The organism is Leptolyngbya sp. PL-A3, from assembly GCF_039962325.1.
GTDB lineage: Bacteria > Cyanobacteriota > Cyanobacteriia > Elainellales > Elainellaceae > Vacuolonema.
In genome coordinates this window covers 1-115343 of the sequence record NZ_JAMPLB010000004.1, presented here as the reverse complement: position 1 = coordinate 115343, position 115343 = coordinate 1, and the positions used below count along the sequence as shown (strand labels likewise).

The window sequence follows — 115343 nt, the reverse complement described above, 5'->3', positions numbered from 1 at the left end:
CGCCCCTACCATCCCAACGGGAATGGCTACTCCTCAGCCCACCAAAAATTGGGATGCAGAGGTCTCCAGTGCTGCTAACCCCACACAAATCGCCCAGGCAGTAGACCCCATGGATTCCGGAACCATGGATGCCCCCATGAACGAACCGGAACCTGGGGCTCCCAGTATTACTGAGTCAATGGGTTCGCCTGTCGTTGCAGACGAGCCTATCGTTGCAGACGAACCTGTCGTTGAGACGCCTGCTCCCTTTGCACTGAACGAAGATAGTGCAGCGGCAGTCGACTTAGAGAGCCCTGCTAATCAAGAGCCAGCCAGTCTTTCCACAGACGAGCCGAATACCCTACAGCTCATTCAAACTCAAGATGGGACTGAAATCGCCCAGCGAGTAGGAACCCGTTACCGTTACAACTTCATCGGGATTGGCCCCAACGTTGGCATTACAGGGGATACCGCCATTGGTGACACGAGTTTTGCGATCGTCAGTCGATTCGCCGTTACCCCCGCCTTCTCGGTTCGTCCAGCAGTCTTCATTGAAGATGATGTCAGCATTCTGCTGCCTGTAACCTACGACCTTCCCATCTCTGGTCCCGGTGGAATTGCTCCCTATGTGGGCGGTGGTCTCACTCTAAGCACAGGTGATGACTCTAATCTGGATTTGCTCCTATCCGCAGGGCTTGACATTCCCCTGAATGAGAACTTCGCCATTACTGCAGGTTTGAATGCGGCTCCTTTTGATGAGTTTGACCTGGGAGTGTTTGCAGCAGTGGCTTACACCTTCGGGGGCGTCATCACTACGGATGATGCTGTCGAAGCTAGTCTCTCCGAAGCCGAATCGGAAGTTGAAGAAACGGCTGCGGAATTAGGGCTATCCAGCCGCCGCAATAATCCCAGCTTTATTGGAGTTGGCGCTAACTTGGGAATTGGTGGCGACACAGCTCTGGGTGACACCAGCTTCGCAGTCGTAAGCAAAATTACCGTTGCTCCATCTATTTCGATTCGTCCGAGTCTGCTGATCGAGGATGGCGTGTCAGCTTTGGTTCCAGTGACCTATGATTTTGATGGATTCTCAACTGAATTTCTCTCGTTCTATCCCTTCATTGGAGCAGGAACAGCGTTCTCCTTCGATGATGACGATAATGAGTTTGACCTGCTATTAACCGCTGGGGTCGATATTCCGATTACCTCGAATTTGGCCTTCACATCGTCCGTTAACGCTGGGTTACTCGATAGTTTTGATATCGGTGCTCTGCTCGGTATTGTGTATACGTTCAGTTCCTTCTAACACGGCGATCGCCTATTGTGTGAGGACAAGAAGAGCGGGTAGAAGATGACGTCTACCCGCTCTTTTGATAGGCCATCAGAAGGCTTTTATTCCATAAAGAAGGGGCAGATGCAAAGCATCTGCCCCTTCTTTATGGAATTAGTAACCAGACCGAAAATTGAGGTGATTCTACACAGAGCTTTTAAGCTCTAGAGAGTACCAAGTCACGCTGAGAAACATCCCGGTGCATATACCAGTAATGTTCCAAAGCTTGCTTGGCTTCCTGTTCGCTGGGAAAGCGAAGTTTGACCTTATAAAGAAACGGTAACTCGCGATCGTTAGTGACAGGAGCAGGTTCCCATATCTTCAACAACCAGTCTGTGCCGGTATTGGTAATTGTGTATTTCATAATTCAGATTGAGAAGGGGGCAATGTGATGTTTCTGCGACCTAACAGCCAAAACACATCAGATAGCCAGGAGTCTTGCCAAGGAGCAGGACTCATTTGCTCAATCTGAATCGGGTAGATGGACAGGGCTGTTCTTGGTTTTTAACCTAACCCTGATCAAGACTGCAGCCAGCGGGCTGCATCCTTGGCATGATAGGTCAAAATTAAGTCTGCACCCGCACGTTTGAATCCAGTTAATGTTTCGATTACAACGCGTTGTTCGTCAATCCAACCATTAAGAGCAGACGCCTTGATCATAGCGTACTCACCAGAAACGTTGTATGCAGCTACGGGTAGATGAGTTGCCTGCTTAACCCGCCAAATAATATCCATATAGGCGAGTGCTGGTTTAACCATGAGCATATCCGCTCCTTCGGCAATGTCAAGCTCAATTTCTTTCAGAGCTTCTTCACCATTGGCCGGATCCATTTGATAAGTACGGCGATCGCCAAATTGAGGGGTTGAATCCGCCGCATCACGGAACGGCCCGTAATAAGCCGAGGCGTATTTTGCCGCATAGGACATGATAGGAATGTCCTCGAATCCATTCTCATCTAACCCTTGACGGATGGAGGTTACAAAGCCATCCATCATGCCAGAAGGGGCAATAATATCGGCCCCGGCATTGGCTTGAGAAACGGCAGTTTTCTTCAGTAACTCAAGGGTAGGATCGTTTAATACACGACCGGTTAAATCCCCTGTTTCGAGATAGCCACAGTGGCCATGGGAGGTGTATTCACAAAGACAGGTATCAACCATGACGACGAGGTCGGGAACAGCCTTTTTAACGGCTTCTGTGGCTTTCTGAACAATGCCACAATCGTGCCATGCACCTGTTGCATCAAGATCCTTATCTTCCGGAATACCAAACAGAATGATAGCCGGAATACCCAAATCGTAAGTTTCTTTTGCTTCTTCAACGATTTTGTCAACGGATAGTTGATAAACCCCCGGCATCGAGCGCACTTCATTCGCAATCCCGCTTCCGGGTACGGCAAACAACGGGTAGATGAGGTCGCTGGTGGTCAGCTGGTTCTCAGCCACCATACGGCGCAGCTGAGGGTTAGAGCGAAGGCGACGGGGACGATGAACTGGAAACATAGGGATTGAGCAGAATTCACGTATTAAAGAGTCTAAAGCTTTGAATGAGCGAAACTGTCAGGGTTTACGTTACGTTCTGTGAAATTGCATAGGGCCTATACTCTTCGCCCTCATCTAATCACGATGGCGATTGCTAAAAAAAGAAGTGGCTCGGTGCGTTGCACCGAGCCACTTCTTTCGATAAGGACTAATTAACGAGAGGACGGCATCCTGCAAGGATGTCGTGCATAGCGACAATGGAACCGATGACGGCGATCGCAGGAGCTTCAAAACCCGCCTGTTGCACTTGCTCGGCAATCGTTTCCAGGGTACCGATCAGTTCTTCCTGTTCAGGCCGGGTACCCCAGCGCACCAACGCGACAGGGGTTCTGCCTGAAAGCCCTCCGGCTTGTAATTCTTGAACAATATAAGCCAGGTTGTGAACACCCATGTAGATGACGATGGTTTCGCTGCCCTGGGCGATCGCCCGCCAATTCACAACTGGGCGATACTTCCCAGCCATTTCATGGCCAGTTACGAAGGTTACCGAGGAGCTATAGGCGCGGTGGGTCAGGGGAATGCCGGCATAGGCAGGGGCCGCAATACCGGAGGTGATCCCGGGTACTACTTCCACAGAGATGCCAGCTTGCACCAAGTCCTCCATCTCTTCGCCGCCACGCCCAAAAACGAAGGGATCGCCGCCTTTGAGCCGAACAATGACGGCATGGGTCTGGGCCTTCTCAATCAGGAGTTGTGTAGTGTCCTCCTGCATTAGCGAGTGCCGCCCCCGACGTTTTCCAGCGTTAATCATTTCGGCGTTAGGGTTGCACATTGCGAGAATCTGAGGGCTGACCAGGGCGTCATAAACGACCACATCGGCATGTTCCAGCAGCGTCTTGCCCTTCAAGGTAAACAAGCCGGGATCACCGGGACCTGCGCCAACGAGATACACCTTTCCAGGAGAATGTTGCATGGAGGCAAATAGTTAAAAGAATCTAAAGAACGGAGCGTCGCAGACTTTTGAGGATTATCCTTCGGCATACGGTGGCAGATCGTATCTTTTGTTACGAATGTGCTCTCGAATGCATTTCATGTAGAGATGAAATGCAATTTTCGCATGATTAATGAAGATTCAACACATTTGTCAATACCCATTGTTCCAGGGGGGCAATTTCGCTCAGGGCTGGCAGGGCCTGGAATCGGACGTAAGGGTATCGCTGGGAAAGTTCATTCAGGGTCGTGGCGATCGCGTCGGTAATGCCCGCTGGAAATAGGATGTAGGGAAAAACGATGATTTCCTGACATCCCTGGCGGATTTGTGCTGTGACTTGCTCTTCCAGGGTGGGAGATACTGACCAATAGGCGGCGATCGCCCCCAGACGTTGTGCGAGAGACTCGATAGGGTCATTGCCGCCCGGACGGCGGCTCCCATGGGACATAATGATCATTCCACCGGGACGTGGCCTGGGAAGTACTGACCTCAGGGATTCAAAGAGCTGTGGGTTTGCGCCCAGGTAAGGGCGAATGTGAAGTTGAACGCCTTGTCCCAGGGCTTGTTGGGCGATCGCCACTTCCGCTGGAATGTCATCCATCACATGCACCCCCGGCAATAGGAACAGGGGCACGATCTCCAGGGTTGAGATATGAGCAACGATTGCTTGCTCTGCAAAGTTCTGGATTTGCTGATGCAGAGGCTGGGGTTGAAGTTCTAAACAGGCTGTTTCAACTAGAGGGATGGTGGTTGCCGGCTGAGTCGTTGTTGAAGAGGGAGTCGTTGCCAATGCCGGGGTTGTTTGAGCCAAAGCTTGTTGAACGCGCTGCCCCAGGGTTTCCAGGGCAAGTTGCGGACGGGGATCGCGACTGCCGTGGGCGACCAGAAGGTATGCAGATGTGGGCATAGGGTCAGTGAAGTGGCACGGTCAGCAGGAAAGGCGCGGATTCTACCCGGCCCATAGTCAGATCATAGCCCCTTTCCTGAGGCGATGTCCGGCCAGGCAAATTAAAAATCCAGCATGTTGTAAGGAAGCTTAGACTCCTTGAAACATGCTGGATCGATTGCGGTGTGCAAGAGCTTATGAGTGCCCGTTCATAAGTTGAAACGCGGGGGTCAAGCTTTCGCGAGCCAGGAAGTGGGCCAGGTGGAATGCCCGGTCTTCGGTTTCGAGTAGGATTTTTTCGTAGAGGTAACGGGTCGCGCGATCGCCTAAGCTCTCAGCTTGCCCCGCCTGCCGCCTCAGAAGTTGAATGATGGCTTGCTCCGCAGCCAGGTCATTTTCGACCATTTGACGGCAGCTATATTGACCATCGGGCTCAGGGGTAAAGCAGCAAAGTTCCGCTAATTTGGAGAAGCTAGCAACGGGAACACCGCCTAATCCATTCAGGCGCTCTCCAATTTCATGCACATGGCCTTGCACTTCGTCATAGCTTTCGTTGAAGAACTGATGGAGAGAATAAAATTCAGCTCCTTCCACAACAAAGTGATGCTTTTGATACTGCAAGTACAAGGCTTGAAAACTTGCCAGGGTAATATTGAACCCCTCACAAATTGGCAACGTTACATTGGACTCTAGCCCGATTGGATTAGGCCCCATTGTCGTGAAACTTTGAACTAAATTTGCTGTCGCGTCCATGGTTTTCCCCTAGAAAACAACATCCGTGTGCACCAACAGAGCTTAAGAATGCAATAAGTTTCTGGGCTCTTATAAAAATTATATCCAGCATTCTTAGAGGTCAGTCACTCTCAATCTACCACCTCTTTATTGGGCGTCAATCCCTCATCATTATCTCACTATATTCATTTGTTCGAGCAGGAGGAGAGATACAGTGTGCTATACCGCATCTCTCCTCCTGCTCTAATAGGTGAATGGGATTATTCTAGAGGACGTATTGAACGAAACAGTAACGAAGAATGCCCTACTCTATAAAGGTCGTACGGTTTTTGGAGTGAAAAACTGAACATGTTGTTAACTGGTCTAAAATGTTCAAGAAAATTCAAATGAAGTTTACTGTCATAACTGCAAATTATTCCTAATAAACGCTTTCGGAAATCTGTTGATCCTGGCTTCTCTTTGCCTGGTGATACTTCTACAGCAAGGCTCCTCTAAAAATGAGAAGTTATTTCACTTAAGGGTCAGTATTAAGAGAGTATAGATAAACTCAGATAAGAAGCTTAAATTTTTGCGGCACAGAATTTTTAAGAAAAGCTAGAGAAAATTGAATTCATTCTAAAAATGTTTTTATAAATACATCTTTTAGAGTACCCATCACTTGCTCAGGTCAATTAAAATAAGGCCCACAAAAGTTGTGCTACGTACAAGGCGGGTCACACAGCTTTTGTGGGCCTTACTTTAATCGTAACGGCCTACTTCTTTAGAGTTACTTGCGTTAGCTACTTAGATGAGCATGGACACGTTCAATCAGTAGATAAACGAATTAACGCCTAGCTGAGTTTTTATCTACAGGTTCGAATAGGGCTTGGGGTATGAGAGAGGGGCGTGAGACGTCGTCCTATGCCCCTCTCTCATACCTCATTAACCTGAGTTCGGGTTAAGGGCGTTTTCGAGTGGCGCGCGTCGTGCGGCACTCGAAAACGCTCATTTTGTCGTGCGCTTTGCGCACGACAAAATGAGCACTTCAGCTTATCCCGAACTGAGGTTCATTAGATCGGAAAAGATATATCAGTTTGGTGAAAGTAGTGCTAAATAAGGTTTTGGAGATGAAATGGCGGTAAGTTATTGCATTGCATGATTAGGGTAACGTTACGCGAGAGCGCTATAGCCAGGGGCAACAGGCGATCGCCACAAACAAAAAAGGTGCTGCTCTATACAGCACCCTTAGAATTTGAGTCTCGGTACGTTGGGTTTAGCCCTGAAGATGCGTATTGAGAATCTTAGCCAGCCCAGGAACGGCCTCTTCAATATCTGTCTTTACTGACTTGCGCAGTTTATTGTAGGAAGCACGCACAACGCCATTCTTTGCCTTCTCAATACGGGCATCTGTTGTGCTTAGCAGCATATCAGCGGTTCGAGAGCGATGTTCACTCAAGTATTGCACGGGGTCACCAGACTGAACGCCCTCATTCCAGATGGGCTCAAGGGCGGCAACCGCCTCGGGTAAAAGCCGTTGGATAGCCCCCGGAATGTAACCGGGCTCAACGCCTTTGACAGCGCCATAGGTCGCTTTAAACGCTAGGCCTCCCAGTCCACCTTTGGCGGCAACTTGCTCATCCATCAACTTGACGCAATCTGCGACTACATTAGCCCGTGTATCTGGATTACGAATTCCGTCACTCAGCCCCATGTTGCTTCTTCTCAAGATCAACGTGTGTCATTTTCCGATTATCGTCAGGGTTTTGCAAGATGACGCCCTCATGCGTAATTTCTTGGCATACCTTTACATAGCTGTAAATTTTTGGTTCTATTTCAAACTTGTTGTTATCCCATTAGTTTGAACCGTTTTTCTGAAACTCCTGATTTTGCGTGCGCGAAGCGCACGCAAAATCAGGAGTTTCAGAAAAACGGTCCAGAGTATTGATCAGTAGCTCACCTCATATTTTGCGTCCCTTCAGTCCAATCTGTCAGAACTGGCTTTGAGGCGAGCTGTAGAAGGCTCTAATGACATTAAGTCATTGATGTTACGCTCAATCGTTTTGCAGATGGTATCTAAGGGGAGGTCGTTAGAGTCACGCCCAAACGGGTTTTCAATCTCGATGCCGATTTCTTCAATGCCAAACAGCGTGAAACTAATCAGAATTACCATGGGGCCTGTCCAGAACCCCAGATCTTGAACGAGTTGAAACGGTAGCGTGAAGCAGTACAGCAGGAGCAATTGCTTTAGGTGAATAGCATAAGCCATTGGAATGGGTGTCTTGAGAATACGCTCACAACCGCCAAGGTTATCGACCAGGGCGTTAAGCAATTCCTGCATACCATTGAGCTGGTAGACGTTAATGGCCCCTTGATGAAATTTTTGTTGCAGAAAATCACTAATCCAGAATGCCACCTCTAAAGGAGGATTATTCATAGATTGAAGCTTTTGGTAGCGCTCCAGAGTAATTAACTCGGCCAGTTCTTCATTAGTAGGTTCGTCTCGTAAATGCAGTTTGGTCGCAACTGCAAAAGCTGCCAGTGTATAGAGTGCAGCTTCTTTATCAGCGCGATCGCCCGCCTCCTGTTCCTGTACCACCACCCAGATATTTCGGGCCAAGTTACGGATATTGTTAATCAGATTGCCCCATAGCTTGCGGCCCTCCCAATAACGCTCGTAGGCTGTATTGGTGCGAAAGACCAGCATTAGACCTAGCACCACATTGGGAATAATGCTCACCAGTACGGGAACATAAACTGGAAGCCCATAGTGATATAACACTGCAATCAGCAGTCCAAATAACCCGCAGATTAGTGTTCGTGGCAGGATCGATGGAATGACGGAACCCCGCCATCGCAGCGCATAGAGAAACCAGGGACGAGATTCATCCATAGGGAAGGGGAGAGTATCAATGCATGAGTCTGACTCATTAATGCTTCCCATTATGGAACGCTAACGTTCATTCAGCTTTTGCTTTCGTCAGGTGTAGTTGGGAAAACCGTTACACCTGGTGAAAAACGCGAAATTTTGGTTAACAAGACTGACGCATTTTTGTTGTGTGTGGTGGGCTTCGCCCACCACACACAACAAAAATGCACTAAACATAGCGGGCTTGTGTAAGACCTGGTTAATTGCGATCGCTATAACTAGAGGCCTGCAATCGGAACATTTCTGCATAAGTGCCGCCTTGGCGCATCAGTTCGTTGTGGCTGCCCATTTCGATGATGGTGCCATGTTCGAGGACGACAATGCGATCGGCCATACGAACCGTAGAGAAGCGGTGGCTGACCAGGAAGGTCATTTTTCCCTGAGTCAGTTGTTGGAAGCGTTCGAACAGGTCAAACTCAGCGATCGCGTCTAATGCTGCTGTAGGCTCATCCAGAATCAAAATCTGTGCTGGGGTCATGAAAGCTCGTGCCAGCCCAATCTTCTGCCACTGCCCACCAGAAAGTTCAGCACTTTCAGAAAAGGTTTTGCCGAGAATAGTTTGATAGCCAAATTCCAGGGCATCAATGACACCAGAGGCCCCAGCATTCTGAGCAGCTTCCTGGATGCGGTCCAGGTTCTCCCGTTGGGGAAGGTCACCAAAGCCAATATTGTCCTGCACGCTCAAGTTGTAGCGGGAAAAGTCTTGGAAGACGACCCCTACGTTGCGCCGTAAATCGCTTAGCTCAAACTCATGAAGGGGAATACCATCAATGGTAATTTCTCCCTGTTGAACGTCATAGAAACGGGTGAGAAGCTTCAACAGGGTCGTTTTCCCCGCTCCGTTGAGGCCTACTAAGGCAATGCTTTCGCCGGGGGCTACCGTCAAGTTAATGTCTCGCAAGGTCGGTTCTGGGGCACCGGGATAGGCAAATCCCACATTCCGCAACTCCAAACCCTTGCGCATGGGAGTTGGGAAGGGCTCAGGATGAGGTCGGTTAACGACCTGGGGTTCGAGGTTGAGAAATTCAAAATACTGCGAGACGTAAAGGTTGAATTCGTATACCAAAGCAATGTTGAAAAGAATGCCCTGGATTAGCCCTTGAGATTGCTGAAAGGCCCCCGTGTACATGGTCAAATCGCCCACTGTAATGTGCTGCCTCAGCGTGCCGATAATTACCCAGGCGTAGGCCCCATAAAAGCCCATAGAAGATACCAGACCCACACCAAAGCGTAGCCATGCCTGCTGGCTTGCCATTTCGGCGAGTTCCCGGTTAAAGCGATCGCGAATTTCCTGCCATTCGCCCAGCAAATAACCCCCCAGGTTAAAGAGCCGCACCTCTTTGACGAACTCCTGGGTTGTCAGCACTTTTTGCAAGTATTCAGCCATGCGCCCGCTCTGGGTTTGCCGCCGCATCAACCGAAAGCGCACCCCTGAGAAGCGAATGCCTACCCAGAGGGCCGGGAGGGCGCTGAGCAGCAGCAGAAATACGATCATCGGGTTGAAACTGAGCAGCAGAGTCAGCAAACCTGTAAAGGTCACGACTTGGCCCATGAGGCTGGTGAGTGTGCCCAACACCCTGACTGGATAGCTACTGCCGCTTTGCTGAGCACGGCTGAGAGTGTCGTAAAAATCGGGTAATTCGTAGTGGGCTAAATCGAGTTGAATGGCCTGTTGCAACAGGACGCGGTTGGCATAGAGGGTGAAGCGATCGCTCAACACCTGCGATAGGTAATTATTGGCCTGGGTAAACCCCCCCTGGGCCAGCATCAGCCCCAAACCTGCGGCAACCAACCAGAGGAGGGGCGTCCATTCAATGCCCGGTTGCGTCAGTTCGCCAATAACTCGGTCAACAATCAGCTTGTTCACGTAAAGCTGTCCAACGGGAATTAAAGCCAGAGCCAGGGTGACGATCAGGGTTAGGGTTAACGTGCCCGGGGTCGCTTCCCAGACTAGTTTGAGCAGCCGGGGCGTGTTTGCCACCATTTGCCAAAAACGAGTTTGATTCGTCTCAGTCGGTCGTTTACGTGCCACAGAAACCGTCGGGGGAATAGATGTCTTTTTCATTATGCTGATTACAGCGATCGCCCGTGGCATTACGGTAGAAGAAGCAGGCTGATGTGTTGATGCTAGATGTCGTGAATTGCATATACCGCTTCACCCATAATGCATAACCCACAGCTAACTGATGTGAGTCCTGAAGAACTTTGATTGGCTATTCATTAAGTTGATAGACAAGTAATACCGTTTTCACAGACGGCTGCACAAAAGAAAGACATTGAGTGTAGCCTCTCTCATTCTGTGTAACTTCATACATTCATATGAAGGTATTAGAAAAAACAGTGAAGGTCTTTATGTAAGCCTTCCTCATACAGAAGTTACATTTTTTGAAAAGAACTGAAAATTCATACATTTCTTCTGTCAGTCATACATGTAAACGGTTATGCCTTAGAAAAACTTGATGCATTACATGTATGGCAAGTCATTCAGGACTTACGTATTTGTGTTGTGGGTGGGGTGCGAAGCACCCCACCCACAACACAAATGCGTAAGTTCTGTCATTTTAGGTTTAGTTTCTCGAACAAGACTGACTTCATGGGAACGCTAATTCTTTCCAGAGGCTCCAAAGGAGTAATACAGCGTTTTTCGCTCGGGCGAGGTGCGACAGGTTGATGTAGAGCATAGACCTACATCTATCTCTCATATCTCACTCGGTTAGGAAGGGTTATAAGTAACTCTACTCAATTAAACACAAGACCCTACTTACTCGGTGTTTCGGTTTTATGGTTATTCAATCAATGTTGATATAAATTGTAGGAGTTAGATGTTTCGGGAGCTGCTTTCCGTCCTCAAGAATATAAATTCAGTCTTGATAGTCTGATCTTGAAAGTGTTTTTTAGAAGCGGGATTTCAGCTTAGTACTGCACGGCGAACATCAACCTATGTGTGGTGATGTGAGGTGCGAAGTGCCTCACATCACCACACATAGGCAAACTTAAACCGTCAAGTATCAGTCCGAATCTGGGCATAATAACTAAGTGAGGCACTGAAACTATCTTTCTATCGAACATGATGTTACTCATCTATAGAAGTATTTCCCATAGTTTTCAGGTGTAACATTGCCATGCCCAGGGCCCCCATTCCTGACAATGAACACGAGAGAATCGCGGCACTTTTGCAATATCAGATCCTAGACACGGAAGCGGAGGAGGCATTTGATGACTTGACTCAGCTGGCTTCTCGCATCTGTGGAGTACCCATTGCTCTCATTACGTTGATTGATCACGATCGCCAATGGTTTAAGTCCAAAGTTGGTTTAACGGTCAGCGAAACCAGTCGAGACTCTGCTTTTTGTGCCCACGCCATTATGCAACCCAACGACATAATGGTTGTGCCTGATCCACTTCAGGATCCTCGCTTTGCAGATAATCCTTTGGTGATGACGTACCCTAATATTCGGTTTTATGCAGGTGCCCCTCTGGTAACCCCTCAAGGTTTGCCCCTGGGAACCTTATGCGTGATCGATCGAGTGCCCCGGAACTTGACGGATGCACAATTGGAAGCACTGGAAGCCCTTTCTCGCCAGGTCATCAGCCAGCTAGAACTTCGGCATAGTATTAATCGTCTGGCCCAAGTCAACACAGAATTAGATCGAGCCACTCAACTTAAAGATGAATTCCTGGCCAACATGAGCCATGAACTTCGTTCTCCTCTCAATGCCATTCTCGGTATGTCTGAGAGTTTGCATGATGAAGTTTTTGGCCCATTAAACGAGCGCCAGAAAAAGATGATTTCAACGGTTGAGAGTAGTGGCAGGCATTTATTAGAATTGATTAATGACATTCTTGATCTATCTAAGATTGAGTCTGGAAAACTAGATTTAGAAATCAAAGATATTGATATTCGTCATCTCTGTGAAGACAGTCTAACTTTTATCAGACAGGTTGCTTCCAACAAACGGATTCGACTCTCTTTAGAGATATCGAATACATTAGAAACGTGCCAATTTGATGAGCGGAGGATGCGTCAGGTACTCATTAACCTTCTCAGCAATGCTGTCAAATTTACGCCGGATGGAGGCAATATTTGCTTAGAGGTGGCCGTCAAACAACCTGGTGAGATGCTGGAGGAGCGGAGTGGCGATCGCTTTCCTGCTTCAACTCCTTTTGTTTGCATTGCTGTCCGTGACAACGGAATTGGCATTTCCCGCGAAAACCAGGAGCGTCTTTTTCAACCGTTTATTCAGATCGATGGTAGTTTGAACCGGCAGTACCAGGGCACCGGGTTAGGATTGGCACTGTCTCAACGTATTGCAAATTTGCATGAAGGGTGGATTACCCTCAATAGTCGGGTTGGAGAGGGAAGTTGCTTTACAGTTTATCTACCCCAGCCTTATTTAGCGTTTGCTTCCCCTCGCCCAACCCCCGCATCACCTCAGGAATCTACGGCTATAAAGCCTTCAAAGCCATTGCCCTCCGGCCCTGAAAATTCCTCTCCTCTTATTCTCCTGGCCGAAGACAACGAAGCAAATCAGGAAACCTTGCTGGCCTATCTAGAAAATAAGGGGTATCAGGTGGTGTTGGCGCATGATGGGTATGAAGCGGTAGCGATCGCCCAGGCTCAAAATCCTGACCTGATTCTCATGGACATTCAAATGCCAGGTATTGATGGTCTGGAGGCAATCCGCCAAATTCGTGAGCATCCGCCTCTAAAGCATGTGCCAATCATTGCGCTCACGGCCTTGACGATGCCAGGCGATCGCGATCGCTGCCTTGAAGCAGGGGCTGACGAATACATCAGCAAACCTGTTCAACTAAAAGCCTTAGTAGCGATGATAGAAACTCTTTTAGGAGGGGGAGCAACTTGACGTTTCCTACACTTACAGCGCTTTGCGCTTGAATCAGCCACGGTTGTTTTTGTGAGAGCCGTGCTCCGCGCGGCTCTCACAAAAACAACCAAATTTTAAGCGTTTGGAAAGCGCTGTAGTTAGGAAATCTGCTCATACTTTTCCATTAGGGGATGCCTGGCCTAGATGATTATTCTGTGCTGGTGTTGGTGCTGCTTATAGCAACAGCAGTTCTCATTATGAGCTTCAAAGCCAAGATTGCGCGCCCGAGGGGCGCGCAATCTTGGCTTTGAAGCCCGAAAACCGCTTGCCGAAGGCAAGCGGTTTTCGGGCCTAATTCCATACTGAGAATTGCTGTTATAGCAACGTTAGAGCCTGGTGGATGAACATCCTTCCCAAATTATGTCGATCTGATTTTGAAATGGCGAATTATATTTCTCGCAAAAAGATCCCCGGTTTCTTGAAGAAACCGGGGATCTAATTTTCGCGTTACTTAGAAGCGATTACTCAATCCCTTCAATACGATCTTCCACTTCTTGATACAGTTCGCGGAGGCGATCGAGGTTCTCCTCGCTAGTTTCCCAATAACCGCGACCGTTGACCTCAAGCAGAGTGCCAACAATCTTGCGGAAGGAGTGGGGGTTGAGGTTGAGGAGGCGTTTCCGCATTTCCTCATCTTCGATGAAGGTGGTGTTCACATCTTCATAGACCCAGTTGTCTACTGCGCCAGCGGTGGCCGACCAACCCATCGTGTTCACCAGGCGCTTCGACACCTCGCGCACCCCTTCGTAGCCGTGGGACAGCATCCCCTCATACCACTTAGGATTCAGTAGTTTGGTACGAGCATCCAGACGGACAGTTTCTGACAGGGTCCGCACCTGAGCGTTGGCGGTGGTGGTGTCGGCAATGTAAGCGGTGGGCTGCTTACCATCGCCCCGTAGACGACCGACCAGCTTGGTGGGGTCAGAGTCGAAGTAGTGGGATACATCTGTCAGGGAGATTTCTGACGAATCCAGGTTTTGGAAGGTGACATCTACCGTCTTCAGCGCAGTCTCGAAGATTTCCTTCGATTCCACCATCACACCGGGGTTGTCGGAGTTGAAGGCAAAGCCCTTCCGTGCCAGGTACATATCCTGAAGCTCGGACTCGTTTTCCCAGGTGCTATTTTCCACCGCCAGGTTGACGTTGGAGGAGTAGGAACCGGAGGCGTTGGAGAAGACGCGAGTTGCAGCCTGGCGCACATCGATCTTCATCTCTTCCGCTTGCTTTAGAGCATGTTTACGGACGAAGTTCATCTCCAAAGGCTCGTCTGCTTCGGCAGCCATCTTGATGGCGCGATCGAGCAGGTTCATCTGGTTGATGAACAGGTCACGGAACACACCAGAGCAGTTCACCACTACGTCTACCCGGGGGCGACCCAGATCTTCCAGGGGAATCAGTTCCAACTTGTTTACCCGGCCCAGGGAATCGGGCACAGGACGCACACCCACCAGCCACATCACCTGAGCTAGAGATTCGCCGTAGGTCTTGATGTTATCGGTACCCCACAGCACGAAGGAAATAGTTTCGGGGTAATTACCACCGTTGTTTGCCATTTCCCTTGCCAGGAGCCGTTCCACGACCACCTGAGCAGACTGGACTGCCGCTGCGGTGGGAATGGATTGGGGATCCAGCGCGTGGATGTTCTTGCCCGTGGGCAGTACATCGGGGTTACGGATGGGGTCGCCACCGGGGCCGGGAAGGATGTATTCGCCTTCCAGACCCTTGAGCAGGGCACCCAGTTCGTTATCCGCGCAAACTTGTTGCAGGCAGAACTCCAGATACTCGAACAGGGGCTTCAGGTCGTCGTTGCTGACCTTGGGATAACCTGCTTCTGCGAGGGCTTCTACCCAGGGTTCCTTGCGACCAATGTTGAAGAAGTTGAGCTTGGTGATGAAGGAGACACGACCTTCGGCATCAGTCTGTTCCTTCACCATGGCGGCTACTGCTTTGCGAACGGCCTGGTTGATGTCGAACAGCAATTGCACATCGTCGAGGACGCCGCGATCGCTATTCCGATACACTTCATCCAGATCACGACCCAGGCTCTCCGCAATGATCCGCTGGAGGCTCTTGATATTGTCCTCGGGGCGATCCAGACCGGCGATGTTGACCAGGGTGGCGATCGCCTCCTCCGCACTTGGGGGTTTACCCACCACGTGCAGACCGCAAGGCAGCAGACGGGACTCAATCTCCATCAGCTTGATGTAGACCTTACCCACCAGAGTGTCACGAGCCTCTACTGATAACTCGACGCCTTCCTCCGGCAGCTCAATGTCCTTGTCGAGGTTCACCTGACGGCACTTCTCAACAATCGCATTGATAATCGAGGTGGCCCGACCGCCATCCTTCAAGGTCTGGTAAGAGCTGATCAGTTCGCTCAGTTCCTTCAGTCCCTTGTACAGGCCTGCGTTTTCAGCGGGAGGGGTGAGGTAGCTGATGGTTTCGGCGTAGCTCCGACGCTTGGCGATCGTCGCCTCAGACGGGTTGTTCGCCGCGTAGTAGTACAGGTTGGGGATATTCCCAATCAGGTTATCGGGGTAGCAGTCGCCCGACATCCCCATCTGCTTACCGGGCATAAATTCCAGAGAACCGTGGGTGCCAAAGTGCAGCACCGCGTCAGCTTTCCAAATTTGCTCCAGGTAGGTGTAGTAGGCGGCGAAGCCATGGTGGGGGCTGGCAGAACGGGAGAACAGCAGCCGCATCGGGTCGCCTTCGTAACCAAAGGTGGGCTGTACGCCGATGAACACGTTGCCGAACTGCTTCCCGAACACCAGCAGGTTTTGCCCATCAGTGTTGAGGTGTCCCGGAGGTGCTCCCCAGTTTTCTTCCAGACGCTTGGAATAAGGAGTCAGGGCTTCGTACTCGGGCACCGACATCCGGTAGGCCACATTCAGCTCGGGGCTGGCGTATTGAGCTTGAGCGTCGTGAATTACCGCTTCCATCAGAGCCATCGGAGAATCGGGCAGCTCTTCAACGGTGTAGCCGTTGTTCTGGAGGGCCTTCATCACTTCAAAGATGGAGCCGAATACATCCAAGTAAGCGGCGGTACCCACGTTCCCTTTGTCAGGAGGGAAGCTGAAAACGGTGATGGCAACTTTCTTATCGAGCTTGGGCTTGCGGCGCAGGTTAGCCCACTTCATGGCGCGCTGGGCGATCGCCTCAACCCGGTCTTGCAGTGCAATGGCTTTACCCGTTGCACCATCCCGACCCGACATGATGATGGGTTCGATCGCCCCATCCAGCTCAGGAATTGCGATCTGCAAGGCCACCTGAATGGGATGTAGGCCGAGGTCGCTATCCTGCCACTCTTCGGTTGTCTGGAATACCAGAGGTAGCGCCACCATATAGGGACGGTTCAGTCGTTTCAGGGAGTCGATCGCCTTGGGGTGATCCTGACGAGCGGGGCCACCGACCAGCGCAAAGCCTGTGAGGGACACCACCACATCCACCAGGGGATTGCCCGAAATGGGGTCGAAGAAATAAGCATCTACTGGCTTGGAGAAGTCTAGACCGCCTGCGAACACGGGGATTACCCGCGCACCCATGCATTCCAGCTCTTGTACCATCGCTACATAGTGGGCATCGTCTCCGGTGACCAGGTGCGTCCGTTGCAGCACCAGACCTACCGTAGGAGCCAGAGGATCTTTCAAATCATCCCCAATGTCTCGACGGGAGGTGTTCCAGTTCAAATACTCCTTCAGATCCTCATACATCTGAGGGGCTAGAGGATGCCAGATACCCATATCCGGGTAGGTGACAGGCTCCAGGTAATCAGCTGTGGGCTTAGGATTGGGAATTTCTGGCTTGACGTACTTGTCTACCAGCATCAGCAAGAAGTTTTCCAGGTTGTCGGAGGAGCCACCCAGCCAATATTGGAAGCTGAGCATGAAGTTCCGAGCATCCTGGGCCTTATCCATGGGCAGGTATTTCAGCACCTTGGGTAAGGTGTTGAGCAGCTTCAGCATGGCATCCTGGAAGCTACTGCCGGATTGCTCCTTGCGCTTCTTCATGAACTGGCCGATCGCACTCTTCGATTGGCCGAGCTGTGCCATGGAAAAGGTGCCCATCTTGTTCAGGCGCATCACCTGGGGCATGGAGGGGAAGACAACGGCAACGTCAAGGCGATCGCGCACGGGTTCTACCGCTGCAGTTACCTTCTCGGCTAGCTCTTCAATAAAGATCAGCGAAGCAATAAATACGTTGGCCTCAGCGACATCCTTCTTGAAAGCTTCGTAGTTCTCAGCACCACGGAGTTCTTCGAGGAGGTAGCCACTGATCTCAACGGCGATATTAGGGTTGTTTTGGTTAATGGATCGCACCGCCGCGGACAGCGCGCTCTGATATTGAGGTTCCAGAACGACGTAAACCACTTTGACAAGCGCACGGCCGTTCAGATCATCCGGGGCGATGTGGCGAATGGCGGGCTTGACGTTTGTGAACATTCAATAGGCTCCTTCTCAAAGCATCGGGAAAAACCCGGTCAGCCAGTAGTCAAACCAGACAAAGGGGGAATCCTTTTTAGATAGGTCCCTTTATCACTGGCCAAGACCCAGGCCGCCATCGGCAAAGATAAAAAGTGTTACAGATTAGTTTGTACCAGAAAACCCTTGCAAAATAACCTTTTCACCTGGCATCTGACACAAATTGATAAGAAAGGTGAGATGATAATTTACAAAACTTGACAAATTTGAAAGCATCTGCTCAAAATACTCTTAATATTTCGTGTGTTAGGCAGGCCTTTTGGGAGGTGGGTGATCTGAATTGTCCGTCTGCAAGCCTTTTGGCGTTTTCAAGTCTTTAGCTTGCCTCTGAAAAATTTCCTTATTTCTCTTTGCTTCCACTCGTAAAATCTATAGAATAAAATTTTCATTGTCTTCTATGTTTCTGGATTGAATTGAGTTAATCCTGAGTTCAATAGAGCTTAATTCTAATTACTGAAGTTAGATTTTAAGAGGTGGAACATGCTTGGCACACTCCACCTCTTTTTTAGATTTATTGAGATTGTTTGAGTCATTGAAACCCTAGAGATTGGCTTGAGAAGCTCTACGTTGTTGGCTCTCTGGCGGGAAGGTAGCTCTCGTAACCAAAAAGGTTGTCCTCCGCCTTGGGATGGGTTTATGGAGTTTCTGCTGGCTGAAAGATGTCATTATCAATTATGCCTTTTAAGGGGATTCTGTAGGCCTCGGCTTGAGCCTTAATCCTGCTAGAAGGACGGAAATAAATGACGTCTTTAGAGGCTGAAAGCATCTCTGGTTTGGATAATCTGGCCTCAGGGCTAAGAAGAAGAAACTGAGTCTGCTCCTTCAGCAAATAGCTGAGGGATATCAAATCTCCAAGATTTGTCCAGTCATTTCCTTCATCACTGATAACAAGGGGTTGGGGCAGAGCATTAATGTATTCTGCGATCGCTCCGTTGAAATAGCTCAAATCCTTATTCCACCAAGTATTAGCCTGCGAACTAACCAGGATTGAGGTGAGGCTGCCTACCAGTAACAGTCCGGCAATGCTATACCAGAGCGATCGCCGTATTCTGGCCCAGCTATCTGCTAGCCAAAATCCGACTGCCAACTGCACTCCAGGAAAACAGGGAATGAGATAGCGGCTCACAGTCGATCGCTTATTTCCTAACAGGAGATCGGGTAGCACCAATAGCAGAAAGGGAACGAGAATCATCACCAGAATAAAGAGCCAGATTTTGGAGGGCGATCGCCGCCACACCTCATAACACGACATCAGAATGAGCAAGACATAGGGAACCCGCAACCAGAAGGTGACGGGATTATTGAATCCAAAATCCAGATCAAAAAATAGGGCGGTAAAACTCAGAACCCAAAACTTGATGAGGGTCACGTAGCCGGGAAAAATGGCGGCCCAATCCGTTGTGGCCATGGCTCGACCAAAATTGCTCAGAATGACCCAGAGCCAGGGGGAAAAGAGCAAGGTCGCGGCGGCCATCGACAACAGGAAAGGGCGGAAGGGCGATCGCCCCTTTCTGGCGCCACTGCCCAAGGCGAAACGGGTGGGGGGCATTAACACCTGACGTGCCAGCACATAAAGCCCGTGGGCAATGAGGGTTAGCCCAAAGAAGGGATGGGTGTAGAGCCCTCCAACGGCAGTGCTTGTATACAAACCCCAGTGCCAAAAAGGCCGTTCGGGTAAGCGAAGTGCCCGTAGCAGAAACCAGCTGCTGAGGATGGTGAATAGGGTCAGCAAACTGTATTGCCTCGCTACTTGGGCAAACAGGATGTCAAACGGGGAGAGCGCCAGGAGTAGCGTTGTGAGCCAGGCTGCCAGGGGTGAGGAAAATAGCTCCAGGCTGAGCCAATACATGCCAGGTAGGGCCAGCAGGCTAAACAAAACCGCCAAACTTCGGGATGCAGCAATGGAACTGCCAAACATCTGCATCCACCAGCGCTGCATTAAAAAGTAGAGAGGAGGATGTTGCGGGTCTTCTATGGCAAGGGAGCGAATGGTGTCTTGAGATGAACTGCCGGGTTTGATGGCTTGATAGGCTAAGAGATCGGAGGGGTGGAGGAGGCGATCGCGAAATATCTCGTCTCCAATTTCATGACGCTGGTAGCCAGCAGCTCGTATGGAGGTATAAACCTCGTCGTGCCAGTAGAGTTTGCCATCTAGCCGATAGGTATGTAGAAAGACCGCCACCACCATGAGCGGCACGAGAGCCAGCATGGGAAAGGGGGCAGCGGCCTTGAGAAAGCTATTTTTCTGGAAAATGACGCGTTGGGGCATTAGCTTGCCTGGGCATCTCGCGCTCGTTTTAAAGTTTCTATAGTAGCGTCATGTTTTCCCTCGGCAGCCCAGATTAATGCCGTCCAATTGTTCTGATCACGAGCCCGGAGATCGGCTCCTTGATCGATGAGGAGTTGGGCGATCGCCGTCTGCCCCTGGGCCGCTGCGCTCATCAATGGGGTTAGACCAAATGCTGTCTTGCTGTTCACGTCAGCCCCCTGCTCTAATAGCAGGGAAACAATCTCCTCATGCCCGGCAGCCGCGGCGGCCATCAAAGCGGTCCAGCCGTCTTCATCCCCTGCATCCACAGCTGTTCCTTGAGCCAGTAGATCTTTGACAGTTACTAAGTTCCCAACTTCTGCGGCTTCTCGCAGCAACTCCTCAGGAGATGGGGTCGTGCCACTCACCATAGCTTTGATCGCTTACTTCAAACGTAATGAACATCCATAAGCTTACCGAGGAGCCGTACCACTGAACTAGTCTGGCAATATTCATAGCCATTCAGAGTACTACGGCACCGCAGGGATTTTACCGGTGTGATGTGAAGCACCCAATCGCTCTTTTTGTCCTAATCTGGATGGCTATAGCTCGTGGACGATCGCCCCATGCCCTCCTCTCCCATCGATATTCTCATCCTGTCCAATGGCCCTGGCGAGGTAACAACCTGGGTCAGACCAGTGGTGAAAGCTCTGCGAGAATCCCTGGGAAACGACCGTGCGCTATTTCGCATTTCCTTGGTACTATCCCCTTGCCCTAATGGGACGGGGAAGGAGGTGGCGATCGCCCAGACCTATCCTGAGATCGATCGAGTGCAGGGAGCTGAACACTTTTTCCCCTTTCTGCTGTGGGGAAAGACAGCGGAAGGCTGGGAGTGGGGCGATCGCGGGATTGTTCTCTTTCTGGGGGGCGACCAGATTTACCCTGTGATCATTGGCAAACGCCTGGGCTATCGCACGCTCATTTATGCCGAGTGGGAAGCCCGATGGTTGCGCTGGGTGGATCGGTTTGCGGTCATGTCTCCAACGGTCAAAGAGCGTTGTGCTGCCGAGTTTCAGGATAAGGTGGCCGTCGTGGGAGACTTAATGGCAGAGGCAGGGGCTCATGCTGGGGCTGCTCCTCCTCCTGATGGGCGACAGATTGGTTTGTTACCCGGTTCTAAAGCGGCAAAGTTGACCCAGGGAGTCCCGTTGATGTTGGCGATCGCCCGCCATCTACGCCAGGCTGACCCCACGTTGCGCTTTGTGCTGCCCGTTGCTCCCACGCTGGATCTGCCCACCTTAGCCCAGTTCGCAGATCCAGAGCAGAACCCGATCGCCCATTACTTTGGCGGACTGCGAGCCACCCTCGTCGAAGGCGAACCCCCATCTCTGATGACCGAGGATGGGCTGAAAATCGCATTACATCAAGAGTTTCCGGCCTATGATCTGTTTCGGCAATGCCAGCTGTGCCTGACCAGCGTTGGAGCCAACACAGCTGAATTGGGTTCCTTGGGTGTGCCGATGATCGTGCTGCTGCCAACGCAACAACTGGATGCCATGCGGGCGTGGGATGGTATTCCGGGCCTGTTGGCTAACCTGCCAGGTATGGGTTCTCTCTTTGCCCGCGTGATCAACGGGTGGTTTTTGCGAAAAAAGCGGCTGTTAGCGTGGCCTAATATTTGGGCCGGAGAAGAAATTGTACCGGAACGGATTGGCGAGTTAGACCCGGCGACACTGGCGAAGGATGTTTTGGATTTACTGGAGCATCCAGACATGTTGCAGGGCATGCGCGATCGCCTCCACAAGGCTCGTGGTGCTTCCGGTGCGGCTCGCAAAATTGCCGACATCGTGGAATCGATGCTGATTGAACTCGTCTAACCACATGATCGATACGGAACGCTCTGAAGGGCTCATTTTGAGTGTGCGCTCCGTGCATGCCAAAACAGGCGTTTTCAAGGGCTGCCTAACCCATGGCCCTCAAAAACGCCTGAGCCGAACTCAGGTTTACCTACATGAAATCTCTTTAAAAAAGAAAACCTCCCTCCCCTCAAAAGAGGGATCGGGAGATTAGAATCAGGGTGCATCTACCACTTCAGTTTTCTAGGGAAACCCTTCCTATCCGGAAGACTCTCGGCAGATTAACGCGAAAAATCCCAGAAGAATCTGGGCTGCCGTCCCATTTACCTTGCGGATCAGCGGTTTGAAAGATGTTGAAACGTTAACTTTTCGTACCTTGCGAGTACAGAAGATTAACCTTTGGCAGAAGGGTTGCAGAAAGATTCTAGTGAAGTGGTTTGACGATCTTTATTTCTCTACGGGAACTAATATATTTCGCCCCCTGTCCTGAGATGTAGTGATGGTGGGATCTATCCTGGTGAGGACGTTATCCTAGTGAGTAGGAGCGCCGTCTTATTTTTTTGGCATGAGTAGATTTTCCGGATCATGTCGGCCTCCCGGTGAAACCTGAGGGCACCCCCTGTTCTCAGACTTCACGCGGCTCTGCCCCCTTCATGCGCTACAGAGCAAACTAAGCGTTGAATTTGTCCAACGAGGAGAATACCGAAACCGTGACCCAGGAGTTTCACATTTCGGTCACCCCGGTCGGGAGTGATGAATATTTGGTGCGTACCGAACGGGTCGCGCCCGGTGTCCCCCTTGCCGAAGAACAGGTGGTGTGGACGGTGGATACCTGGCTGAGCCAGGCCCGTCAACTGATGAACAATCCGTTGCTGGAGTTGCTTCAGGGCAACGGTACCCGAGTCGGAGGCTTTGAGTTTCCCCGCAACAGTGGAGGGTCTGGTGATGACCTGCCTGTGCCTCCCTCCTTGATGGAATTAGGGCAAAACCTTTACAACAGTCTGTTTAAGGGCACCCTGCGAGATAGCTGGATGACGGCCCGTGGAATTGCGCAACATAAAGGGGAAATGCTGCGGTTGCGCCTGGGGTTAAAGGGGCCAAAACTGCCACGATTGCCCTGGGAAGTGCTGAATGGAGGCGATCGCGACGGTCTCGGCACCATGCGTCGTCCCATTGCTACCGGGACAGATGTCATCTTTTCGCGTTACACCCCCGGTATCGGCATGATGGGGGGCTATCTGCCACCGCTAGAACGAAATCAGCCCATTCGAATTTTGATGGCGATCGCCGCCCCTACGGATAAGGAGCAGCTAGAGCTGAAGCGGGAGGCGATGAACCTGCAACAGGAACTGGCCCATACCCGTTCCAACGGAGATACCCTCACACCCAACTTCGAACTAACCCTGTTGGAACAACCAGGGCGGGAAGAACTGACCCAGGCCCTAGAGCAGGGACAGTACCACATTCTGCACTATGCGGGGCACAGCAACCTGGGAGTTTCTGGCGGTAACCTATACCTGGTGAATCGTCGGACTGGGCTGACAGAAGTGCTGAGTGGCGACGACTTGGCGGGTCTGCTGGTGAACAATGGTATCCGCATGGTGGTGTTCAACTCCTGTCGGGGGGCCCATAGCGCCATTGGTAACTACACCAATGGGGAAGGTGATCTGAAAGATAATCGGGCTGAGCGTAACCTGGCGGAAGCCCTCGTAGGGCGTGGCATTCCAGCGGTGCTGGCGATGGCCGAGAAAATCCCTGATGATGTGGCGTTGACGCTAACCCGATTGTTCTATCGCAACTTAAAGCAGGGCTATCCTCTGGATCTGAGCCTGAGCCGCGCACGGCAGGGATTAATTTCCGCTTACAGTTCACACCAGTTCTACTGGGCGTTGCCAGTGCTATACCTACATCCTGAATGGGATGGGTATTTGGTGCCGGGGGAGCGCGATCGCCTTAATCCAGCAGATCGGCTACTACTGGCCCCGCATGTATACGACAGGCCCCCCGATCGCAGCGGCGATTCAGCGACGCCCCCGCCACCGCCGAGCAATCTGCCCGACCCAGACGATGAGCTGGAAATGATTTCGCGAGCGGTGCTGTTGGAGGATGACCTGCCCCCAGCGCAACCTACTTCACAGCCTGCCCCTGCTACCATCGAGCCATTGGATGACCTCGTTTACGAGGAAGCCAACGATATGGCGGATTTGCTGAAGCAGCTGACCCCCGATGCTGACGAAGCTCCGCTATCCGACGACTTCGATGAGGATTTGTTTGCTCCTGATCAGGAGCCTCATCAGACTCTCTATGACCCGCTGTCCGCAGAGCCTGAAGCGGAGGACGCAGAAGAAGCCCCTCTACTGCCCCTGATGCCGGAGGCGCGGCCCCTCAGTGCCCGCCCCCTGGATGCTGCGGAGCAGATGATTCAGGACAGCAGTTCGGCTTCCAGGTTAGCTCCTCGATGGCGATCGCCCTACCTCCTCCTACCCCTGGTGGGGGCTACAGCGATGGTCATTGGGCTGGGTGTTACCCATGTTTTGAATCGCGATCCGTCTCCTAATGATCTGCTGCCTCCAGCAGCGGTCAATTCGCCTGTGCCGACTATCGATCCTGCCAAGGTGGATTTGGCTAAAGCCACAACGGAGGATGTAACCCTGGTGGCTATGGATCGGTTCAGCAAGGGAGAGTTGGCAGCGGGAGGAGCGGCGATCGCTGAGCTGCTCAATCGCAATGCCGTCGAGCCGGCTAACACAGCTCTGCGGGTGCTCACGCCGGAGCAAATGGGTGATCCGGAGATGCTATTTTTGCGGGGGCGGGTAGCCTGGCAGGCGATCGCCCAGGGCAATACGGATTATTCCAATGATGATGTCCGTCGTTTTTGGGAAACGGCTGTTGAGAAGAAACCGGATTCCGCCCAGTACCGCAATGCTCTTGGTTTTGCCTACTACAAGGAAGGCAAGTTGACGGAGGCGGTGCAATCCTGGTGCCAAACCATTACCTTGATTCAGGATCCGGCAGCCTTTGTTGAGGATGCTTCGGTGCAGGACATGAAGTGCCCTATGCCCGATGGCCCGGTTAGCACCAATGCGGCCCTGTCTCCTTACGCGGGTATTTCGTTGGCCTTTCAAAAGGCCACCACGGTGCCTGAATTCGCAAATACGCCTGACCTGACGACGCGCGCTACGGATTTACACCAGCTCATTCTGCGCAGTAACCCTAAAGCCGATAACCCGACTACCCTGCCGGACGGTTGGCTGTGGACGACGGAGTTCATTCAGGAATGGCAGGCCCTTCGAGGTGCACCCACTCCTTAATAACCTCAATTAGAGATAAGCCCAAAAGCCCATTTTGTCGTGCGCAGAGCGCACGACAAAATGGGCTTTTTCGAGAGGCGCTTTGCGCCACGCCCGCTCCAGTGGTGTTTCGGGGGCAGCTTTACGGTTGGCTGCATCGCTTCTACAAAATCATGGCTCCCACTTTTTGCCTTCCCGTCGACGCTGAATATCCAACAGCTCGGCCAGACCTGGAGCCCATCGGTCTAGTTCCCGTAGGCGGCTGTTGTGAGGCACATCCAAAGAAGGGCGATCGGATGCAGAGACTTGGGAAGGCATTTCGGCTCCAGATTCCGGCTCTGCATCTAGAATCCCGTTGGATGGCACAGGTGGTATAAAGCGTTCAAGCCCGGTCGTTAGGGAGGTATTCAGCGGAGGGGCTTCGAGTTCTGTAGGGAGTGATTGGGCCAAAGCTTCCAGTCGTTGCAACCGTTGTCGGGTGATAGTGCGACTGCTCTGAAGTTTGGCAGACAGCGCTACACAGCCCATACCACAGCTGGCGGCTAGCAAGAGGAATAACCATAGGGGCGAGTCTTTCTCACTTCCAGCAGCATCTGTCGGTTTTCCCAGCCCAGTATTTGCCATCACTGGCGGCATCGGTGCCTCAGGGTCGTCATTGGCAATGGGATGCTCTGATATCTTAAGATGCACTGGTTGCGACAACTCCGGGTTCATGAGCCCAGACATAGCGATCGCCGCCATCACCAGCATTGACGTCCAAATTCCACTCCAAAACAGTAGCGGGTATTGCCGCCATAGCTGACCTAAAATTTCCCAAATCCCCAGCGAACGCGCTGCATCAGACCGGGAGGATGGTTCTTCCGGCGCGATCGCCTCTGACTCCAGCGGATCCCTGTCCATAGGTTTTAGAAACCATACAGGTGTGTTGACTCATTCTAAAAACATTCGAAAAACTTCGCTACTACGGATGAGAGCGGTCGATGTTAAGAATGCTTACACATCGGCTTCAAGAAGTACGGTGAAACCGTACTTCTTGAGCTACCGTTCCTCCAATGCTAACTGCACCAACCGATCCACCAGTTCGGCAAAGGGGACGCCTGAGGCTTCCCACAGGCGAGGATACATACTCGTGGCGGTGAAGCCGGGCATAGTGTTGATTTCGTTAATGTAGACCTCGCCTGTCGATTCAACATAGAAGAAGTCAACCCGAGCTAGGCCAGCGGCATCAACCGCGAGAAATGCCTCGATCGCCATCTCCTGAATCCGGCGGATCACATCCTCGGGCAGATCAGCTGGGATGATGAGGTCGGCTAGCCCCTCGGTATATTTCGTTTCGTAGTCGTAAAAGTCACTGCTGAAGGTGATTTCGCCAATAACGGAGGCTTTCGGATCGTCATTGCCCAAAACTGCACATTCGACTTCTCGAGGGCTGGGCAACCCGGCTTCAACAATAATGCGGCGATCGTAGCTGGCGGCATTGTCCAGCGCGGTTTCCAGCTCAGCCCGGGTACGAACTTTGGCTATACCAACCGAGGAACCAAGGTTAGCGGGCTTGACGAAGCAGGGATAGCCGAGTTCTGTTTCGACGCGATCGCACAACTTGGGAAATACGCAGGGGTTTGACCAGATCTGCCTGCGATTAATCGCTACATACTTCACCTGGGGCAACCCGGCCTGGGCAAAGGCCATTTTCATGGCAATTTTGTCCATCCCCAGAGCCGAGCCCAGAACTCCGGAGCCCACAAAGGGCACCTGCATCAGTTTCAGTAAGCCTTGAACGGTTCCATCTTCTCCATTAGGGCCGTGTAGTACCGGGAACCAGACATCTACAGCAGCGGCCTGGGCGGTCGATTGCCAGCGCTCCATGGCCTGAGCGGTTGTAGCTTGCAGGGCTCCTGCAGGTGTGGGGGTCTCGGGTTCAGCTTCGGCTTCGGCACTTAGCAGCGGTGGCACCCCAGCGGCGAGAACTTGTTGAGCGAGCTCACCACTTTGCCAACGACCATCCTTCTGGATGTAGATGGGGGTCAACTCATACTGGGTGGCGTTCTGTTGCAAACCTGCGGCGATCGCCTGGGCCGAACGTAACGATACTTCGTGCTCTCCGGAGCATCCACCAAATAATAGCCCGACACGCAATTTCGCCATCTTTACCTCCCACCACTGCGGCGATCGCAGCTAGCGTACCATATAGCGGTTTTCAACGAGGTGGATGGGATGTATTGCAGCAATTCTCATTTTGAATTGAAGCCTGAAAATAGCCCGCCGAAGGCGGGCTATTTTCAGGCTTCAAAGCCGAGAGTTCGCGCCCGTCGGGCGCGAACTCTCGGCTTTGAAGCTCATAATGAGAATTGCTGGATGCATTGCATCCCATTCACCTCAACAATGATGCGGTGATCGCCACATTTAACCTCATAGCGATTTTCAACGAAGTGTGAGGATGCAATGCATCCTCACACTTTAACGGTGATAAGGCGATCGGAACGTTTAACCTCTTTTCAACGAGGTGTGAGGCGGTGACGCTATCTAAGCCTCTTAGCGGTTTGCAACTTGGAGGCTTTAAACCACGCCCTGTTGCCGGAACCATGCCTGGAGCTTAGCCCAGCCATCTGTCGCCGCATCTTCTCGATAGGAGGGGCGGTAGTCGGAGTGGAAACCGTGCGGGGCGTCGGGATAGACAATGATCTCGGAGGAACCGTTTGCCTGGGCGATCGCGGCACGCATGGTTTCTACCGTCTCGATGGGGATGCCTTCATCCATGCCGCCATAGAGCCCAAGCACTGGGGCCTTGAGGTGAGGAGCCATTTGCACTGGAGTTGTGGGTTGCAAAGGCGTAGGATTGCCAACGAGGCGGCCATACCACGCCACGCCCGCTTTCAGTTTAGAGCTGTGGGCGGCGTAAAGCCAGACGGTTCGTCCTCCCCAGCAAAACCCGGTGATGCCGAGCTTGTCGGTATCAGCTTTGCCCGTACTGGCTGCCCACAGCACTGTTGCATCCAAATCGGACAGGACTTGAGTATCAGGCACCTGAGCCACAATAGGCCGAATTTCGTCAACGCTTGCCAGTTGAGAGACGTCGCCCTGGCGGTAGAAAAGTTCAGGGGCGATCGCCAAATACCCTAGCTTCGCAAAGCGGCGGCAAACATCTTGAATGTGTTCGTGAACGCCAAAGATCTCTTGCACCACCAGCACGACGGGCAGGTTTGTTCCGGAAGCGGGCATGGCATGATACGCCGGAATAAACCCGTCGGATACGGGAATTCTAACTTCGTCGGCTATTAGCCCCGTGGCATCGGTAGTAATGGTGGCGGCTGCAATCGGCCGCACCGCCATGGCAAACCCGGCGGCTAGTGTTCCTGCAAGTAGCTCTCGTCGTCCAAACAAACCCATGTTCATGACAGCTCTCCCGTGGATGGAATAATTACGTCGATCCAGGTCTGCTCTGACCGGCATATTAAGAAATATTAATGCTTTTGTTGGGAGGCTGAAATGCTCATCAATCCTCTGCTTGGTGAATAAACGTAGGACAGAACCTACAATTTGTTGGATGCAGAATACGCTACATCGAGCAAAAATGCCCCAGGTTATAGCAGGCCTCCGTCTGCTCTGAAGCGTTGGGCTGGCTAAGATGCCGCATCAGGTGCTTGTGCTCCAAGCAAAGTCGGTGGGCTCATGCACTCCCCTGGCATTCTTTTCGAAGCCGTGAAAATCAAAAAGGGCGCGACTTAGTCGTGCCCTTTTTATGATTCGTTTTTAGAACTGGGGCGCTAGGATTCGAACCTAGGAATGGCGGGACCAAAACCCGCTGCCTTACCGCTTGGCGACGCCCCATCGCGTTCACGTTTTACATATTAACAGGCTTAGCCGGAGGTTTGTCAAGAATTTTGAAAGAATATCAGCAATTATTATTCTGACTCAGGTTTGCGAGCTCTAGAAGTGCGACGGCACAAGGGCTCCTGCCCACCAACAAAGCCAGAGGGTGAGAGCACAGTAGCCCGATCGCACTTTTCTGAATTAGGAGCGCCGTCGATATTGCCGGGGTTCTAAGCGTTCCAGGGCACGACGGGCGATCGCATCGCGGGGATTGAGGTCAAGTGCTTCCCGATAGGCGGCAGCAGCCTCGGCGGTTCGGCCTACTGACACCCAGGCATCTCCCAGGTTGCGATAGGCCAGGGCATAGTCGGGATTGAGCTGAATCGCTCGTTGATAGGCCGCGATCGCCGCGCCCGATTGGCCCAACTCCAGTAAAGAAACCCCCAGGTTGGTATAAGCGATCGCCGGATTTTCTGGTCTCAGGGCGATGGCCTGTCGATGGGCCAGGACGGCTTCCTCCAATTGCCCCAGGCTCGCCAGGGCTACCCCCAAGTTGTCGTATACCTCGGCATACTCCGGTTCAAGCCGAATGGCCCGGCGGTATACGCCTACTGCATCAGCCGCTTGCCCATTTTGCCGAAGTGCAATACCTAAATTGTTGTAAGCACGGGCGTAGTTGCGATTCAACCGCACGGCTCTGCGAAGTAGCTGAATGGCTTCTTCAAGTTCACCTTGCCCTGTCAGGAGGCCACCCAAATTGTTGAGAGTAACAGCGTCATTTGGACTGAGCTCGATGGCCTGACGGTAGGTGGCGATCGCCTCTCCCGTCTGCCCTTGCTGTTCCAATACGTAGCCCAACCAGGCATAGGCGTACCCATTGTCAGGCTGTGCTTGTACTACCGCCTGCCAGAGCCGGGCGGCTTGAGGCAAATTTCCGGATTCATAGGCAGACTGAGCTCGTTCGACGAGGGTATTGGCAGATTGGGCGATCGCCGGTACCCCTGGCATGAGCACATGCAAACCTAGAGCCATAGAAAAAGCCCAGGAATAATTCCGATAATTCATGGCCGCTCTGATCTATCTCGAAACCAACAGGAGAACGTTCCCCATAGTATGCAGCATGATTTTCCCCATGTCGTTAGAGAAATTTTAGATAGACAACCCGGGGACGGGCGTAGGCAACATGTAGCACTCATCGTTCACCGACCCATGGTGGCCGTGGGATGAGATACGGTTCGCCCACTTCAATTCCACACCGCAATTGGCTTGTTAAAAGCCATACACCTCTAGAACACTACTCAACCTGAGTTCGAGTTCGGGACATTTTTGAGTGCCACGCACCCTGCGGCACTCAAAAACGTCGATTTTGTGTACGCGAAGCGCACGCAAATAGGCACTTCAGCTTATCTCGAACTGAGATGGCTCAGTGAACGACTATAGCGCTGTGCACGTTGATTAAGTACGGTGGTGTGGGGCACGAAGTGCCCCACACCACCGTTGCTGTACTTAACGCACTTGCACATCGCTATATGGTGATTCTGTCCAAAAAAATGACTGCTTTCTCTAGGGTCGGTCTATGCTGTTTGAAATGATTCCAACTGTACTGAATTCCATTCGTGAGCGGCTTTGAAGGGCGGGACAAACTATGGTTCCGTATGGATCGACGCGGACAGACCAAGGGCAACTATTGACACAGGCGCAGCAGGGTAACCCTGAGGCGATCGCCTTCCTCCTCAATCGGGCCTTGAACCCTCGTGGGGTACGGGCACAGGTACAACCAGACACGGGAGACGGGCTAACCGTTTTGCTGGAGTCGGCTCAGGTGCCCTCCCAGCAGCAATGGGTGCCCTTTATCCAACAGGGGCTTTCGCAATTGCATATCCCCAATGTGCAGCGAGTGCGCTGTGTGGGAAGGCAGATCGGGCAGGCTGATTACGCCTGGCAGGAGGCGACCGCCCTCTATCGACCCAGTTCTCCCAGTCCACCTGCTGGGGGTAGTGGCTTTCCCCTGACCCAATTTGAAGTGGGCAGTGGCAGTGCGGTAGGCCAACAAATTGTCTATGGCGACAAGGCCCTGCAACTTACTCCCCACGGGGCTGTTGTTATGGCCAGTGCTTATCACCAGGCTCCGGCCATTCGTACCCGTCCTGTCCCGGAACCCGAAGCTTTTATTCGCCCTATGGCTGCTCCTATCGGCCGCCAGGAGGAATTGGAAGGGGCAATTGCCGCTCTGCAATCCCAACCCGTTGAATTTTATGGCGACTTGGGGGTTGGTAAGACGACGTTGGTGCGATCGCTCGTGTATCATCCGGCCGTCCGAACGGCCTGTCCCGATGGGATCCTCTACCACAATGTGCAGGATGAACCCCCGGATGACCTACTGAAATACCTGTTTGACACCTTCTTTGAATACGACGAGCCCATTCCCCACAAGCCAACCCCCGATCAGATCTACCAATCTTTCCGGGGGCGGCGGGCCTTAATTGCTCTGGATGATGTGCAGTTGAACTCGGTCCAGGTCGCTGCCCTGGCAAACCAGCTTCCCAGTCTACATTTACTGCTGGGCAGTCCCAACCATCATGGGTTGCCAGAGAGTTTTGCCATGCCTCTGGCAGGGCTGCCCATGCCCGAAGCGATCGCCTTTCTGGAAACCCAGTTGGGGCGTAGCCTGGGTCCCGAAAATCAAGTGGCTGCCGAAACCCTGTGTCGGGCGGTGATGGGCAATCCGTTGCGCCTGCGACAGGCAATCGCCCTCGTACGCAACCGCCACCTGACGCTGCCCGGACTGGCGCAGCATATGCAAAACCCAGCGGCTCTGGAGCTGCTGGTGCTCCGGGCCTGTGCCACCTTGCCAGAACCCGAGCGTCGTATTCTCGCGGCGCTTGGGGTGCTGGGAGCCGTGCCAGTTCGGAGCCACCATTTTGCTGGCATGACGGGTCTTCAGAGCCCTCAGGGAGCGCTGGATCATCTGGAACAGCGGGGTTTAGTCGTGTCGGATGGGCAGTCTTACACCCTGGCAGCTAATCTTCTGCCTTTGCTGCAGAAGCACTGGAACCTGGCCGGTTGGGTGCAGCCTGTCATTAACTATTTCTTACTATGGGCGCAAAAACATGCCCCTGTGACTGGAGCCCTAGCCCAGGAAAGCCACTTGTTGCTCTGGGTCATGGAGCGAGCAGCTCATCACCAGCAATGGAGTGAGGTACTGCGGTTAGCCCGGGCAATGGATGGTTCCTTTCTGGTATCGGGGTTGTGGGGGCGTTGGGAACAAATCTGGCGGTTTGGCTTGCAGGCGAGTGAAGCCCTGGGAGATCAGGAGGCGATCGCCCATGCTTACCATCAACTGGGCACCCGTGCCCTCTGTCTGGATGACCCCTTCACCGCCAATGCCTATCTGGCCCAGGCACGGGTGATGCGCGAAAGCTTCGGTCAACCTACTGCCGCCAATGCGAGTTACCACAATCTGCAATGGCTTTCGGCCGCTCCTGCGGGGCTCAATCCTGGGGTCGCAACGGAATTACAGGGGGCGATCACTCCGGATGCAACCGTCGCTTATCCTCCTGATAGCGCCGAAGCAGAGCGGAGCTTTACCCTCATGGCTCCTCCTGCCAAGGCTGAGCGCGAGGGGTTGCCGCCTGCTGCCCAGGTAGCGCTAATGGCCGCCGCCTTCTTGGGGGTCGGCAGCTTACTGGCGGTGTATATGTATCGTAATCAGCCCGGTCTGGCTGTGAACCCGACTCAGCTTACTTTTAGTGCTCAGCCGCAACATCGCACCAGCCAGCCCCAAACAGTACGGGTACAGAACACTGGGGACGACGTGTTGGAGATTACTCGGGTGAGCCTGGAGGGCAACCAGCCGACAGATTTCCAAATTGCATCCAATGCCTGTGAAGGGGTGCCCCTGGCCCCTGACCAATCTTGTGAGGTACAGATTACCTTCACGCCTCAGGGGGATGGAACCCGGTTGGCAGAATTAACCTTGAGCGATCGCAACCAGCGGATCGAACGTCGAGTTCAACTTAGCGGTACTAGCTCAGCCACGGCCCCGGGCAACCCTATTACCCTCAGCTTCCAACCGGGCAACCTCGATTTTGGCGACTACGCTGTCAACCAGGCCAGTGAATCCCGTCGTATCGTGCTGCGTAACGAGAGTGGGCAACCTATCACAATTCAGGGAATCAGCCCGGTTGGAGAGGCTCGTTTGGACTTTCCAACTACTCACGATTGTACGGGTGCGCCCCTGGTACCAGGGCAGAGCTGCTCCATCAATATGATCTTCCGGCCCAGTGTGGCCGGTCGTCGGGCTGCTAATCTGGCCGTCACCGATACCGCCAATAATTTATGGAATGTACCGCTCAGTGGTAACGGCGTCACGGATCAGCCCCAGGTGCCTGCCCTTAGTATTCGGCCGGGTACCCTAAACTTCGGGGAACAGCCTGTGCAAACCTCCAGTGCGGAGCAAGTTGTTACCCTCAGCAATAGTGGTACCCAGACCCTTAACATCTCTCAGATTGGGGTGGAAAGTGGTAACGCCTTTGCCATTCGTCGCAATACCTGTACCCGTACCCCATTAGAACCTGGTAACGACTGTACTGTTGGGGTTGTGTTCAGCCCTCAAGCGGGCAATGCCCAGAGCGGCCAGTTAACCGTTGCCAGCAATGATCCTCGAGGAAATGCTCGCATTTTCCTGACGGGTACGGGTACGGTGCCCAGTGCCGCTCAGCTCACAATTACTCCAATCAATCTCGATTTTGGTGCGATCGAGTTAGAAAGCTCCAGCCGTCCCCAAACGGTTACCTTGCGTAACACGGGCACGGCGGGACTGACGATTGGTCAAATTCGTGCCAGCGGTAACGGAGATTTTGTCAGCGATACTGATGGAGCGATTGGTCAGGTTTGTACTAACCGTGCCTTGCAGCCTGGGGAAGAATGCCGCTTTGGGGTCGTGTTTTTGCCTTATGTAGAGGGCGATCGCGTGGCTCAAATCACTATTCCCAGTGATGCACCTCAAGGGTCTGTAGCGGTTCAACTGCGCGGGCAGGGGCAGGTCCAGCGCTTCCCTACCCTATCCGTTAGCCCGGCCAGTCTCTCCTTTGGAGTCATTCCGGTCGGTAGCAGCAGCCCGCCTCAAACCATCACCCTGCTCAACAGTGGTGGGGTGCCCTTGAATATTGGCAATCTCGCCATTGGTGGAGCCAATGCTAATGACTTTATCCCGGCAAATACAGGCAGCTTTACCCAAATTGCCTGTTCAAATACGGTGCTTGAACCGGGGCAGCGGTGTCAGCTCCAGATCCTCTTTGGGCCGTTGGAAGCGGGCGATCGCCAGGGCCAACTAATTATCCCCAGCAATGATCCGAATGGCGAAATTCGGAGCAGCCTAACAGGCTCTGGCCAGGGAGAAGTTGCCCCTACCCCCTGATATAGCCTGACGTAAGTTGGTAAGGACAGGTTATTTTTGGAAACTATGCTGCGCGCCCTTCTTCAAGAATAATCTTCTGGTGCGTAGCGCTATGCATAACCTCCGTCAGGTTAGTTAGGACATCAGGAGCACTGTTGCCGCTTGCTCCTGATATCCTAACTAACTCGACACTAGCAATGAGTTCTGTAATGCGTGCTTGAAGAGGTGATTTTGCAGGCAGTACGCCTGAAATTAACGTCTCATACGAACTCTGCCTCGTATAGAAACGGTGTGTTTTTTGTTGGGATGCTTTCTACACGGCATCCCAACAAAAAACATACTGCTACTCTATAAGCGGATTCCGTATCCAACGACATTAGGTTAAGGAGAGGAGTTTTGCTCCTCCGACAAAACTTCCAGGAGTGCGGTCTCTAGATTGTCAATTTCGAAGGTTTCGTCGTTCTCCACCCGCATTTGCGAGAAAATGCGATATTGATCCAGCTCAGTAAGGTGAACAGATAGCTTTTCTTCAATGCGAGAATGCCCCTGCATACTGATGAGGTTAAATTCTATATTCTCGGCATAAATGGCCATGGTGATGTCAAAGATTTCGAAGAAGTGGATAACCCACTTACATTCCTCCTCAGAGTAATCTTTGTAATACTTCACCAGGTCAGCAATACGGGCTTCTAAATGGGTGCGAGCATAGCGGCAGACAATCACCAACTTAAGCAAAAGTACGACCAGAAGCAGCGGGTTGCCGTGCGAGAGAATCTGGATAAACAGCGCGGAGGGTTCCCGGTGGTTTTCTGTGGTCAGGTATTCGATGACTCGGTTGCAGGTTCGTAGTAATAGCGCATCATCAATATTTTTGTCGTGGTAATCCACATACAGCCCATTGAGGCGTTCAGAGAGCTGATCGGTCAGAGTTTTAACGAAGTCCTGGTTGTTAATGGAGAATAGAAGGTACTTTCGCAGGCTTCGCTTGAAATCGGAATAGCGAAGGTTTTGGGTTTGCCTGAGAAAAATATTAGCTAGATTGGTGTAGCTAAATTTGCCCTGCCGCGCCACAATCATCTTGACTAGCCGCAGTACATTGTCACCCAGAGTCGTAGGGTTTTTCAGATTGGTTTGTACTACCGTTGAATTGGCGGAATGGGCCGTATAAAACGCCAAATCAAATTTAAATTTTTCTTTGAGCTGCTTGGATAGAGCGCGGGCCGCGTGACGTTGTTCAGCCGAGTTTCTTAAATCAATATATTGAGGCACCAACAGGTAGGAGGTGTATCGTTCTGACCAGTGGGTAAAGGACTGGGTATCATACCGGGCAGCAAACAGCTTTAGTTGCTGAAAATCGTCGCTTTGAACGAAGTTTTGTAGCCAGACTCGCAGTCGCCGCAAGGTCGGCGACATTGAAGGTTTTTCAAGAATAGGGTCTTCAAAGATTTTGATTAATTGCTGGATATAGATATGGTTACGGCGCAGGTCCCAGTTGTTAATCAGGATATAACAGGATCGTTTGAGGGTGTTGCGAAACTCTTCCTCTTGATTTGCAAAAACAATTTCGTATAGCGAAGGTAAAGTATGGGAGCTAACGGTATTGACATGGTGGATAAATAGCCGCCGGAATTCTTCCAGTACCTCTTCTGGAGACCATTCTTTAACGATCTCAAGCAGGTAGTTGTAAATTGTTTCCTGGGCCCGTGGGATGTCCCGCTGGATGCGGCCTGGTTTGGCTGTAGACCCCGACAGATGACCCTCTTGCACTTTGTTTAAAACCATTACAACCCTTTTTGTTCGTTCTGGAGGAGAAGAACCCTGGCTTGAGTGAATGTATTAGTACCCGGCCCCTGACTAACGCCATTAACGGGAACCAGGAATAGCCTTTGATTAGATTGGCTCAATGGGAGAGTGCTCCCTTGTTCCCGCACTATCGAAAGCTATCCATTTGTTTGGCCTTTTCTGAGAAGGAATGCGATTACTTCTACACTGTCCCGAAGAATGATTTCTGAATACTGTTAGTTTCTCTTGAAATGGCTAAAAGCCTAACTAAAACGAACGCTCCTGTCGGTAGATGCACCCGGTGACATTTATACATCACCAGCCAGACTAGGAATTCCTAATTGACAAATAATAACAGGCTAAAAAAGATAAAGCCCCAGCAGGCTGAAGGCTTTTAAGATTCTCCCTGGTGAATGTATTGTACAAGAGACGCCCAGGTTACCGTTTCCGCTGGTTTGCGTAACTCATCAGGGAAATTTGGCAACCGATGGCTGATTTTTTCAAAGTGAAATGTGCTGATTACTACCTCAATTTAGATATCAAAATTGGGGGTAGATGAGCCCTATTAGAGCTTTTGTGCGGCATAGAGCAGATATTGCTAAATCCACTATGTCGATAAAAATTCGGATACGGACACTGGCTGATGTTTTTTATTGTACAGGTAGTCCTCGTAGTCGGGTAGCCAGTAGTGTACTTCCGCAAAGGATGGAGGAAAAAGGCTAGTTTTAGAAGTTGCGCGAAGCGCAACTTCTAAAACTAGCCTTTTTCCTCCATCTTTAAGAAATAGGAGTACCGGGTAGCCTACTGAATGGAGGTTCGTATCAGTTGGGGGGCAGCGATCGCCCCTTTCAACAGGCCTGCTCCCTGGCTGTGGGGACGGTAGACCCCAGCCCAATGGGCAAGGAGTTGGTCGCTTAGGGCTTGAAGCTCCTGAGGTTGAGCGAGATCCCAGGCCATAGTAGTTATCGAGCTTGGCCAGCCATGGGAGGGTAACTTGGCAGTGCCATTGAAGCTTCCGGCGATCGCCCCAACCATTAATCCTGTTACTCCGGCATGTTTATGCTCTGGCATCGAGAAGGCCAGCCTCATATCTTGAGGGCTACGGAGGAAGCTATAGATCGCCAGAAGCAAGGATAGGGGAAGTGTTTCGCTGGATAGTTCCAGATCAAGGTGTTGAAGGTGATGCTGGGCGATCGCCCAACTATAGCGCTCCTGATAGGCTATCTGAAGATGGTGTAACTGTTGAGCCGCAGGGCTGGTCGAAGGTAATTCTAGACTCTCAATCAGTTGCAGAGGTAGCCGCTCCAGCTCCAACTCTTCTACCAATGCCAAAGCCAGCACTTCTGCGAGAGTCATGGCTGCTAGGGTTGATCCTGGGGGCAGATTCCAGGCGTTCGCAGCGGCCTGAAGTGCCTGATGCAGTTGAGCTTCGCGATCGTGGTAGTACAACATCAAAGGAATGCTAACTACGGCTAGACGGGCACCTGGGTTAGAAGGTGAACCTGCTATAAGTGCAGGCCAGGGAATGGATTCACCGCCCTCTTCACCAACATGCCGTAGCAGAGCAACCATGCTCTTCCCGACCTCTAGCGGCTGTTCATCTGCTCTCTCTGCCATGGTGTGGCCTAACACCGCTCCCAACAGAGTGCCGCGAAAACGGGCCATCAATGAGTATTGCATTGTCGCCTCCACCAGATTGGCATGGGGAATGGCTCCATAGTAATCGGTAAGACGACGCTATAGCGGCCCTCGACTACAAGGAACATAAGGGATGGGTTTATAGGGATGCTTTGCGCTCCCACAAGACCACCCACAATTCACCAGCAGTTCTCGTTATGACCTTCAAAGCCAAGATTGCGCGCCCGTCGGGCGCGCAATCTTGGCTTTGAAGCCCGAAAACCGCTTGCCGAAGGCAAGCGGTTTTCGAGCCTAATTCCATACTGAGAATTGCTGACAATTCACCTAAGCTAACCTGCACTGGATTACGAACGATGCTCCATGTTGCTCATAATGTAGGACTACTGGAAGGGTTGTTTTTTCGTGCGCAAAGCGTAAGGAAAAACAACCCTTCCAGCCGCTTTAAAACATGCCCTAGTATTTTGCCTAAGGCGAATACATGCGTTTTAACTCAGTAATCTGGTCGGCGATGGATAACACTGATTCTGGCATGTTTGGACCCGTTAGCACGACCTCAACTTCTGGGGGACGGGTACGGAGGAATTCCAGCACTTCGGCTTCGGGGATAAGGCCAAAGTTAATAGCCAGGCTCAGTTCATCCAGGACAACCAGGCTATAACGGCCTTCTCGCACCATCCGGCGGGTGTGTTCCCAGAGATTCTGGAGGGCTTGCCGTTCAGTGTCCTCTAGTTCTGGCGTATCGATGTATCGAGGCAGATCACAGCGAAACCAGTCTAACCGTTGCCCCAAGCGTACAGGATGATCACTACCCTGCCGAATTCCACCCTTGAGAAATTGCACCACCAGCACTGAGTTACCCTGACCCGCAGTCCGGAGTGCCTGGGCAATGACATCGGTGTAAAAGCTGCGGTGGGGGCCGGTAAACACCCGCACCAACCCTTCAATCATGGGAAGAATAGGACGCTCTGCGCCAACGACGGAGGTTTCGAGTTGGAAGACCATAGCAAAATTATGACGACTGGGAGGACGAACGGGGCAGGGATGTAGCGAACTGAGCTGTAATACAAGTGTACCTCGACCCCCTCAATCCTGTAAGCATCAACTCACAAAATGTAGCGGTAGGCCAGGAATTTCCCTCCCATCAAACACTACATATAAAAATCCGTCAATAGAGACCAGCACTAAACTACCGAAATATAGAATTTGTTTCTCTCTGGTGATCATTCCCCCCTTAAATGTCAGAACCCTCTTCGCTGTTTATGGAAGCAGCAAAGAGGGTTTCGGTAGTTGGGCACAGCAGCAAATTTGGGTTCTGTTCTAGACATGTAAAGGGTTGTGATGGTGCTTAGCACCATCACAACCCTTTACGCATTTGAAAAATGGCCCAAATTTTTAGTCCACAGTGCGCGCTGCATATAGGGCTGCCCCAATTAGCCCTACACCCTGGTTGAGAACGACATGGACAGGTACTTTCTTGAGCAGGGCGCTCATACGACCTTTTTTGGAAAAGGCTGCCATGAAGCGTCCTGACTTTAACAGTGACAAGTTCTTGGCAGCAATTCCTCCGGCAATGTAAAGCCCGCCGTAGGGCAGCAGCTTGAGGGCCAGGTTGCCTGTTTCGGCACCGTAAGCATCAACGAATAGGTGCATGGCATCCTGGCAGAGCGGATCGTGGCCGCTTTGAGCTGCACGGGAGACTTCGGCAGAAAGGTCAATGGTTTTAGCGTCGTGGCCAATTTCATGTTCCCAGGCGCGGTAAATTTCGCTCATGGCAGGGGATTCTCGGTCAGGGGAGCGATCGCGCAAAAACTGATAAATAGCAGCAATGCCCATTCCTGATACGACCCGTTCTGCGGAGATGCGATCGACGTGGTAGCGATCGAGCAAATAACGTTGCAGTTGAAATTCTAGCTCTGAGCGAGGCGCAAAATCGGCATGGCCCCCTTCGCTTGGGTATGTCCGATAGCCATCCACATGGCGAATGAGAAATCCCTGTCCCAGGCCTGTTCCCGCACCAATGACACCAATCGGAGCGGCTGGATCAGGTTCCCCGACCTGTAGCGTGTAGATGTCTTCCGGCGCAAGGCCCAATACACCATAGCCTGTGGCGGCAAAATCATTAATCAAGCTGACTTGAGGGATAGTGAGCTCTTGGCTCAGGTCAGATGCTTGCAGAAACCAACCCAGGTTGGTGAGCTCGGAGGTGTTGTCCATGACAGGGCCAGCAATGCCGAAGCAAGCTCCCTGGGGCTGAACATGAGCGCCAAGCTCAGTCTGAGCAATCTGCAAAAATTCTTGTACCAGGGGAATTAGATCAGTGTACTCCCGGCTGGAAAAGGTCTTTTGAAGAAGGGGTGTGAGCGCTGGCAGCGCTTCGGGGGTTGTTCTGGGAGCGGTCGAAACAATGCTCAAAATGGTTTTTGTGCCGCCAATATCTCCGGCTAGAAGCGTTGCCATAGTCTTCAAATGCAGGGTTTACAAACGCTAAAGGGAACATCAGCAAAGGACAGATCGCCCCTGGTAAGCTGAGTGTATTTCTGGAACCTTGATCCTGCAAAGGCTCCAGAAATACACTCGGTTTACAGCCCGAAGGGACTTTATGGGCTCTGATATACCCATTTCTCCCCTTCAGCTTAAAGACTAATGGGTCGGGTTTGATAGGTGTTCTGAACAATTTCGCCTTAAAGGATGAATTTCCAGCCTATTTTTGTTCTGACAATCTCTCCTGCGGTGCTTATACACCTGGCACTTCAAGTACTGCAGGAGATACGAAGCACAGTCTATGAGCTGTAATAGTCTTCGGCTGAGACGTCCTATACGCCATACAACTGCCTGAAGCGTGTCCTACTTTATAAAATAGTGAGAACAGAATGGCATTGGACTGGCTTCTTAACTCAGCTTGCCTCCGTCATTTGTTTTGGAATGGATGGTCTTGGCTGTGAATAATGACTCGCCGAATGTGCCCTCCCGCCCTGAGCCCTACCCCAGAGTTTATCCCTGGGATACGGGTCCGTTCGTGGCTGAATTACAAGAACTACTGTCGGCTCACGGATATCCTCTCAAGAGTGATGGTGAGTATGGCTGGCGTACAGAAGCAGCGGTACGGGCATTTCAGCGGGAGCATCGGTTGCGGGTAGACGGCATGGTCGGCCCAGAAACTTGGGCGATGTTAACGACGGCGGTGAAGGCGGGCATTCGTACCCTACGGCAAGGACATCGAGGCCGCGATGTGCGTGACCTGCAGGGATTGTTGCAGGTGCATAATTTTATGGTGCATCGCAACGGCTTTTTTGATGATCAGACCCAGCAGGCTGTGAATACATTCAAAAAACGTCACAACCTGCGGACGGATGGTACCGTGTGCCCCGTTACCTGGACGCTGTTACGAGCAGGGAAGCCAAATCCTGCTGCTGTAAAAACCCACCCAGGATGGTTGCGATCGCTTCATAAATGGTGGTAAACCAAGCTGAAGTCCTTGATGTATCTGGCATAACATCACGAAACATTGCCACGCACTGCCGATTAATTCTGTGTCCTATAAAATGGCGCTGGCTGTGCGATCGCAGTTCCTATCAGGTCTGTAGCCTACCGACTGGATTGATTGGCCCTATTCCATCCTCGAAGGAGACGTTCATGATATTGCCTAATTGGCGAAAGCCCTTGGCGGCCCTTCTGCTGTCGCTGATTCTGTTGGTCTCAACGGGATGCGCCCAAACCGATAACTCGCCCTATGCAGATGCCCAGCGCGAGAGTACAGAGCGAGGAGCCACCCCAGCCGTATCTGCGGATGCTGAGAAGGGCGGTGAGTTTAACAAGTTCTTTCCCTCGTCTGGGCAAGGCTACAACGTCGTATTTTCTCAAGAGAAAAAAGGCTTTGCTGAAGCGAAGTTGAAGCAGGGCGGCACCGATGTCGCTATGCTTTCCATTTCTGATACCGTCAGCAGTCCGGCGGCCGCCGAAAAGTATAAGTCCAGTACTGAAAAGCTGGCTGGCTATCCTCTGTTGGAGATTGGTAATACTCAGACCGGTGTTTTGGTGGGCGATCGCTACCAGGTAAAAGTCATCTCCCGCGACTCGTCTTTCGCCCCTCAGGACCGCCGAGATTGGCTGCAAAAGTTTGACTTGCAGGGTCTTTCCAATTTGAAGTAGTGTCGGGCTGATAAATGGGGCGTTGGGCCAGCTCAAACCTTTAGTGGCTTCGCCAAGGTGCAAGCCTGCGTCTCCCTGCTGCCCTGGAGAAAGACAAAGAAACGGCTTGAAATAGCATTAGTCCTGTATATCTGCATAGGAGATTTGCAACCATGAGCAAAGCCATTTACCAGTATGTAGATGAGCTGCCAACAGGCGGTATCACGGTTATGGCGCTCAAGTCGTTAGATGCAATCGTGCCCGGCAAGTGGGAAAACCTGACGGGGTTTACGAACACCGTCAAGGCCGTGACGGGCGAGACTGATGCCGCCTTGATTCAGCAGATTGGCGATCGCGCTGTCCACCTTTACAACGATAAATCTCAGGGCTATCAGCGGGCGATGTGGCTCTACGAGACGGTAGACAGCGCCTCTGGTGCTTTGGGTGCCGCAGCTCTGGCCAATCAAGCCGGTGGCGGTATTCCCCTCTTTGGTGGTCTGGTCGAAAAGCTCACCCCCAAGCCCGAAAAGGCTCAGAGTCTTGATCTGAGTATCAAACTGGTGACGGAACTGGTGGCCTTCTGCCAGATCAACGGCATTCCCGGCGACAGTATTGGCGACTTCCTGGCAGCTCTGGGTGATTACAGCGGTGAGTCCCTCACCCGCATGGCGGCTCTGGTCTGCTTTGATGGCTTGATTCCCCTGGGTGCCCCGTTCATTGAAAAGGCCGCCACAGCTTTACAAGGCACCTCTCCTAAGGAACTGGAGCAGAATCAGACCTACAAAGGCGTCAACGAGCTTATTCCCGGCAACAATTCCGAAAGCAAACTGAATTTTATCGGGCAAAGCTTTGACTCGGTTAAAGGCTGGATGAGCGGTTTCGTTACCAACAACGGCCTGACTCAGGAAAAAGTGCTGGACAACCTGATCCGGGTCGTCGACATCTCCAAAGATAAGCTGAACTATGTAGGGGCTTTTCTGGATATTACGGTCAAGTATTACTCCCACACAGGTACACAAACCCTGGCCCGTCGCTTAATTGAGCGGGCAGTGGCGGAGATTTAAGTTCAAGACAAGTTGTTTTTTCGTGCGCGCAGCGCACGAAAAAACAACCACTCCAGCGATTAAAACGCGCCTTAGCTCTCTGCTTTCTTCAATGTCTGCTTAGCCTTTTGCCAGAGTTCCTCTAGTTGGTCAAGGCTGTAATCTGACAAGGAGCGATCGGCAACAGACTCCATCAACGTGAGCCGCTGGATGAAACGCTGGTTGGTGGATTGCAGTGCTTCGTCGGGGTCGAGGCCATGCCAGCGTGCCAAATTGACGATAGTAAACAATAGATCGCCCAGTTCTTCTTGCTGACGGGCAGGAGATTCGTGAGCGATCGCCTCCTTAAACTCCCCCAACTCTTCCTGAAATTTTTCCCACACCCCATCCACTGTCTCCCACTCGAAACCGGCGGCAGCGGCCTTCTTGGAGATTTTGAGACTGGCCGTGAGGGGAGGAAGCGATCGCGCATATCGGCTCAGGCGAGGAGCCAGCTTGTCGGTTCCATGGCTCTCCTGGTCTTCCTGGGCTTTAATTTGCTCCCAGTTTTGATGCACCTCATCCATGTGGGCGACGGTCACATCGCCAAACACATGAGGATGGCGGCGAATCAGTTTTTGGGTGATGGTATCGGCAACTGTAGCCAGATCAAATTGCTGGCTTTCACTGGCGATCTGCGCCTGAAGCACCACTTGCAGCAGCAGGTCGCCCAGTTCGTCAGCGATCGCCTCCGGGTTCTCCTGCCGAATCGCATCTACCACTTCGTAGGCTTCTTCAATGACGTAAGGAATGAGGGTTTGGGGGGTTTGCGCCAGGTCCCATGGGCACCCTCCATCGGGCGATCGCAACTGGGCCACAACCGCAATCAACTGTTGCAGCGCTGCCAACACGGGAGGCAATTCCGCCTCAACTGTATCTGAGTAAGCCATAGGAGCGATCGTTGTAGAACAGTATTAATTTAACTTGAGTTCGGGTTAAGGGCTTTTTTGAGGGACGCGCTTTGTGCGCCCTCCCAAAAAGCTCATTTTGGCGTGCGCAGAGTACAACTCTAAAACGGGCACTTGAACTTATCCCCGATGGAGGTCGATTTAGTATTTGTTGAATAGAAGGCAGAGGGCAAAAAAGGTAGAGAGTGGGAGAAAAACTATAGAGCAAAGGACAGATGGAGTGGGCAAAGGTTTGTCAGTAAGATGCAAGCATTGTCTTGGGCGTTCGAGCGCTTACAAGGGTTTGTCTTTCCCGGTTCTGTTTTTCTTCTGCCCTCTGCCTCAGCTGAAACTTCTGAGTCTAAAAGATCGTCGGTACTGTCTTAGGGGCGTGGTTGGTTGCTGTGGGAGGGGAGCAAAATGCCCCTTCCACAACAACCAACCACACATTTGAAGCACAACCTAATCGTCTATACGTCGCGGCTGGCCTGAAATACTGGGGAGAAAAAACGCATGAAGTGGTGGAATTTGGTGTTAGGAGCTCTGGTGGGTTCGGCAGGTTTACTAGGTGGGCGGGCGATCGCGGCTGAAGAGATCGTCCTGACCTATGGCTCATTTCAGCGTTCGGTGGGTGTGGAAGAATTGACAGCTTTGGTACAGCTGGGTGAGGTGACAAACCAACTCGATTCCTATTTTGACCGCGCGGAAGTATCTCCTGAAAGAGTACGGCAACTGTTGACGGAGGAAATTCCAATGCAGGGTGTTGCTGCTGATCGGATACTGAACAATCCTCTGGGCGATGCATTGTTGGATCGCGTGAGTGAGGTTATTTATCCAGAACCGCGCTCTGCCGGACGGGGCGCTATGCGAGCTGCGATCGTCCTATCTTCCGTCGATAATGACAAACTTTCGCTGCTCGAAATTCTGCAGAACTATCCCACGTCTCAAGTGTATGTAGATGTTGAAAGGCTGGCCGATGCTTACAGCGATATTCAAGGCGCTAGCCAAACCGTCCAAGATGTTTTAAATATTTTGGGCCGATTGGAAGGGCTGGCCCGTTAGATATAACCCTGTATAATAGAAAATTATTTAGGGATATCAACGAACGCCAAAAGAGGAATGTGCTGTCGCGATCCGTCAGCACATTCCTCTGAGTGTCAGGTATAAAGATTAAGCCAATTAGTAAGCTAGCGTTTCTAGGGTTTCGCGCAGGTAACGACGCACGCGTTGATCCATGGAAAGCGCTTCAATAGATGCGTCACTGTTACGCTCCTGCTCCCAGGTTTGGAACCCGGAACTAGCAGCGATCGCTTGCTTTAGATTGTGCCAAATGTTGGAGTCGTTCACAGAAGAGTTTTGAGGAGTGATGGAAGGAATCATAGAACCTCTTTAGCTGCGTGTGGACAAACCAGTCAAACCAGAAAGCCCTTCTTCCTTAAGATATCGTAACTGTCTCTTAAGTCTGTGCCAAGAAACACCATCTCGCAATCCCCCGACAAGATGAGTTCTCCCAAGAAGCTGTTGCGATCGCTGAAAAAGCGTTATATATCGCACTTTTTTGTGGATAAAGCTTATGAAAAATAACTGTACAGCTTTTTTCTATGATTTGTGAAATATTTTTTGAGACGGGAGCGGACGTATACCCAGACATAGGCAAAAGGCAGGTGCAAAGCACCTGCCTTTTGCCTATGTCTGGGTGGAGGAGGGTTGAAAAGTTCCAGCAGGGGTTGAATTTCGTGTGCATCATGCACAGAAATTCAACCCTTTAAAGCCCCCTCTTAACTGCGAAGGTTTGCCTGGAATTTCTCTTCCAGCACTTCCCGCACTTTCTGGTGGATGGGTTCTACATCCTCATCAGTAAGGGTGCGATCGCCCGCTCGATAGATTAGCCGGAAGGCCAAACTGTGCTGACCTGCGGGAACCTTATCCCCTCGATACTCATCGAACAGCTCCACCGATTCCAGCAGGGGCTTACCCACTTGTTCTACCGCACGCTCAATTTCTGCCACCGAGAACTGAGTTGGTGCAAAGAAAGCAATGTCGCGATCGGTTGCCGGGAATGACGAGTAAGTCTGGAAGACGGGAGTTAAGTTCGTCTCCTGATCCATCTGATTCAACAATTGATCTAGCTCCAGCTCGAAAGCATAGACCTCATCGGGCAACCCCCGCTCCTGGCGTACTTGAGGATGTAACTGACCAAAGCGCCCCAACAGCTCACCGCCGACCCATAAGGACGCGGTACGCCCAGGATGTAGAAGAGGATTGCGGCGATCGGGTTGATACTCCACTTCAACACCCAACCGACGGAAGACACTTTCCAATACACCTTTAGCTTCGTACCAGGTCATTGGCTGCTCGCGCCCGCTGCGGACCCAACGCCCCTGGCTTGCATCGCCGCCCAGAATCCCGGCAACGCGATCGGCTTCCATCAGGCCATCTTCGTCTTGCCAGAAGACACGGCCAATCTCATAGGCGTTGAGGGGGCCATTCCCTTGCTCCAGGTTGTACTGGAAGGCATCAATCAGCCCCTGCAACAAGTCAGGCCGTAGGGCGGAGTACTCAGCGAACAGCGGATTGGTCAGCACAACCTGTGAGTCGCCGTCGGGTTTACCGACGGAATAATGCACCACTTCTGTTAAGCCCACCGCTCGTAAAGCCTGGTGAACAGCCCGGGTCAGTTCCTGGTCTACCGGCAGATAGCCGGGCTCGGTTTCCTTTGGCAGGGTATCAACAAATTTATTGAATCCGTAGAGTCGGGCTACTTCTTCGACCAGGTCAATCTCTCGCTCCAAATCGCGGTAGCGGTAAGGAGGAACGGTTACTGTCCAGATCGTGCGATCGGGGGTGATGGGAGTGAGCTGGCAACCGAGAGCTGTCAGTGTGCGCTCAACGTCCTCGGCCTGAAGTTCGCCGATTACGGAGTCACCTTCATCGGGGTCGCCTAATTCAACCGGGCCCAACACTGCATTCACACGCTCTAGACGTAGCTCAATGGTGCGGGTTGTAGAGGCTTGTCCAGCGGTGGCATCGGCGATCGCCTGGCTATCTGGCGTTCCCCCTGCCAACTCGCTAATTAAAGCCAGTGCTCGACGGCAAGCTAGCAGCAACTCTGCCGGGTTAACCCCCCGCTCATAACGTGCAGAAGCTTCTGTCCTTAATCCTTGAGACCGAGCCGACCGACGGATCGCAACCGAGTCGAAGAAAGCCGCTTCCAGCATCAGGTTGACGCTACCGCTATGCACTTCGCTGTCTTCGCCACCCATGACCCCGGCCAGAGCTACGGGGCGATCGCCCGCAGTAATTAACAATGTCTGGTCGGTCAGCGTCCGAGATTGGCTGTCCAGAGTGGTCAGGCTTTCTCCGGCATGGGCTGTGCGTACACCAATGGTGAGGTTCTGGGTGTTGGCGATCGCGCGCAACCGATCCGCATCAAAGGCATGGAGGGGCTGACCCCATTCCAGCAACACATAGTTGGTGATATCCACCACGTTGTTGATGGGACGTGTGCCAGAGGCCAGTAACCGACGCTGTAGCCATTCAGGAGATGGGGCGATCGTCACCCCTGAGATGAGTGTACCGATGTAGATGGGGCAGGCTTTGGTGTCCTCAATCTTTAAAACCAAATCGTTACCAGCTTCGGGAAGTGGCGTAGCTGGGATTTCTGGCAACTTGAGGGTGGCTCCCGTGATAGCAGCGATCTCCCGGGCAATTCCGACAAGGCTTAAGGCATCAGCTCGGTTCGCGGTGGAGGTTAAATCTAGAATGACGTCATCCAGACCCAGTAAAGGTCGTACATCCTGGCCAGGGGTCAAAGTTTCCTGAGGAAAAATGTGAATCCCGTCTGATTCCTTCGCTAATCCCAACTCGGCCAGAGAGCAGATCATCCCGGCTGAGGGAACGTCCCGTAGTTTACGAGGGCGAATTTTTAGGTCAATGGTGGGCAGGTAGGTGCCAACGGTCGCGACAGGCACGTAGATATCCGCCCGGACATTAGCCGCTCCACACACGATCGTGGACGGCTCTGCGGCTCCAATATCCACCTGGCAAACACTCAGACGATCGGCATTGGGGTGTTGCTCACGGGCTAAAACTCGCCCCACGACGACTCCATCCGCCCAGGTGCGACGATCTTCAATATCTTCGACTTCAAACCCTGCCATGGTGAGCGCTTCCGCAAGCTCTTGGGGGGTCATGGAGATATCGACCAGTTCTCGCAACCAGTTTAAAGAAATACGCATGTCTAACCGTTCCAGAAATTTTGAGAGAATCGCCTCCGGCGGCCTCCCGGTTAAGGGGGTGGGGAACCTGTGCAAAGCGCCAAAAACCGCACCTGTACTTGCCTACCCGTTAAGATTGTATCGTTTTGTTGAGGTCAAATCTCACTCGCATGTCGATATCCAGCAATTCTCATTTTGGAAGCCAGCCTGAAGACTGCTCGTTCCAAGCGAGCAGTCTTCAGGCTTTAAAGCTCATAATTAAGAATGGCTGGTCGACATCCTCTCAAGAAACTACCCTTTGCTGGGTATGAGCGGGAGTTGAGAGTAATTACCCTCAACTCCCGCTCATACCCAGCAAAGATACTTGTTTGTGTCCTATTTCATTAAGTGAGCCGCTGCCCATTTAATCGCTTTTCAAACTGCTTCTAAATGTAGCCTGGGTTTATTAGCTAAAAAACTTGTTGATTGGTCGAGACGCTAGCGCAAAGCTCCCTATAGATCTCAGTAGATCTATTTAGGAATCCTCAATGTTTTTTAGGGACAAACTAAATATAGTTGACTTTGCCTTTCGTTAGGCACCCTATAAGACGGGGGAACCCCTACATGGGTAAAGTTGGCAAGCAAATGAATTATAGCGTTCTCACCCGCTTATAGTACACAGTGGTTGTAATGGGGGGTGAAACACCTCGTTTGCCACACTCCACTAATATCTAACAGCGCTTTTCAATCGCTTAAAATCCGGTTGTTTTTGTGAGAGCCTCATGGAGCGCGGCTCTCACAAAAACAACCGTGGCTGATTCAAGCGCAAAGCGCTGTTAGATAACTGAAATTGCTACGAGAGAATATTGTCTTTAGTTTTCCTGACAAGCCACGCAATACCAAACCAACATGAAGCGGTATAGGAGATGTGGCGTTTAATATAAAAACGATATAGAAGGCTTAAAAATTCTGGAATAGCTACCCGGCTTACTGGAGAACAGAACAGAGAGTTTATAATTAGTCTGGAGAGTATTTGAAGCGTGAATTTCCACTTAACTGCAACGGCAAATTAACCCTTCCAATGCCCTTTAATACCGTGTTTCGCCAAATTCAAGTAAATTTAGATACAAAGTATTCAGTGAGGGGCATCAACCTCTGGTCTAGAGGGTGTTTTTCTGTTAGACAGTGCAATACGTCGCTGTTTTTCCTAGGTAAAACTGGGAAGATCTGAGTGGCTGTTTTGAATGTTTAAGTCAAAGTTGCATCGTATCTTTCCTGATACGAATTCCGCAGGGAAGCGCAAATCCTGAGTATATCTCTGGGAACACTAGAAAAAAGACCGGAAGGTGCTTCTTGCTGAAATCCGCTCAGAGCCTATCTCTTGAAAGGATTTCGCCCTTAGTTTGGGATGCAAGGTTGATGCTTTGATACAGGTCGACTCCGTGAAAACATGGGCTTTTATCGGGATTTTAATTAAATCCTGGTCAACTTTAACAAGTCTTCAACGGATGTCCCGAAAGAACAGCACGGCCTGCTGTTGCTAATAGAAGGATAATCATAGATAAAGGTGTCAATCTTCGAAACGAGATGACCTCCCGGCGATCGAGCATACAGAGTGAAGCCGAATGAGCTACTGCCTGAACCCAGCCTGTCCCAACCCTGAGAACTTGCTCGACACAGAGCTATGTCAAGCCTGTGGATCCAAGCTATTATTACGCGATCGCTACCGCGTCCTCCAGGAGCTAGGTCGCGGAGGGTTTGGGGCAACCTTCCTAGCTAAGGATGAGTCTTTGCCCGGTAGTCCCTACTGCGTTATCAAACAGTTACGGCCTGCTGTCTCTTCTCCTAACGTGCTTCAAATGGCCCGTGACCTCTTCCGACGAGAGGCAAAGACCCTGGGTAAAATCGGTAACCACCCACAGGTCCCCCGGCTATTAGACTATTTTGAATCCAATCAAGAATTTTATCTTGTTCAAGAATATATTAGTGGCTCAACCCTGCAGCAGGAAGTAAAGAAGAATGGGCCTTTTTCTGAGGCCGGGGTGAAGCAGTTCTTAAGTGAGGTGCTGCCGATGTTGCAGTACATTCACTCCAGTCAGGTGATTCATCGGGACATCAAACCCGCCAACCTGATCCGCCGCAGTCAAGATAAAAAACTAGTACTGATCGATTTTGGCGCTGTTAAAGATAAGGTCAGCCCTACCCGAGCCAATGCCTCAGAGCAAACGGCTTTGACGGCCTATGCTATCGGTACGCCGGGCTATGCGCCTCCTGAGCAGATGTCCATGCGTCCGGTCTATGCCAGTGATATTTATGCGGTTGGGGTTACCTGTGTTTACTTGTTGACGGGCAAATCACCGAAGGATTTAGACTACGACCCCACCACGGGCGAACTCATGTGGAATCGCCATGTGCATGTCAGCGAGCATTTCGCGACCGTGCTGCACAAAATGCTAGAAATGTCGGTCCGGCATCGCTACCAGAATGCCAATGAAGTGCTGCGGGCGTTAGATTTGGAGCCCTATCTGGATAGCCTGGCTCAAAGTATGGTGAAACCTGCGGCGCGCTCGAACTCGCTACGGAACGATAGTGCTCCTTCGTCCGGCGATTTGAGTGGTAGCCTCTTCCCGTCCTCCCCGTCGGCCCGCATGGCAGCAGCAATTCGAGCACGCCAGCAAAAAAATGGGATGGATTCTACGGGTATGACGGGTGGGTCTATTCGTCGGGGCCCCGCTGCTACCCCTCGTGTCACGACCACTACCCTGGAACGTCGCAATTCCATTCCGCCTAACAATGGCGACAACTCTAGCGGAAACTCAAAACCCAAACTCACAGCGGAAGATGTAGTTTTGGCCTACACCAAAGGGCGGCGGGACTTTACCTTCCATGATTTGAGTTCGCTAAATTTGGCCAGGGCTACTCTGACGGGGGCAAACTTCCACCAGGCTCGCCTGCATAAAATCAATTTACAGGGAGCCAACCTGTTCAATTCAGATTTTGGACGAGCTGGGCTGAGCCATGCGCAACTTAAGGATTCCAACCTGGCGCGGGCCTACTTGAGCCACGCCGATCTTCAGAATGCGGATTTGCGGGGAGCAGACCTCAGCTATGCCTATCTAAGCAATGCCAACTTGAGAGGGGCGAACCTCTGTGGAGCTAACCTCACCGGGGCGAAGATTACAGATGCCCAGTTGGCCCAGGCTCGGACGAATTGGGGGACCACACACCCCAGCGGTAAGCGTGGCATCTGGTAGTGCCCATTCCAGGATGAAGCCGTGCGATCGCATGGCTTCATCCTGGAACACCTGGTAGCTTAGATAAGCTCCTTTAAATTCCAACGTTATGGCAGATCCGTCTCAGACTCCACGTTCTTCCGCGAGATTGTCTCCTGAAAAGTATGCCCGTTTGCGGGAAGAAGCTCGTGCTCCTTACCGGGGCTTGCGGATGTTTATGTACCTTGTGTTTGGTCTCTCCGGATTTGTGGGTGGGCTGGTGTTTCTGGCCCAAATCCTGGCAGGTCGAGATGTGATGGGGGCGCTTCCTAATTTCGCCCTACAAGTGGGGGTTGTGGCTCTAATGGTCTGGTTGGCGAAAGTAGATCGAGCGATCGCCCGCAAAGAACGGGAAAAGGCCACCTCTGAGCGATGAACGACTGAAAACGGAAGAAAACATTAAAGCTGGCGAGTATGTTCACAAATTGCTGCAATCTATAAAAAGTTAATACGGGGTCATCCTTTATAAAGACCCTGACTTTTACCTCTCTCTATAAATAAAGGGCACCAGCATCGTTTAGAGGCTGGTGCCTTTTGACTTTTAGCGTTGCTCAGGATGCTTTCAGGGATGGGGGTGCTGCACTAAAGTCAACCTCAATGGCCTGAAGCTGTTCTGGGGTGGGGTAGGGCACGTGCAGCCATTGCCCGGCCAAGGTTTCCCACCAGTGGGGATCGTGGGGTAGGGAGGCGACCTGAATGGTACGGCACCCTACAAACCAGGCTCCAATCAAATCGGTGTGAAGGCTGTCCCCAATCACCACAACAGCCCGAGATCGAAGCCCCATCTGCTTAAGAGCTTTCCAGAAGCCCCAGGGCAGAGGTTTACGCGCTGGGCTAAGGGCCGGTATGTCTAAGCGCAGCATCCAGTAATTGATGCGGTGGCGGCGCTTGCCATTGGAGAGGATGCAAAAGCGCAGCCCTCGTTGTTTAGCCAGTTGAATCCAATTCTCAATACCCGGGGAGAGGTAGCGATCGTCCTCAGTCACAATAGTGTTATCCAAGTCTAGAATGATGCCCTGAATTCCAGAGCGGACGAGATCGTTAATGTCGATGTCTGCGACCGTTGGGGCAAAACTTGGCGTGCTGGTAGCCAGCGTAGGCCGCTGGAAAAAACGGTATGGGATACCTGCGCAACTCGCGTTACGAAAAGGACGAAAGAGACGCATAAGGATGGTATTGGGAACTGGTTAAAGAACACCCATTTTGGCAAGGGCTAAAATTCCCGTTGTAACCACAATCCAGGAAACAACGGTCAGTAGAATTGGCAGATCACTCAGTAAAACCTCGTCAGGGCGCTCGGTACGGGCAGAAATGCTGCCCTCAAGCCGTTGCCGCCGCCGGATTTCCTTAGGGTCACTGAGAAACTGATACCGGAAAATGCCGTAGAGAACAAAGGGTACGGTGAGCAACATCCAGGATGTCGATGCACCTCCCACTTCAGGGCCAGAACTCCAGAGAGTGTAGGTAAGAATGGCCCCGGCGGTTACAACACCTTCCATTCGCTGCAACAGAAATAGGGAGTAGCGGCGCAGTACAGCACGGGAACTGCCACCCTTGGCAACCGCCAATCGCATCTCGGCCTTGCGCTTCTCAATTGCAAGAAACAAGGCCAACATGGCAGTACAGAGCAGGAACCAGGAGGAGAGGGTGATGCTCGTTGCAACCCCTCCTGCTAAGGCCCGTAAAACGAAGCCGCTGGCGATCGCAATCACATCCAACACAACGGTGTGCTTCAGCCGCAGATTGTAGGCCACCTGCAAAACGGCATAGCAGGCCAGCACCACCGAGAGCATAGGTGTGTAGAGACCGCCAACCAGCAACGCTCCGCCCATCAAAAGAATGGCCATGGTGATGGCGGTAGGAATGCTGATTAAGCCAGCGGCAATAGGGCGTTTGCATTTGACGGGATGCCGACGATCAGCTTCGACATCCATCAGGTCGTTAATCAGATAAAAGCTACTTGAGATGCAACAAAAGAGGGTAAATGCGAGAAGGCTTCCAGAAATGGTTCGCCAATTAATTGCAAAGGCAAACAAAGGAGCGGCAAAGATAATGAGGTTTTTAGTCCATTGGCGTGGTCTGAGCGCCTTGAGATAAGCCACCCAGATACCAGAGGCATAGACCTTCTTGTGACTTGGTTGAGGATCTTCTGAACTCGGCAGCGAACCTTTAGGTTTTGAGGAAACCATAGGTCGGAACCCCCTGTTTTGTTTGCTCAATAGCCTACGTAATTTCCCCGAAAGAGATCCAACGGTATTGCGCAGCTTCATGTAATCTTCAAAAACAGGTGAGGGAAAAAATGGTTACTTTTTAGTTCGTCCTATGCATAAAAAAGTAGCTTCTATATCCTTTTAAGGAAAGTTTTTAAGGCGCTAATTTGTTGCCAACAGAACTTTTTACTTAGAGATGAGGTGGTATTGCAAGAAGATCCGGTTGAGTCGAAAGCTTTGTAAGACAAAGGGTTTGCGCAATACGTACAAAGTTTTACTGCTGGTTTTAATGAAATAGTTCATTCTAAAATTCAAGCAAAAAGATGATTAAGTTGTTTTTGATACAAAATCTTAGATGGTAACGCTCAAACATAGAAAATTTAAGGGTGTTTGTGATGTTACTGGTCGATATGCAAATTGTTTTTGTAGTCCCTTAAAACACAATCATTCTGAATTTTTATTGTGAATTCCTTATAAAGCACATCTAAAAAACTATTGACAATAAAAAATAGGCTGCTTACGATGCATCAAACCGTTTTAGCGGGTAGTGAGTATCCAATATCTGCCGTTAGATGAAGAGTGTTCTAAATGTTGGCGTTAGTGCCTGTTGTTTGGTTCGCTGGTTGGAATTTGCATTGGCTTAAGATTGAAAGCTAAGTTTTTAAGAAACTTCAGGTGATGGTCTTGCATTGATCGTGTTGTTTCTGTAGAGCTGCAACGTGTTGCAAATACTCACCTGATGGCTTGTCCAAGCTTAGCCTGGAAACTACTGTTTATGGTGGTTTTTAACGCTCTCGGTTTGTTGTGTTTTTCGAACTCTCAACTGCTTTTCCCCTTGACCAGGAGCTGCGCTATGGTTTTGGAGTCTATTCTTTCGAACCGTAAAAAAGGTGCCTTTTATCGGGGCATCAATACGATTACAGCTCGTCATGAGTTTGGGTTACTTGCATTGATTCTGGTAGGTTTTCTTGGGGTTATAACGATGCTGTCTGCGCAGCTTTGGCCTGTGTGGATGGATGAGGTGTTGTTGACTGACCCAGCAGCTAATTTGTTCTTAGGAAATGGGTTTACTTCGTCTGCCTGGTATTACCAAACGCGGGATGAGGTTTGGGCCTGTAATGCGCCACTTTATGCGCTGTTGTTGTTTCCCTGGCTTAAAGTATTTGGGCTACAGGTCGCGACAACTCGTTTATTAAATTACGTCCTTATATCACTTTCGATGGTCTTGATCTGGTGCGCTGTGTATCGGCTCAACCTGGTTTCGACTACGCGCGATCGCTTCATCCTAATTGCCCTCATTCTCTGTAGCTATGGAGTAAGTTTTACTTACCTGTCAGGCCGTTATGACTGTCTTGCGATCGCTCTCTTTTCAGGCTTGATGCTGGCCTATACGTTTCCATCATCGCTGCCTCGAACGGCTGTGTTTTTGGGGATTGGATTTTTGATTCCATTGGCTGGTTTTCATCTGCTTCCTTATGGGGTCATTTTGGCGGCGTTACTGTTTCCCTTTTTGGGAAAACCCGTTCTTAAGGCAGGCATTCCGATTGGCGTTGGCATGGTGTTGGGATTGGGCGCAACGGTTTTTCTTTATGCACAACAGGGTGTTCTGGATACCTTTATTGAGACGTTAGGTGGGCATACGTTGGGTGGTCTTGACGTGGTGCCTGATTCGGCAAAGGATGCCGGTGTGGGCCAAAAAATGATGTTTGCTCTGACGAATCTGGGGCCGATTTTGGTAAGCCGATTCGCGGGCATTGGGGAATGGTATTTCCAGGATGGGAGTTTTGTGTTGTTGATGGCTGGGGCGATCGCTCTGGCTTCAATTCAGCGAATTAACCAGACGTTTTATTGGCGATCGCCTTTGGGGTTTGGGTTGTTGGCAGGAGTTGTGGTTCCCTTATTGATGGGTTTGGTGCGCAACTATCCCAAATACTATGGTTGGATGGGAATTATTCCGTTGGTGATTGGAATAAGCGCGGCGTTGGTTGGGGTGCGGGGTTCTGCATTGAAGAAGCCTGGGATTTTGTGGGTGGCTGTGCTGTTGATCGCTTCGAGTATTCCGGGGTTGCCAAATCGGTTAGTGCCGGGGCTATTGCATTGGCAGGATCGCGATTATCAACGCGTTGAGCAGTTTGTGCAGGCGAATATTGCGGCGGATGAGGTTGTTTATAGTGATTTTGCGCCTTATTACGCGATTCGGAAGCGGGTGGATACGGTGTTATTTCCGTCTTATTTGGATGTGATGTCAGATGAGGACAAGCAACAGTTGACAACGTTGCTTTTGGAGCTGACTCAGGAGCATAAAAATTATCAGGATATTAATTTGTTTGAGCAAATTGGGGGGGGCTGGTATGAGACGAATGCTCGGTTAGATACAAGTCAATTTCAACTGCGGATTTTTAAGCGGAAGGCAGCTTAGGCCGCGTTTTGAGGTTGTTTAAGAAGTTCAGGACTTATACATTTATGTTGTGTGATATGCGCAGCAACCACACAACATAAATGCGTCAAATATGGTGAGCTTGCGTAGGTTCTAAAGTTATTAAGAGGGTTGTTTTTTGTGCCTTTGAGCATGGAAAATCAACCCTTTCGGATGGGTGTGTCTGGATGATGGGGTCTTAGGGAAATCTGTCGCTTGGGGGCGCTCTGCCCCCTAAACCCCCAAGCTGGAGGACAAAGCGCCGTTCCCCAGACCCCCTTGCGCAAGGGAATATCGGTGTGTGTGAATGTGGCGCTTTGCATCAGTGGGTTTTAAATTAGGTTTATGCGCCGTTGGTACGGAGTTTTTGTGGGATGAATTTTATAACGCTGGAAGAGAGTGTGGAAGCTTTGCTCCTACACTCTCTTCTGTCTCAGAAATAGTTGTGGGCGAGGAATTTGGGTGCCCATGACATTTAGGGGAAATCGATGCAATATAGAGCTTTGAACAATCGCATTAGTTTTTCACCGGCCTGGGGATTTTTCTCAACCTAAACCTGGAGTTGTGACCTCCCGCGCCTCAGGGTTGCTGCTACCTCGTGTTCTTTTGCTGTCAGCTTTCCAGCCGGGAAGTCTGGTTTCTATGTCTTTAAAAAAAATAAGAGCTAAGGATGGTGTCGCTTGTGGGCGGCGGTTCTTTGGCCTGGATAAGCTTTGTAAGTTTTCTGGATTGTTGGTGGTTTTGGGAGGATGTTTTTTCCCTGGAACCGCTGTTATCGCTCAACTTCCTTTAGAAGCCGATAACACTCTGAATAATCCAAGCCAGGTGGTTCCCTTTTCACCGATAGACTTTGGCATTGTTGGAGGCGATCGCCGCGGTTCTAACCTCTTTCATAGCTTCCGTGAGTTTAATGTCAGTGAGGGAGGAAGTGTCTACTTCGGGACGGATGCAGGGGTCGCTAACATCTTGACTCGGGTTACAGGTGGCAATGGTTCCCAAATCCGAGGTGTTTTGGGGGTAGTGGGTAGTAATGCAAATTTGTTTCTGCTCAACCCCAATGGTATTCTCTTAGGCCCCAATGCTCAGTTGGATTTGCGAGGATCGTTCCTGGCTAGTACGGCAGAGGGTTTTCTCTTTGCCAATCGGGATAATTTCAGCGCATCAAATCCGCAACCGCCGGGGTTGTTAAGTGTGAGTGCGCCGATTGGGTTGCAATATGGCGATCGCCCTGGCAACATCACCAGCTATGCCACATTTTTAGCGGTGGATTCAGGCCGCAGTCTGGTGCTGGCTGGTGGAGCCGTACGATTGGATGGTTCGTCTCTGGCCTTTCAGTTCCCCAACGGAGGAAGGCTGGAATTAGGTTCTGTGAGTGGGGCGGGGGTTCTGCCATTACGGGTGCAAGGCCATAACCTGGCTCTGCGTCCTCCTGCTACAGGGCTGGAGCGGGGCAGAATTACCATGACCAATGGTTCAACCCTGGATGCTCGGGCTCAAACTCAGGGGGCGATCGCCCTCTATGGGGGCAATATCAACATTTTGGAGGGGAGTGCGCTGCTCTCCGCTCTCACACCGGGGTCGGCGTTGCCTGACCTGAGAGGGGGCAATATCACCATCAATGCCACAGGAACGGTCAGGGTAGTGGGGCCGGATACGCGTATCGTAGCTGACGTTCAGGCGGGCGCTCGAGGGGATGCTGGAGATATCACCATTGTGGCGCAGAACCTGAATGTGCTTGAGGGTGTGCAACTCAATACCAATATGTACGGTGCTGGAAGTGCAGGCACCGTTCAGTTGATTGGAGGCGACCGCATTCGTATCGATAACAGCACTGTCTCCAGTCAGCTGATGGATGGAGCCGTGGGGCAGGGCGGAAATGTGGGAATTGCTGCCAATCGGCTCTGGGTTGTCAATGGTGCCGCTCTGTCTTCCAGCAGCTTTGGTACGGGGGATGGGGGGGCTGTTCAGGTGTTGGTAGGCGATCGCACGGTCATCGATAATAGCTCGTTGAATAGTGAAGTGAGTGGCAATGCTCAGGGTGATGGAGGCGATGTCTCCATTGCCACAGGGTCGCTGCGAGTTCTGAATAATGCTCAACTGAGTGCAACCACCTTTAGCCAGGGGGATGCCGGAGATGTGTTGATTCAGGCACGGGATAATGTGCTCTTTGACCAGGCCTTTGCCTTCAGCCGGGTGAACCGTGCGGGGGTGGGGGAAGGTGGTAATGTGGCGATCGTCAGTGGCTCGGTGACGGTACTCAATGGCTCTCAATTGATTGCGGATAGCCAGGGGCGAGGAAATGCAGGCAATGTCTTTATTCAGGCCCGTGATCGCGTCCTCTTTCAGGGCACCAGCCCCAATGGTCAGCTTGCCAGTGCCGCCTTTACAGATGTAGATCCGGAAGGGGTGGGTCACAGCGGCAATATTGGCATTCTGGCGAATACTCTGGAGTTGCGAGATAGGGCTTCGCTGACCGCTAGCAATGCGAGTACTGGGGATGCCGGAAGTGTGATTTTGGGGGTGAGCGATCGCATTCTGCTTGATAATGCTGCCCTGGCTAGTGAACTGGAATCGACAGGGCGGGGCCAGGGGGGGAATGTTGTCATCGGTACGGGCGATCTCACTCTGCGCAACGAAAGCCGAGTTTTGGCTCAGACCCGGGGCATGGGTAATGCTGGCAACGTAATTATTGACGCAGAAAACCTGCATGTCCTGGAAGGAAGCCAGGTCATCGCCCAGAGCGAAGGCATGGGAAATGCAGGATTTATCTTAATTAACGCACGGGGAAATGTGGTCTTTGACGGGGCCAGTGCTGACGGCAGCTTCGCTAGTGCTGCATTTACCCGAATTGGGGAAACCGCTGTCGGTCAGGGGGGCGGCGTATTCATCAGTGCTGAGTCTCTTCGTGTGACGGGAGGGGGGCAATTGATTGCCGATACCCTCGGGACGGGAGATGCGGGGGCCGTGTTTCTGCAAATACGGGGGCCGGTGCAGTTTGATGGAGCCAGCCCAAATGGGCAGTTGCTCAGCGGCGCCTTTACGAGTGTGGCGGAAGGTGCCAACGGTAATGGCGGCAATGTAGCCATCCAGGCAGGTTCGCTGACTCTCCAGAATGGAGGCCGACTGGTGGCCGACACCGAAAGCGACGGTAATGCGGGCAATGTGATCATCGAAACTCAAGGGCCGTTGCGTGTGATCGGCACTAACCCCATCAGCGGCAACAGCAGCGCCATTTTCAGCGAGGGCTTCGGTAACGCAGGTGGCAATGGGGGAAATGTGATTATTTCGGCAGATTCTCTGGATATTCGGGATGGAGGTGCCCTGGCAGTACGGGCGTTTGGTTCTGGCAATGCGGGCAATATTATTGCCACTGTTGGCTATCTGACCTTGACCGGTGGCAACATTTCCGCTGAGAGCCTGGGAACGGGCCGGGGGGGGCAGATTGCGATCGCCGCCGATCATCTAGTTCTGGACGATGAATCCACCATTAGCACACAAACTAACAGCACCAATGGCGGCAACATTGCGTTAGCGGTGGATCGAGCGCTGGTGCTGCGACGAGGCAGCTTAATTTCCACAGAAGCCGGACGGGCAGAGGGCTCGGGCAATGGCGGCGACATCTTCATTGACGCCGATTTTGTGGTGGGCATCCCTCAAGAAAACAGTGATATTGTTGCCAATGCCTTCGAAGGAAGTGGTGGAAATATTGCCATCGCAACTCAGGGCATTTTCGGCCTGGAATATCGACCTGAGCTGACTGAGCTGAGTGACATTACAGCCAGCTCTCGCTTTGGCTTAGATGGGACGGTTGTGGTGGATACTCCCGGTATCGATCCAGTTCAAGGCCTGGTCGCATTACCGAGTGGGGTCGTGGATGCCTCTGACCAGATCGGTCAGGTGTGCCCCACGGGGCCAGCCGCCGCAGAGAGGCTGGGGCGTTTTGTGGTCACGGGTCGTGGTGGATTGCCTCCCAGCCCTCTAGACCCTTTGGAATCTGATGAAGTCGAAGCAGGTTGGGTGTCTCAGGATGAGGTGCGCGATCGCCCCTCTATGCCCACCCCAGAACCTCACTCTACTCAACCCACACCCGCAATCACCGAAGCGGAAAGTTGGGTTCGGGATGCTCAGGGTAACATCTACCTCGTTGCTGGGGCCGCTCTGGGCCTACCGTCCTTGGCGGAAAGGGGGGGCACGTGTCCTCAAGTGCATTAAAGTGGGTCCGATTCCGGTTAAGGCGAGCGATGCGATCGCTCCTTTATTCCTGGCTGGCAATTCTCACAGCAGTGCTTTGCCTCACCCTACCGGGTCTTGCTCAAATTTCACCGACTCAAAATCTTGCAGCCCAACCGTCTGACCCATTAACCCAGAGTCGTCAATTTTACGAGGCAGGACGCTATGCGGAAGCAGCTGCTTTGCTAGAACCCCTATCCCAGTCAAGCAATGGGCTGGCTGCTGCGATCACCTTCAGTAACCTTTCCCTCATTTATCAGCATCTGGGCCAGTGGGAAGCGGCTGAACGCGCGATCGCCACCAGCTTAGAACACCTGCAAGCTCTACCTGAAGAAACGGCAGTCCGAGCTCAGGTGTTAGAGGTTCAGGGACAGCTCCAGTTCCATCAAGGCCAGGTTGAAGCCGCTCTGGCAACTTGGGAACAGGCAGCAGCTCTCTATAAGGCTGAGGGCAATGGTGAGGCGGCTCTCCGATCCCAGCTCAATCAGGCAGAAGCCATGCAGGCTATGGGGATGTATCGGCGAGCAGTGGCATACCTGACCGAACTACGGCAATCCCAGGTGAGCCAACCAGATTCCCCCCAGCAGATGGCAATTCTCCGCAACCTGGGAGATTCCCTGCGGGTTGCAGGCGATCTCCACCAGGCAGAAGCCGTTTTGCAGGAGAGTTTGACCATGGCCGAGCGGTTGTCTCTAACCGAGGCGATCGCCCGTGCTCACCTGAGTCTCGGTAATGCCTATCAATCTCGGGGCGATCGCAAAACTGCTCTGGCTCATTATCAGCAGGCAAGCTCCACTTCCAATCTGACTCTGCGCACTCAGGCAGAACTCAATCAACTGCACGTCCTGTTAGATCTGGAACGGTGGGCCGAGGCTCAAGCCCTCATTCCTATGCTGGCAGAGCAGGTGGACCAAATGCCCACCAGTCGCGCCGCCATCGATGCCCGTGTCAGTCTGAGCCATAGTCAACTCCGCTTGCCCAATGCCCAGAATCTGGAGGCTGTGGCGCGATCGCTTGCCACGGCTGCTCAGCAGGCCGAGAATTTACAGGATAAGCGGGCTGAGTCCTATGCCCTGGGTACGTTGGCAGCCCTTTACCAGAAGACGGGGCAACTGGACGAAGCCCAGACCCTCACCGATCGGGCTTTGCTATTGGGAGGGCAGGTCAACGCTCCGGAACTGCGCTACCGCTGGGAGTGGCAGTTGGGCCAAATCCTCAAGCAAAAGGGCGATCGCTCTGGGGCGATCGCGGCTTATACCCAGGCGATCGATACGCTTCAAGTGGTGCGCCGTGACCTATCCGCCATTAACCCAGAAGCGCAGTTTTCCTTCCGCGACAGTGTGGAACCCATCCATCGAGAATTGGTGTCGCTGCTGTTGGCTCCCGACGCCACACCGACCCAGACAGACCTGGAACAGGCCCGGTTCACCATTGAATCCTTGCAACTGGCAGAGCTGGACAACTTCTTCCGCGAAGCTTGTCTGAATGCTCGGAAGGTGCAGATTGATGCGATCGACTCCCACGCAGCGGTGTTTTACCCGATTATCTTGAGCGATCGCCTGGAGATTATTCTTTCTCTTCCTGCTCAACCCCTACGCCACTACTCCACCCCGATTTCTGCAACTGAGGTTAATGCCCTCATCACCCGCTATGTTCGCCAGTTGCGTGACCCACGCTTCAGCCAGCGCACCGGCCCCGATAGCCAGCAGGTGTTTGACTGGCTGATTCGTCCAGCTCTGGAGGATCTGCGGGTCAATCAGGTTCAAACCCTCGTGTTTGTGTCGGATGGTTTGCTGCGCAGCATTCCGATGGGGGCGTTGTTAAATAGCGATCGTTACTTGATTGAAGACTATGCTGTGGCTCTGGCCCCTACCCTGCAATTGCTGGAGGCGAGTTCTTTGTCAAAGGAACCCCTGACAGTATTGATGGGAGGCCTGAGCCAATCGCGCCAGGGCTTCTCTCCATTGCCGGGAGTGAAGGATGAGCTGTCTCAATTGCACGCGATTGTTCCAGGAGAAGTCATTCTAGATGAAGCATTTACTGATGAAGAATTGCGGGCGGCGATGGATGCAGTGGACTTCCCAGTGGTACATCTGGCTACGCATGGCGAATTCGGCTCGACTGAGGAAGATACGTTCATCCTCACCTGGAACGATCGCCTCAACATCAATGAAATGAATACGTTGCTGGAAGCAACCGATCTCAATCATCGCCGCCCTATTGAGCTGCTCGTGCTCAGTGCTTGCCGTACGGCAGTCGGAGACGATCGCGCTGCCCTTGGCTTAGCTGGGGTAGCCGTCCGTTCTGGCGCCAGAAGCACCCTCGCCTCGCTGTGGTATGTCAGCGACGAAGCAACCTCACGCCTAATGGTGCGCTTTTATCAAGAACTCTCGAAGGGGGGCATCACGAAAGCAGAAGCCCTACGCCAAGCACAAGTTGCGATGATCCACGACCCCAACCTGGTTATCTTCAGCCGTCCATACTACTGGAGTGCCTTTGTCCTGGTGGGTAACTGGCTATAGCCCTACAGCATTTTCTGGCCCTATAGCCTTATAACGCTGTGCAAATGCGTTAAGTACAGCAACGGTGGTGTGGGGCACTTCGTACCCCACACCACCGTACTTAATCAACGTGCACTGTACTACATACAATCTGGTTAACCTCAACTCTCTTAAGCCAAACTCAGGCTTGTTAAGAGAGTTCAATTTTTGAAAAGCTGTGCTCTGCACAGCTTTTCAAAAATAAAGGGTTTGAAACATGACTAAACAGCCTCAAAAACAAATGTAGCTCCCTTTGCTAAACCCCTTAAAGAGGTGTCACAAAAAGAACTACAATTTGCAGACTGATTGACTTCAAGAAACAGAGGATTGTTAAGCAATACCTTCAGCTGTACCTACAGCGGCCAAAGCGGTTTGATCTAAGCAAGCTTGCTCCAAGTTTGCTCTATCTAAATTAGCTTTGGAGAGGTTTGCAGAGGTTAAATCTGCATGAGTCAGATTAGCCCCAATCAAGACGGCTCCGGTGAAGTCAGCCCCTGTCAAGTTTGAGTGACTGAAGTCTACATTTCCCAACGTTGCATTTCGAAAATCTGCGCCGCTCAGGTTAGAACAACTCAAGTTTGCGCTGGTTAGATTAGCCCCGTTGAAATTTACATTTCTCAGGTTCGCGTTTCTGAGCCGGGCAGCAATCAAGTTGAGCCGACTAAAGTCACGCTGTCCTGCGGCATATCGGCTTAAAAGCTCGTGGATATTCATTGGGATAGCTCAAAGATTCGGCGCGAACAAAACTTACTGGTAGCGGAAACGTTGTCTCCGCTGTCTATGCTTTGCCACGGCTTTCCGCTTAGCTTTCTCTAGCGGAGTCTCGAAGTGTCTCTTTTTCTTGACGTCCTGAAGAATCCCAGCCTTAGAAACTTGACGCTTAAAGCGTCGTAGTGCCGACTCAATTCCTTCATTTTCTCCCAAAATTACCTGGGTCACTCTGCATCCTCCTCCGAATCAACATTTAACAGCGGTCACGTGAAAGTTATAGCTTAAAAGCCTATAACTACCAACAGAACTAGAGCCAAAAGAGATGGAGACCGCTTGTCGGGTATTTTACCCAATTCCAAGGCAGTAATCCTTCCCTTTTGGCTCAAAACTTTAGCTTAGTAGCGACGGTCGTTACGACGATTTCCGCCGCCACCGCCACTCCAGCCGCCGCCAGAAGAGCCACGCTCTTCCCGGGGTCTTGCTTTGTTAACTTTTAGATCGCGGCCCATCCACTCAGCACCATCCAATGCGTCGATCGCACTGGCTTCCTGAGCTTCTGTTTCCATTTCTACGAATGCAAAACCGCGGAATCGCCCGGTTTCACGATCCATAGGGAGCTGAACACGCTTAACCGTGCCGTACTCTGCGAATGCCTGTTCAAGATCTTCTTGGGTAACTTGGTAGGCCAAATTTCCAACGTAAATCGACATGAGATTCCTCCGAATCAAGAGAGTGTAGAGAAGCTAGATCCGGAGAAAACAACATTTGCTGTAATAAACAAATTGGAGTTCCAGAACCCAAAACCATCTTTACGCTACGACTATAACACAGCCAACGGAACTGTAATATTCTGTAAAATTTCGTGAGGTCTCCTGGCAAGAACGTGCGATCGCCCTTCCCCATAGGTAAGTTCAAACTTACTGTTTTATTCTATACACCCCAGGAGTTCCTGCTTCAAAAACGAGGAATATAGCTAAATAAGCGCACCTCCTACTGCCTAAGAACAAAACATACCTTACATCAGCGTCAATTTCAAATCAGCTAAATGGCCTGTTTTTGTATGCGCAAAGCATACGCAGAAACAGTTTTTATGGCTGTGCAGCTCACGTTCGCCAAAAAACTTAGCCCAGCCTCAGGTTTCGTTGTTCACAATTTAAGGCTATTTTCCCTGAAAATTTCGGCAATATTTAGTGTAGAGCATTAATCTTTGATTATGTTTTTTGTGGGAAGTGCAAGTTGAATATCCTCTTTTCTGTTACTAGAGATAGCAAAAAAGAGAGTGAATAGACCTAAACACATAACTCTTACAATAAGGTACGAAGTTCCATATACATCCTTCGTACCTTATTAGATCGGAAAACGCTTTAGAATGCGTTTACTCTTAGCGTTATGCACATCCTATATTTGGGTTTTATGTTAATGAATAGCTACCAGAATTTTTGTAAGGTCGTAGCTCCTACAAAAAAACAAACTCAACTTTTTGGGTAGGTAATTAGAATTAATAGGACCCAAAAGGCTATGCCGCCCGCGTCGTGGGCGGCATAGCCTTTTGGGTCCTATTAATTAGGCTGAGCTACTTAGCACTGGATACCCGGTACTAAAAATTGATAGGACGCTAACTATTATTGGCAAGAAGCGCTTCTATATCGGCTTCCAGGTTAGATTTAGTCTGCTGAAATTCCTGGCCCAGGTTTTGCAGCAGGTCTTCATCCATACATTCGCGAATGGTGTCAAAGATCTCACTTTCTTCTTCTTCGATATGGTGCATCATGGCATCTTTCAGATCCATGATCATGTCAGCGAAATCTTCGTCGCCGGGTTCCATTGCCTTCATCTGCTCCAACATAACTTTGACGGAGGTATGCTCTTCCTCTGCCTCTTCGATGTATTGGGCAGTTTCTTCGAACTCCCGCATTGCTGGATAGAAGACAACTTCTTCAGCCTGGGCGTGAAGATTTAATGCTTTATAGATTTGCTTAAAGCAATCTTGTAGTTTTTTCCCTTTTGCCTTTTCAGCCTGCTCAAAAAGTTGTTCAGCTTGCCGGTGATCAGCTTCGATCAGGGAAAGAATATCAGTTGCTGCTTGTGATTTAGCCATGGGTCCACCTCGTCATCTGAATAATCAGTGTCTAATCCGATGCAACATAGAGGGTGTTTGAAAAGTGTGTATTTCGTTCTCTACACGCACGAAAAACAACCCTGTCAGGGTGTCTTTTCAAACGGCCTCGTAGGCTAATTCTTCAGATTAGCTTGGCTTAAGAGTCTCACTAAAGCCCCCTTAAAATCCTCATTCTTTTGACTGAGTTACTATTTCGCCTAAATGCAAAATAATTGATCCTTTCCTTAGGCAGACCTGAATTAAAGTTATCGCTTCCATTAGACAGACGAAAGTTAATAGTAGACTTTTTAGGATCGGTGAGTCAGTGAGTGGGGGGTTGACTTATTCATGAGCCTCATGTTTCTTGATGAACCCAAGACACTTGCTACACAATCACAAAGCCCATACATTTCTATTTTTATGTCGACCTATCGGGCTAGTGCGGAAGTGCTTCAAAATCCCATTCGCTTTAAGAATTTACTGCGGTAAGCAGACACCGATTTGCAAGCCTATAGCCTTCGCTCTACAGATATCAATAATCCTTTGGAGCCAGCCCAAGATTTAGATCGCTTAGAATTTTAGGAGCGTCAAAATGAAGGACTTGCGCTTTTTATTGCGTCTAATTTCTTCCGGTATTACTGTTTGCCAATAACATTTTTTGAGCAAGATCGAGAGGTAGCGATCGCCCACTACTTCGAACTCACTAACACGGGTTGTACCTCTACTGACCTGAAAGAAACCGTTTCATGTGCCTTGTTCAGGCGCATTGAGGAGTTGTTGGTAGCAGTCGGTGTAACAACGGGGCCGTTTTGGCTCCGACAACAACGAGCTGACTGTTCACAACGAAGCAGAACCTGGTCATGAAAATTTGCTCAATGCTGCTACCTAAACCCTGCTAAATGGTGGAACTGTGTATGCCGTTTCACCCGAACAGGTGCCCGATGCCACATCTGTGGCTGCTGTCCTTCGTTGTTAATCAAGGAGAATCCTAAATGAATACTACTCAAGGGGACGATCGCTCTACTCAAAACGAGTCCCAATCTCAAACTGTGCAGCCCGAATCAGGAGCTGTAGAGGATCGAGAACTACGGCAAGACATTCGCCAGAGTTCTCCTACAAACCCACGGGTTGAGGATAAGAACGAAGAGGCCATGGAAGAGCCTTAAGCGCGATCGCTGTTCACATTTAGAACATCAGGAAAGGGTTGGGGATTAACCCCAACCCCTTGGTTTAGGTAGGGACGTTTCCAAACCGAAATTTGCTTATGCCCTGGCTTAAATGAATCCGTCTCGTACCAAAGCCCCTAAGGACCACAAATAAAACACCCTGTAATTCCTTTGTGGGAGTGACGGTTTTGCCGTCACTCCCACAAAGGAATTGCAGGCTATTAAATGCACAATTCTATAGAATCCCGGCACTAAAGCACTTGTCTAGCATCCGTTGCATGCTGCTATCCAGAATGTCTGGTGTCAATTCTTCAATGGAAAACCATCGTCCCTGCTCTACATCCGTTGCGGGAACGATAGGTTGTGATTCCGTCAGACACAGATAGCGGATGTCAAAGTGCTGATGGGTAGGGTAGGGCGGTCTGGCCGGAATAGGATGGACGTCCACATCGAAAAGCTGAGCACGAGATGAGGCGACGGCCAATCCCATTTCCTCTGCCACTTCTCGAAGGGCGGCGGCAAGAATATCTGTTTCGCCAGGGTCAACATGGCCTCCAGGCTGCAACCACCGTTGTAAGCCCTTGTGAAAAATGAGGCCGACCTGCCGAGTGTCTACTGCCACAACCCAGGCGCTTGCAGTGATGTGACCTGGAGAATAGCGATCGCGATCCAGGGGATCGTCACAGGTTTCGATTAACTGCAAAATAGTGTCTTGATGACTGGCTTCTATCTCGTTTGCAGGGATATGGTGTTGAATCGCCTCCGCTAACCTCTGGCGAATTATTGGGCTTAATTTTGCCATGATAGTTAACTCTATTTTTCTGCAGCATTTCCCGATTCAATAAAGTATGAGAGGGCTGTGAGACTTCGTTTCACACCTCCTCCTGTACTTTATAGACTGTGCATGCTGTTTGTAAATTTTGCTAGGGATAAAGGCTTATATAGTTGCCCTGAAAATTATCCTTCTAAATTCGGGTATTTCTAGAGATCCTGCCAGGGGGAACGCCTATTGGCGTACTTCAGAGGAGTGATGTATGGAGTGAGTGGTCATTGCTCTTTCAGAACGGATATTTGATTTTATGGGCATTGATTTTACGACTATTGAAAGAGGAGTTTGATAATAGCAGTTCTTAGACTGTTTCTGTACAGACCACACGGAGCTTACAGCGATGGCGGTTTCTCCAATTGACATTACGAAGGCTTTAGGTGGCATGGATTTTCCCGCATCTAAGCAAGAACTCGTGGATCATGCTAATGGAAAAAAAGTAGATAAAGAAGTGCTGGATCTGCTGAAGCGCTTGCCTGACCAACAGTATGAAACCATGCGAGATGTTGAGCACGCTTACAGTGAAGTTCGTTAGCTTTTCCCCTGTCACTTCGAATTGCTATAGACGCGACTGAATTAAAATTCAACCCTTCCCAAAGAGCAAAAAAGCCTCGGATTCTCCGAGGCTTTTTCTTATAGCAATATACAAGTGCGTTAAGTACAGCAACGGTGGTGTAGGGCACGAGGTGCCCCACACCACCGTACTTAATCAACGTTCACAGCGCTATATATACGGACGCTTTAAGAGGAGGCTTACTCTTCTAAAAAGGCAGTCTTGAAAGGCGTATTTTTCATACTTGTTTGATACGAAAAATACATCTTCCCAATAGGTTTAGCCTCGCATCTTTTCAGACCATACACGGGTGGGTAGGCCCCAGACGTAGATGAAGCCTTCGGCGGCCTTGTGATCGAATTGATCCTCAGCACCATAGGTTGCCAGGTCAGGGGTGTAGAGAGATGTTTCAGACTTACGACCGACAATGGTGGCATTGCCCTTAAACAGCTTCACTCGCACCGTACCCGAAACCCGCTCCTGGGTTTGTTGAACAAAGGCGTCCAGTGCACCCTTTAGGGGGCTATACCAGAGGCCGTTGTACACCAACTGAGAATAGGTTTCTTCGATACCACGCTTGTAGTGGCTAACATCGGCTGTCAGAGTTAAGCTTTCCAGATCGCGGTGCGCCTGGATTAGCACCAGCAGAGCGGGAGCTTCATAAATCTCGCGAGATTTAATCCCTACGAGACGGTTTTCAACCATGTCGATGCGGCCGACGCCATGGTTACCCACATGCTCATTCAACTGACCTACCAGATCCAGTGGTGCTAAGAACTGGCCATTCAGGCTGACGGGAATGCCACGCTCGAAGCCAATCTCGATATAGTCGGGCTCGTTGGGGGTGTCGGCGATCGCCTTCGTCATCGCATAAATTTCTTCCAGAGGCTCTGTCCAGGGGTCTTCTAAGGGACCAGCTTCAATACTGCGGCCCAGTAAGTTGCGGTCAATGCTGTAAGGAGACGATTTCTTAACAGGAGCCGGAATGCCAAACTGCTCACCATACGCAATGGTTTGCTCCCGGCTCATACCCCATTCCCGTGCGGGGGCGAGTACCTTCAGGTTAGGGTTAAGGGCCGCGATGGATACGTCAAAGCGCACCTGGTCGTTTCCTTTACCCGTGCAACCATGAGCTACGGCATCGGCACCGTACTTTTCGGCGGCCTCTACCAACAGCTTTGCGATCAAAGGACGGGCTAGAGCTGTTGAAAGAGGATAGCGGTTCTCGTACAGAGCGTTCGCCTGGATCGCAGGGAATGCGTAGTCCTTAATGAAGTCCGCTTTGGCATCCGCAACCAACGAAATAGATGCCCCAGAATCTTCGGCTTTCTTCTGAATAGGTCCTAATTCTTCTCCCTGACCCAGATCTGCCGCCAGGGTAATCACTTCTTTCACACCCCACTCTTCTTTGAGATAGGGAATACAAACGGAGGTGTCCACCCCACCCGAATATGCCAGTACGACCTTTTCGGCGCGACCCATGATACCTGAACCTGAGAGAAATACAACCTTCCCATTATCAAATGAATTGGCACAAATTCTGTTCACCAAGTACGGACAGATAAAACGAAATTGTCACAGCTTCGTGAAAGAAATATAGCAAGGCTCACTTTTATAGCGCTGCGCGCTCAGAACCAGGAATTTTGTTTTTGAAAAGCCTTGATGAGCAAAGCTTTTCAAAACAAAATTCCTGCGTGAATCGTTGCGCAGCAAAGCTGGGCAACGCACGCCCTCAAAACCCGCTTTATGCAGGAGGTCTAATAAACTTGTCCTACCAGATTGCGCAGATTTTTATAAGAGCAATACAGAGTGGGCACCGCATTACGCGCCGCCCACTCTGTATTGCTCTTATAAAAATCTAGCCTGAGATTAAACCAGCTGTTAGTCGACGAATAGCCCGATTCGCTACATCTCCATAGGTTACTTTGCCAGCAAGAATTTCCGCCATCCGCTGGGTGGCTGACGGGCGTTTAATTCCCAGCTTGTACCCAATCTTGGGAACCTTGTAGAACGCGCCAGCTAGCTTTTGGGCCCAGGCCATTTCTCGGCCCCACTCCTGTTGAATGATAGCCGTATAGTTTTCTAAAGCGTTGCGATCGCCCCCTACAGCCCGGTCAATCGCCTCCGCTGCCTTCACCCCTGTAAAGATTGACGGACGAATGCCTTCTGCCGTCATTGGGTCCACCACACAAGCGGCTTCCCCAGCTAAAAGCGCATTTTGAGTATGCAAAACTTGATCGCCATCCCAGAGGCAGAGGGGGTGGCCATGTTGCCGAGTTTCCTTCAGGTCAACCTTAAAGGAGGCAGCATATTCTGTAAGAATTGCTCTAAAATCCTGAGATTCTCCACCTCGGAAGGCCCCTATGCCGATGGAATATCCATCCGCTTTCGGGAAGTTCCAGATGTAGCCGTTCTTCACCATGCCAAACTCGAAGTGAACGGTGTCGGGCCGCTCGATGGGTACATCAGCCTCGACTTCCAGAGCACCGCCCATCCGGCGCTTGCGATCCTTAAAACCCAGCCATCGGGACATTAAACCCTTGGCTCCGTCAGCTGCTATCAGGTAACGTCCATGAAACTGATCGGTTCCGGTATTAACCTGCCAATGATCGGACTGGAAGCTGATGCTGGTCACTTCTGTCCCATCTTTCAGTTCTGCACCCTGCTCCTGGGCTTTTTTGACTAGAAAGTGATCAAAAACATCCCGACGTACCATCCAGATAGGTTGCAGAGAATCGAGCTTTGCTTCTACCGGGTCTTCCATGTCCCAGGTGTAGCGAATGGTGTCAATTTTGAGAGAGATAGCCGGGCTAAAGTCGAAGTCAAACCACTCCGCCACTTGAGGAGAGACACCGCCACCGCAGGGTTTGTAACGCGGTAGGGTAGCTTTTTCCAGCAGTAGCACCGATCGCCCGCGCTTTGCCAAGTGGTAGGCAGCACTGCCTCCTGCTGGTCCTGCGCCTACAATAATGCAGTCGTACATGGTGGAACAGTCACTCCTGACGTGATGGCTCTGTTCTATATAATCGTTGCTTGGTAAAACTGTCTACCGATTTATAGAGAGATTTTGTGCTCTTACAGGGGCCAAGAAATATCTACTTCTTAGGTAAGAGTGATGCTCACAGTGTCACTCTTACCTAAGAAGTGAAAGCAGAAGCGACCGATTGGAAACTTCTTACCTTGAGAGAGAATAGAGTTGCCCCGAGAGCGATCGCCCCTTGTCTCTCTCAAGTCCGGTGTACAAAACTCATACCGACCCAGGAAGGAGCACCATGATGCAGAGTCGTGTGGCGTTAGAATCTTTCGATGGCCGACAGCATGAGGCATTGTTGAAGAACTGGTTATTGGCTCCCCATGTAGCACAATGGTGGAAACATCCAGAACGGCATTTGGCGATCGCGCTCAAACCTCCCTCCTCTCACCAGCAAGCGATCATTACTGTCGATGAGCAAGCAGTAGGCTACGTCTACTGGCAACGGGCGTCCGCGAACAGTCTGGCAAAAGCCCGTTTAAATCACATTCCGGCTGGATCTATCGCTGTCAGCCTCCTAATTGGAGAGGCACCTCGATTAGGGCAACGCATTGGGCCACGGGCATTACGCCTGCTCCTGGGAGAACTCCGCCGTGATCCATCCATTCCCCTTGTGAAAGGGGCAGTGCCTGCACATCATACCGCTGCGATTCGGGCCTATGAGAAGGCAGGGTTCGTGCGATCTCACCCCTACACGCCCCCGGATCCGCGTCCTTATCTACTAATGGTGGTGGACTTACAGCGCCGAGACGAGGATGTACCGAAAACTATCATGCCGTAGGTTGTGTTTCAGACGTATGAATGGTTGTGTGTAACGGGGTAAAGTGCTCCTTACACGGCATCAATAGAGAAAAGAGCCGGGCATTGCCCGGCTCTTGTGTCAGAACTTTATGCAGAAATCTGAGCAGTAATTAGAGACTAGACCTTAACAGCGCTCTTAACGCTGGTTTGAGTCAGTTCGCCTTTCTTATACTTAGCAGCGAAGATCTCCATGCCAACTTGCTTGATCTTGCTAGCTTGACCGGCGGTTCCGAACTGCACATAGCGATCCGCACATACTTTCTGCATGTACTTAATGGAAGGCTTCAGGAAGTGGCGGGGGTCAAACTCTTTGGTGTTGGCAGCCAGAGCTTCCCGAACCGCAGCGGTGATCGCCAAACGGTTGTCGGTGTCGATGTTCACTTTACGAACACCGCTCTTAATACCCTTTTGGATTTCCTCGACGGGTACGCCATAGGTTTCAGGAATCGTTCCACCGTACTGGTTGATTAGCTCAATCAGATCTTCGGGAACGGAGGAGGAACCATGCATCACCAGGTGGGTGTTGGGCAGACGGCTGTGGATTTCCTCAATACGGCTGATCGCCAGGATTTCACCCGTGGGTTTACGGGTGAACTTGTAAGCGCCGTGGCTGGTGCCGATGGCAACGGCCAGAGCATCCACTTGAGTCCGCTCAACGAAGTCTACCGCTTCGTCGGGGTCGGTCAGCAGCATGGAGTGATCTAACTCACCCTCGAAGCCGTGGCCGTCTTCTGCTTCGCCTTTACCAGTTTCGAGAGAACCCAGGCAACCCAGTTCGCCTTCAACAGAAGCGCCAATAGCGTGGGCTACCTTCACAACTTCACTGGTAACAGCCACGTTGTACTCGTAGCTAGCGGGGGTCTTAGCGTCAGCTTCCAAAGAACCGTCCATCATGACGCTGGTGAAGTTGTTCTTCAGAGCGGAGTAGCAGGTTGCTGGCTCGTTACCGTGATCCTGGTGCATCACGATGGGGATATGAGGGTAGGTTTCCACCGCAGCCAGAATCAGGTGACGGAGGAAGTTCTCACCGGCATAGTTACGAGCGCCGCGAGAAGCTTGCAGGATCACAGGGCTGTCGGTTTCGTTGGCAGCCTGCATAATCGCCTGGATTTGCTCCATGTTGTTGACGTTGAATGCGGGGATGCCGTAACCGTTTTCGGCTGCGTGATCCAGCAACAACCGCATTGGTACAAGCGCCATAAAAAATCCTCCTGGACTTCGGGTGAGCTAGTTTTAGTAGGCAGAGTCAATCCTTAGGATAATCTTAAGGTAATTTGCCGCATTAAATCAGAGATACCCCTCTATCTCAACAGGAGAATAAGCAAAAATCACTATTTGTTTTTCTGATTCTTTAGATGGACTTTCATTAAATTTGTTGAAGCTTCTTTCGTAAGATTCCTCAACCCTTTGCCGGATAAGCTTTTGGTACTTATGAGCTGTCTTGCCAGTTCATAAGAAGCGTGCGTTGAATAACCTGTAATTCTTCGTGTGAGAGGGGCAGTTTTGCATCCCCTCTCACACGAAGAATTACAGGTTGTTTTAGTGAGCCTAAACTAAAAAATTTTCAAGACTTTGGATGCTCTATGGGCACACCCTATATCCTGAAAAATTTTATTTATTAAAAATGTAAAAATGGGTCGCCTGGGATTCGAACCCAGGACCAATCGGTTAAAAGCCGAGTGCTCTACCGCTGAGCTAGCGACCCGCTCGCTTGCCTTTCAGGCGTCGGTAACCTCAGACATTATGGCGTTGCCATAACGCCCCTCTTAAGAGCTTTCCTGAAAGATGGGTCGCCTGGGATTCGAACCCAGGACCAATCGGTTAAAAGCCGAGTGCTCTACCGCTGAGCTAGCGACCCGCTCACTTGCCTTTCAGGCACAATTACTAACCTAACATAATGGGGAAATATTTACTAACATTTTTAAAAGAATCTGTTTCAGGACTTACGCAAGCCTGCTATCCATAGTGCATTTATGTTGTGGTGGGGTGCTTCGCACCCCACCACAACATAAATGCGTAAGTCCTGTGTTTTTTATCACGCCTCAAGACTTGATAGGCCATAGAAGCCGCAGTTCTTCAAGAACTGCGGCTTCTAATCGTCAGCAAATTTTATGAGCATTGTTAAGCCAGGCTTGAGGCTGTGAGGCGCACAGTTGTGCCAATGGTTGTTTCAGGATCGAGGTTGATCAGGCGATCGCCTGTATTCAGGGCATTTCTCGCCGCCGTCCAGGGCTCCAGGCAGTAAAAATCCTTCTCTTTAAGAGTCCAGAACACCAGCATGGTGTAGGGAGCCGTATAGTCGAGGGTTAGTTTTGTTCCCCGAGATGGGTCTACAACTGTGGCCTGTTGCCTCGATAACTCTCCGAACAGCACATCAATCTCCGGCTGTTCCAGGTCAAAGCTGCCGGCAAAGGCTTGTACCTGGCCGTCTTGCTGGGAGCGAAATTCAGCCGAGGGAATTTCGAACTGAAGCGCACGCTTGTCGCTTGCCTGGAAGTAGGGGTGCAGTCCCAGGGAGAACGGCATAGGAGTTGGGCCGAGATTGGTCACCTCCTGGTGAATCGCCAGTGTCATGCCCTGGAGCCGGTAGCTGAATTGCAGTTGAAAGTCGAAGGGGTAAACGGCACGGGTTGCTTCAGAGCTATTCAGTTCCAGTGTGAGGGATGCCTGATTTTCAGTAGATTGCGTGGTCACGGCCCACGGTAGATTCCGCGCAAACCCATGCTGTTTCAAGCTGTAGCTCTGGCCGTTGTGGGTGTAGGTATCATTCGGCAGATTGCCACAAATCGGAAACAAAATAGGAATACCGCCCCGAATGCTGAGGTTGGGGTCTGCAAACCGTTCCTCATCGAGATAGAGGAGTTCGCGATCGCCCACCGACCACCGCGTTACAATACCACCCCGCTCGGGCACCACCTCCAACCGTGCGGGGGCTTGCTCATCTCGCAGGATGTAGGTGATGTATTGTCGCTGCTCTGTTGTAATCGAAAACACGGGAGAACTCCAATTACAAAGCCGCTTCCTCCGTTGGGGTCGCAGCGGGCTGGTCCTGAGAGGCCCACGTCTCAGCCTCTAACTTCTTTGGTTTCACATCGTTGCTTGCCAGGTCTGAGGGCTCTGGTGCTGGTTTGGCAATGGCCTCAATCGGCTTCTCCACCGTATCGGTCACCTCCTCAGGGATGGAAGTCTCGGTGGGTAGATTCTCAGGTTCTGGGGTAGTTTCGGGCACCAGCATCGCTTCGGGCTCTAATACCTTAGGTTCTGGGGCCTCAGGGGTAGCCTCCTGGGGTTCTAGACTACTGGGTTCTGGATTATTAGATTCTGAGTTATTGGATTCCAGATCCTGGGACGTTGGCGTAGCGTCTGTGGGTGCTTGAGGCTCTAGATTCTCTTGAGGAACTGCTTTTTGAGGAGCCTCCTGAGTGTCTTCCGTTCCATTGGGATAGGTGATGAAGGAATCAGGAGAGGGGGAGGGCTGGGCGTTCGATTCTGCGGGAGGATTGAATTCTGAGGGAGGTGCCGGCTTGTTGGGATCCAGCGCCAGTCGATCCAGGATGGTGGGCGACTTCATGGGCTGAGGGAATAGGGCCGACGAGCGTTCGATATACGTGAGAATGTCTTTGGCTTTCTGCCCAGTGGCGATCGCCGCCTGATTATCCTGCACTTCAACCGGGATAAACTCTAACCGCATCCGGTCATCCTTCAACGACACCTTCAAAACAGCGGAATCATAACTGCTTTGAGCGCTTTGGGGCTGGTCAGCAAAGATGAAATTGCCCAGGGAGTAGGCAATGACGCGGCCTTTATAAATTTCAGCTCCTTGCAATACCTCAGGATGGTAACCCACCACCAGATCTGCACCCTGGTCAATGGCAGAGTGGGCCATTTGAGTTTGCCAATCGGCTGGGTAACTGGCGAGATCCTGGCTCCAGTGATAATTCACAATGACCCAATCAACTTGATTGCGAATGGCAGCAATATCTTCGGCCATTTGCTCCTTGAAGGCGGGGTTGGTACCAGGCCGCCAGCGCCCAGCCGCAAAATCATCCGCGTCGGAATAGCCCAGGTACGCAATCCGCTTGCCTCGCACCTCCACAATGTCAGGGCGGCGTGCTTCCTGCCGGTTACGGCCTGCGCCCACGGGGTGGGCTCCAACCTGCTGCAAGCTTTTCAGGGTCTCTTCCAGTTGGGTAGCTCCTGCTCCGGCTACGCCTTTGCCTGACACATTAACCAGCCGAATGCTAGTGCTGTCTGTGCTCTTGAGGTTGGTGGGTGCATTGTCGGGATTGGCGATCGCCAACGGCTGGTTCAAGTTCGCAAGCATCACATCCGAGCGAGGCAGGAGCCGCTGAGACCGAGGGATGGTGGACTCTGATGCCTGGGTAGATGCAGTCGTGGGGCGGCTCGTTTCCCCTTGAGCGGTGCGGGGGAGGGACGTGCCGGCTGGCCGCTCGGGTTGAGAGGCACTTGTTTTGGGCTTCGTACCCGGCGAAATGGGGGCACCTCCGGCGAAGGTGAGCGTCACAATCGGGTTGTTAGAATTACGCCCACCTTCAATTACAGGAACACGTCCAGACGCCGTCCGAATGGTGGTGCGGTTGTTCATCCAGTCACTGATGACTGCTCCTGCATCTAACTGCTTCCAGGTTTCCAACCCCAACCCCAGCACAAAAATAGCGGCAGCGGCACTGCTAATCCGTTGCAAAAACTTGGGGGTAATGCGCAGGGCAGGGGGCGGCGGAGTCACACGACGGCGACGGCGAGGGGCCGGGGCAGGCTGACGCGCGGGTGGCAAGGTGGCCACTTTCGGGGGTGCGGGTAGGGGCTTCGCGGCAGGGGTATCCGAGATGAGCGCCTGAATTCGGCGTAAATCTTTAGCTCGGTTTTGGGCTGCGGGAGCGGGCTGTTTGGGAGGGTGGGAGCGAGGGGCGGAATGTCGTTGGGGACGAGAACGTCGAGAAGAACGCAGGGCTTTTTTGCGGTGAGCCGGTATCACCAGACGGACAGACGTATCCCATAAAACTTCGGGATCATCCGCAAATCTTGCCAGAATGCGAACACCACGAATCACCTTTGAATTGAGGCGGCAGAGGCGGTGGCAGACAATGCTATTAAGGCAATCCCGTCGAGGCAGTCGCATGAACTCTAGCAGAACCAGCAGAACGCCAGGGCGATCTGCGGCAACCCGAGCGTAGATTCCCTGCGGCACCAGGCAGGCGTTGAGCCAGTAGGCGATCGCTCGAAAATCTCCCAACCGTGCCATTTGAACGGTCGAAGGCTGCGATACATGTTCCAGGTAGTCCATAAGATACCGTGTTCACTCCCCAGGTGTGAGCCAACAGCCTATGTTCTGTGGCTCTACGTTTGTTCTCGTTAGAAATTTTCCCAAAGTTTACCTCAGGAAACCCCCTACGAAGCAACTGTTTTCCTTTTCTACCCAGGCTTTAGACCAATTTTTAGAATTTCTAAGCTTTGTGAGGTGTAAATCTGGCATTGCTCACTTCATAGCAATGTGCAAGTTCGTTAAGTACAGCGCTATGTACCGCATAAAAACCAGTGGCTGCTAAACTCCCGGATTCCTCAAGAATTTAAGGCTCTGAGTACCCTTAATGTTTGCGATCTTCTGGATCTTGTCTCCAGTTTTAGAGTCAGCCTATGTCTCAATCCCGAAGCATTAGGCTCGGCACTGTATCTATCATTGAGTTTTGTTCAGGCAGGCAGCATAATCGGGGCACGTGCCTATCCTTCAACCAGAAGGAGCCATGCTCTTCGGATCACGACAGGATAATGTGAGAGTGCTAGCGTAGCCAACGCGTTTACAAAACATCACGGGTGACTGGATTGGCTGCCTGCCTATATCTGTGCTTCCCTCAATACTCTTATCGTCCATGACTCCAGAGCCAAGCCCTTCAAACCCTAATTCTTCCACTGCGCGCCCCAGCAGCGATAATGGGGCGATCGCTCCTACAAAACCCTGGCTCAATATTGAGCCTGATGACGAATTTCCCATGACCCCCCAACGTGGCTCTGTCGATGAATTACAGAGCGTTGGCTATGCCGAGCCCGGTGGTGGTCGCCGTAAGCCGTTTGACAATACAACCCAGCCCCCCATTGCGCTGGTCTTTTTGACAGCGATCGCCCTGGGTATTACAAGTCTTATCTTTGATCTGGCCTGGATGGGAATTACCGCCGCCATTGTGCTGCTCATTCTCACGGGGCGGGTGCTCTGGCTGGATATTCGTGCGGCATTGAATGAGCTGTTGTCTGCGCGGCAGCGTGTGACGCTGTTGGCCATCATTGGCCTGGTTGTCGCCATTATCAGCCTGTTGCGATTTACCGGAGCAGGGCAGGCTCTGGGAACCTGGTATCTCAGTCTGAGTTGGGACGCGATTGGGGCTACGGGCGAGGTGATCGGTGCCGTAGGGCAAATTTTGATTGCTGTCCTGGCGGTTTATGTGGCTTGGCGGCAGTACATCATTTCACGAGATCTGACTATTCAGCAGAATTTGATTACCCAGCAGCAAACCATTGATTCCTTCTTTCAAGGAATTTCAGAGCTTGTACTGGATGACGAAGGGTTGCTGGAGGATTGGCCCCAGGAGCGGGCGATCGCCGAAGCCCGCACCGCTTCTATTCTCAGTAGTGTCGATGCCGTAGGGAAAGCAAAGGTATTGCGATTTCTCTCGCGTTCGAAGTTACTGACACCTCTGAAGCGCGATCGCCTCCTGGGGCGCGCTATCCTTGACGGCTCCGGGGGGTACGAGGAGGACCGGGATGATGGCATGCGAGTCATTGATCTGGGAATCATCCTCACCGGCGTAAACCTGGAGGGTACCGACCTACGCTGGGTTGACCTGAGTGAAGCCAATCTGATTCGAGCTAACCTGCGCCATTGTGACCTGGTTAAAGCTAACCTGGCCCGCACGATCCTGGTAGACGCCGATTTGTCTGGGGCCGATCTGCAGGGGGTTCGTTTGTTCTATGGCACCTTAGAGCAAGCTACTCCCCGCAGCCGCAGTACCTTTCCCAATTACACGACGGGCGAATATACGGGTGCCGTAGTTGAAGGGGTAGACTTCACAGACGCCAAGCGTATGTCTGAGGAGCAGCGCCGTTACTGCTGTGCCTGGTGTGGTTCCAAGACCCGAGAAACTATCCCCGGGGGTTGCGAAGGTATTCCCAATCGCCTGGGGCGTTAATAAGCGTTACGTTCCTAGAATTTAACGAAAGACCGATGTGGGGAGGGTACGCACACGCCCTACCCACATCGGTCTTTCGTTAGAAACAGGAAGTTTATTTTTAAAGAGCCACAAGGAGCGTAGTTCTTTAAAAGAGGCTATAGAAAGTAGGAGGTGCGCGATGCTTTGCATCACGCACCTCTCTTGAAAAAGAGGGGATGCATCCCCTCTTTTTCACTGTGATCGTTAATTCAGAACGCTTGTCAATACACGGCCTGCTGTCTCTTTCAGCAACTCAGCCTTGTCAGTCTGTTCCCAGGGCAAATCTAGATCTGGGCGACCGAAGTGACCATAGGCAGCCACATCTTGATAGAAGCGGCCACCCCGTTCAGCGGGTAGATGGGTCAGATTGAAGGTTTGGATAATGCCAGCCGGGCGCATCTCGAAGTTAGCCTGAACCAGCTCCAGCAATCGCTCATCAGATACGGTGCCTGTACCAAAGGTATCTACCATGACGCTTACTGGACGGGCAACCCCGATGGCATAGCTGAGTTGTACTTCGCACTTCTCGGCTAGGCCTGCAGCGACAATGTTCTTGGCCACATAGCGGGCAACATAGGCGGCACTACGGTCAACCTTTGTGGGATCCTTACCTGAAAAGGCACCACCACCATGACGGGAGTAACCTCCATAGGTATCAACGATGATTTTCCGTCCGGTTAAACCAGCGTCACCCTGAGGGCCCCCGATCACGAACTTGCCAGTGGGGTTGACCAGGAACCGGGTCTCTGAATCGGGTTGAATGGCAATGTCTGCGAACACAGGTTGTACTACAGCCGTCCACAGATCCTTGCGGATTTGTTCTTGCACAGCGGCAGGATCAGTGATGTCGCCGATTGTTGCTGTGTGCTGGGTGGAAATTAGAATGGTGTCAATGCCGACGGGCTTGCCATCTTCATAGGCTACTGTTACCTGAGTTTTCCCATCGGGGCAGAGGTAGGGGAGCGTTCCATTCTTCCGGACTACCGATAGTTGCCGGGAAACGCGGTGCGCCAAGCTAATAGGCAGAGGCATCAATTCAGGAGTTTCGTTGCAGGCATAGCCAAACATCAAACCCTGGTCGCCTGCTCCGATCGCATCCAATTCCTCATCGCTGGATTGTGCCCGTTGCTCGTGGGCCTGGTTTACCCCCTGAGCAATGTCCGGAGATTGAGCATCTAGGGCGACCAGGACGGAGCAGCTTTCTGCAGAGAAGCCGTTGCCAGCATCGACATAGCCAATCTCAGTAATCTTCTTGCGTACCAGATCGACAAAGTTAACGGTCGCGCTGGAAGAAATTTCGCCAGTTAGCAGCACGAGACCCGTATTAACGACGACTTCAGCTGCCACACGACTACGAGGGTCCTGGGTTAATAATGCGTCCAGGATAGTATCTGAAATCTGATCGCAAATTTTATCGGGATGTCCTTCCGTAACCGACTCGGAGGTAAAAAGATATCGACGGGACAAGGGACTGACCTCTGCTCAACGATGGGTTTGCGTTGCACGTCTTTAACTAATTCAGGGAATTTAGCATAGATCGGGATCGGATTGGCTAGGTATGAAGACACCATGAAGCCTCATTAAAATAGTTTATAAATTTCTATCTAAAAATAATTATTGTATTTTTTGATACATGCTTGTTTGCACTTGCACTGTCGCGCTATGCCACTTGATGAGTCATCCCCTGCTTGGCGTCTGCTTTCTGCCAAACTCCAAAAACCTTTTCTAACAAGGACGTGTTTTAAAGCTCGTTAGAAGGGGTGTTTTTTCGTGCGCAAAGCGGCATGAAGAACTACTAGTACGCTGAGGCTGGAAATCCATCACCTATGTTTTGTGTGGGGTGCGAAGCACCCTACACAAAACATAGGTTGCGAACTTAGGCCGCAGCCTACTAGTTCAATACAGCGAAATATGAATCGTTATTTAGAGGGCGCTGAGCGCAACAGAATCCCCTTGTCTAAAGAACCATGATACGTGACAGCCGTTATCGAAGAATGGCCCTGGCCGTAGCAGAGGTGTTATGTGTAGTCGTTTTTACTGCTGACACCTAGCTAAACGGTTGTGGAATTTTCAAGGTTCGTGCAAATCCTCCCGGTACTGTGTCCTGAGTTTTCCCGGTTAAATCCTCACCTAACGTTATCTGTCAAATTTTGAAATGCTTCTCCTGAGAGTGTTTTGCAGCTTATAGAACTCACTTGAGCGCAAAACCCGCAAAAAAATGATTCCAGGTGAAGGAATTGTAAAGCGAATTGTATATGGAACAACAACGCTTTACTCCCGCCTTATTCGCTGGCTAAACGGTGCTAACTGGAGACTCAACCGGGTTGATGCGATCGCCCTATCCCACAACTTCAATTTCCTCAGGCCGATCCACGACCACAGTTCCTTCTAAAGGGGGTGGGAAGCCTGGCCAACCCCATCGTACCCCAATAGCTCCGGCTCCTAATGCTGCCGCCATCGCTAAATCACCCTGAGCATCACCAATCATGATCGTTTGGACTGGAGTAACCGCGAGCTGTTCACAGATCGTGTCGAGCAGGGTAGGGTCAGGCTTTTCAGGTTTGCCTGGTTCCGCGCCTCCCAGTACCTGAAAGTAGGCATGAAGCTGATAGGTTTCTAGAAAGTCGCGAATATTGGGGGGCGTATCAGAGGACAACACAGCTAGCTTGAGCCCGGCGTCTGCGAGTTGCTGAATCAGCGCTGGAATACCCAGCAACGGAGGGGTTTGGGAGGCGCGGTGGGCTAAGTCCTGATCAGACTGACGAAAGCAGCGCTGTACCAGACGTAAGGAGTCTAGCCAGGGACAACCTGTAGCTGTGACATAGGCCGCAGCAGCAATTTCATTCTCACGACGAGAGCCAACTGCCATCAAGCCGGCCGGGTTCAGGCGATCGCCCTCAACCCCAAAGGCTCGCAGGAGGGGATCTTTTAGACCCGGAAGCTCCTCATTGAGCAATTGACAGCGTCGCAGGGTGAGCGATCGCAAATACCTCTCAACATCTGCCAGAGTACCGTCCTTATCAAAGACAACCGCAGCAATATTTGAAAACTGCGTATTACGGCACCGAATCGTAACCAAGAGCTTTTCTCCTTATCGCGTTGTGCGTAGTGATTGCTAAGGATCCTGCATTTAACCTTTGTAGGAGTGATGGCTTTGCCCCCACTCCTACAAAAAAAATGACAGATTGTTTGATTTGTGATTCTAAATTAGAAGGTGGACGCAGGTGTTTGTAAAATTCACGTGTCTAAGGCTAAACCTGTGGTAGTCGGACCGTTAACCAGGCTCCACCAGTTTGGGGATGGTTTTGGGCGGAGACTTGGCCCCGATGGGCTTCAACAATCTGCCGCACAATCGCTAATCCCAAGCCTGTGCTATTTCGCCGTTGCAATTCCTGAATCTCAGGGTCATTAGTAGAGGGGCTGCTGCTGTTTGCGTAGGGCGAGGAGTGGAGAGATTTGCGCGAACGCGACGGGTCAGCTTTATAAAACCGTTCAAACACAAACGGCAAATCTTCTTCCGGAAAGCCGGGACCTGCATCAATAACCTGTAGCACTATCCAGCCATCCGGTGCTTCTTCAGTAGAGGCTTCCTGTTGCAGGGTGACCTGTACAGTGCTTAGAGGAGGGCTGAACTTAATACTGTTATCTAATAGGTTAATGAGCACTCGGTACATCCGGGCCTGATCTAGATGAACCGTAAAGTGGGTAGGGCCTTTGTAGTCAAGTTGCACCTGTTTTTTGCGGCTCAATGGCTCCAGGTTTAACCAGGCCGACTGAATGAGTTCGGGTAATTGAACGGTGTCGGCTGCAAGGGATTCTGGTAGGCTACGCTCCAGCTGGGCGAGATCCAATAAATCCTGTACCAGGTTGGAGAGCCGAATGGTTTCGTTGAGTAGCCGAGTCACCCATCCTTGCAAGGACGGCTCAACGCGGCTCTGTAAGGTCTCAGCCACCAGTCGAATCGAGGTCAGCGGAGTTTTTAGCTCGTGGGCAACATCGGAGGCCCAGCGATCGCGCTGCTGTTTCAATAACTCTGCCTCAGCACGACTCTCCAGAAAAATCCCCACCTGATTATCGCTGAGGGGATAGCCAATACCCCGCAAGGTTTGCCCAAATTGACGCGAGAGTTGGTTTGGATCGGGACTAACGGGATAGAAAGTCCAATCTTGCTGGCAGGGCTGTCGAGTTTCGCGGGTTTGCTCTACCAATTCATCCAATTCATAGGAGCGCACGACCTCTAGCAATAACCGAGGGGCATTTTCAGGGGATTGTTGGATACCCAAGAGCAAGCGCGCCTGATTGTTACACCAAACCAGACGATTCTCGTCATCCAGTTGGAGATACCCAATGGGGGCTCCATTCAGAATCGTTCGGTACTGTTCGACTTGCTCACTTAAACTGGCTTGAATGCGCTGCTGCCGTGTAATGGCCAGAGCCATTTGGGTAGCCGTGCCATAGATGTTATCGGTATTGGGGGAAAGTCGAACTTCTCGTAACAAGCCTTGGAGCCGTCGGAGGAGCCGCGATCGCTGCCATAAAAACAGAGCAATGCCAACGGATAGGCCTAGCAAAAAGTCGATTATCCCGATCAACACATTTGAGCCTCAGCCAAAGCGATAGCCGAACCCGCGTACTGTCGTCAAATATTCAGGCCGGCTGGGGTCTTGTTCTAGTTTCTCCCGTAACCAGCGGATATGCACATCAACGGTTTTGCTATCCCCCATAAAGTCGGGGCCCCAGATGCGCTCGATGAGTTGCTCCCGAGACCATACGCGCCGTTGGTGAGTCATGAACAACTCCAGGATGCGGAACTCTTTCGGGGAAAGGTTAATCTCTTCGCCCCGTACGAGCACCCGACACTCTTGAGGATAGAGGATAATGTCCTGAAAACGCAAAGCCCGCTCCTCTGAGGCAGTCGGCTCGACATAACGATGTCGGCGCAACAACGCCCGACACCGAGCGACTAACTCTTTCATGCCGAAGGGCTTGGTCAAATAATCATCTGCACCCACTTCCAGACCAACCACTCGGTCAGTCTCGCTGCCCTTAGCACTGAGCATCAGAATAGGGACTCGGTTTCCCTGATTACGGATGAGGCGGCACAGATCTAACCCATTGACGTAGGGCAGCATCAGATCGAGGATGACCAGATCAATCGACGTTTTACCTGAATCCTCACCGGGATGGCACACAATGTCCATGGCGCTCCGCCCATCTTCGGCCACGAACACTTCATACCCTTCTTCCTGAAGGGCAAGGGCGATGGTATCGCGTATCACATCCTCATCTTCAACCACAAGAACACGTCCCAGGGTCAGAGCTGGTTGAAAGGGATTAGCCGCCTCAAGGGTCAACATAAATTAATGCTCGGGAATGTTGTGAAGATTACATTTGACGCGATTTATGCCGATTCTATCAAAGGACAATTCATTCACAACTATCCTTTTCGTTATTTTTATCCGGTTTTTAGAAACCTGTAAAAGTGGAGTAACAGCCTCCACAGAATGTTGTCTTCGTCAATAGATTGTTACTCCGATCTTAAGTTTTTTGAGGTTACTATGCGCAACTTTTATATACCCAAAGTAAGGTTTTGGAAAAACCCTATAACCCGTTTCGATTTATAGGGCATAAGTAGATGTGCAGCTTTATCCCACATCCATCTCTTGTTACTTCACAACCTGAAAAACGCAGTAACAGCAGTTACTGCCCGCAGCATCGATCGATACCTAAACTGTCTAATAACAGTTCACTGACAGCGTTCGCTACCGCAAATTCACTAAAGAAGCTACGGGAGAAATCAAATCCCTGCATCTCTGTGACCAGTGCAATCACAAGGGAACCTAGATCGTTTTCCCCTTCCAACCGTTGTCTGACGTAGACCTGGGCAGCCCGTTCGGCAATGGAGGCGTTGACGGCCTCTGGGATAAACTCATCATCGAGCCAGCGATGCAGGGATTGCTGAAGCCAAATCCCCTCTTGAGGGGCATTGGTGGCGGGGGGTAAGGTAATCGGTTGAATGGGTTCTACCATAAGGAGCACCTTAACGATGAGGCCAGTACGTACGAGTGATCAGCATTGTACGAAATCCCGGAGTCTATGCCACCCTGGAGAAGCTAGCCTCTGTCTTCGAAGTTGTTTTGTCTACGCAAACCGCGCACAAAAGCAACCATTCCTACAGCCAGCCTTAAATCACTCCCTAGCCTCTCGTTGTGGATTGCAATGATTTCGAGTCGTTACGATATCGCCATCATCGTGCAGAACTATGCCCGTGGCTACTTCCTCATGGCAGACGAAACAGGCCGTAACCTGGGCTGGTACAGTAGCCGAGAACGCACGCTGATTCCCTTGGATGAACGCTTTCGCTATCCGCGATCGCTCCGCCGTGCCCTTAACCAGGAACGGTTTCAGGTTGCCATCGATCGTGACTTCTCCGCTGTGGTGGAAGGTTGTGCCGATCGCGAGTCCACCTGGATTTCAGATGAACTGAAGGAAATTTACTGGGATTTGCACCGAGCCGGTATTGCCCACAGTTTCGAAACCTGGCAGGGAGATGAACTGGCAGGCGGCGTCCTTGGTCTCGTCATTGGTGGCGCGTTTATTGGGGAGTCGATGTTCTATCGCATACCTGAAGGCTCAAAGGTGGCGTTAGTGAAGCTGGTGGAATGGTTGCGATCGCGCCAGTTCGTTCTCTTCGATGCTCAAATGATGAACCCTCATTTGGAACGCTTTGGGGCCTACATTGTGAACAACAAAGAGTACGGACAGTTGTTGAAAACGGCATTGAAGCAGCCGAAAAAGTTTTGTTGAATTTGGGGGCCATGATAGGCCTCATTCAACGACTAACGCAGCGCAAACTTCCGTACGGCGAACAAGCTTCCCATCAAGCCGACAGAACTGCCCAGGCTCAGTAAAGAAATGGGAAGCAGCACGGCCTTATCAGGGCTCAGCTTCAGGCCGTTCGCCAGAAATTGGATGAAATCAGCCTGTTGAGCTAGCAAGCCTTGCAGAAACTCTTGCACACCGGTGATCAGCCCCCAAGCCATGAGCGCTCCTACAATGCCAAAGGTGATGCCTTGAAGGATAAAGGGGAAATAAATCCAGGTGGCGGTAGCTCCCACCAGCTGCATAACTTCGATTTCGCGACGACGGGCCATAACGATGAGGCGAATGGTCGTGGAGATGACGGCGATCGCCGTTAACGACAGCATGGAGATTAACCCCAGGCTGACCCAATTCAACCCTCGGTTTAACTGTGAAATGCGCTGTACCGCTTCTGCCACATACAGCACCTCATCGACCCCTGAAATTTGGCCAATCTGCATGGCTAACCCGGATACCTGTTCGGGCTCCTGTGCCTTGACTGTAATCTGATCGACCAGTGGGTTTCCATTCAGTTGCGCCGTCGCCCCCTGAATATCGGAGATGCCCATCTCCTGCACCAACGATTCCCAGGCTTGCTCTTTAGGCGTGATACGAATGTCAGTGACCGAGGGATATTGCCGAACGACAGATTCGATGGTGTCAGCCTGTACTCCCGTGTCTAGAAAAACCGAAATTTCGAGTTGGCTTCCGAATTGGTTGAGTAGTGCTTCTAACTGCCAGGAAGCTTGTAGGCTGATGCCAAACAGAAAGAGCAGTACAGTTACCGTACTGACGGCGGCCCAGTTCATCCACCCGCCTCGCTTGAGGCCCAAGAAGGTTTCGCGTAGTAAGTAGTCAGATTTGTTCAGCAGTTTCAGCATGGCGGGCGGGGAGAGCGACGACGATTTTCTTAAGCAAGTGGGTGATTTCAAATGGAAAGTCGGTGCAGGCGAGCCTGAGCAGAACCGTCCTAATCCGTTGAATGTCTGACGTTGACATTAATTGTTCTACAGTCTACTGATTTTCGTCCGTCCGTCTACCCATCCGGACTAGCAGAAATTTTCATATGGGGTTCACAACCGAATTCGGCATGTTTCAAATGTGTGGATGGGGTGTGGTGAAAGGGGCACTTCGTGCCCCTTTCACCACACCCCATCCACACGTCTAGAACACTACCGGATTTGAGAAGCGTGGCCCGAACAGATGTCCGACTTGATCATAGAGGGGAGATGATCCTCCTATTCGGGCGGTAAATTTATTAAGATGGAAAGTGTAGAGAAAGATGACAACCTGGCGCAACTGCTCATGACTGCTCAAATTCTAGTCGAGAAGAAAAAGCTGGCAAAACCGCCTTTAGAACTGCACTATTTGGGCGATCGCGTGTTGCGTCAGCCCGCCAAGCGCATCACAAAAATTGACAACGAAATTCGTCAGTTGGCGCGGGATATGCTGCAAACCATGTACAGCAACGATGGCATTGGTTTAGCTGCGCCTCAGGTCGGTGTTAACAAGCAACTGTTGGTGGTAGATATCGAGCTTGATGATCCCGCCAAGCCTCCCCTGATTATGATTAACCCCACCATTGTTCGTGCGAGTCAGGAACAATGTGTGATTCAGGAGGGCTGTCTCAGCATTCCCGGTGTATTTCTGGATGTGACCCGTCCTGACGAGATTGAAGTGTCCTACAAGGATGAGAACGGGCGGCCCCAGAAACTTGTGGCAACAGATTTGCTGGCCCGAGTAATTCAGCACGAAATGGATCACCTGAACGGTGTCATGTTCGTCGATCGGGTAGACAATGCCCTGGCTCTCAATCAGGAATTGGACAAGCACGGCTTCTCAATGCAAGCGGTTAAACCCGTCGAAGAGTAAAGCCCTAAGGGCTCATTTTCCGTGGGCGAAGTCCACGGAAAATGAGCCTTTTTGAAAATTTTTAGGCATTTTTGAATGGTACAGTTTGCTTCATAGAGATGAACCTAGCTCATTTCTATAAATCATAGAACTGTACCCATCGCCTGATAATGTGGTGAGGAGCGAGAGGCAAAACCTTTATGATGACCCCAAAAAGTGGCCTGTTTTTAGCGGTTTCCTGCGTGGCAGCGATCGCCGCCGTTGGTTCTGTATTTGAGTTATCTTCTGGGATACCTCAGCTCGGAGCCCCCGTTACCTCTGTCATTCTGGCCCTTAGCATTCCGGTCACCATTGGTAGCTTTTTGGCAGCGGTGCAAGACGCCCGCGCAAACCAGTAAACCAACCCTTCACATTGGGGAGGCGGTATGGCTGGCTCCGAACCGACCTCAGCGGTTTTGCAGCAGGTCTATCCAGCTGAAGGAACGGCCACTCTATATCCCCTAGCGACCCAAAGAGATTTTTTAATTGGGCGCGACCCAAGCTGTCAAATTTCTCTACCCTTCGAGCATGGTGGCGTTTCTCGCTTCCATGCTCGTTTGACATTTAGTTCCGATTCCGAGGGCTGGCAGCTTTGCGACCTCAACAGTACCAATGGTACGTACTTAAATGGTCATCGGCTGCAAGGATGCCGGATGTTGAGAGTGGGTGATCGCATCCGTTTAGGTCACCACGGTCCGCAATTTGTATTTACAGAAGCGAATGCTCCAGTTCCTACGCCAGTCCAAAGACCCGTTAGCGACCCGGTCACCTTTAGCCAACTCTTCCCCATCTTCTCTACGGCGGGTGATCTGGAGCATAAAGCTTATTTGATTCCCGGCATCATCACTGTGACAGTAGCCGTTGTGCTCTTCATGGCTGTAGGAAATGTGGGTCTCTTTAATGGCGTTCTGGCCCTTTATCTAGCTCTGGCTGCTTACTACGTGGTGTACCAGTTGTGTGGCAAGCATAAGCCGCTCTGGTTACCTGTCGTGACGGCTCTGCTAATGGCTGGCATTCTGCGTAGCCCTGTACTGAATGGGTTTATACAGGTGTTCCGTGTCTGGCTACCGGGCAGTGCTAATCCCAGTACCGCTGCCCAACAGCCTCTCTGGTTTCTCCTCCAAATGTTTATTGGTACAGGAGTTATGGAGGAACTGCTGAAAGCGTTACCTATTCTCCTATTCTGGCTCATTGGTTGGGCTCTGCGCCCCTCTACGCCCTCGTCCCCTCGCTCCCTCGCGGCTCAAATTGGTGTCTGGGAACCCCTTGACGGTATCCTACTGGGGACGGCCGCTGCTGTTGGTTTTACCCTGTTTGAGAGCCTTGGCTACTATGTCCCCTCGATGATTCAAAGTGGCTCAGAGCTAGAGCAATTGTCGGGGATGCAAGTATTGATTGCCCGAGTACTGGGGTCGATTTCTGGCCACTTGGCCTATAGCGGAACCTTCGGGTATTTCATTGGCTTGAGTGTATTAAAGCGATCGCACACCCCTCGCATTCTGGGCACCGGCTTACTCACAGCTGCCCTTCTCCATACTCTCTGGAATGTCAGTGGTTTGGTCAGTCCCATTGCTCTGGCAGTGGTAGGTAGCCTTTCCTACGCGTTCTTGGGAGCCGCTATCTTACAGGCGCGATCGCTCTCCCCTGATCGTGCGAATAATTTTGCGACTCGATTCAAGCCCCCTTCGTCGGATTAATCAGGATTTACGCGTTGGTGGGGTGTGCGTCGCACACCCCACCAACGCGTAAATCCTGCCAAATGGAAAACCCCCATTGCTGTTGTAGGAACGAAAAGCAACGTCGCTGCAGCAGTAATGGGGGTTCATGAGGCCAGTATTTTAGGCGCCAGGATGAGACTGTTGATTGAGGACGTAGCGGGCGATCGCCAAGCTAAGCCGAGCCTGCTCAATCTCCGAGAGCGCCTCCCAAGCTTCGCAGCGTACAGATTGCAGAGTGCCTTCCAAAATAGTGGAATCTCCACTCCGCATGGCGACCGCAAAGGGACGAGCCAGAACATAGAGGTCATCATCGGCCCAGGTAGGAAGCAGATCTTGAACGCAAAGTACCAGTTGGTCTGCCAGCGCCAGGTTATCAGCCAATACCTGACGAGCACGACGCACAATCCCTTCCAGCAAGTTGCTGGGAACCTGAGCGGAGAACCGCTGGAAGATCTCAGTTGGGAAAATAACGCCCAAATCAACAGCGGGTGAAGCCGTTTCCCAAAGTTGGTCAAATTGGTCAGATAGGCTGCTTACATAGGGCTGAAACTCTTCTGTCGACCACGTATCGGCGATTTCCTGCTCCAGGGCTTCACAGTAAGACCATACATCGGGGTCAGCAGGATTCCAGGGGTAGGTGGGGGAGGTTTGATCGAGCAGTAGCTCAATCAGTTCTAACTCTGCTACAGCCTGAGATGGAATCGATAGGGGACGGACAGAATCGCTTGCCATAGGGACCATGCTCCAAATTTCTAATGCGCCGGGCGTTATCGCCATCCCTGACTACAGGGTTTTCTGTGGCAGTTCCGCAACTGGCTGAAAAATTTTCTCGAAATCACCCGATTTAGTAACTTATAGAATTAATCCGAGTCTTACATCTCGTCAACGAGAAACTCAACTTTGTGAGTTCCAAAACACAGTTGGGTGCGGCTTCTAAGGGGAACTTCCTGTTGATGAATCTTATACCATCGGTTGTCCGACCGTAGCATCAACGTTCCAAATCGCGAAAAATCTCGTAGGAAGTAGCCGGACTGCATCTCTCCTCCATCCGCAGCATCCCGATAGAAAATTTCGGCGTGGCGGCGAGAAACCCCTGCCCCCCTTAAGACCAGGTCATTGTTATCGAGGGAGCCAATGCGCATCCGGCCACCCTGGATGGGCCAGGGAGTTTCAATGGTCTCAAGCGATCGCAAATAAGCCGGAGGAATTTGCAAACCCATCATGTGCGATGGCGTGTCGGGAGGCATCTGCGTCGTCGCAGAATCATGCACTGGCCTGAGGAGCTCGCCGTTAAATTCTGGGTGCATATACAGCACCGGCAAACTCCAGGCTGGGGAATTAAAGCGGTAGAGCGTAAGTAAGTGTTGCCGGGCCACAGCAACGGCCGCATCAATGGGAGAGCGATCGGAGAGCGATCGCGCAAACCGCTGAATAAAGCTCAAAGCTTCGTTATCGGCAATGGTGTCGCGCATCCCCAGCACTGCCGGAACACCATGGTGAATGAGCACCTCGGCTAAACTGCTGCGAGGAATAAATGCCCCATTCCGCATGTCGGGCTGCGCCCCCCAGCAGGCATTGAACACGGCTAGCTTGACACGACAGCGGGTCAGCAATTGGGCCAGTTCGGTGCCATTTAACGTGGCATCGGGGCGGAGATAGAGCAGTCCACCATCTGGCCCTGGCATCCCGTGGCCGCTGTAGAACAATACGTTATAGTGTTTGCGTTCTAAATAGCGCGTCAACTCTGCCGGGGTGGGCTGTACCAAAATATCGACTTCACAGTGGGCAGAATTGCGCCAGTTTGCGCCGATAGAGATGTCGCTGCCGCTCCGGAAGGCCTGGGCGATCGCCTCCGCCTCGGCTTCCAGGTTCAGTGGCTTCTCTACCTCAAAGGGCGACTCTGTGCCGAGGGCCTTGACCCCTTGCACCAGCAAAATGTTTAAGCTCCGATCCTCCTCCCCCAGCACTAGGGGATCAACGTCGTAGGTCGTACGGCTAAACAGTAATTGCTCATGGTGCAGACCCATAGCCCGTTGCCCCGGGCGAGATTGCATAATTTCCCAGGGAATCGTCACCAGGTTCGGATCTCGAATTTCCAGACGGAGCCGCAGGGGTTGTTCCATCCCCATGGAAATGCCTCGACTCTGATCCAGACTATTCTGAATCGGTCCATCAAACAGCCACTCCCAGAGCATAATGCCCAGGTATTGCATCAAGCGACTGGTGTAGTTGGTTGGAATTTCCTCATTGCCCTCAGGGGTCGGAAATTGCAACCGGGGTAAATTTTGAACGTCGGGTAATGGTTGTGACGAAAACAAAGCCTGCCATGCTTGCCAGGATTTATTTAGAGGTTCAGTCCAGGTTTGATCGTTATGAGCATAGCCCGCCTGATGGGGTGCCTGAATCACCCAAATCGCGTAGTGGTTGGACTGGGCGGTGGCATTGAGGCGGTCGATCGCCAGTCTTAAACAAGGATTTTCAGGCATGAAGGGAAGACTGTGGACTGCTCAGCCGTCGAAAACAGACGATGATTCGGATTACCCTCTAGTTTATCCGGTTCTTTCCCGAAATCCATAGAATCCCGGTAGCGCTCTTCAGTAATGAAGAGTTTGCTTCAGTTTGCGCTACTTTTGCGCTTCCTGTAAGGTTCAGTCGCAATTATTGCAAAAACGCCGGTGACATCAGCGCTTTTGCAATAAGTTGATAGAACTCTAGCCGAGAGGAGGAGGAGTTGGGGTCGGGGTTTGAGGTGAGAGGGGGGTAGCGGTGGGGCCGCAGGGTGAGCCAGCGATCGCTTCTGTTGCTACCGGCATGGCTCGGGGCAACAGCTCAGCTTCTTGCACCCATCCTTCTTCTCCAAGTTGTGGCACAAGGGTTAGGCTGGCCACTTCCGTTGGAGGAGGGGCAGCCGTCGATTCGGAACCCAGAGAGCACACCTGCACCCGTAGCCAGGGTGTGCCTTCGATAGAGGGCTTCTCAATGACTTGAAGCACAGTCCCAGGTGTGATGGATTTCCCCGCAGCATCGCCTAATTGAGGTTGTGGAAATAGCCCCAGGGGTGCAGGATTGCTCGTATTTACGCGACCAACCTGAATCACAGCAGATGGGGCTAAAGGAGAGGGAGCTGTCGAGCTTGGTGATGGCTGAGGTGTAGATGTAGGAGATGGATCAGATGCCAGGAAACCGGCCCCCCTCAATATGGGTAGGAGCAGATAGGCCAGCACCCCTACCAGCACAGTAGCAAAGACCAGGCTGAGAAACAGCGGCACGGGGCGACGAGGGGCCGGCTCGACTACTGTCGCTGTGGGCGCAACGACCTGGGTAGCCGTTGGGGTCGTAGTCGGCGACGGAGCAGACAAAACTGCTTGAGGCTCCTTGGCCACTGGAATCGGCACGTCGCCTAAAGTCGAACTCATATAATTCGTAATCAGCTCCCGATCTGCGGATGCATCGGGTACCTGGTAATGAACGACAGCAACGGTAACGTTGTCGTGACCATTGAGGGTGTTTGCAAGCTCAACCAGCCGTTGACTGACGCCCACTAAATCGGCCTGCCCTCGCAACACCGGCAGGAGATTGGTATCCCAATACTCCTCGACGCGATCGCCATCACTGAGCCCATCCGAGCAGAACAACAGCACACTGTCCTCATCAATCAGCAGCCGTTGTACGGTTGGGTGTAACAGGCTGGAGCCACTCATCCCCAGAGCTTGCACCAGAGACCCTGCATTGGGGTGCTGTAGAGCCTGCCGGTAGAAGTTGTAACCCAGCCGCATTTGGCGAGATGCCACGTCATCGTCAAGGGTAATCTGGTGGCACCCCCAGGGGGTGATCCAATACGCACGGCTGTCCCCCACATGGCCGACATAAAGCTCCTGATGTTTGATCAGTCCCATAACCAGGGTTGTGCCCATGCGCTGGCGGTCTTGCCGCTGCTCGTCGTCATTGCGCTGGCTGATGCGGTCATTGGCGATCGCCACACTCTCATCGATGGCATAGGCGATTGCTTCAGGGCTCAGGGTGACGACGGGTAAGTTCTGAAGCTTCTGGTAAACAGCTGCGATGGCCAAATTAGATGCCACATCGCCGCCCTGATGCCCGCCGATCCCGTCACACACAATAGCCAGCGGGCTGGAGGGTTGCCCACTTTGTAAAATCTCAGATTGAAGTGTGCCGCTGGCGGGGTAGCACGCATCTTCATTCCGCGATCGCGTTGGCCCCTGATCAGTCTGAGTCGCAATGTGAATGTGGCGTGGCTTACCTCGATTGGCGATCGCAATCTGCTGGTCGAGTTCTTCGATCAGGGCGATCGAGCTGTTGATTCTACCCTCCAGCAGGCCTGCACTTAACGTATTGAGAAATGCTGCAATGTCAGGTTGAGCGCTGCGTTGCCAGGTTTGCCAAAGCTGCCCTAAATGGGCCAATGTAGCAGGCTGATCGGGGTGGTCTGAGCGTAATTCTAAGATGCGTAAAAGGCAGCCCTCAACCCGCAGCAACTCTGGTGTGAGTAATGTAGAGCCGACTCCCTCACGGACCATCGGTTCCCACAAATTCGCGATTTGCCAGAGCCAGGACAGTTGCCGTCGTCCGGATACCTTTTCCCAGAGTGGCGTGATCGCCGGAAGCACAGCAACTGTTGAGGGATTTCCTTTAGAGCTGCTGACCGAACGCTCAGGTTGCCAGAGGGCGGCTTCCTCCAGCAACAGCAAGTTTGCGTTCCCGGAGGTTGGGTCTTGAGGAATCAAGTCATAGGCCAGGGGGATGTGCAGCCGCAGGGCCGCAAGTCGCAGATAAGCCAGAAGAAAATCTGGCAACTCTTCAATGCTGGCGATGGGAGGATAGCCGGGTAGGGTATCGAGGAAGATACCGTTACCTTTGCTAAGGTAGCGATCGCCCAGCAAACGGCCTGCTTCGGGTGCAGGGGATGTCAGACCTGCGGCCCATAGGTAACGATAGGGCAGCGGCGAATGACACTGCTGGCAAATACGAGTTCCCTCAAGGTTAAGGGTTTGGCAAGTTGGATTGGGGCAATACAGCATGAACCGGGCGTGGCACCTGAATACCACAGGAATCGGTCTTATCAGGATAGCCTAGCCCTTTCAAGATGGCGCTAATTTCCTGCGAAGATCGGTTTTCTATCAATAGGATTGAATTTTTTTGGGATGTATTGCACGACAATCGGGTTTGAACATTCTGGTAGATGTGGTGGATAGCACCGAACTCATTTACCAGAATGCCCATGGATAGTGACTTCCATAAGCCCTAGAACGATGAACTCTGCATAGTCTTGAAAAAACAAGTTGTGTGCGGCATAAGGTGCCCCACACAACGGATCGTTTCACTCAATTGAATGACCGACAGAGATTAGACGTTGATGTCTTCCGCAACCCGAGGCATGCCGAGACTATAGTTACGGACACGGCTCTGTAGGTTATAAGTGATTTGGCCCTCGTGGAGGAGCGATCGCACAAAATGCTCTAGATCTGAGCCAATACGACGGAGGTTGTAGTCGTTCAGGTCTTCTCCGTCATAGGAGGCCACCAGCTCGTCAAATTTATGATAGACCGCTTGCAACGCCGTATCATTCCAATTCAGCTCATTGTCTGGGTCGACATCCAACGTGAGCTTGTCAGGGACGGGCACCAGTTCGTCGTTCTGGATTTCGGCAGAAAAGATACGAATATGGCGGGTGGTGGACTTAAACATGGTTAGGGTGTCGTGCGAAACGAAACTTAACTGCCATTCTACTGGCTTGACCTACGTTATCGTAGATCAGCCCTTGCATCGAACCCAAAGATTCTTCCAAGCGTCATCATAGAAACAACGCTCAGGTAGTGGCTCACGCCCTAGACAACCGATGGAACAGAATTCCCGCCCGCCAAACTCCTCCCATCCGGCTTCTCGTTTCTTCTACAATCTGTCACTCATGCTGACGGGAGGGCTGGTCATTACGGGGTTGCTGATCGGTTCTGGTCTATTGCGGGATGGAGCGAGCCTATTAGGGGGAGTAAGGCGAGTTCTACCCCCGTTGCAGAACCCTGTGCAGGAGTCTGAGCCCAAGGTGGATGTGCAGTCCGTCGTGGTTCAGCAGGTGCAGGGCATGAGTGAGTTAACGACAGCAAAGTTTACGATGCAGGCCGTGGTGCCAACATCGCGCGATCGCACCTTTGCTGGATATAGGGTCGGTTCCACTACTCTCCTCTACATCGCCCATGGAGAAGTGAGGGCGGGAATTGACCTCTCTCAAATAACGCGCGAGAACGTGCAACTGGCCGACAACAACGCCCTCACCATTCAGTTGCCACCCCCCAAGATTTTAGATAGCAAAATTGATGTCAACCGCTCTCAGGTGTACGATTACGATCGCGGCTTCCTCGGCCTTGGCCCCGATGCAGCTCCCGAACTGCAACAACTAGCGCAACAACAAACCCTTCAACAGGTTGTTTCCGCTGCCTGTAACGAAGGTATTTTGCAGGAAGCCAATACCCGTGCTGAACTCGCTATTCGGCAGCTCCTCACCACAACAGGCTACGGCGCTGTGACGGTTCTGACCCAGGCACCACCGCCGGGTTCCTGCGTAGCGCCATCGCCTACAGCACCTGCCGCAGCCACAACCCCGACAGCCCCCTCAGCTCCTCCTCCAGCGACAGCTCCTCCGGCGGTAGCTCCTTCGGTGGCAGCTCCTTCGGTAGCCCCAGCAACTCAGGCTCCGGCCAACTCTACAGTTCCATCCTCACCATCCTCTCAACCCCTGCCTGCGGAACCCCTGCCTGCAAATCCCTCCAATCCATTGCCCCAGACAGCACCCAACCCACCCTTAGGCTAACCTCAGTTCCGGTTAAGGGCCTTTTAGCTTATTCCGAATTGAGGTTAGGTTAACCTCAATTCGGGTTAAGGGCGTTTTCGAGTGCCGCGCATTGCGCGGCACTCGAAAACGCTTACGCCAAAATAAGCACTTCAGCTTATCCCGAACTGCAGTTAGGTTAGTATCTTGGGTCGCACTGCAACCGATTGAACGAGTAACTCACGTTCATCTGCTCAGGTCAGGATGGCTCCACCCATGAGCTTGGCATAGCGGCGGCGCAACTCTTCCTTCATGGGCAGCCAGCGTTGAATGGTTGGGTCAAGTTCCATTACCCGTTCAGCAGCCTGGCGTGCCAGTTGTAACACCTCCTGGTCATCTACCAGACTCGCGAGGGCTAGATCGGGGAGTCCTGACTGCCGGGTGCCTAGCACTTCCCCTGGCCCCCGGAAGCGCAAATCCATTTCAGAGATGAAGAAGCCGTCCTGAGATTGCTCCAGCACTTTCAGTCGCTGGCGAGCGGTTTCCGATTTCGTGCTGGACATCAGCAGACAGAAGGACTGCTCGGCTCCTCGACCAACACGTCCCCGCAACTGGTGTAACTGGGAGAGCCCGAACCGTTCTGCATGTTCAATCAGCATGACAGTGGCGTTGGGTACGTCAACCCCAACTTCCACCACTGTTGTGGACACTAGCAGTTGTGTTTCGTTGTTGCGGAAGCGATTGATGGCATCGTCCTTCTCGGCAGAGGTCATGCGTCCATGAAGCAGGCCCACTGAAAATTCAGGGAAGACCAGTTCTTGCAAATGTTGGTGTTCTTCGATCGCTGATTTTAGATCCAGCTTCTCGGATTCCTCGACCAGGGGCAGTACCACGTAGACCTGACGGCCCTGCGCAACTTCGCGGCGGATCAGGTCGTAGGCGTGCGATCGCTCTCTCCCAGACAGCGCGGTCGTCTGAATCGCCTTTCGGCCTGGCGGTAACTCATCAATCTGGCTCACATCCAGATCCCCATGCAGGGTTAGAGCCAAAGTGCGAGGAATTGGCGTGGCCGTCATTGTTAACACATGGGGGTTTTCGCCCTTTTGCTGGAGTCGTGCCCGTTGCTGCACTCCAAAGCGGTGCTGCTCGTCAATCACCACCAATCCCAACCGGGCAAACTGTACGGGGTCTTCGATTAGCGCATGGGTGCCTACAAGTAACGGCAATTCACCTGTTGCCAGCTGAGCTAGCATCGGCCTGCGCTGGCTGGTTTTCGTCGAGCCAGTCAACAACTCTACAGGCAGGTGGAGCAGGTTGAACCAGCTCACCAGTTTGCGGTAATGCTGCTCTGCTAACACTTCTGTGGGGGCCATCAAGGCCGCCTGATAACCGGCTTGAATGGCGGCGAGAATTGCCACTACCCCCACAACGGTCTTACCAGAACCCACATCCCCCTGAACAATGCGATTCATGGGCGTAGGCTTCTGCAAGTCCGCCAAAATTTCATTGACAACTCGCTGCTGGGCCTGAGTCAGACTAAAGGGCAATACCTTGTAGAACTCATCGATCAACGCTCCAGTAGGCGGCAGCACGACCCCAGTCATGCGCTCTTGATGAGCCTGACGACGCTGTAGCAACCCCAGTTGTAGATAGAAGAATTCGTCAAAAACTAAGCGATGTCGAGCTTCTGCCAAAGCCTCACCGGAAGGAGGATAGTGAATTTGGCTAATGGCATCCTGCAATCCCATCAAGTCATATTTCTCCCGCAGGGGTTCCGGGAGCGGGTCGATGATTTGTGTGACTGCTGGCAATGCACCAATCACAGCCTTACGCACCAGATCCGCGGCTACCCCTTCTGTCAGGGGGTAAATCGGCAGTACCCGACCTACTTTGTTGGATTCGATGGACGCGCCAACGTGGTCAATGACTTCAATTTCAGGATTGTCCAGGGTAATGCCGTAGCGCCCTTCTTTCACCAGGCCCGAAGCCGCAATCACAGCACCAGGGGGGTATTGTTTCTTTTGTTGTTCCTGCCAGCCCCGACTACTAAAGCGACTTCCAGCTAGAAACTTACTGATTTTGAGTTGCCCGGTAGAATCCCGCACCACCAATTCCAGGATGGTGAGTTTAGAGTTTTTGGGACTGACGAAGCAGGTACACCGCTTCACGGTGGCTACCAGGGTTACAGTCTCTCCGGCTTTTAGCTGGCGGATATTGACCTGATTACCATAATCAATGTGGTCACGGGGGTAGTAGAACAGCAAGTCACGGACTGTATAAATCCCCAGTTTGCTCAGTTTTTCGGCATTTTTGGGACCGATACCAGGGAGGTATGTAACGGCTTGCTCCAACTCAACCCGGCGTTTTTTATCAACGAGCGGTGTTGTTTTGGGCGATTTGGGTGCAGGTTCAGGGGCAGGTGGGTCGAGCGATCGCCGCGACTCATACAACACCCGCCGTGTCTCTGCGACCAGATGCCGCCGTTGACCTTCTGACAAATCGGGGTAGCGGCTGAACCGGGACGCCATATCCCGTAAGCGTTCCTGTTCAGGTTGTGCCAATTCTGAAGGTGGTTCCTTCAAACTCAAGTGCAAAAATTCGCTGAACCGATGCTCTCGGCCCACCAGATCGCCAAACCCTCGATCAGCTTCCAATTCTAGTGCTTTTTGCAGGCGAGACCAGTCCATAGCAGCGGTTGATGGCGGAGATTAGTCTTCGTACCAGCTGGATCGCCAGGCTAATTCGGCCTGGGCGATCGCCCGCTCCTTCTGGTTTTTGCGGTAGTCTTTACCCACCTGACTGAGGCGGCCATTGATGGCCCGAAGGCGCGATCGCCAATTCGACAAGATTGGGTTGGCGAATTCTACTTCAGGTAACCGCAAGCGGATAGCCACGACCCGAATCACATCAGACGCTTTTTTCTCTTCGGACTGGGATTCAATGACTAAATTAATCAGGTTTGGCGAACCCGGGGTTGGCTCTGTCATCATGCCTGACTTTACCGCTACTTCTAAAACCGGCTCTGGCAACTGATGAGGCAGAACGTGAGCCTGATGTAAAATTCGGTTGGTTCCATGGGAGAGGCGATGCAGCACCTCCACGATGCCTTCCTCCACCCGTTGCTGCCATTGCACTAAACGGTTCAGTGGGTCGTCTGACGCGGTTGCGGACGAGGGTTCAGGGATGGGTAACTCCATCGTCAGCAATGCCATCATTTCTTCAGGTCCCATCGGTGCGGGCAGGGCAGGTGGCAGGAGCGGTAACTCTTCGTCGCTTGCCTCATCCTGCTCCTCTTCACCGGGAAAGGGTAAGTCGGCTTCGGGAGCTGGGACTTCGCTTTCCGTCGTTTCCTCTGGGGGGTGAAGGAGGGCGAGCAGTTGTTCAGAACTGGTGTTGGCTAGTCGGCGTACTCCTTGTTGTAAATCCTGTCGCTGTTGCAGGGAAAGCGCCAGAAAAGGCTCAGGGTATCCCTGGGTGCAGAGATGATAGGTAGCCAGGATCAGTTGACGGGACACAGCCTCGCTTAAATCTTGCAAATAGTCCGTGTAGACCTGCTCAAATTCCTGGGCGATCGCTCCCAGGGTTTCTTCTAAAGCGGCCAGATCTTTTTCAATGCGTTCGACGGTTCTTGCCATGGTTCCATTAGACACAAAAGCAGGCCAAACGAATGTTCTGACCTGCCCTAATTTAATTCCATGTTATAGCGCTGTACGCGCGGATTGGGGCGTGGGTGTGTGGTCATATAGCAACTACACACCACGAGAATGCCTACTTCTGGCCGGTTTGAGCCGCTACTTCAGCTGCGAAATCGCTCTCTTCTTTCTCGATGCCTTCACCCATAACGAAGCGCACAAAGCGACGGATACGAATGTTTTCGCCGAGGGTCGCAATACGCTCGGTCACAAGCTGTGCAACCGTGATGCTCTGATCACGAATGTAGGGCTGCTCCAGCAACGCCAGCTCTTTCAGGCGCTTATCGATGCGGCCAGCAACGATTTTTTCACGTACGGCAGCAGGCTTGCTGGAAAGGTCATCTTTACCCATCTCAACGGCCTTCTCCCGCTCGACGACATTGGCGGGAATTTCTTCTACAGAGACGTACTCAACGTTAGGCGATGCTGCAATCTGCATCGCTACATCCTTCACCAAATCTTGGAAGGCTTCGTTACGGGCTACGAAGTCGGTCTGGCAGTTCACTTCTACCAGTACACCTACCCGTCCACCGGTGTGGATATAGCTCCCAACCAACCCCTCTGCGGTGGTTTTACCTGCTTTCTTTCCGGCGGAGGCAAGACCTTTCTGCCGCAGCCAGTCGATGGATTTTTCTAGATCTCCATCGTTTTCTGCCAGGGCTTTTTTGCAGTCCATCATCCCTGCGCCAGTGCGATCGCGCAGTTCCTTAACTAGTTTTGCCGATACCTCTGCCATGTCGTTTAATCCCAGTTTCTACAACAGTAGTCGGTCATGGGCAGAACGGAGTTCGGGCAGACTCCCAATCAACCCGGACGGGCAATCCCGCTAGGAGGGCGTAGCCAAGCGCCCCCGTTCTACCCAGAAGTCTATCTATTCTTCAGATTTGCCACCAGCAAAGAGAATATTCTCTTTGCTGGTGGGAATGCTAGCCCAAAAGGCTATTTATTCTTCAGTTTCTTCCTCGGAGTAGTCACCGTCGTAATCGACGTCCTCTTCCGCACCATCGTAATCTTCGAAGTCTTCTTCACCATCTAGCTGGCCATGGCGACCTTCATAGATAGCATCGGCAAGACGGCCCACAATCAGCTTAATGGAGCGGATCGCATCATCGTTCGCAGGAATGGGAATATCCACCATATCGGGGTCACAGTTGGTATCCAACAGAGACACAATGGGGATGCCCAGTTTTTGACATTCCAGCAGAGCGTTGTACTCCCGCTTCTGGTCAACGATAACGACGGCATCAGGCAGCTTACGCATGGACTTGATGCCACCCAGGTACTTTTGCAGCTTCTCCAGCTCACGACGCAGTACCGCGGCTTCTTTCTTGGGCAGCAGATCGAACTGGCCCGTCTCGTAGCGACGCTCCAGTTCCTTCAGGCGCTCGACGCGAGATTTGATGGTGACCCAGTTGGTCAGCATTCCACCCAGCCAGCGCTGGTTAATATAGTAGGAACCGCAGCGAGAAGCTTCTTGAGCGATGATGCCAGCGGCCTGACGCTTGGTGCCAACAAACAAAAACTTTTTGCCAGCCTCAGAAGCGGTACGAACGTAGTCGTAAGCCTCTTCCATGAGTTCAGCAGTCTGCACCAGGTCAATAATATGAACCCCATTACGCGCCGTGTAGATGTAAGGCGACATTTTGGGATTCCAACGGCGGGTCTGATGGCCAAAGTGAACCCCAGACTCCAAAAGTTGAGCCAATGAAACAACGGGCATGAATTGTGACGCTCCTTTCGGGTTTATCCTCCATCCGGCAGTATCACTGAGTAATTTAATACTCAGGACACCCGAAAGCCCGGATGTGCGATTTAGACAACTTTTCTAGTGTATCACAGGGTGTACTGACGCAGTATTTATGGGTTGTAGTGTCAGCAATTCTCAGTATGGGCCTCAAAGCCAAGAGTTCACGCCCGAAGGGCACGAACTCTCAGCTTTGAAGCTCGAAAATAGCCCGCCGAAGGCGGGCTATTTTCGGGTTGGATTTCAAAATGAGAATTGCTGTTGTAGTGTCAGCAATTCTCAGTATGGGCCTCAAAGCCAAGAGTTCACGCCCGTAGGGCGTGAACTCTTGGCTTTGAGGCCCGAAAACTGTGCGCCTTCGGCGCGCAGTTTTCGGGCCTGATTTCAAAATGAGAATTGCTGTTGTAGTGTGTTCCGCACACTACAACCCATAAGCATGTACCAGGACTTACATAAGCCCTGTTATCTACTGGTGAATAGCGCCATTGGGCATGGTTGCCCCTTTGAGAATGGCACCTGTCAGATCGGCTCCGGTTAGATCGGCCCCTGATAGATTGGCCTTGGTGAAATTGCTGCCTGTGAGCGTTGCTCCTTGCAAATTTGCGCGTACCAGGACGGCTTCTGTGAAATCAGCATTGCTCAGATCGGACTGGCTCAGGTTGGCACGGATGAGACTGGCTTTCCTAAAATTGGAGCCTGTCAGGTCCGAATTGCTCAAATTTGCTCCGACCCCATTAGCCTGTTCAGCGTCAGCATTAATCATCTGAGTTCCTTGCAGATCTGCATCTCTCAGATCGGCTTTGGATGGATCTGCATCACTCAGGTTGGCCCCCCGCAGAACTGCATTGTTGAGTTCAGCCTTCATTAGAATTGCATTGTTCAGATTCGCCCCGCTCAAATTGGCTTCCATGAAATTTGTGCGGATCAAGTTAGCGTCTGAGAAATCTGCCTCCATCAAATCTGCCTGGCTCAGGTCGAGGCCGCGTAAATCTTGTCCACTAAAGTCGGCATGGGTGAGGTCGGGTCTGACTTTGGCATTTTTTTCGCGCCAGCGATTCCACAGAATGACATCCCGCTTGAATAATGCCAAATGCTCTCGTTTTGCCACAGCAATCGCCCTCCCATTCTCAACCCATCAACTTCATGGTGAAATGGTCAGGCGATCGCGGTAACCCTCCATTGATAGATCCATAAACGAAAAAGGGGTGAGCAATGCCCACCCCTTTTTCATGACAACTTAGCTTTCCGATCCCAAACAGCGGATTGCTTCTAACATTCCCCGTGCCTTATTTAAGGTTTCCTGGTATTCAGTCTCGGGAACGGAATCGGCAACTAAGCCTGCCCCAGCCTGAACGGTGACAGTCGAAGTGCCATCGGGCTGACTACGGACGACCATGGTGCGGATGGCGATCGCCGTGTTCAACTGCCCCTCAAAGTCGTAGTACCCATAGGCCCCCGAATAAATCCCTCGGCGGCAACCCTCCAGTTCATGGATAATTTCCATCGCGCGGATTTTAGGAGCTCCACTGACGGTCCCAGCCGGGAATGTGGCCTTCAGCAAATCCCAGGCCGAACGCTCCTGGGGAAGTTGGCCCACCACGTTGCTGACAATGTGCATCACGTGGGAGTAGCGTTCAATCACCATCAACTCATCGACTTTGACCGAGCCAATCTGGCAGACGCGGCCCAGATCGTTACGGCCCAGGTCTACGAGCATGACATGTTCAGCAACTTCCTTGGGGTCCTTGAGCAGATCTTCGGCATAGGCGTTGTCTTCGGTGGTGGTTCTGCCTCGGGGGCGAGTTCCGGCGATCGGGCGTAGTGTTGCAACGCGATCGCGACTATCCGCAGAATTCTCTGCTTTGACCATGACTTCAGGGCTAGAGCCAATGATTTGCCAATCGCCAAAGTGGAAATAAGCCATGTAGGGCGATGGATTGATTAAGCGCAGAGAGCGATATAGCGAGAACGGATCCCCTTCATAGGGGGCGGTGAGTTGCTGAGAAATAACAACCTGAAAAATATCTCCAGCTTTGATGTACTCCTTTGCCTTCTCAACGTTGGCGCAGTATTGCTCTTTGGTTACGGTGCTGGTGAAGTTGACGGGGGAAGTGGTTGCCCGGTCTGAAGTGGGTGGTGTCCACTCCAACACCGTGTCATTGCCTGAGAGGGGAAGTCGGAGCTTGGCGACCATTTGTCGGACGCGATCGCACGCCTGCTCATAAGCAACCTGCCGATCCGTTCCTGAATCGCGTACATCTGCATAGGCCACCGCCCAGATCTTCCGCTTCACCTGATCGAAAATCAGCAGTTGATCCACCTGCATCCATAACCCATCCGGCAAGTCACCTTCCCCGGCTGCGTAGACCGGAACACGAGGCTCAATCCAATTAATCAGCTCATAGCCCCAGAATCCGAACAGGCCACCGATGCCAGCGGGAAGTTGCGGCAGCGTAACCGGGGTGTAGGGTTCCAGACATTCCGCTAGGACGTTGAAGGGATCGCCCTGTAGTTGGCGTTGAGTGCCATCACGGTAAGTTTGGGTGGTGCGATCGCCCCATGTTTCAAGTACCCATAAAGGATTGCAGCCCACCATGCTATAGCGACCGATGCGATCGCCCCCTTCCACCGACTCCAACAAGAAGCTGTAGGGTTGCCCCGCGCATACCTTATACCAGGCCGACACGGGTGTATCCAGGTCTGCCACCCACTCCTGGTATACCGGAACAAAGTTACCCTGTTCTGACAGCCTGGAAAATTGTTCAAAGTCGGGAAAAATCATGGACGTGGATGCATCTAGAAAATTACAAGGGATATCACTGCCAGCAATGCTCATTCTGAACTGAGGATGAACAGCGGAATGAGAAACGCTATCTGTTGCCGGGGCATTTGAACAGGATAGCTTGTCCGGGGTAGCACGACTGTGTGAAACCTGAGTTCGGGTGAAGGGCTGTTTCGAGGGGTGCGCTTTGCGCAGATCAAAACGGGCACATGGGCTTATTCCCAATTGAGATCCCGACGTACAGAAGTGATGACGTGGCACGCAGCGGGATCCCCATCTTCACTAAAAGAACAAAAAAGGAGTAGGGTTACCCTACTCCTTCAATGAACTTAAGTGGTTAAACAGGTAACAGATTTGATTTAGGAATCAAAAGTGCTACGGCCGCTGAACTTGATTGTCGCAGGGCTGGGGTTGCTACCGATATTACGGCCAACGCTGTTTACAGCTTCCCGGCCTGGGTTTACCTTCTCGGGGAAGACACCGTCTGCAGGGTGCAGATATTGGGTTTCATCGTTGGGGAAAATCCGGTAAATCTTGTAGTTATCGATACGGGGCTTGAACTTCGAGCGAAGCTGGCCACCCAGGGCGATGCACTGCTCCTTACGAGCCAGATAGAGAATGTTATCGCCTTCCCGCATGGTGGCAGCACCACCTGTAGGCATTTCGAAAACTTGCTCTTTCGGGCTAGTCCAGGTAATGGCATATTTCTCTTCGGTCTCAGCTTTGGTGAGGAGACCACCTGTGCTGCCACCGAAAAGAGGAGTTTGTCCAGTAAGCGCTTCTGTCATGAATGTTTCCCTGAAAAGGTTGCCTGAACATTTTTCTGGATGGTATCACTCCGTTTGAGCCGCATTAGTGAATTGTTCAGGAACTGTTACAGTTCTTTGTGATTTACATTTCTTAGTTATTTTTCTATTAAAAATGGGGGCTTAACCCCCATTTTTTCATCTAAAGCTCATCGAATTGATGTGTTAGTTCTAGTGGCCCTAACCCGATCTCGTTGGGAGAGAGCGATCGCACTTCAAAAAAGGCCAGCATGTCCTTCATAGTGGGATTACCGCGGCTAGCTCCCGTGGATCCTTTAGCAATCACCAGGCCACATTGGCCTTTGGTTTTCTTGCAGCGCTGATCCCACTTTTTGCGAGCTTCAATATGAATGGGATCTTCTTCATCGAACTCACCAAAGAGGTGAAAATCACCATCTAGGGTTTTGAGAATGCCCAAATCATAGTGAATTTCATTAATGGGGTCTTCTCCGGGATTGAAGCAGATGGCTTCTAGCCCGCCTGCTGCCTGGAGCCCTTCAATCAAACTCATTGCTTTGGGACGAGTCGTTTGAATCAGGACAATGGGGAACCATTCCAGTTTTTTGGGTAGCTCAGTCGTTGAAGGCTGGTGTACTTTAACCGACTGACGCAATTCTTCCAACACTTGGAATGGCATAGCTCCCAAGCTGTAGAACGAGTCACGAGGAATCAGGTCATCCCGTAAAACCGGGACAACGTCAAACTCCAGGGCTTCCAGGTCGTCATCCAGGCTGAAGTCTTCAGTCATTTCCGCCAGTTCCTCTGCCAGGTCAGGAAGGGTGGCGACGGTAACCGAAACCTTTTTTCCCTGCTGTTGTGGATCTGCGATGCGGTACCGGCTGGTCAGAGGGGGAAACTCTGCCATGTCAATTTCTTCTAAATGATCCTGAAAAAATCGATATAGCGCCTGCAGTGCTACGAGCATGACGCTGGCTTCTTCTTCATGCAAAATAGGGCGCATGCCTTCCAGCGGGTGGAGGCTGCCAAAGGCGGGTTCAATGGGGGGCAAACCGTCGCGCCCATGACCATTACTTTCGGCGGTGCTCTGGTCGTAGGTTACAAAAAAGCAATCCTGTTGCAGAAAGGCATGCTCAAGGTTTTTGGGGTTGTCTTCGGCACTCAACACCTCCTGCCGGAACCGCTTGAGGGAGTCTACCGAGCGATACATCAAAATTCCATACTCCATACCCAACATGCCCAGGATGGAGACATACAACGTGTCTATATCTTCGTAGTTGAGTTTGATGGAGATAATCTTTTCTTCGTCCAAATTTTGCCAGGGGGCCTCTTTCCAGACGTTGAGGGCAACCTCGGTAAGGGCATCAGCGTCTTCAGCAGGTAGATGAGGATGCCGTTTGTTGGCAACTTCTTGGAGGCTCTGAAAGATTTCGTCAATCAGTGGCAGGTCGGGGGTGTAATCCACCGTGATATCCAGGTCTTGTAGAACCCCACGTAGAAAGAATTGCACTTCGCGATCGCGCACCAAAATTCTCTGGGGCCGTGCCGGTTGGATTTGCGCGCCGCTTGGGGCTTCCATGGCCCGTAATAGCGTTCTGACCAAAGCTTCGGGGCCACTATCGGGGGGGACCATATCCATGGCGCGTACAGCTTCATCAACCCCATCCACCCAGAGGATGCAGTCACCTGAGAGGTTAGAATCTGCCACCAAGTCACCTAGCCCATCGGTGGCTAGCAGACGGCGATCGCCTTCCCAAACACTGGGCACCTGACGCAATTTCTTGAGACGGCGGCGGGTAGCGGGCGTAAGACCAGACATACACAAACCCCAAAGGTTTCGTTTACCAAAAATCTAGCGTTGAGCATTGAGTGGCAGTTGAGCCGATCCATCTTAGCTGCCCTCATGCACATATCAACCAACGCTAGATACCCTAACCCTAACTGGGTTGATGCGATACATCGCATATCTTCAATCTATCGAACCCTGGAGAAATAGGTTGTTAATATTACTTATCCGCTACCATCGAGATAGGATAACGCGATCGCCAATTTTTATTCCTTGGCTTTTGCATCGAGATTTTGAGTAGCAAGGAGCGTTGAACCCCCATGACACAGACGGCATCTTCTCAGCAACGGGGCATTATGATGACGGATTCTGCCATCAAGCAGGTCATGGCACTGCGGGAGAAGCAGGGCAGGGACCTTTGCTTGCGGGTTGGCGTCCGACAAGGCGGCTGCTCGGGCATGTCCTACACAATGGACTTTGAAGACCCCAACAATATGCAGCCGAACGATGAGGTATTTGACTACGACGGTTTCAAAGTGTTGTGTGATCCCAAGAGCATGTTGTATCTCTATGGTCTGGTGCTCGACTATAGCGATTCAATGATTGGCGGTGGCTTCCAATTTACCAACCCCAACGCATCCCAAACTTGCGGCTGCGGTAAGTCCTTCTCCTAAAGCAATTCCTGAAAGAACCTCAGAAAGGAATGTGCCCAGTGCTTAGCGCTGGGCACATTCCTTTCTGAGGTTCTTTAGCTGGTCGCTGTGCGTCTAGTTGAGCGTACTCTGTACATTCACCAGGACTTACGTATTCGTGTTGTGGGTGGGGTGCTTCGCACCCCACCCACAACACGAATACACTTGAACTCCGGTTAACCAGTAATCACAAGACTTCTTGCATGAATCGGTTTTTGAGGGCGTAGGTGACCACTTACGCAGGAAGTCTACAGGTCTAGAACAGAACCCGGTGAGTTATATTTTTTAGGTTGTGCGATTGGGAATATCTGAGTCGTTATGAGTGAGTTGACCGCTGAAGCCCAGTTTGACCAGGGTTTAGAGCGTTACCGGGCAGGAGAAAGCCCAGCTAGCTTAATTCCAACCTTTAAGGATTTGTGCGATCGCGTACCCAAGAGCAGCCCAGCATGGACCTGCTTGGCCTGGCTCTATTTGTTGGACAATAAACCTTCGCAAGCGTATAAAGCTGCTCAGAAGGCTGTGAAGTTAAACCCACAGGATCCTCAGGCGCGGGTAAATCTAGCGGTCGCGATGCTAGAAACCGCCAAAACCGGCGTCCGAGAGCACATTGATATAGCTTCACAACTAATCATGGCAGTTCCGGAACTTCAGGAAGAAGTGCAACAAAATATTGAGGACGGCCTTTCTCGTAAACCGGAGTGGAAAAGCTTAACCCGCATTAAACGGTGGTTGTTCGAAGAAGAATAAGTCGCGCTTTACAATCAGTTAACAATTGCATCCCCGTGAGATCGCGGAGGACAAATCCGTCGAATCCGTCTATCGCAGGGATCACGGGGATCAAAAGAAACTAAACCTCAGGATGGAGAATATTGAGCAATCGCAATGATTACACAAGATATTTAATGATGGCTCAGAAAAAACGAATGATAAGATTTTGTGAAATCAACGATGAGTACACCTTATCGTTGATTTTTCGGTCATTCGGTCATCCAAGGAGAGTCAACATGTTTTCTAACGACGTACAAGTTAAGCCTGATACTCGTAACCATCGTGGCTTCTTTGTTCAAGAAGGTGATTACAAATTCATGGGCATCGATCAATCCGGTTGGGCATTGATCTGCATTGATGAAGCCACCTGCCACTATGTTGATCCGGATAACCTGCAAGCCATGATGGCGCAAGCTGAAGAGTAGAACTGGAGTCACACTCCATTAGTCACATGAATATGAAACAAGAGGCTCGTTGCTCCTCCCATGAGGCGGCGAGCCTCTTCCATTTGTTCTCTATAGTCTTTGTCAAGTTAGTTAACCTCAGTTTGGGATAAGCTGAAGTGCTCATTTTGGCGTGCGCAAAGCGCACGCCAAAATGAGCGTTTTCGAGTGCCGCACGTTGCGCGGCACTCGAAAACACCCTTAACCCGAACTCAGGTTAGTTAGGGCATCAGGAGCGAGTGGGAAACCTGCTCCCGCTCGCTCCTGATGCCCTAATAACAAGTAAGGTTCAATGCCGATATAAAAAGGCCGCACCACTTTTTATATCGGCATTGAACCCGACATGATATAACAACACGGCACTGGCAAGATTAGGACTGATGCCTGCTTGTGGTGTGTGCATCAGGCCTGCCACAAGCATGTTCTAGCTTTCGCGATCGCGCTCGTACATAATGTCTAGAATTCGCCGAATTGTTGTTTGATCCTGCTCGACAGGTACTTGTTGGAGATAAAACTCCAGATCGCCGATAGCGTCATCCCAACGGCCCTGCTCGTAGTAGAGGAGGCCGCGATCGCGCCGTTCGCTCAACGCATCAGGTGCGATGAGTAAAATTCGCTCGACGGATGCCAGGGTTCGATCCAAATCGCCTTGCTTCAGGTAGATCATCTTCAGATTAGTCAGCATCCGAATGAGGAATTGATGAGGGCTGACTGCTTGTAAAAACTCTGCCCGTAACTCTACAGGACGACCATAGATCTGGCTCAGGCGATCGCGGCAATCCTCAGGGAATAGCACTTCTCCATGGTGGAATGGGTCGACGAACACCTCCATCTCATTTACCGTAGGCCGAATCAAAAAATGTCCTGGCATCCCTACCCCTACCATAGGAAAGCCAATCCGCTGGCTCACCTCCAAATACACCAGTGACAACGTGATGGGAATACCTGTGCGGCGCTCAATGACTTGATTCAGGTAGCTGTTGCGTGGGTCATAGTAATCCTTGGTATTACCCACGAAGCCCAGGTCTTCGAACAGGTAACCGTTAAGGGCTTGAATCGTTTTGAGGGGGTAACGCTCTGCAGGCAATCGCTCTGATACCTCTGCCGCCATCGTATCCAGGGCATTGAGATACTCGTCAGTATCCAACTCTGGGTATTCTTCCGCAGCGATGTATAGGGCTGCCCGAGCCAAGCTGATTTCATCCTCGGGCTGCTCTATTTCCTGAGAAAACCGTTGTCGGGCCTCTACTCCGTTCATCCCTCCCTCCTACTGATTCATTAACCATTCCAATCGGGCTTTTGCCAGTTCCAGCTTGTTGGCGACCTGAGGATTCAGGCTGTCTTGCGTATCTTCGGCCACAACGGGTTCAGAGCTTTTGTTATCTCCCAGCAGGTTAACGGTGCTGCGCAAACGGTCGGAGAGGAAAGTGGCGATCGCCTGGTAGAAGTGCGATGCGAACGCCACGTCCTGGGATAATTTCATATTCAGCTGAGAGCGGGAAATAACCCAAACTGCTGAATCTGCTTGTGCCATTACGGTTGCGGAAGGAGGACGAGAATCAATGAAAGAAATTTCCCCTAACACTTCCCCACCACCAATGCGAGCAATTTCCATGCCGCCTTTTGCCTGTACCGAAACCGAAAACATTCCTGCCAGAACAATGTACAACGCATCAATGCGTTGGCCTTCAATAATCAACGTGTTGCCCACCGGAATCTGGGTGCGCTTGCCATTCTTGAGAATCCATTCAAAGTCCCGGTCATTCAAGGCTGCCAGGAGATATAGTGCTTTTCTCATGCGTTTAACTTACGTAGGTACCCAAGGTGAATGGGGGGCGGCAGGTCAAGCAAGGGGCAGAACCAGCGCTGCAACAGCCTGTAGCTCTGAAGCTGTGGAGTCGGCTAAATAATGCCATTTGCTCTTTCAGCATACCGAGAGAGTTTGAAAACCGTCCCGATGCTAAAAGGAGTGAAAACATTCGCAATAAACCTTCCACCGATTGCAGCCGCTGTTCAGGGAATATTGTCACCATACCCATTGATCCCTGGCTTTGCGGATTGCATGAGTTGAAAAGTCAGCTACGCGAGTTTTTACCCATGGAGCCAATTTCGTTTCTAGATTTATCGTGATTACTCATCGCGATAGTCTGAGCCCGAACCGTAAGTCCAGGCATCTAAGCGGCGATGCCAGCGGTACTGCTTAGCAGGAGGACGAGTATGAATCCAGGGGAGGAGCGATCGCCCCAACCCGTGCAACCCTGTGTAAAGCCCCAAGTTGCCGTAATGCCATAGCCACTCCGTCACGGCCGGAATGCCCACCTGCGGCAAAATTTTTAGGACCAAACCAGGATGATTTACTGTTGTGAGAGCCAGCGTTTGGGCTAGAGGTATAAACTGCACCACATCCTGCAGAAACGGCTTCAGCACTGGTTCACCCAGGGCGTTCATCTCGGTAAATACAGCCGAAAGTAACTGGTTGATCTGTTCCGGATTTACGGCTTGGCCAACCCTGGCGCTCATAGACTGCTGAAATAGCCAGGTGACTGACAAGCTGGGTTGATAGGGTTGTAGCAAAGACAAATCTTTCTTCCCCAGGGCATCGGCATGAAGGGCCTCGTCAATTCCATCTGTGAGGCGGTGTAGATGCCGGATCATGGCCCCAAAACCGCCAAAGCTTAGAGGAGATTGGCTCCCGCTACTATCACCGATATGCAGTATCCGATCCCAGGTCGATGCTAACGGACTTTGACGGTAACAAGGAAAAAAGCCGAACAGTGCCCGTTTAAAGTTCAGGTTTGTTAAATCCACCTGTTGGTAAGACGGTAACAGCCGGAAGTAGTCGTCAAATAAGGTCTCCAGGGAAGGGCGATCGGGGTGAGTGTCACCATAGGTGAATAGATAGGTCGTGCGGCCATCCCGTGCCGGAAATGCTTCCCAGAAGTATTGCTGGCTATCGCTGAGTGGCGTAATAGAGGCAAATAAATCTCCTGTCTCGTTCTGCGGAAACCCAGTACCACAGGTGCCTACGACCATACAGACTGCATCGGGTCGGGTTTGCCCCCGAGCTTGCCGAGCAATGGGTGAGAAATGTCCCATGGCATCTATCAGAAGCCGGGCTGTATAGGTTTCTCTGGCTTTTACCTGGACGCCATCGGGGTAGGCGATCGCCCCCTCAAACCCGGTATGCTCCTTCAGCACTCCACCCGCTGCCAAAAACTTTGCTTTCAGGGTCTCCAGCAACATCACTGGATCGACCCCCACATTCAGTACATCCTTCACCCAAAACTCAGCCCCTCCATGGAATGCAATGCGTCCGGGGTTGTACTCGCTGGCGATCGCCCCCTGCAATTCCTCCGGAGTCAGCAATTCCAGTTCAACCAACTCTTGTAACTCGCGGCGGGAAATATTCCACTCCTGCTCTCGCCCCCGCAGTTGCCCTCGTTCCAGCAGCAACACCCGCCATCCCCGCTGCACCAGCGCTGCGCCCAAAAGAATCCCCAACGTCCCGCCAGCGATCACCACATCCCATTCCACGTCCCCAATCTTTTTAAGGCTCCACCGAATGACCTCAGATACAGGTAGGGTGCCCTGCCGATACTGTTGCCAGAGGCGATCGGCCCCCTGCAATCCCTGCAACGGTTGCCCCGGCATCTGCCCCAAAATCGTCTCCGTCAAGCCCATAACTTCCAGCCCCCGTAACGCCACACTTCCAAAGATTACGCATTCAACCCAATTTTGGGAGAGCTCGGTACAGACGCACCAAGCCCTCTCAGAATTGGATTTTCAGATAGGCTTATAAACCTGCTTCAAAACTTCAGTAATGCCAAGCGGCCTAACAACACCTATGCAAAACCTCCTGGGGCAAGGGGGCCTGGAGGACAGGCCGCCGCCCACCGACCGGGAAGTTTGCTGGGCGATGCGCCTCTAATCCAGATCTTCAACTAAGCCAGCAAAGTGCCCAACGTACTACAGCATCGTGTCGCTTGGTTTAGAAGAAGTATGGCGTTACGTAACACACTCCCTCTCAATCAACTTATAGCAATGTGCAAGTGCTTAAGTACAGAAACGGTGGTGTGGGGCATGAAGTGCCCCACACCACCGTACTTAATTAACCTGCACAGCGCTTTAAATACTGCAACGGAAACTCAAAAGAAATGGCGCAACACAAAGCGTCACGCCACTTCCTATATCCTCAACAAAACCGTAAAAAGGCAAGTTCTGATTGAGAGTTATTGCTATTTTCCAAAAATCCGGCTAAACCTTCCCCTACGTCAGTAGAAACTATGGTTGGAAAAGGGTTTTAAGAACCAGGAGTTCGCAGATTTTCCAAACCGGCTGTTACACGGGCAGATTCAATGCGATCGCCCTGCTGAATCCCATCAACCACATCCATGCCGTTGGTCACATAACCAAACACGGCATAGCTACCATCCAGGAAACCCAAATCTGCCAGGGCAAAGTAAAACTGCGCCGAAGCCGAATCCGGATTCTGAGAACGAGCCATGGCTACCGCCCCACGGGTATGACGCAGAACTGGAGGCGAACTAATCCGAGCCATCTCAAACGTACGGCTATAAACTGGTGCATCCGCCCCCTGAGGTTTAATTTCCAGGGGGATAGAACGCTCTTTAGAGGTTTCTGGGTCAATAAACCCACCTGTACCCAGACGGCTGGCCGGAACATTCGGATCGCTGCCCTGTGGGTCGCCCCCTTGCACCACAAAGGGCTGAGGCTCCCGCACCACGCGGTGGAAAACCAACCCATTGTAGACACCCCGGTTAACCAGATCCACAAAATTTCCGGCCGTGACAGGGGCATTGGTGCCATCGACCTTGATCGTAATAGGCGAACCCTTCACAATCATTTCGACAGTTGCCTCACCCGCCAGAGACGGCAGATTGGCATAGGGTTGCTGAGAAGACGTAGAAGAAGCCACTGGACTCGGCGATGCTCCATCGGAGGTTGACTTTGCCGATTGTACAGAACAGCCTGCCGTTAATACCAGGGCGATCGCCAGAACTGGCAGCAGCCACGCCCGAATTTGCTTCAACCAGGCCATACGGAAAGACCTCATCTAATTCAACGTTCCCCATGCTAGCCCAAAGGTAGGGCATCAAGTTTTGTAGTATCGCTGTAGCAAAATAGAAAACTTTAGCTACTGAACACTAGAGAGATAGCGCGCCGAATTGTGCTGCGCACTACCTGCATTGAATTGAAAGAGAAATTACAAACCTTCAAGAGGCACACCCAAAAAACGTGCCAGTTCTGCTCCCTGGTTCTCCAAAGCGGCAAGGGGTAGAGGCTGCCCTACACGAGTCAAAGGAATTTCGCCCTTGCCCTTAACACGCAGGTAGAGTGCACGTTTTGGGTTAACGCCATCCCGCAAGTCAACTCGGATGGCCTGGATGTCCTCCAGCTTATGAGTCACATCAATCTTGCGGTTCTTCCCAGGAAAGCCCCAGCGGAAAATGTGAACTTGGCCTGTCTCCTGGCTAAATTCGTTGTAGCCGCCGCCAATATCCCAGGCCACCACAAGCCAAAGATAGGTAGCCAATAGCAAAGCTGCTACCCCATAAAACCCCATCACCAACCCTTGCGGGACGAAGATTAACTGAGTCGCATCAGAAAAGGGCAGCAAATTTACTTGCAGAAAACTGGAGAGGCTGGACAGCAGAAACCCGACACCTCCAGCGGTAATGACCGCTGCCCACCAGTAGTTGCTAAAACGGCGAGCCCCCAGAATGGTCTGACGTAAAACTTTTTTATTTTCGGAAACTGTGGATGCAGTCATAAAGCAGTGATATTGGGTACGCCCGAAATGGCTTCTCAATAGATTTTACAAGGCCAGGGGTAGAGAAGGCAGAAGATGGAAGGCAGACGGTGGAAGGAAAGCAAATTTAGGAATAGAGCGGTTTTCAAATCGTGACAGCAATGTAAATACTTCTAAGCAAAAATGCTTACTTTCTGTGCCTTCCCTTCTGCCCTATGCCTTCTGCCCTATGCCTTTCCCCAAATGAGAATCTAAGTTTCGGATTGTAAATTTTTTCATCTCTATCTATCATATAAGTCAATTATCCCTACCCCGACAGACCCCGGTTTGCCCTTGGCAAATTATGGAATAATACGAGCAAATGGTTTTAGTGTCCGGTGCTCACCTGAGGGGGTAGGGTACCGTCTCTCTCGAAATTGTCGCGCCTCTGGTACGGCAGTTTCAGGAAAAGCTTGACGCCATATTAAGAGGATATGAAATGACCATAGCAATGGGACGGGCGCAGGAGCAGCGGGGATGGTTTGACGTCCTCGATGACTGGCTCAAGCGTGACCGATTCGTCTTCGTCGGCTGGTCTGGCATCCTGCTGTT

General features: G+C 51.7%; 84 protein-coding genes, 3 tRNA genes and 1 pseudogene (1 of these 88 running past the window's edge). 27 read left to right on the top strand and 61 right to left on the bottom strand.

The genetic code is table 11. The features are described from left to right. Window positions 1-1282 carry the 3' portion of a hypothetical protein gene (locus tag NDI52_RS05260; RefSeq protein ID WP_190789423.1) on the top strand. The gene continues 161 nt to the left of window position 1, outside the view, so the window shows 1282 of its 1443 coding nt (coding positions 162-1443); the start codon falls outside the window, past its left edge; the stop codon is at window positions 1280-1282. 181 nt (window positions 1283-1463) lie between these two features. Here NDI52_RS05260 and NDI52_RS05255 read toward each other — a convergent pair whose 3' ends face one another. The 9 genes from NDI52_RS05255 to NDI52_RS05215 all read right to left on the bottom strand — a co-directional run bounded on the left by NDI52_RS05255 (window position 1464) and on the right by NDI52_RS05215 (window position 10449). Further along, the gene (locus NDI52_RS05255) at window positions 1464-1670 is read right to left on the bottom strand and encodes a hypothetical protein (RefSeq protein ID WP_190773308.1); all 207 of its coding nucleotides are present in this window, start codon (window positions 1668-1670) and stop codon (window positions 1464-1466) included. Between the two features lie 155 nt (window positions 1671-1825). Next, window positions 1826-2809 carry a porphobilinogen synthase gene (gene hemB, locus NDI52_RS05250; RefSeq protein ID WP_190773309.1) on the bottom strand — a complete coding sequence of 328 codons (984 nt, stop codon included), beginning with the start codon at window positions 2807-2809 and terminating at the stop codon, window positions 1826-1828. Between the two features lie 187 nt (window positions 2810-2996). Then, on the bottom strand, window positions 2997-3761 hold the full coding sequence (gene cobA / locus NDI52_RS05245) for a uroporphyrinogen-III C-methyltransferase (RefSeq protein ID WP_190773310.1): 765 nt from the start codon (window positions 3759-3761) through the stop codon (window positions 2997-2999). A 148-nt stretch (window positions 3762-3909) separates the two neighbouring features. Then, on the bottom strand, window positions 3910-4686 hold the full coding sequence (locus tag NDI52_RS05240; protein WP_190773311.1) for a CbiX/SirB N-terminal domain-containing protein: 777 nt from the start codon (window positions 4684-4686) through the stop codon (window positions 3910-3912). A gap of 174 nt (window positions 4687-4860) precedes the next feature. After that, window positions 4861-5418: a Dps family protein gene (locus NDI52_RS05235; protein WP_190773312.1), complete on the bottom strand. Its 558-nt coding sequence runs from the start codon at window positions 5416-5418 to the stop codon at window positions 4861-4863. A gap of 1231 nt (window positions 5419-6649) precedes the next feature. Next, on the bottom strand, window positions 6650-7087 hold the full coding sequence (locus NDI52_RS05230) for a hypothetical protein (RefSeq protein ID WP_190773313.1): 438 nt from the start codon (window positions 7085-7087) through the stop codon (window positions 6650-6652). 264 nt (window positions 7088-7351) lie between these two features. Next, complete coding sequence (locus NDI52_RS05225; protein WP_190773314.1) at window positions 7352-8266, bottom strand: bestrophin family ion channel; 915 nt, start codon at window positions 8264-8266, stop codon at window positions 7352-7354. A gap of 235 nt (window positions 8267-8501) precedes the next feature. Beyond that, entirely contained in the window at window positions 8502-10334 is a 1833-nt protein-coding gene (locus tag NDI52_RS05220; protein WP_347280060.1) for an ABC transporter ATP-binding protein, read from the bottom strand. Beyond that, window positions 10324-10449, bottom strand: a complete 126-nt coding sequence (locus tag NDI52_RS05215) for a hypothetical protein (RefSeq protein ID WP_277874405.1) — start codon at window positions 10447-10449, stop codon at window positions 10324-10326. The genes NDI52_RS05220 and NDI52_RS05215 overlap by 11 nt, the downstream gene beginning before the upstream one ends. A 975-nt stretch (window positions 10450-11424) precedes the next feature. Between NDI52_RS05215 and NDI52_RS05210 the strand changes: the two genes are divergently transcribed. After that, the gene (locus NDI52_RS05210) at window positions 11425-13167 is read left to right on the top strand and encodes a hybrid sensor histidine kinase/response regulator (protein ID WP_190773315.1); all 1743 of its coding nucleotides are present in this window, start codon (window positions 11425-11427) and stop codon (window positions 13165-13167) included. 482 nt (window positions 13168-13649) lie between these two features. On the opposite strand, the gene NDI52_RS05205 is transcribed toward NDI52_RS05210, so the two are convergent. The 3 genes from NDI52_RS05205 to NDI52_RS05195 all read right to left on the bottom strand — a co-directional run bounded on the left by NDI52_RS05205 (window position 13650) and on the right by NDI52_RS05195 (window position 20348). Beyond that, entirely contained in the window at window positions 13650-17630 is a 3981-nt protein-coding gene (locus NDI52_RS05205; protein WP_190773316.1) for a magnesium chelatase subunit H, read from the bottom strand. Window positions 17631-18303: 673 nt separating this feature from the next. Beyond that, window positions 18304-19938: a glycosyltransferase family 39 protein gene (locus NDI52_RS05200; RefSeq protein WP_190773317.1), complete on the bottom strand. Its 1635-nt coding sequence runs from the start codon at window positions 19936-19938 to the stop codon at window positions 18304-18306. Further along, window positions 19938-20348: an ankyrin repeat domain-containing protein gene (locus NDI52_RS05195; RefSeq protein ID WP_190773318.1), complete on the bottom strand. Its 411-nt coding sequence runs from the start codon at window positions 20346-20348 to the stop codon at window positions 19938-19940. The genes NDI52_RS05200 and NDI52_RS05195 overlap by 1 nt, the downstream gene beginning before the upstream one ends. A gap of 195 nt (window positions 20349-20543) precedes the next feature. On the opposite strand from NDI52_RS05195, the gene NDI52_RS05190 reads away from it, so the two are divergent. Both NDI52_RS05190 and NDI52_RS05185 read left to right on the top strand, forming a co-directional pair. Next, window positions 20544-21794 carry a lipid-A-disaccharide synthase gene (locus NDI52_RS05190; RefSeq protein WP_190773319.1) on the top strand — a complete coding sequence of 417 codons (1251 nt, stop codon included), beginning with the start codon at window positions 20544-20546 and terminating at the stop codon, window positions 21792-21794. Between the two features lie 656 nt (window positions 21795-22450). After that, window positions 22451-25084 (top strand): CHAT domain-containing protein, encoded by a 2634-nt coding sequence (locus NDI52_RS05185; protein ID WP_199307908.1) that lies wholly within the window; start codon window positions 22451-22453, stop codon window positions 25082-25084. A gap of 150 nt (window positions 25085-25234) precedes the next feature. Here NDI52_RS05185 and NDI52_RS05180 read toward each other — a convergent pair whose 3' ends face one another. From NDI52_RS05180 to NDI52_RS05160, 5 genes are all read right to left on the bottom strand, one after another. Then, entirely contained in the window at window positions 25235-25963 is a 729-nt protein-coding gene (locus tag NDI52_RS05180) for a hypothetical protein (RefSeq protein WP_190773320.1), read from the bottom strand. A 138-nt stretch (window positions 25964-26101) separates the two neighbouring features. Then, window positions 26102-27208, bottom strand: coding sequence for a D-alanine--D-alanine ligase family protein (locus tag NDI52_RS05175; RefSeq protein ID WP_190773321.1), 1107 nt, complete (start codon window positions 27206-27208; stop codon window positions 26102-26104). A 411-nt stretch (window positions 27209-27619) separates the two neighbouring features. Beyond that, window positions 27620-28450, bottom strand: coding sequence for a dienelactone hydrolase family protein (locus NDI52_RS05170; protein WP_190773383.1), 831 nt, complete (start codon window positions 28448-28450; stop codon window positions 27620-27622). A 369-nt stretch (window positions 28451-28819) separates the two neighbouring features. Then, a tRNA-Gln gene (locus tag NDI52_RS05165) sits at window positions 28820-28891 on the bottom strand. Window positions 28892-29074: 183 nt separating this feature from the next. Further along, window positions 29075-29938 carry a tetratricopeptide repeat protein gene (locus tag NDI52_RS05160; protein WP_190773322.1) on the bottom strand — a complete coding sequence of 288 codons (864 nt, stop codon included), beginning with the start codon at window positions 29936-29938 and terminating at the stop codon, window positions 29075-29077. Between the two features lie 580 nt (window positions 29939-30518). Here NDI52_RS05160 and NDI52_RS05155 point away from each other — a divergent pair. Further along, the gene (locus NDI52_RS05155; RefSeq protein WP_190773323.1) at window positions 30519-34292 is read left to right on the top strand and encodes a choice-of-anchor D domain-containing protein; all 3774 of its coding nucleotides are present in this window, start codon (window positions 30519-30521) and stop codon (window positions 34290-34292) included. Window positions 34293-34652: 360 nt separating this feature from the next. On the opposite strand, the gene NDI52_RS05150 is transcribed toward NDI52_RS05155, so the two are convergent. The 4 genes from NDI52_RS05150 to NDI52_RS05135 all read right to left on the bottom strand — a co-directional run bounded on the left by NDI52_RS05150 (window position 34653) and on the right by NDI52_RS05135 (window position 40148). Next, the gene (locus NDI52_RS05150; RefSeq protein ID WP_190773324.1) at window positions 34653-36053 is read right to left on the bottom strand and encodes a hypothetical protein; all 1401 of its coding nucleotides are present in this window, start codon (window positions 36051-36053) and stop codon (window positions 34653-34655) included. Between the two features lie 801 nt (window positions 36054-36854). Then, window positions 36855-37733: an ADP-ribosylglycohydrolase family protein gene (locus tag NDI52_RS05145; protein ID WP_190773325.1), complete on the bottom strand. Its 879-nt coding sequence runs from the start codon at window positions 37731-37733 to the stop codon at window positions 36855-36857. 423 nt (window positions 37734-38156) lie between these two features. Next, entirely contained in the window at window positions 38157-38693 is a 537-nt protein-coding gene (locus tag NDI52_RS05140) for a P-loop NTPase family protein (protein WP_190773326.1), read from the bottom strand. Between the two features lie 390 nt (window positions 38694-39083). Further along, complete coding sequence (locus tag NDI52_RS05135) at window positions 39084-40148, bottom strand: glucokinase (protein ID WP_190773327.1); 1065 nt, start codon at window positions 40146-40148, stop codon at window positions 39084-39086. 481 nt (window positions 40149-40629) lie between these two features. Here NDI52_RS05135 and NDI52_RS05130 point away from each other — a divergent pair, with 481 nt between their 5' ends. The 3 genes from NDI52_RS05130 (at window position 40630) to NDI52_RS05120 (ending at window position 42883) form a co-directional block, all read left to right on the top strand. Beyond that, window positions 40630-41151 (top strand): peptidoglycan-binding protein, encoded by a 522-nt coding sequence (locus tag NDI52_RS05130; protein WP_347280059.1) that lies wholly within the window; start codon window positions 40630-40632, stop codon window positions 41149-41151. Beyond that, on the top strand, window positions 41142-41840 hold the full coding sequence (locus NDI52_RS05125; RefSeq protein ID WP_242035862.1) for a hypothetical protein: 699 nt from the start codon (window positions 41142-41144) through the stop codon (window positions 41838-41840). Before NDI52_RS05130 ends, NDI52_RS05125 begins: the two co-directional genes overlap by 10 nt. 152 nt (window positions 41841-41992) lie before the next feature. Beyond that, complete coding sequence (locus tag NDI52_RS05120; protein ID WP_190773329.1) at window positions 41993-42883, top strand: hypothetical protein; 891 nt, start codon at window positions 41993-41995, stop codon at window positions 42881-42883. A 71-nt stretch (window positions 42884-42954) separates the two neighbouring features. Here the strand turns inward: NDI52_RS05120 and mazG are convergent, their stop codons facing one another. Beyond that, window positions 42955-43791, bottom strand: a complete 837-nt coding sequence (mazG, locus tag NDI52_RS05115; RefSeq protein WP_190773330.1) for a nucleoside triphosphate pyrophosphohydrolase — start codon at window positions 43789-43791, stop codon at window positions 42955-42957. A gap of 510 nt (window positions 43792-44301) precedes the next feature. On the opposite strand from mazG, the gene NDI52_RS05110 reads away from it, so the two are divergent. Continuing rightward, window positions 44302-44850 (top strand): alpha/beta hydrolase, encoded by a 549-nt coding sequence (locus NDI52_RS05110; RefSeq protein ID WP_190773331.1) that lies wholly within the window; start codon window positions 44302-44304, stop codon window positions 44848-44850. Between the two features lie 117 nt (window positions 44851-44967). Here the strand turns inward: NDI52_RS05110 and NDI52_RS05105 are convergent, their stop codons facing one another. Together NDI52_RS05105 and pheT are read right to left on the bottom strand one after the other, a co-directional pair. After that, window positions 44968-45168 carry a hypothetical protein gene (locus tag NDI52_RS05105; RefSeq protein ID WP_190773332.1) on the bottom strand — a complete coding sequence of 67 codons (201 nt, stop codon included), beginning with the start codon at window positions 45166-45168 and terminating at the stop codon, window positions 44968-44970. 398 nt (window positions 45169-45566) lie between these two features. Further along, window positions 45567-48026: a phenylalanine--tRNA ligase subunit beta gene (gene pheT, locus NDI52_RS05100; protein WP_190773333.1), complete on the bottom strand. Its 2460-nt coding sequence runs from the start codon at window positions 48024-48026 to the stop codon at window positions 45567-45569. A 1583-nt stretch (window positions 48027-49609) separates the two neighbouring features. On the opposite strand from pheT, the gene NDI52_RS05095 reads away from it, so the two are divergent. Both NDI52_RS05095 and NDI52_RS05090 read left to right on the top strand, forming a co-directional pair. Continuing rightward, entirely contained in the window at window positions 49610-51238 is a 1629-nt protein-coding gene (locus NDI52_RS05095) for a serine/threonine-protein kinase (protein WP_190773334.1), read from the top strand. 88 nt (window positions 51239-51326) lie between these two features. Next, window positions 51327-51632 (top strand): DUF3493 domain-containing protein, encoded by a 306-nt coding sequence (locus NDI52_RS05090; RefSeq protein WP_190773335.1) that lies wholly within the window; start codon window positions 51327-51329, stop codon window positions 51630-51632. 175 nt (window positions 51633-51807) lie between these two features. Here the strand turns inward: NDI52_RS05090 and NDI52_RS05085 are convergent, their stop codons facing one another. Further along, a complete protein-coding gene (locus tag NDI52_RS05085; protein WP_190773336.1) occupies window positions 51808-52422 on the bottom strand; it encodes a YqeG family HAD IIIA-type phosphatase in 615 nt (204 codons plus the stop codon). Between the two features lie 21 nt (window positions 52423-52443). Further along, window positions 52444-53445: a decaprenyl-phosphate phosphoribosyltransferase gene (locus NDI52_RS05080; protein WP_190773337.1), complete on the bottom strand. Its 1002-nt coding sequence runs from the start codon at window positions 53443-53445 to the stop codon at window positions 52444-52446. A gap of 874 nt (window positions 53446-54319) precedes the next feature. On the opposite strand from NDI52_RS05080, the gene NDI52_RS05075 reads away from it, so the two are divergent. The 3 genes from NDI52_RS05075 to NDI52_RS05065 all read left to right on the top strand — a co-directional run bounded on the left by NDI52_RS05075 (window position 54320) and on the right by NDI52_RS05065 (window position 62634). Next, window positions 54320-55885, top strand: coding sequence for a hypothetical protein (locus NDI52_RS05075; protein ID WP_190773338.1), 1566 nt, complete (start codon window positions 54320-54322; stop codon window positions 55883-55885). A gap of 639 nt (window positions 55886-56524) precedes the next feature. Next, the gene (locus tag NDI52_RS05070; protein WP_190773339.1) at window positions 56525-60094 is read left to right on the top strand and encodes a filamentous hemagglutinin N-terminal domain-containing protein; all 3570 of its coding nucleotides are present in this window, start codon (window positions 56525-56527) and stop codon (window positions 60092-60094) included. Further along, window positions 60076-62634, top strand: a complete 2559-nt coding sequence (locus NDI52_RS05065) for a CHAT domain-containing protein (protein ID WP_348256321.1) — start codon at window positions 60076-60078, stop codon at window positions 62632-62634. Before NDI52_RS05070 ends, NDI52_RS05065 begins: the two co-directional genes overlap by 19 nt. Before the next feature lie 348 nt (window positions 62635-62982). On the opposite strand, the gene NDI52_RS05060 is transcribed toward NDI52_RS05065, so the two are convergent. From NDI52_RS05060 to NDI52_RS05045, 4 genes are all read right to left on the bottom strand, one after another. Beyond that, entirely contained in the window at window positions 62983-63366 is a 384-nt protein-coding gene (locus NDI52_RS05060; RefSeq protein ID WP_190773341.1) for a pentapeptide repeat-containing protein, read from the bottom strand. Between the two features lie 33 nt (window positions 63367-63399). After that, a complete protein-coding gene (gene rpsU, locus NDI52_RS05055) occupies window positions 63400-63591 on the bottom strand; it encodes a 30S ribosomal protein S21 (protein WP_190773342.1) in 192 nt (63 codons plus the stop codon). Between the two features lie 167 nt (window positions 63592-63758). After that, a complete protein-coding gene (locus NDI52_RS05050; protein WP_190773343.1) occupies window positions 63759-64073 on the bottom strand; it encodes an RNA-binding protein in 315 nt (104 codons plus the stop codon). Between the two features lie 905 nt (window positions 64074-64978). Then, on the bottom strand, window positions 64979-65461 hold the full coding sequence (locus tag NDI52_RS05045) for a hemerythrin domain-containing protein (protein ID WP_190773344.1): 483 nt from the start codon (window positions 65459-65461) through the stop codon (window positions 64979-64981). Between the two features lie 992 nt (window positions 65462-66453). Here NDI52_RS05045 and NDI52_RS05040 point away from each other — a divergent pair. Continuing rightward, window positions 66454-66627: a hypothetical protein gene (locus tag NDI52_RS05040; RefSeq protein WP_348256320.1), complete on the top strand. Its 174-nt coding sequence runs from the start codon at window positions 66454-66456 to the stop codon at window positions 66625-66627. A gap of 235 nt (window positions 66628-66862) precedes the next feature. On the opposite strand, the gene NDI52_RS05035 is transcribed toward NDI52_RS05040, so the two are convergent. Further along, the gene (locus NDI52_RS05035; protein ID WP_190773346.1) at window positions 66863-67429 is read right to left on the bottom strand and encodes an NUDIX hydrolase; all 567 of its coding nucleotides are present in this window, start codon (window positions 67427-67429) and stop codon (window positions 66863-66865) included. A gap of 367 nt (window positions 67430-67796) precedes the next feature. On the opposite strand from NDI52_RS05035, the gene NDI52_RS05030 reads away from it, so the two are divergent. Then, window positions 67797-67988, top strand: a complete 192-nt coding sequence (locus NDI52_RS05030; RefSeq protein ID WP_190773347.1) for a DUF2795 domain-containing protein — start codon at window positions 67797-67799, stop codon at window positions 67986-67988. Window positions 67989-68285: 297 nt separating this feature from the next. Here the strand turns inward: NDI52_RS05030 and NDI52_RS05025 are convergent, their stop codons facing one another. Together NDI52_RS05025 and NDI52_RS05020 are read right to left on the bottom strand one after the other, a co-directional pair. Further along, entirely contained in the window at window positions 68286-69488 is a 1203-nt protein-coding gene (locus tag NDI52_RS05025) for an argininosuccinate synthase (RefSeq protein WP_190773348.1), read from the bottom strand. A 376-nt stretch (window positions 69489-69864) separates the two neighbouring features. Next, complete coding sequence (locus NDI52_RS05020) at window positions 69865-70989, bottom strand: geranylgeranyl reductase family protein (protein WP_190773349.1); 1125 nt, start codon at window positions 70987-70989, stop codon at window positions 69865-69867. 289 nt (window positions 70990-71278) lie between these two features. Between NDI52_RS05020 and NDI52_RS05015 the strand changes: the two genes are divergently transcribed. Further along, window positions 71279-71818, top strand: a complete 540-nt coding sequence (locus NDI52_RS05015) for a GNAT family N-acetyltransferase (protein ID WP_190773350.1) — start codon at window positions 71279-71281, stop codon at window positions 71816-71818. A gap of 137 nt (window positions 71819-71955) precedes the next feature. On the opposite strand, the gene fba is transcribed toward NDI52_RS05015, so the two are convergent. The 5 genes from fba to NDI52_RS04990 all read right to left on the bottom strand — a co-directional run bounded on the left by fba (window position 71956) and on the right by NDI52_RS04990 (window position 77143). Further along, complete coding sequence (fba, locus tag NDI52_RS05010) at window positions 71956-73038, bottom strand: class II fructose-bisphosphate aldolase (RefSeq protein ID WP_190773351.1); 1083 nt, start codon at window positions 73036-73038, stop codon at window positions 71956-71958. Between the two features lie 433 nt (window positions 73039-73471). Continuing rightward, window positions 73472-73543, bottom strand: a tRNA-Lys gene (locus tag NDI52_RS05005). Window positions 73544-73624: 81 nt separating this feature from the next. After that, a tRNA-Lys gene (locus NDI52_RS05000) sits at window positions 73625-73696 on the bottom strand. A 263-nt stretch (window positions 73697-73959) separates the two neighbouring features. Further along, window positions 73960-74832, bottom strand: a complete 873-nt coding sequence (locus NDI52_RS04995) for an aldose epimerase (protein ID WP_190773352.1) — start codon at window positions 74830-74832, stop codon at window positions 73960-73962. Between the two features lie 13 nt (window positions 74833-74845). Next, complete coding sequence (locus NDI52_RS04990; RefSeq protein WP_199307907.1) at window positions 74846-77143, bottom strand: CapA family protein; 2298 nt, start codon at window positions 77141-77143, stop codon at window positions 74846-74848. A gap of 583 nt (window positions 77144-77726) precedes the next feature. On the opposite strand from NDI52_RS04990, the gene NDI52_RS04985 reads away from it, so the two are divergent. Then, window positions 77727-79037 (top strand): pentapeptide repeat-containing protein, encoded by a 1311-nt coding sequence (locus tag NDI52_RS04985; RefSeq protein ID WP_190773353.1) that lies wholly within the window; start codon window positions 77727-77729, stop codon window positions 79035-79037. 225 nt (window positions 79038-79262) lie between these two features. Here NDI52_RS04985 and metK read toward each other — a convergent pair whose 3' ends face one another. The 5 genes from metK to NDI52_RS04960 all read right to left on the bottom strand — a co-directional run bounded on the left by metK (window position 79263) and on the right by NDI52_RS04960 (window position 85088). After that, window positions 79263-80525 (bottom strand): methionine adenosyltransferase, encoded by a 1263-nt coding sequence (gene metK, locus NDI52_RS04980; protein ID WP_190773354.1) that lies wholly within the window; start codon window positions 80523-80525, stop codon window positions 79263-79265. Window positions 80526-81396: 871 nt separating this feature from the next. Further along, complete coding sequence (locus NDI52_RS04975; protein ID WP_190773355.1) at window positions 81397-82137, bottom strand: HAD family hydrolase; 741 nt, start codon at window positions 82135-82137, stop codon at window positions 81397-81399. Between the two features lie 172 nt (window positions 82138-82309). Further along, window positions 82310-83653 carry an ATP-binding protein gene (locus NDI52_RS04970; protein WP_347280058.1) on the bottom strand — a complete coding sequence of 448 codons (1344 nt, stop codon included), beginning with the start codon at window positions 83651-83653 and terminating at the stop codon, window positions 82310-82312. Between the two features lie 9 nt (window positions 83654-83662). After that, entirely contained in the window at window positions 83663-84415 is a 753-nt protein-coding gene (locus NDI52_RS04965) for a response regulator transcription factor (RefSeq protein WP_190773356.1), read from the bottom strand. 343 nt (window positions 84416-84758) lie between these two features. Further along, on the bottom strand, window positions 84759-85088 hold the full coding sequence (locus NDI52_RS04960; RefSeq protein WP_190773357.1) for a hypothetical protein: 330 nt from the start codon (window positions 85086-85088) through the stop codon (window positions 84759-84761). Window positions 85089-85277: 189 nt separating this feature from the next. Here NDI52_RS04960 and aat point away from each other — a divergent pair, with 189 nt between their 5' ends. Next, complete coding sequence (gene aat / locus NDI52_RS04955; RefSeq protein ID WP_190773358.1) at window positions 85278-85865, top strand: leucyl/phenylalanyl-tRNA--protein transferase; 588 nt, start codon at window positions 85278-85280, stop codon at window positions 85863-85865. A 32-nt stretch (window positions 85866-85897) separates the two neighbouring features. On the opposite strand, the gene NDI52_RS04950 is transcribed toward aat, so the two are convergent. Further along, entirely contained in the window at window positions 85898-86800 is a 903-nt protein-coding gene (locus NDI52_RS04950) for an ABC transporter permease (protein ID WP_190773359.1), read from the bottom strand. Between the two features lie 424 nt (window positions 86801-87224). Between NDI52_RS04950 and def the strand changes: the two genes are divergently transcribed. The 3 genes from def (at window position 87225) to NDI52_RS04935 (ending at window position 89506) form a co-directional block, all read left to right on the top strand. Then, window positions 87225-87791 carry a peptide deformylase gene (gene def / locus NDI52_RS04945; RefSeq protein WP_190773387.1) on the top strand — a complete coding sequence of 189 codons (567 nt, stop codon included), beginning with the start codon at window positions 87225-87227 and terminating at the stop codon, window positions 87789-87791. 182 nt (window positions 87792-87973) lie between these two features. Further along, complete coding sequence (locus NDI52_RS04940) at window positions 87974-88168, top strand: hypothetical protein (protein WP_190773388.1); 195 nt, start codon at window positions 87974-87976, stop codon at window positions 88166-88168. Between the two features lie 27 nt (window positions 88169-88195). Further along, on the top strand, window positions 88196-89506 hold the full coding sequence (locus tag NDI52_RS04935) for a PrsW family glutamic-type intramembrane protease (protein WP_190773360.1): 1311 nt from the start codon (window positions 88196-88198) through the stop codon (window positions 89504-89506). Between the two features lie 141 nt (window positions 89507-89647). Here NDI52_RS04935 and NDI52_RS04930 read toward each other — a convergent pair whose 3' ends face one another. From NDI52_RS04930 to NDI52_RS04915, 4 genes are all read right to left on the bottom strand, one after another. Continuing rightward, window positions 89648-90259: a hypothetical protein gene (locus NDI52_RS04930; protein ID WP_190773361.1), complete on the bottom strand. Its 612-nt coding sequence runs from the start codon at window positions 90257-90259 to the stop codon at window positions 89648-89650. Between the two features lie 140 nt (window positions 90260-90399). After that, window positions 90400-92013 carry a CHAT domain-containing protein gene (locus NDI52_RS04925; protein ID WP_190773362.1) on the bottom strand — a complete coding sequence of 538 codons (1614 nt, stop codon included), beginning with the start codon at window positions 92011-92013 and terminating at the stop codon, window positions 90400-90402. Window positions 92014-92238: 225 nt separating this feature from the next. Then, on the bottom strand, window positions 92239-94566 hold the full coding sequence (locus NDI52_RS04920) for a protein phosphatase 2C domain-containing protein (protein ID WP_190773363.1): 2328 nt from the start codon (window positions 94564-94566) through the stop codon (window positions 92239-92241). Window positions 94567-94891: 325 nt separating this feature from the next. After that, the gene (locus NDI52_RS04915) at window positions 94892-95233 is read right to left on the bottom strand and encodes an NAD(P)H-quinone oxidoreductase subunit M (RefSeq protein WP_190773364.1); all 342 of its coding nucleotides are present in this window, start codon (window positions 95231-95233) and stop codon (window positions 94892-94894) included. A gap of 151 nt (window positions 95234-95384) precedes the next feature. On the opposite strand from NDI52_RS04915, the gene NDI52_RS04910 reads away from it, so the two are divergent. Next, entirely contained in the window at window positions 95385-96353 is a 969-nt protein-coding gene (locus NDI52_RS04910) for a DUF4230 domain-containing protein (RefSeq protein ID WP_242035861.1), read from the top strand. A gap of 212 nt (window positions 96354-96565) precedes the next feature. On the opposite strand, the gene recG is transcribed toward NDI52_RS04910, so the two are convergent. From recG to NDI52_RS04870, 8 genes are all read right to left on the bottom strand, one after another. Continuing rightward, the gene (gene recG / locus NDI52_RS04905) at window positions 96566-98998 is read right to left on the bottom strand and encodes an ATP-dependent DNA helicase RecG (protein ID WP_190773365.1); all 2433 of its coding nucleotides are present in this window, start codon (window positions 98996-98998) and stop codon (window positions 96566-96568) included. 21 nt (window positions 98999-99019) lie between these two features. Continuing rightward, window positions 99020-99946, bottom strand: a complete 927-nt coding sequence (locus NDI52_RS04900; protein ID WP_190773366.1) for a hypothetical protein — start codon at window positions 99944-99946, stop codon at window positions 99020-99022. A gap of 133 nt (window positions 99947-100079) precedes the next feature. Beyond that, window positions 100080-100739: a translation elongation factor Ts gene (tsf, locus tag NDI52_RS04895; protein WP_190773367.1), complete on the bottom strand. Its 660-nt coding sequence runs from the start codon at window positions 100737-100739 to the stop codon at window positions 100080-100082. A gap of 207 nt (window positions 100740-100946) precedes the next feature. Then, a complete protein-coding gene (gene rpsB, locus NDI52_RS04890) occupies window positions 100947-101723 on the bottom strand; it encodes a 30S ribosomal protein S2 (RefSeq protein ID WP_190773368.1) in 777 nt (258 codons plus the stop codon). A 490-nt stretch (window positions 101724-102213) separates the two neighbouring features. Continuing rightward, window positions 102214-102855, bottom strand: coding sequence for a pentapeptide repeat-containing protein (locus NDI52_RS04885; protein WP_190773369.1), 642 nt, complete (start codon window positions 102853-102855; stop codon window positions 102214-102216). A 129-nt stretch (window positions 102856-102984) separates the two neighbouring features. After that, window positions 102985-104529, bottom strand: coding sequence for an anthranilate synthase component I (trpE, locus tag NDI52_RS04880; RefSeq protein ID WP_190773370.1), 1545 nt, complete (start codon window positions 104527-104529; stop codon window positions 102985-102987). Between the two features lie 359 nt (window positions 104530-104888). Beyond that, a complete protein-coding gene (locus tag NDI52_RS04875; RefSeq protein ID WP_190773371.1) occupies window positions 104889-105317 on the bottom strand; it encodes a photosystem I reaction center subunit II PsaD in 429 nt (142 codons plus the stop codon). A gap of 160 nt (window positions 105318-105477) precedes the next feature. Next, on the bottom strand, window positions 105478-107112 hold the full coding sequence (locus NDI52_RS04870; protein WP_190773372.1) for a hypothetical protein: 1635 nt from the start codon (window positions 107110-107112) through the stop codon (window positions 105478-105480). 287 nt (window positions 107113-107399) lie between these two features. On the opposite strand from NDI52_RS04870, the gene NDI52_RS04865 reads away from it, so the two are divergent. The 3 genes from NDI52_RS04865 to NDI52_RS04855 all read left to right on the top strand — a co-directional run bounded on the left by NDI52_RS04865 (window position 107400) and on the right by NDI52_RS04855 (window position 108964). Then, a complete protein-coding gene (locus NDI52_RS04865) occupies window positions 107400-107753 on the top strand; it encodes an iron-sulfur cluster assembly accessory protein (protein WP_190773373.1) in 354 nt (117 codons plus the stop codon). A 336-nt stretch (window positions 107754-108089) separates the two neighbouring features. Continuing rightward, entirely contained in the window at window positions 108090-108518 is a 429-nt protein-coding gene (locus NDI52_RS04860; RefSeq protein WP_190773374.1) for a tetratricopeptide repeat protein, read from the top strand. Window positions 108519-108775: 257 nt separating this feature from the next. Continuing rightward, window positions 108776-108964: a hypothetical protein gene (locus NDI52_RS04855; RefSeq protein ID WP_190773375.1), complete on the top strand. Its 189-nt coding sequence runs from the start codon at window positions 108776-108778 to the stop codon at window positions 108962-108964. A gap of 442 nt (window positions 108965-109406) precedes the next feature. Here NDI52_RS04855 and NDI52_RS04850 read toward each other — a convergent pair whose 3' ends face one another. From NDI52_RS04850 to NDI52_RS04830, 5 genes are all read right to left on the bottom strand, one after another. Further along, a complete protein-coding gene (locus tag NDI52_RS04850; RefSeq protein ID WP_190773376.1) occupies window positions 109407-110240 on the bottom strand; it encodes a transglutaminase-like domain-containing protein in 834 nt (277 codons plus the stop codon). A 9-nt stretch (window positions 110241-110249) separates the two neighbouring features. Then, entirely contained in the window at window positions 110250-110780 is a 531-nt protein-coding gene (locus NDI52_RS04845) for a cyclic nucleotide-binding domain-containing protein (protein WP_190773377.1), read from the bottom strand. A 332-nt stretch (window positions 110781-111112) separates the two neighbouring features. Continuing rightward, window positions 111113-112663, bottom strand: a complete 1551-nt coding sequence (locus NDI52_RS04840) for an FAD-binding oxidoreductase (protein WP_190773390.1) — start codon at window positions 112661-112663, stop codon at window positions 111113-111115. Window positions 112664-113282: 619 nt separating this feature from the next. Further along, a complete protein-coding gene (locus NDI52_RS04835; protein WP_199307906.1) occupies window positions 113283-114041 on the bottom strand; it encodes a peptidylprolyl isomerase in 759 nt (252 codons plus the stop codon). Between the two features lie 165 nt (window positions 114042-114206). Further along, window positions 114207-114773: a photosystem I assembly protein Ycf4 gene (locus NDI52_RS04830; RefSeq protein ID WP_190773379.1), complete on the bottom strand. Its 567-nt coding sequence runs from the start codon at window positions 114771-114773 to the stop codon at window positions 114207-114209. A gap of 457 nt (window positions 114774-115230) precedes the next feature. Between NDI52_RS04830 and NDI52_RS04825 the strand changes: the two are divergent. Then, window positions 115231-115343 (top strand): annotated as a pseudogene (locus tag NDI52_RS04825) (photosystem II D2 protein (photosystem q(a) protein)); the annotation flags it as partial.

What these genes read in the sequence shown, in the direction of transcription:
- NDI52_RS05255 (WP_190773308.1), bottom strand. Translation starts at nt 1,670, where the DNA reads ATGAAATACACAATTACCAATACCGGCACAGACTGGTTGTTGAAGATA.
- hemB (WP_190773309.1), bottom strand. Translation starts at nt 2,809, where the DNA reads ATGTTTCCAGTTCATCGTCCCCGTCGCCTTCGCTCTAACCCTCAGCTG.
- cobA (WP_190773310.1), bottom strand. Translation starts at nt 3,761, where the DNA reads ATGCAACATTCTCCTGGAAAGGTGTATCTCGTTGGCGCAGGTCCCGGT.
- NDI52_RS05240 (WP_190773311.1), bottom strand. Translation starts at nt 4,686, where the DNA reads ATGCCCACATCTGCATACCTTCTGGTCGCCCACGGCAGTCGCGATCCC.
- NDI52_RS05235 (WP_190773312.1), bottom strand. Translation starts at nt 5,418, where the DNA reads ATGGACGCGACAGCAAATTTAGTTCAAAGTTTCACGACAATGGGGCCT.
- NDI52_RS05230 (WP_190773313.1), bottom strand. Translation starts at nt 7,087, where the DNA reads ATGGGGCTGAGTGACGGAATTCGTAATCCAGATACACGGGCTAATGTA.
- NDI52_RS05225 (WP_190773314.1), bottom strand. Translation starts at nt 8,266, where the DNA reads ATGGATGAATCTCGTCCCTGGTTTCTCTATGCGCTGCGATGGCGGGGT.
- NDI52_RS05215 (WP_277874405.1), bottom strand. Translation starts at nt 10,449, where the DNA reads ATGCAATTCACGACATCTAGCATCAACACATCAGCCTGCTTCTTCTAC.
- NDI52_RS05210 (WP_190773315.1), top strand. Translation starts at nt 11,425, where the DNA reads ATGCCCAGGGCCCCCATTCCTGACAATGAACACGAGAGAATCGCGGCA.
- NDI52_RS05205 (WP_190773316.1), bottom strand. Translation starts at nt 17,630, where the DNA reads ATGTTCACAAACGTCAAGCCCGCCATTCGCCACATCGCCCCGGATGAT.
- NDI52_RS05200 (WP_190773317.1), bottom strand. Translation starts at nt 19,938, where the DNA reads ATGCCCCAACGCGTCATTTTCCAGAAAAATAGCTTTCTCAAGGCCGCT.
- NDI52_RS05195 (WP_190773318.1), bottom strand. Translation starts at nt 20,348, where the DNA reads ATGGTGAGTGGCACGACCCCATCTCCTGAGGAGTTGCTGCGAGAAGCC.
- NDI52_RS05190 (WP_190773319.1), top strand. Translation starts at nt 20,544, where the DNA reads ATGCCCTCCTCTCCCATCGATATTCTCATCCTGTCCAATGGCCCTGGC.
- NDI52_RS05180 (WP_190773320.1), bottom strand. Translation starts at nt 25,963, where the DNA reads ATGGACAGGGATCCGCTGGAGTCAGAGGCGATCGCGCCGGAAGAACCA.
- NDI52_RS05175 (WP_190773321.1), bottom strand. Translation starts at nt 27,208, where the DNA reads ATGGCGAAATTGCGTGTCGGGCTATTATTTGGTGGATGCTCCGGAGAG.
- NDI52_RS05170 (WP_190773383.1), bottom strand. Translation starts at nt 28,450, where the DNA reads ATGGGTTTGTTTGGACGACGAGAGCTACTTGCAGGAACACTAGCCGCC.
- NDI52_RS05160 (WP_190773322.1), bottom strand. Translation starts at nt 29,938, where the DNA reads ATGAATTATCGGAATTATTCCTGGGCTTTTTCTATGGCTCTAGGTTTG.
- NDI52_RS05155 (WP_190773323.1), top strand. Translation starts at nt 30,519, where the DNA reads ATGGTTCCGTATGGATCGACGCGGACAGACCAAGGGCAACTATTGACA.
- NDI52_RS05150 (WP_190773324.1), bottom strand. Translation starts at nt 36,053, where the DNA reads ATGGTTTTAAACAAAGTGCAAGAGGGTCATCTGTCGGGGTCTACAGCC.
- NDI52_RS05145 (WP_190773325.1), bottom strand. Translation starts at nt 37,733, where the DNA reads ATGCAATACTCATTGATGGCCCGTTTTCGCGGCACTCTGTTGGGAGCG.
- NDI52_RS05140 (WP_190773326.1), bottom strand. Translation starts at nt 38,693, where the DNA reads ATGGTCTTCCAACTCGAAACCTCCGTCGTTGGCGCAGAGCGTCCTATT.
- NDI52_RS05135 (WP_190773327.1), bottom strand. Translation starts at nt 40,148, where the DNA reads ATGGCAACGCTTCTAGCCGGAGATATTGGCGGCACAAAAACCATTTTG.
- NDI52_RS05125 (WP_242035862.1), top strand. Translation starts at nt 41,142, where the DNA reads ATGGTGGTAAACCAAGCTGAAGTCCTTGATGTATCTGGCATAACATCA.
- NDI52_RS05120 (WP_190773329.1), top strand. Translation starts at nt 41,993, where the DNA reads ATGAGCAAAGCCATTTACCAGTATGTAGATGAGCTGCCAACAGGCGGT.
- mazG (WP_190773330.1), bottom strand. Translation starts at nt 43,791, where the DNA reads ATGGCTTACTCAGATACAGTTGAGGCGGAATTGCCTCCCGTGTTGGCA.
- NDI52_RS05110 (WP_190773331.1), top strand. Translation starts at nt 44,302, where the DNA reads ATGAAGTGGTGGAATTTGGTGTTAGGAGCTCTGGTGGGTTCGGCAGGT.
- NDI52_RS05105 (WP_190773332.1), bottom strand. Translation starts at nt 45,168, where the DNA reads ATGATTCCTTCCATCACTCCTCAAAACTCTTCTGTGAACGACTCCAAC.
- pheT (WP_190773333.1), bottom strand. Translation starts at nt 48,026, where the DNA reads ATGCGTATTTCTTTAAACTGGTTGCGAGAACTGGTCGATATCTCCATG.
- NDI52_RS05095 (WP_190773334.1), top strand. Translation starts at nt 49,610, where the DNA reads ATGAGCTACTGCCTGAACCCAGCCTGTCCCAACCCTGAGAACTTGCTC.
- NDI52_RS05090 (WP_190773335.1), top strand. Translation starts at nt 51,327, where the DNA reads ATGGCAGATCCGTCTCAGACTCCACGTTCTTCCGCGAGATTGTCTCCT.
- NDI52_RS05085 (WP_190773336.1), bottom strand. Translation starts at nt 52,422, where the DNA reads ATGCGTCTCTTTCGTCCTTTTCGTAACGCGAGTTGCGCAGGTATCCCA.
- NDI52_RS05080 (WP_190773337.1), bottom strand. Translation starts at nt 53,445, where the DNA reads ATGGTTTCCTCAAAACCTAAAGGTTCGCTGCCGAGTTCAGAAGATCCT.
- NDI52_RS05075 (WP_190773338.1), top strand. Translation starts at nt 54,320, where the DNA reads ATGGTTTTGGAGTCTATTCTTTCGAACCGTAAAAAAGGTGCCTTTTAT.
- NDI52_RS05070 (WP_190773339.1), top strand. Translation starts at nt 56,525, where the DNA reads ATGTCTTTAAAAAAAATAAGAGCTAAGGATGGTGTCGCTTGTGGGCGG.
- NDI52_RS05060 (WP_190773341.1), bottom strand. Translation starts at nt 63,366, where the DNA reads ATGAATATCCACGAGCTTTTAAGCCGATATGCCGCAGGACAGCGTGAC.
- NDI52_RS05050 (WP_190773343.1), bottom strand. Translation starts at nt 64,073, where the DNA reads ATGTCGATTTACGTTGGAAATTTGGCCTACCAAGTTACCCAAGAAGAT.
- NDI52_RS05045 (WP_190773344.1), bottom strand. Translation starts at nt 65,461, where the DNA reads ATGGCTAAATCACAAGCAGCAACTGATATTCTTTCCCTGATCGAAGCT.
- NDI52_RS05040 (WP_348256320.1), top strand. Translation starts at nt 66,454, where the DNA reads ATGAATACTACTCAAGGGGACGATCGCTCTACTCAAAACGAGTCCCAA.
- NDI52_RS05035 (WP_190773346.1), bottom strand. Translation starts at nt 67,429, where the DNA reads ATGGCAAAATTAAGCCCAATAATTCGCCAGAGGTTAGCGGAGGCGATT.
- NDI52_RS05030 (WP_190773347.1), top strand. Translation starts at nt 67,797, where the DNA reads ATGGCGGTTTCTCCAATTGACATTACGAAGGCTTTAGGTGGCATGGAT.
- NDI52_RS05025 (WP_190773348.1), bottom strand. Translation starts at nt 69,488, where the DNA reads ATGGGTCGCGCCGAAAAGGTCGTACTGGCATATTCGGGTGGGGTGGAC.
- NDI52_RS05020 (WP_190773349.1), bottom strand. Translation starts at nt 70,989, where the DNA reads ATGTACGACTGCATTATTGTAGGCGCAGGACCAGCAGGAGGCAGTGCT.
- NDI52_RS05015 (WP_190773350.1), top strand. Translation starts at nt 71,279, where the DNA reads ATGATGCAGAGTCGTGTGGCGTTAGAATCTTTCGATGGCCGACAGCAT.
- fba (WP_190773351.1), bottom strand. Translation starts at nt 73,038, where the DNA reads ATGGCGCTTGTACCAATGCGGTTGTTGCTGGATCACGCAGCCGAAAAC.
- NDI52_RS04990 (WP_199307907.1), bottom strand. Translation starts at nt 77,143, where the DNA reads ATGGACTACCTGGAACATGTATCGCAGCCTTCGACCGTTCAAATGGCA.
- NDI52_RS04985 (WP_190773353.1), top strand. Translation starts at nt 77,727, where the DNA reads ATGACTCCAGAGCCAAGCCCTTCAAACCCTAATTCTTCCACTGCGCGC.
- NDI52_RS04965 (WP_190773356.1), bottom strand. Translation starts at nt 84,415, where the DNA reads ATGTTGACCCTTGAGGCGGCTAATCCCTTTCAACCAGCTCTGACCCTG.
- NDI52_RS04960 (WP_190773357.1), bottom strand. Translation starts at nt 85,088, where the DNA reads ATGGTAGAACCCATTCAACCGATTACCTTACCCCCCGCCACCAATGCC.
- aat (WP_190773358.1), top strand. Translation starts at nt 85,278, where the DNA reads ATGATTTCGAGTCGTTACGATATCGCCATCATCGTGCAGAACTATGCC.
- NDI52_RS04950 (WP_190773359.1), bottom strand. Translation starts at nt 86,800, where the DNA reads ATGCTGAAACTGCTGAACAAATCTGACTACTTACTACGCGAAACCTTC.
- def (WP_190773387.1), top strand. Translation starts at nt 87,225, where the DNA reads ATGACTGCTCAAATTCTAGTCGAGAAGAAAAAGCTGGCAAAACCGCCT.
- NDI52_RS04940 (WP_190773388.1), top strand. Translation starts at nt 87,974, where the DNA reads ATGACCCCAAAAAGTGGCCTGTTTTTAGCGGTTTCCTGCGTGGCAGCG.
- NDI52_RS04935 (WP_190773360.1), top strand. Translation starts at nt 88,196, where the DNA reads ATGGCTGGCTCCGAACCGACCTCAGCGGTTTTGCAGCAGGTCTATCCA.
- NDI52_RS04930 (WP_190773361.1), bottom strand. Translation starts at nt 90,259, where the DNA reads ATGGCAAGCGATTCTGTCCGTCCCCTATCGATTCCATCTCAGGCTGTA.
- NDI52_RS04925 (WP_190773362.1), bottom strand. Translation starts at nt 92,013, where the DNA reads ATGCCTGAAAATCCTTGTTTAAGACTGGCGATCGACCGCCTCAATGCC.
- NDI52_RS04920 (WP_190773363.1), bottom strand. Translation starts at nt 94,566, where the DNA reads ATGCTGTATTGCCCCAATCCAACTTGCCAAACCCTTAACCTTGAGGGA.
- NDI52_RS04915 (WP_190773364.1), bottom strand. Translation starts at nt 95,233, where the DNA reads ATGTTTAAGTCCACCACCCGCCATATTCGTATCTTTTCTGCCGAAATC.
- NDI52_RS04910 (WP_242035861.1), top strand. Translation starts at nt 95,385, where the DNA reads ATGGAACAGAATTCCCGCCCGCCAAACTCCTCCCATCCGGCTTCTCGT.
- recG (WP_190773365.1), bottom strand. Translation starts at nt 98,998, where the DNA reads ATGGACTGGTCTCGCCTGCAAAAAGCACTAGAATTGGAAGCTGATCGA.
- NDI52_RS04900 (WP_190773366.1), bottom strand. Translation starts at nt 99,946, where the DNA reads ATGGCAAGAACCGTCGAACGCATTGAAAAAGATCTGGCCGCTTTAGAA.
- tsf (WP_190773367.1), bottom strand. Translation starts at nt 100,739, where the DNA reads ATGGCAGAGGTATCGGCAAAACTAGTTAAGGAACTGCGCGATCGCACT.
- rpsB (WP_190773368.1), bottom strand. Translation starts at nt 101,723, where the DNA reads ATGCCCGTTGTTTCATTGGCTCAACTTTTGGAGTCTGGGGTTCACTTT.
- trpE (WP_190773370.1), bottom strand. Translation starts at nt 104,529, where the DNA reads ATGATTTTTCCCGACTTTGAACAATTTTCCAGGCTGTCAGAACAGGGT.
- NDI52_RS04875 (WP_190773371.1), bottom strand. Translation starts at nt 105,317, where the DNA reads ATGACAGAAGCGCTTACTGGACAAACTCCTCTTTTCGGTGGCAGCACA.
- NDI52_RS04870 (WP_190773372.1), bottom strand. Translation starts at nt 107,112, where the DNA reads ATGTCTGGTCTTACGCCCGCTACCCGCCGCCGTCTCAAGAAATTGCGT.
- NDI52_RS04865 (WP_190773373.1), top strand. Translation starts at nt 107,400, where the DNA reads ATGACACAGACGGCATCTTCTCAGCAACGGGGCATTATGATGACGGAT.
- NDI52_RS04860 (WP_190773374.1), top strand. Translation starts at nt 108,090, where the DNA reads ATGAGTGAGTTGACCGCTGAAGCCCAGTTTGACCAGGGTTTAGAGCGT.
- NDI52_RS04855 (WP_190773375.1), top strand. Translation starts at nt 108,776, where the DNA reads ATGTTTTCTAACGACGTACAAGTTAAGCCTGATACTCGTAACCATCGT.
- NDI52_RS04850 (WP_190773376.1), bottom strand. Translation starts at nt 110,240, where the DNA reads ATGAACGGAGTAGAGGCCCGACAACGGTTTTCTCAGGAAATAGAGCAG.
- NDI52_RS04845 (WP_190773377.1), bottom strand. Translation starts at nt 110,780, where the DNA reads ATGAGAAAAGCACTATATCTCCTGGCAGCCTTGAATGACCGGGACTTT.
- NDI52_RS04840 (WP_190773390.1), bottom strand. Translation starts at nt 112,663, where the DNA reads ATGGGCTTGACGGAGACGATTTTGGGGCAGATGCCGGGGCAACCGTTG.
- NDI52_RS04835 (WP_199307906.1), bottom strand. Translation starts at nt 114,041, where the DNA reads ATGGCCTGGTTGAAGCAAATTCGGGCGTGGCTGCTGCCAGTTCTGGCG.
- NDI52_RS04830 (WP_190773379.1), bottom strand. Translation starts at nt 114,773, where the DNA reads ATGACTGCATCCACAGTTTCCGAAAATAAAAAAGTTTTACGTCAGACC.